The 110,940-nt window shown below is 63.0% G+C and carries 112 protein-coding genes, 1 pseudogene and 2 riboswitches (1 of these 115 only partly in view); of the genes and pseudogenes, 51 read left to right on the top strand and 62 right to left on the bottom strand.

The window, feature by feature from the left end:
- From mrdA to lipB, 7 genes are all read left to right on the top strand, one after another.
- Positions 1-941 carry the end of a penicillin-binding protein 2 gene (gene mrdA, locus UF78_RS19225; protein ID WP_045163823.1) on the top strand. 949 nt of this gene lie to the left of the window's left edge, so the window shows 941 of its 1,890 coding nt (coding positions 950-1,890); the start codon falls outside the window, past its left edge; its stop codon occupies positions 939-941.
- Between the two features lie 38 nt (positions 942-979).
- Entirely contained in the window at positions 980-2,083 is a 1,104-nt protein-coding gene (gene rodA / locus UF78_RS19220; RefSeq protein WP_196298709.1) for a rod shape-determining protein RodA, read from the top strand.
- A gap of 47 nt (positions 2,084-2,130) precedes the next feature.
- Positions 2,131-3,114, top strand: coding sequence for a lytic murein transglycosylase B (mltB, locus tag UF78_RS19215; protein WP_045164360.1), 984 nt, complete (start codon positions 2,131-2,133; stop codon positions 3,112-3,114).
- Complete coding sequence (locus tag UF78_RS19210) at positions 3,111-4,100, top strand: septal ring lytic transglycosylase RlpA family protein (RefSeq protein ID WP_045163821.1); 990 nt, start codon at positions 3,111-3,113, stop codon at positions 4,098-4,100. Before mltB ends, UF78_RS19210 begins: the two co-directional genes overlap by 4 nt.
- A 77-nt stretch (positions 4,101-4,177) precedes the next feature.
- Positions 4,178-5,335, top strand: a complete 1,158-nt coding sequence (locus UF78_RS19205) for a D-alanyl-D-alanine carboxypeptidase family protein (RefSeq protein ID WP_045163820.1) — start codon at positions 4,178-4,180, stop codon at positions 5,333-5,335.
- A gap of 61 nt (positions 5,336-5,396) precedes the next feature.
- Complete coding sequence (locus UF78_RS19200) at positions 5,397-5,681, top strand: DUF493 domain-containing protein (protein WP_045163819.1); 285 nt, start codon at positions 5,397-5,399, stop codon at positions 5,679-5,681.
- 76 nt (positions 5,682-5,757) lie between these two features.
- The gene (lipB, locus tag UF78_RS19195; protein WP_045163818.1) at positions 5,758-6,417 is read left to right on the top strand and encodes a lipoyl(octanoyl) transferase LipB; all 660 of its coding nucleotides are present in this window, start codon (positions 5,758-5,760) and stop codon (positions 6,415-6,417) included.
- Between the two features lie 96 nt (positions 6,418-6,513).
- On the opposite strand, the gene lipA is transcribed toward lipB, so the two are convergent.
- From lipA to leuS, 6 genes are all read right to left on the bottom strand, one after another.
- Positions 6,514-7,566 (bottom strand): lipoyl synthase, encoded by a 1,053-nt coding sequence (lipA, locus tag UF78_RS19190; RefSeq protein ID WP_045163817.1) that lies wholly within the window; start codon positions 7,564-7,566, stop codon positions 6,514-6,516.
- A gap of 289 nt (positions 7,567-7,855) precedes the next feature.
- Positions 7,856-9,145, bottom strand: a complete 1,290-nt coding sequence (locus UF78_RS19185; protein ID WP_045163816.1) for a lytic murein transglycosylase — start codon at positions 9,143-9,145, stop codon at positions 7,856-7,858.
- Between the two features lie 60 nt (positions 9,146-9,205).
- Complete coding sequence (gene arfA / locus UF78_RS19180) at positions 9,206-9,364, bottom strand: alternative ribosome rescue factor ArfA (RefSeq protein ID WP_021209677.1); 159 nt, start codon at positions 9,362-9,364, stop codon at positions 9,206-9,208.
- Positions 9,365-9,465: 101 nt separating this feature from the next.
- A complete protein-coding gene (gene holA, locus UF78_RS19175) occupies positions 9,466-10,494 on the bottom strand; it encodes a DNA polymerase III subunit delta (protein WP_045163815.1) in 1,029 nt (342 codons plus the stop codon).
- Positions 10,495-10,536: 42 nt separating this feature from the next.
- Entirely contained in the window at positions 10,537-11,142 is a 606-nt protein-coding gene (lptE, locus tag UF78_RS19170; protein WP_045163814.1) for an LPS assembly lipoprotein LptE, read from the bottom strand.
- Positions 11,143-11,187: 45 nt separating this feature from the next.
- Positions 11,188-13,794 (bottom strand): leucine--tRNA ligase, encoded by a 2,607-nt coding sequence (gene leuS / locus UF78_RS19165; RefSeq protein WP_045163813.1) that lies wholly within the window; start codon positions 13,792-13,794, stop codon positions 11,188-11,190.
- A gap of 256 nt (positions 13,795-14,050) precedes the next feature.
- Here leuS and UF78_RS19160 point away from each other — a divergent pair, with 256 nt between their 5' ends.
- Complete coding sequence (locus tag UF78_RS19160; protein ID WP_196298703.1) at positions 14,051-14,506, top strand: hypothetical protein; 456 nt, start codon at positions 14,051-14,053, stop codon at positions 14,504-14,506.
- A gap of 72 nt (positions 14,507-14,578) precedes the next feature.
- Positions 14,579-15,352 (top strand): YdcF family protein, encoded by a 774-nt coding sequence (locus UF78_RS19155; RefSeq protein WP_045163812.1) that lies wholly within the window; start codon positions 14,579-14,581, stop codon positions 15,350-15,352.
- Between the two features lie 30 nt (positions 15,353-15,382).
- On the opposite strand, the gene lnt is transcribed toward UF78_RS19155, so the two are convergent.
- From lnt to UF78_RS19105, 10 genes are all read right to left on the bottom strand, one after another.
- Complete coding sequence (lnt, locus tag UF78_RS19150; RefSeq protein ID WP_045163811.1) at positions 15,383-16,894, bottom strand: apolipoprotein N-acyltransferase; 1,512 nt, start codon at positions 16,892-16,894, stop codon at positions 15,383-15,385.
- Positions 16,895-16,990: 96 nt separating this feature from the next.
- A complete protein-coding gene (locus UF78_RS19145) occupies positions 16,991-17,839 on the bottom strand; it encodes an HlyC/CorC family transporter (protein WP_045163810.1) in 849 nt (282 codons plus the stop codon).
- A gap of 38 nt (positions 17,840-17,877) precedes the next feature.
- A complete protein-coding gene (ybeY, locus tag UF78_RS19140) occupies positions 17,878-18,345 on the bottom strand; it encodes an rRNA maturation RNase YbeY (RefSeq protein ID WP_045163809.1) in 468 nt (155 codons plus the stop codon).
- Positions 18,338-19,345: a PhoH family protein gene (locus UF78_RS19135; RefSeq protein ID WP_045163808.1), complete on the bottom strand. Its 1,008-nt coding sequence runs from the start codon at positions 19,343-19,345 to the stop codon at positions 18,338-18,340. The genes ybeY and UF78_RS19135 overlap by 8 nt, the downstream gene beginning before the upstream one ends.
- Before the next feature lie 137 nt (positions 19,346-19,482).
- Positions 19,483-20,823, bottom strand: a complete 1,341-nt coding sequence (miaB, locus tag UF78_RS19130; protein WP_045163807.1) for a tRNA (N6-isopentenyl adenosine(37)-C2)-methylthiotransferase MiaB — start codon at positions 20,821-20,823, stop codon at positions 19,483-19,485.
- Between the two features lie 181 nt (positions 20,824-21,004).
- Positions 21,005-21,547: a tetratricopeptide repeat protein gene (locus tag UF78_RS19125; protein ID WP_045163806.1), complete on the bottom strand. Its 543-nt coding sequence runs from the start codon at positions 21,545-21,547 to the stop codon at positions 21,005-21,007.
- A gap of 119 nt (positions 21,548-21,666) precedes the next feature.
- Positions 21,667-22,296, bottom strand: coding sequence for a hypothetical protein (locus UF78_RS19120; protein ID WP_045163805.1), 630 nt, complete (start codon positions 22,294-22,296; stop codon positions 21,667-21,669).
- A 5-nt stretch (positions 22,297-22,301) separates the two neighbouring features.
- Positions 22,302-23,585, bottom strand: a complete 1,284-nt coding sequence (hemL, locus tag UF78_RS19115) for a glutamate-1-semialdehyde 2,1-aminomutase (RefSeq protein WP_045163804.1) — start codon at positions 23,583-23,585, stop codon at positions 22,302-22,304.
- A 67-nt stretch (positions 23,586-23,652) separates the two neighbouring features.
- Positions 23,653-24,291, bottom strand: a complete 639-nt coding sequence (thiE, locus tag UF78_RS19110) for a thiamine phosphate synthase (RefSeq protein WP_045163803.1) — start codon at positions 24,289-24,291, stop codon at positions 23,653-23,655.
- Between the two features lie 14 nt (positions 24,292-24,305).
- Positions 24,306-25,100 carry a hydroxymethylpyrimidine/phosphomethylpyrimidine kinase gene (locus UF78_RS19105; protein WP_045163802.1) on the bottom strand — a complete coding sequence of 265 codons (795 nt, stop codon included), beginning with the start codon at positions 25,098-25,100 and terminating at the stop codon, positions 24,306-24,308.
- A gap of 250 nt (positions 25,101-25,350) precedes the next feature.
- Here UF78_RS19105 and UF78_RS19100 point away from each other — a divergent pair, with 250 nt between their 5' ends.
- Together UF78_RS19100 and UF78_RS19095 are read left to right on the top strand one after the other, a co-directional pair.
- Complete coding sequence (locus UF78_RS19100) at positions 25,351-27,294, top strand: sensor histidine kinase (protein WP_045163801.1); 1,944 nt, start codon at positions 25,351-25,353, stop codon at positions 27,292-27,294.
- Positions 27,295-27,554: 260 nt separating this feature from the next.
- Positions 27,555-29,204, top strand: coding sequence for an acyl-CoA dehydrogenase family protein (locus UF78_RS19095; protein ID WP_045163800.1), 1,650 nt, complete (start codon positions 27,555-27,557; stop codon positions 29,202-29,204).
- Between the two features lie 17 nt (positions 29,205-29,221).
- Here the strand turns inward: UF78_RS19095 and UF78_RS19090 are convergent, their stop codons facing one another.
- The gene (locus tag UF78_RS19090; protein WP_045163799.1) at positions 29,222-30,193 is read right to left on the bottom strand and encodes a threonine dehydratase; all 972 of its coding nucleotides are present in this window, start codon (positions 30,191-30,193) and stop codon (positions 29,222-29,224) included.
- Between the two features lie 80 nt (positions 30,194-30,273).
- Here UF78_RS19090 and UF78_RS19085 point away from each other — a divergent pair, with 80 nt between their 5' ends.
- Positions 30,274-31,602, top strand: a complete 1,329-nt coding sequence (locus UF78_RS19085; RefSeq protein ID WP_045163798.1) for a PLP-dependent aminotransferase family protein — start codon at positions 30,274-30,276, stop codon at positions 31,600-31,602.
- Between the two features lie 76 nt (positions 31,603-31,678).
- A complete protein-coding gene (gene amn, locus UF78_RS19080) occupies positions 31,679-33,151 on the top strand; it encodes an AMP nucleosidase (RefSeq protein WP_045163797.1) in 1,473 nt (490 codons plus the stop codon).
- 84 nt (positions 33,152-33,235) lie between these two features.
- Here amn and UF78_RS19075 read toward each other — a convergent pair whose 3' ends face one another.
- The 5 genes from UF78_RS19075 to UF78_RS19055 form a co-directional block, all read right to left on the bottom strand.
- On the bottom strand, positions 33,236-33,808 hold the full coding sequence (locus UF78_RS19075) for a HupE/UreJ family protein (RefSeq protein WP_045163796.1): 573 nt from the start codon (positions 33,806-33,808) through the stop codon (positions 33,236-33,238).
- A 30-nt stretch (positions 33,809-33,838) separates the two neighbouring features.
- Positions 33,839-34,453, bottom strand: a complete 615-nt coding sequence (gene ureG / locus UF78_RS19070; protein ID WP_045163795.1) for an urease accessory protein UreG — start codon at positions 34,451-34,453, stop codon at positions 33,839-33,841.
- A gap of 1,163 nt (positions 34,454-35,616) precedes the next feature.
- A complete protein-coding gene (locus UF78_RS19065; RefSeq protein WP_045163794.1) occupies positions 35,617-36,294 on the bottom strand; it encodes an urease accessory protein UreF in 678 nt (225 codons plus the stop codon).
- Positions 36,291-36,791, bottom strand: a complete 501-nt coding sequence (ureE, locus tag UF78_RS19060; RefSeq protein WP_045163793.1) for an urease accessory protein UreE — start codon at positions 36,789-36,791, stop codon at positions 36,291-36,293. Before ureE ends, UF78_RS19065 begins: the two co-directional genes overlap by 4 nt.
- 169 nt (positions 36,792-36,960) lie before the next feature.
- The gene (locus UF78_RS19055; RefSeq protein WP_045164358.1) at positions 36,961-37,443 is read right to left on the bottom strand and encodes a GNAT family N-acetyltransferase; all 483 of its coding nucleotides are present in this window, start codon (positions 37,441-37,443) and stop codon (positions 36,961-36,963) included.
- Positions 37,444-37,780: 337 nt separating this feature from the next.
- Here UF78_RS19055 and UF78_RS19050 point away from each other — a divergent pair, with 337 nt between their 5' ends.
- From UF78_RS19050 to UF78_RS19040, 3 genes are all read left to right on the top strand, one after another.
- Positions 37,781-38,653, top strand: coding sequence for a DMT family transporter (locus UF78_RS19050; protein ID WP_045163792.1), 873 nt, complete (start codon positions 37,781-37,783; stop codon positions 38,651-38,653).
- 98 nt (positions 38,654-38,751) lie between these two features.
- Entirely contained in the window at positions 38,752-39,615 is an 864-nt protein-coding gene (locus UF78_RS19045; protein ID WP_045163791.1) for an isocitrate lyase/PEP mutase family protein, read from the top strand.
- Positions 39,616-39,658: 43 nt separating this feature from the next.
- Positions 39,659-40,810 carry an MFS transporter gene (locus UF78_RS19040; RefSeq protein WP_045163790.1) on the top strand — a complete coding sequence of 384 codons (1,152 nt, stop codon included), beginning with the start codon at positions 39,659-39,661 and terminating at the stop codon, positions 40,808-40,810.
- 10 nt (positions 40,811-40,820) lie between these two features.
- On the opposite strand, the gene UF78_RS19035 is transcribed toward UF78_RS19040, so the two are convergent.
- Positions 40,821-41,543, bottom strand: a complete 723-nt coding sequence (locus tag UF78_RS19035; protein WP_045163789.1) for a TorF family putative porin — start codon at positions 41,541-41,543, stop codon at positions 40,821-40,823.
- 307 nt (positions 41,544-41,850) lie between these two features.
- Here UF78_RS19035 and UF78_RS19030 point away from each other — a divergent pair, with 307 nt between their 5' ends.
- Positions 41,851-42,117, top strand: a complete 267-nt coding sequence (locus UF78_RS19030; RefSeq protein ID WP_045163788.1) for a DksA/TraR family C4-type zinc finger protein — start codon at positions 41,851-41,853, stop codon at positions 42,115-42,117.
- A gap of 91 nt (positions 42,118-42,208) precedes the next feature.
- Positions 42,209-42,655, top strand: coding sequence for a hemerythrin domain-containing protein (locus UF78_RS19025; RefSeq protein WP_045163787.1), 447 nt, complete (start codon positions 42,209-42,211; stop codon positions 42,653-42,655).
- A 108-nt stretch (positions 42,656-42,763) separates the two neighbouring features.
- On the opposite strand, the pseudogene UF78_RS19020 reads toward UF78_RS19025, so the two are convergent.
- The 7 genes and pseudogenes from UF78_RS19020 to UF78_RS18990 all read right to left on the bottom strand — a co-directional run.
- A pseudogene (locus UF78_RS19020) lies at positions 42,764-43,357 on the bottom strand (GAF domain-containing protein); the annotation flags it as partial.
- A gap of 102 nt (positions 43,358-43,459) precedes the next feature.
- On the bottom strand, positions 43,460-44,932 hold the full coding sequence (locus tag UF78_RS19015) for an NCS1 family nucleobase:cation symporter-1 (RefSeq protein WP_045163786.1): 1,473 nt from the start codon (positions 44,930-44,932) through the stop codon (positions 43,460-43,462).
- 420 nt (positions 44,933-45,352) lie between these two features.
- Positions 45,353-47,053, bottom strand: coding sequence for an urease subunit alpha (gene ureC / locus UF78_RS19010; protein ID WP_045163785.1), 1,701 nt, complete (start codon positions 47,051-47,053; stop codon positions 45,353-45,355).
- A 115-nt stretch (positions 47,054-47,168) separates the two neighbouring features.
- The gene (locus tag UF78_RS19005) at positions 47,169-47,474 is read right to left on the bottom strand and encodes an urease subunit beta (protein ID WP_045163784.1); all 306 of its coding nucleotides are present in this window, start codon (positions 47,472-47,474) and stop codon (positions 47,169-47,171) included.
- Positions 47,471-47,980 carry a GNAT family N-acetyltransferase gene (locus UF78_RS19000; RefSeq protein ID WP_045164356.1) on the bottom strand — a complete coding sequence of 170 codons (510 nt, stop codon included), beginning with the start codon at positions 47,978-47,980 and terminating at the stop codon, positions 47,471-47,473. Before UF78_RS19000 ends, UF78_RS19005 begins: the two co-directional genes overlap by 4 nt.
- A gap of 64 nt (positions 47,981-48,044) precedes the next feature.
- Positions 48,045-48,347, bottom strand: coding sequence for an urease subunit gamma (ureA, locus tag UF78_RS18995; protein ID WP_045163783.1), 303 nt, complete (start codon positions 48,345-48,347; stop codon positions 48,045-48,047).
- 138 nt (positions 48,348-48,485) lie between these two features.
- On the bottom strand, positions 48,486-49,319 hold the full coding sequence (locus tag UF78_RS18990) for an urease accessory protein UreD (protein WP_045163782.1): 834 nt from the start codon (positions 49,317-49,319) through the stop codon (positions 48,486-48,488).
- Between the two features lie 483 nt (positions 49,320-49,802).
- Here UF78_RS18990 and UF78_RS18985 point away from each other — a divergent pair, with 483 nt between their 5' ends.
- The 6 genes from UF78_RS18985 (at position 49,803) to UF78_RS18960 (ending at position 56,565) form a co-directional block, all read left to right on the top strand.
- A complete protein-coding gene (locus UF78_RS18985; protein ID WP_045164355.1) occupies positions 49,803-50,666 on the top strand; it encodes a branched-chain amino acid ABC transporter permease in 864 nt (287 codons plus the stop codon).
- A complete protein-coding gene (locus UF78_RS18980; RefSeq protein WP_045163781.1) occupies positions 50,666-51,694 on the top strand; it encodes a branched-chain amino acid ABC transporter permease in 1,029 nt (342 codons plus the stop codon). The genes UF78_RS18985 and UF78_RS18980 overlap by 1 nt, the downstream gene beginning before the upstream one ends.
- Positions 51,687-52,454, top strand: coding sequence for an ABC transporter ATP-binding protein (locus UF78_RS18975; protein ID WP_045163780.1), 768 nt, complete (start codon positions 51,687-51,689; stop codon positions 52,452-52,454). Before UF78_RS18980 ends, UF78_RS18975 begins: the two co-directional genes overlap by 8 nt.
- On the top strand, positions 52,441-53,148 hold the full coding sequence (locus UF78_RS18970; protein WP_045163779.1) for an ABC transporter ATP-binding protein: 708 nt from the start codon (positions 52,441-52,443) through the stop codon (positions 53,146-53,148). The genes UF78_RS18975 and UF78_RS18970 overlap by 14 nt, the downstream gene beginning before the upstream one ends.
- A 24-nt stretch (positions 53,149-53,172) precedes the next feature.
- Entirely contained in the window at positions 53,173-54,321 is a 1,149-nt protein-coding gene (locus UF78_RS18965; protein WP_045163778.1) for an ABC transporter substrate-binding protein, read from the top strand.
- Positions 54,322-54,570: 249 nt separating this feature from the next.
- Positions 54,571-56,565 (top strand): methyl-accepting chemotaxis protein, encoded by a 1,995-nt coding sequence (locus UF78_RS18960; RefSeq protein ID WP_045163777.1) that lies wholly within the window; start codon positions 54,571-54,573, stop codon positions 56,563-56,565.
- 110 nt (positions 56,566-56,675) lie between these two features.
- On the opposite strand, the gene urtE is transcribed toward UF78_RS18960, so the two are convergent.
- The 5 genes from urtE to urtA all read right to left on the bottom strand — a co-directional run bounded on the left by urtE (position 56,676) and on the right by urtA (position 62,460).
- Positions 56,676-57,374, bottom strand: a complete 699-nt coding sequence (urtE, locus tag UF78_RS18955) for an urea ABC transporter ATP-binding subunit UrtE (RefSeq protein WP_045163776.1) — start codon at positions 57,372-57,374, stop codon at positions 56,676-56,678.
- A 160-nt stretch (positions 57,375-57,534) separates the two neighbouring features.
- Complete coding sequence (urtD, locus tag UF78_RS18950) at positions 57,535-58,389, bottom strand: urea ABC transporter ATP-binding protein UrtD (RefSeq protein ID WP_045163775.1); 855 nt, start codon at positions 58,387-58,389, stop codon at positions 57,535-57,537.
- Positions 58,386-59,465: an urea ABC transporter permease subunit UrtC gene (gene urtC, locus UF78_RS18945; RefSeq protein ID WP_045163774.1), complete on the bottom strand. Its 1,080-nt coding sequence runs from the start codon at positions 59,463-59,465 to the stop codon at positions 58,386-58,388. The genes urtD and urtC overlap by 4 nt, the downstream gene beginning before the upstream one ends.
- On the bottom strand, positions 59,462-61,033 hold the full coding sequence (gene urtB / locus UF78_RS18940; protein WP_045163773.1) for an urea ABC transporter permease subunit UrtB: 1,572 nt from the start codon (positions 61,031-61,033) through the stop codon (positions 59,462-59,464). Before urtB ends, urtC begins: the two co-directional genes overlap by 4 nt.
- A 158-nt stretch (positions 61,034-61,191) precedes the next feature.
- Positions 61,192-62,460, bottom strand: a complete 1,269-nt coding sequence (gene urtA / locus UF78_RS18935) for an urea ABC transporter substrate-binding protein (RefSeq protein WP_045163772.1) — start codon at positions 62,458-62,460, stop codon at positions 61,192-61,194.
- 321 nt (positions 62,461-62,781) lie between these two features.
- On the opposite strand from urtA, the gene UF78_RS18930 reads away from it, so the two are divergent.
- A complete protein-coding gene (locus UF78_RS18930) occupies positions 62,782-63,405 on the top strand; it encodes a pseudouridine synthase (RefSeq protein ID WP_045163771.1) in 624 nt (207 codons plus the stop codon).
- 21 nt (positions 63,406-63,426) lie between these two features.
- Here the strand turns inward: UF78_RS18930 and UF78_RS18925 are convergent, their stop codons facing one another.
- The 4 genes from UF78_RS18925 to UF78_RS18905 all read right to left on the bottom strand — a co-directional run bounded on the left by UF78_RS18925 (position 63,427) and on the right by UF78_RS18905 (position 66,809).
- Positions 63,427-63,645 carry a DUF2788 domain-containing protein gene (locus tag UF78_RS18925; protein WP_021210252.1) on the bottom strand — a complete coding sequence of 73 codons (219 nt, stop codon included), beginning with the start codon at positions 63,643-63,645 and terminating at the stop codon, positions 63,427-63,429.
- Positions 63,646-63,802: 157 nt separating this feature from the next.
- A complete protein-coding gene (locus UF78_RS18920) occupies positions 63,803-64,282 on the bottom strand; it encodes an Lrp/AsnC family transcriptional regulator (protein WP_045163770.1) in 480 nt (159 codons plus the stop codon).
- A 1,199-nt stretch (positions 64,283-65,481) separates the two neighbouring features.
- The gene (locus UF78_RS18910; protein ID WP_045163768.1) at positions 65,482-66,393 is read right to left on the bottom strand and encodes a cation diffusion facilitator family transporter; all 912 of its coding nucleotides are present in this window, start codon (positions 66,391-66,393) and stop codon (positions 65,482-65,484) included.
- The gene (locus UF78_RS18905; protein WP_045163767.1) at positions 66,393-66,809 is read right to left on the bottom strand and encodes a hypothetical protein; all 417 of its coding nucleotides are present in this window, start codon (positions 66,807-66,809) and stop codon (positions 66,393-66,395) included. The genes UF78_RS18910 and UF78_RS18905 overlap by 1 nt, the downstream gene beginning before the upstream one ends.
- A 271-nt stretch (positions 66,810-67,080) precedes the next feature.
- Between UF78_RS18905 and hrpB the strand changes: the two genes are divergently transcribed.
- Positions 67,081-69,600, top strand: a complete 2,520-nt coding sequence (hrpB, locus tag UF78_RS18900; protein ID WP_045163766.1) for an ATP-dependent helicase HrpB — start codon at positions 67,081-67,083, stop codon at positions 69,598-69,600.
- 21 nt (positions 69,601-69,621) lie between these two features.
- Here hrpB and UF78_RS18895 read toward each other — a convergent pair whose 3' ends face one another.
- Positions 69,622-70,347 carry a substrate-binding periplasmic protein gene (locus tag UF78_RS18895; protein WP_080890659.1) on the bottom strand — a complete coding sequence of 242 codons (726 nt, stop codon included), beginning with the start codon at positions 70,345-70,347 and terminating at the stop codon, positions 69,622-69,624.
- 221 nt (positions 70,348-70,568) lie between these two features.
- Here UF78_RS18895 and UF78_RS18890 point away from each other — a divergent pair, with 221 nt between their 5' ends.
- A complete protein-coding gene (locus UF78_RS18890; protein WP_045163764.1) occupies positions 70,569-71,411 on the top strand; it encodes an SDR family oxidoreductase in 843 nt (280 codons plus the stop codon).
- Between the two features lie 23 nt (positions 71,412-71,434).
- On the opposite strand, the gene UF78_RS18885 is transcribed toward UF78_RS18890, so the two are convergent.
- Together UF78_RS18885 and UF78_RS18880 are read right to left on the bottom strand one after the other, a co-directional pair.
- Positions 71,435-71,842 carry a VOC family protein gene (locus UF78_RS18885; protein WP_045163763.1) on the bottom strand — a complete coding sequence of 136 codons (408 nt, stop codon included), beginning with the start codon at positions 71,840-71,842 and terminating at the stop codon, positions 71,435-71,437.
- Between the two features lie 69 nt (positions 71,843-71,911).
- On the bottom strand, positions 71,912-72,592 hold the full coding sequence (locus UF78_RS18880; protein ID WP_045163762.1) for a YciC family protein: 681 nt from the start codon (positions 72,590-72,592) through the stop codon (positions 71,912-71,914).
- 116 nt (positions 72,593-72,708) lie between these two features.
- Here UF78_RS18880 and UF78_RS18875 point away from each other — a divergent pair, with 116 nt between their 5' ends.
- The 4 genes from UF78_RS18875 to UF78_RS18860 all read left to right on the top strand — a co-directional run bounded on the left by UF78_RS18875 (position 72,709) and on the right by UF78_RS18860 (position 75,901).
- On the top strand, positions 72,709-73,182 hold the full coding sequence (locus UF78_RS18875) for an NYN domain-containing protein (RefSeq protein WP_045164354.1): 474 nt from the start codon (positions 72,709-72,711) through the stop codon (positions 73,180-73,182).
- A gap of 234 nt (positions 73,183-73,416) precedes the next feature.
- The gene (locus UF78_RS18870) at positions 73,417-74,742 is read left to right on the top strand and encodes a DEAD/DEAH box helicase (RefSeq protein WP_045163761.1); all 1,326 of its coding nucleotides are present in this window, start codon (positions 73,417-73,419) and stop codon (positions 74,740-74,742) included.
- Between the two features lie 146 nt (positions 74,743-74,888).
- Complete coding sequence (locus UF78_RS18865; protein WP_045163760.1) at positions 74,889-75,596, top strand: AzlC family ABC transporter permease; 708 nt, start codon at positions 74,889-74,891, stop codon at positions 75,594-75,596.
- Positions 75,593-75,901, top strand: a complete 309-nt coding sequence (locus tag UF78_RS18860; protein WP_045163759.1) for an AzlD family protein — start codon at positions 75,593-75,595, stop codon at positions 75,899-75,901. The genes UF78_RS18865 and UF78_RS18860 overlap by 4 nt, the downstream gene beginning before the upstream one ends.
- Positions 75,902-75,954: 53 nt before the next feature.
- Here UF78_RS18860 and UF78_RS18855 read toward each other — a convergent pair whose 3' ends face one another.
- Complete coding sequence (locus UF78_RS18855; RefSeq protein ID WP_045163758.1) at positions 75,955-77,205, bottom strand: TIGR03862 family flavoprotein; 1,251 nt, start codon at positions 77,203-77,205, stop codon at positions 75,955-75,957.
- Between the two features lie 54 nt (positions 77,206-77,259).
- A complete protein-coding gene (locus UF78_RS18850) occupies positions 77,260-78,180 on the bottom strand; it encodes a histone deacetylase family protein (RefSeq protein WP_045163757.1) in 921 nt (306 codons plus the stop codon).
- Positions 78,181-78,257: 77 nt separating this feature from the next.
- Between UF78_RS18850 and UF78_RS18845 the strand changes: the two genes are divergently transcribed.
- From UF78_RS18845 to UF78_RS18835, 3 genes are all read left to right on the top strand, one after another.
- A complete protein-coding gene (locus UF78_RS18845) occupies positions 78,258-78,821 on the top strand; it encodes a GNAT family N-acetyltransferase (RefSeq protein WP_045163756.1) in 564 nt (187 codons plus the stop codon).
- Between the two features lie 81 nt (positions 78,822-78,902).
- Positions 78,903-79,772: an acyl-CoA thioesterase II gene (gene tesB / locus UF78_RS18840; protein WP_045163755.1), complete on the top strand. Its 870-nt coding sequence runs from the start codon at positions 78,903-78,905 to the stop codon at positions 79,770-79,772.
- Positions 79,769-80,362 carry an HAD family hydrolase gene (locus tag UF78_RS18835; RefSeq protein WP_045163754.1) on the top strand — a complete coding sequence of 198 codons (594 nt, stop codon included), beginning with the start codon at positions 79,769-79,771 and terminating at the stop codon, positions 80,360-80,362. Before tesB ends, UF78_RS18835 begins: the two co-directional genes overlap by 4 nt.
- Positions 80,363-80,426: 64 nt before the next feature.
- Here UF78_RS18835 and trxA read toward each other — a convergent pair whose 3' ends face one another.
- The 4 genes from trxA to UF78_RS18815 form a co-directional block, all read right to left on the bottom strand.
- Positions 80,427-81,296 carry a thioredoxin gene (trxA, locus tag UF78_RS18830; RefSeq protein WP_045163753.1) on the bottom strand — a complete coding sequence of 290 codons (870 nt, stop codon included), beginning with the start codon at positions 81,294-81,296 and terminating at the stop codon, positions 80,427-80,429.
- Positions 81,297-81,387: 91 nt separating this feature from the next.
- Entirely contained in the window at positions 81,388-81,918 is a 531-nt protein-coding gene (thpR, locus tag UF78_RS18825) for an RNA 2',3'-cyclic phosphodiesterase (protein WP_045163752.1), read from the bottom strand.
- Positions 81,919-81,982: 64 nt separating this feature from the next.
- Positions 81,983-82,666, bottom strand: a complete 684-nt coding sequence (locus tag UF78_RS18820) for a class I SAM-dependent methyltransferase (protein WP_045163751.1) — start codon at positions 82,664-82,666, stop codon at positions 81,983-81,985.
- Entirely contained in the window at positions 82,663-83,091 is a 429-nt protein-coding gene (locus tag UF78_RS18815; RefSeq protein WP_045163750.1) for a YbaY family lipoprotein, read from the bottom strand. The genes UF78_RS18820 and UF78_RS18815 overlap by 4 nt, the downstream gene beginning before the upstream one ends.
- A gap of 115 nt (positions 83,092-83,206) precedes the next feature.
- Here UF78_RS18815 and nrdR point away from each other — a divergent pair, with 115 nt between their 5' ends.
- Both nrdR and ribD read left to right on the top strand, forming a co-directional pair.
- Positions 83,207-83,671, top strand: coding sequence for a transcriptional regulator NrdR (gene nrdR / locus UF78_RS18810; RefSeq protein ID WP_025243143.1), 465 nt, complete (start codon positions 83,207-83,209; stop codon positions 83,669-83,671).
- On the top strand, positions 83,668-84,777 hold the full coding sequence (gene ribD / locus UF78_RS18805) for a bifunctional diaminohydroxyphosphoribosylaminopyrimidine deaminase/5-amino-6-(5-phosphoribosylamino)uracil reductase RibD (protein WP_045163749.1): 1,110 nt from the start codon (positions 83,668-83,670) through the stop codon (positions 84,775-84,777). Before nrdR ends, ribD begins: the two co-directional genes overlap by 4 nt.
- Before the next feature lie 40 nt (positions 84,778-84,817).
- Here the strand turns inward: ribD and UF78_RS18800 are convergent, their stop codons facing one another.
- A complete protein-coding gene (locus tag UF78_RS18800; protein ID WP_045163748.1) occupies positions 84,818-85,591 on the bottom strand; it encodes a hypothetical protein in 774 nt (257 codons plus the stop codon).
- A 353-nt stretch (positions 85,592-85,944) separates the two neighbouring features.
- A riboswitch (FMN riboswitch) is annotated at positions 85,945-86,104 on the top strand.
- A 117-nt stretch (positions 86,105-86,221) separates the two neighbouring features.
- Between UF78_RS18800 and UF78_RS18795 the strand changes: the two genes are divergently transcribed.
- From UF78_RS18795 to UF78_RS18750, 10 genes are all read left to right on the top strand, one after another.
- Positions 86,222-86,884: a riboflavin synthase gene (locus UF78_RS18795; RefSeq protein ID WP_045163747.1), complete on the top strand. Its 663-nt coding sequence runs from the start codon at positions 86,222-86,224 to the stop codon at positions 86,882-86,884.
- A gap of 11 nt (positions 86,885-86,895) precedes the next feature.
- Entirely contained in the window at positions 86,896-87,975 is a 1,080-nt protein-coding gene (gene ribBA, locus UF78_RS18790; protein WP_045163746.1) for a bifunctional 3,4-dihydroxy-2-butanone-4-phosphate synthase/GTP cyclohydrolase II, read from the top strand.
- A gap of 196 nt (positions 87,976-88,171) precedes the next feature.
- Positions 88,172-88,648 carry a 6,7-dimethyl-8-ribityllumazine synthase gene (ribE, locus tag UF78_RS18785; RefSeq protein WP_019340068.1) on the top strand — a complete coding sequence of 159 codons (477 nt, stop codon included), beginning with the start codon at positions 88,172-88,174 and terminating at the stop codon, positions 88,646-88,648.
- On the top strand, positions 88,645-89,127 hold the full coding sequence (gene nusB / locus UF78_RS18780; protein ID WP_045163745.1) for a transcription antitermination factor NusB: 483 nt from the start codon (positions 88,645-88,647) through the stop codon (positions 89,125-89,127). The genes ribE and nusB overlap by 4 nt, the downstream gene beginning before the upstream one ends.
- A gap of 9 nt (positions 89,128-89,136) precedes the next feature.
- On the top strand, positions 89,137-90,099 hold the full coding sequence (thiL, locus tag UF78_RS18775; protein WP_045163744.1) for a thiamine-phosphate kinase: 963 nt from the start codon (positions 89,137-89,139) through the stop codon (positions 90,097-90,099).
- Positions 90,100-90,140: 41 nt separating this feature from the next.
- Positions 90,141-90,641 (top strand): phosphatidylglycerophosphatase A family protein, encoded by a 501-nt coding sequence (locus UF78_RS18770; protein ID WP_196298700.1) that lies wholly within the window; start codon positions 90,141-90,143, stop codon positions 90,639-90,641.
- An 87-nt stretch (positions 90,642-90,728) separates the two neighbouring features.
- Positions 90,729-91,376 carry a retropepsin-like aspartic protease family protein gene (locus UF78_RS18765; RefSeq protein ID WP_045163743.1) on the top strand — a complete coding sequence of 216 codons (648 nt, stop codon included), beginning with the start codon at positions 90,729-90,731 and terminating at the stop codon, positions 91,374-91,376.
- A gap of 119 nt (positions 91,377-91,495) precedes the next feature.
- On the top strand, positions 91,496-92,113 hold the full coding sequence (ribA, locus tag UF78_RS18760) for a GTP cyclohydrolase II (RefSeq protein ID WP_045163742.1): 618 nt from the start codon (positions 91,496-91,498) through the stop codon (positions 92,111-92,113).
- Complete coding sequence (locus UF78_RS18755) at positions 92,110-92,520, top strand: hypothetical protein (RefSeq protein WP_045163741.1); 411 nt, start codon at positions 92,110-92,112, stop codon at positions 92,518-92,520. Before ribA ends, UF78_RS18755 begins: the two co-directional genes overlap by 4 nt.
- A gap of 8 nt (positions 92,521-92,528) precedes the next feature.
- Positions 92,529-93,329, top strand: a complete 801-nt coding sequence (locus UF78_RS18750; RefSeq protein WP_045164352.1) for a cobalamin-binding protein — start codon at positions 92,529-92,531, stop codon at positions 93,327-93,329.
- Between the two features lie 19 nt (positions 93,330-93,348).
- On the opposite strand, the gene UF78_RS18745 is transcribed toward UF78_RS18750, so the two are convergent.
- From UF78_RS18745 to UF78_RS18715, 6 genes are all read right to left on the bottom strand, one after another.
- Positions 93,349-95,214 carry a TonB-dependent receptor domain-containing protein gene (locus UF78_RS18745; protein WP_045163740.1) on the bottom strand — a complete coding sequence of 622 codons (1,866 nt, stop codon included), beginning with the start codon at positions 95,212-95,214 and terminating at the stop codon, positions 93,349-93,351.
- A 93-nt stretch (positions 95,215-95,307) separates the two neighbouring features.
- Positions 95,308-95,523, bottom strand: a riboswitch (cobalamin riboswitch).
- Positions 95,524-95,749: 226 nt separating this feature from the next.
- Positions 95,750-97,654, bottom strand: coding sequence for a 1-deoxy-D-xylulose-5-phosphate synthase (gene dxs, locus UF78_RS18735; RefSeq protein ID WP_045163738.1), 1,905 nt, complete (start codon positions 97,652-97,654; stop codon positions 95,750-95,752).
- Between the two features lie 123 nt (positions 97,655-97,777).
- Positions 97,778-98,665: a polyprenyl synthetase family protein gene (locus UF78_RS18730; RefSeq protein WP_045163737.1), complete on the bottom strand. Its 888-nt coding sequence runs from the start codon at positions 98,663-98,665 to the stop codon at positions 97,778-97,780.
- Positions 98,662-98,904, bottom strand: a complete 243-nt coding sequence (locus UF78_RS18725) for an exodeoxyribonuclease VII small subunit (RefSeq protein WP_021206714.1) — start codon at positions 98,902-98,904, stop codon at positions 98,662-98,664. Before UF78_RS18725 ends, UF78_RS18730 begins: the two co-directional genes overlap by 4 nt.
- A gap of 92 nt (positions 98,905-98,996) precedes the next feature.
- Complete coding sequence (locus UF78_RS18720) at positions 98,997-99,767, bottom strand: sulfite exporter TauE/SafE family protein (RefSeq protein WP_045163736.1); 771 nt, start codon at positions 99,765-99,767, stop codon at positions 98,997-98,999.
- A gap of 141 nt (positions 99,768-99,908) precedes the next feature.
- The gene (locus tag UF78_RS18715; RefSeq protein ID WP_045163735.1) at positions 99,909-100,334 is read right to left on the bottom strand and encodes a Cd(II)/Pb(II)-responsive transcriptional regulator; all 426 of its coding nucleotides are present in this window, start codon (positions 100,332-100,334) and stop codon (positions 99,909-99,911) included.
- A gap of 82 nt (positions 100,335-100,416) precedes the next feature.
- On the opposite strand from UF78_RS18715, the gene UF78_RS18710 reads away from it, so the two are divergent.
- A complete protein-coding gene (locus UF78_RS18710; protein ID WP_045163734.1) occupies positions 100,417-101,046 on the top strand; it encodes a cation transporter in 630 nt (209 codons plus the stop codon).
- A gap of 6 nt (positions 101,047-101,052) precedes the next feature.
- On the opposite strand, the gene UF78_RS18705 is transcribed toward UF78_RS18710, so the two are convergent.
- The 3 genes from UF78_RS18705 to UF78_RS18695 form a co-directional block, all read right to left on the bottom strand.
- A complete protein-coding gene (locus tag UF78_RS18705) occupies positions 101,053-102,051 on the bottom strand; it encodes an SDR family oxidoreductase (protein WP_045163733.1) in 999 nt (332 codons plus the stop codon).
- Between the two features lie 33 nt (positions 102,052-102,084).
- Positions 102,085-103,545, bottom strand: a complete 1,461-nt coding sequence (locus UF78_RS18700; RefSeq protein WP_230623698.1) for a vitamin K epoxide reductase family protein — start codon at positions 103,543-103,545, stop codon at positions 102,085-102,087.
- Positions 103,546-103,766: 221 nt separating this feature from the next.
- Positions 103,767-104,288 (bottom strand): ATP-dependent zinc protease, encoded by a 522-nt coding sequence (locus UF78_RS18695; protein ID WP_052679344.1) that lies wholly within the window; start codon positions 104,286-104,288, stop codon positions 103,767-103,769.
- Positions 104,289-104,571: 283 nt separating this feature from the next.
- Here UF78_RS18695 and UF78_RS18690 point away from each other — a divergent pair, with 283 nt between their 5' ends.
- Positions 104,572-105,459 carry a manganese catalase family protein gene (locus tag UF78_RS18690; protein WP_045163732.1) on the top strand — a complete coding sequence of 296 codons (888 nt, stop codon included), beginning with the start codon at positions 104,572-104,574 and terminating at the stop codon, positions 105,457-105,459.
- A gap of 290 nt (positions 105,460-105,749) precedes the next feature.
- The gene (locus tag UF78_RS18685) at positions 105,750-106,268 is read left to right on the top strand and encodes a carboxymuconolactone decarboxylase family protein (RefSeq protein ID WP_045163731.1); all 519 of its coding nucleotides are present in this window, start codon (positions 105,750-105,752) and stop codon (positions 106,266-106,268) included.
- Between the two features lie 219 nt (positions 106,269-106,487).
- Here the strand turns inward: UF78_RS18685 and ppa are convergent, their stop codons facing one another.
- The 3 genes from ppa to sigJ all read right to left on the bottom strand — a co-directional run bounded on the left by ppa (position 106,488) and on the right by sigJ (position 108,919).
- A complete protein-coding gene (ppa, locus tag UF78_RS18680; RefSeq protein ID WP_045163730.1) occupies positions 106,488-107,015 on the bottom strand; it encodes an inorganic diphosphatase in 528 nt (175 codons plus the stop codon).
- 140 nt (positions 107,016-107,155) lie between these two features.
- Positions 107,156-107,968, bottom strand: a complete 813-nt coding sequence (locus UF78_RS18675; RefSeq protein ID WP_045163729.1) for a zinc-dependent peptidase — start codon at positions 107,966-107,968, stop codon at positions 107,156-107,158.
- A 60-nt stretch (positions 107,969-108,028) separates the two neighbouring features.
- On the bottom strand, positions 108,029-108,919 hold the full coding sequence (sigJ, locus tag UF78_RS18670; protein ID WP_052679343.1) for an RNA polymerase sigma factor SigJ: 891 nt from the start codon (positions 108,917-108,919) through the stop codon (positions 108,029-108,031).
- Positions 108,920-109,069: 150 nt separating this feature from the next.
- Between sigJ and UF78_RS18665 the strand changes: the two genes are divergently transcribed.
- Both UF78_RS18665 and UF78_RS18660 read left to right on the top strand, forming a co-directional pair.
- A complete protein-coding gene (locus UF78_RS18665) occupies positions 109,070-109,591 on the top strand; it encodes a carboxymuconolactone decarboxylase family protein (protein WP_045163727.1) in 522 nt (173 codons plus the stop codon).
- 18 nt (positions 109,592-109,609) lie between these two features.
- A complete protein-coding gene (locus UF78_RS18660) occupies positions 109,610-110,032 on the top strand; it encodes a RidA family protein (RefSeq protein WP_045163726.1) in 423 nt (140 codons plus the stop codon).
- A gap of 100 nt (positions 110,033-110,132) precedes the next feature.
- Here UF78_RS18660 and eutC read toward each other — a convergent pair.
- A partial coding sequence (gene eutC, locus UF78_RS18655; RefSeq protein WP_230623697.1) for an ethanolamine ammonia-lyase subunit EutC occupies positions 110,133-110,940 on the bottom strand: 808 nt, incomplete at its 5' end.

The following is a 110,940-nucleotide window of genomic DNA, read 5'->3' as shown; positions in this document are numbered from 1 at the left end:
GCGTGCTGCGCGGCCTGTATCCACCCGGGTCGACGATCAAACCGATGATGGCGATCGCCGGTCTCGATTCCGGCGTCACCACCGAAGATGCCAAAGTGTTCGATCCCGGTTTCTTCCAGCTTCCGAACGTGAAGCATAAGTACCGTAACTGGAACCGCGGCGGCGACGGCTGGGTGAACCTGGAGACGGCGATCTATCGTTCCAACGATACCTATTTTTACGATCTGGCCCACAAGATGGGCATCGACCGGATGCACGAGTACATGACCCGCTTTGGCATCGGTCAACGCGTGGCGCTGGACATGTTCGAGGAAACCGCTGGCCTGATGCCGTCGCGTGAATGGAAGCGCGCGCGCTACCGTCAGGCCTGGTATCCCGGCGAAACCGTCATCCTGGGCATTGGGCAGGGCTATATGCAGGCCACGCCGTTGCAACTGGCCCAGGCGACCGCGCTGATGGCGAATCACGGCAAATGGATTCGCCCGCATCTGGCGAAGAGCATCGAGGGCGTTGCACCCGTCGATCCCGAGCCTGTGCCGGACATTCGGCTGCGTGACCCGCGTTATTGGGATGCAGCGATCGGCGGTATGGAAAAGGTCCTGCACGGCGCACGCGGCACCGCTAAGAAGGTCGGTGATACGGCTCAGTATCGCATCGCCGGCAAAAGCGGGACCGCACAAGTCGTTGCCATCAAGCAGGGGGAGCGGTACGACAGCGGCAAGCTTGCCGAACGGCACCGTGACCACGCGTTGTTTGTTGCCTTCGCGCCGGTGCACGACCCACAGATCGCGGTAGCCGTCATGGTCGAGAACGGAGAGTCCGGTTCCGGTGTTGCGGCACCGGTGGCCAAACAGGTCATGGATGCCTGGTTGCTGAACGAAGCGGGCGAGCTGAAGGCCGAGTTCGCCCCCCCGCTGACGGCCGAAGGACCTAAGCCATGAGCGGAGCATTCGATCGTACGATTTCGACCTCCGATGTGATGCGCCGGCGAGCGACGCTGCTGCAACGCATGCACATCGATGGCGTGTTGCTGCTGCTGTTGTTGCTACTGGCGGCGGGCAGCCTGTTCGTCCTCTATTCGGCGGGTGGCAAGAACTGGGACTTGCTGCTCAAGCAGGCCACCTCTTACGGCATCGGCCTGGGCGCCATGGTGGTCATTGCGCAATTGGAGCCGCGATTCATGGCGCGCTGGGTTCCTCTCGGCTATCTGCTCGTCGTCGCGCTGCTGGTGGCGGTGGACTTCGTCGGGTACACGGCGATGGGCGCGACTCGCTGGATCAGTATTCCCGGCGTGATTCGCTTTCAGCCGTCCGAGTTCATGAAGATCATCATGCCGATGACGATCGCCTGGTATCTGTCCGCTCGCGCCTTGCCGCCAGGGATCAAGCACACCCTGGTCAGCCTGGGGCTCATCCTGACGCCCTTTGTGCTGATTCTCAAACAACCTGATTTGGGCACATCGATGCTGGTACTGGTTTCTGGCGCGTTCGTGCTGTTCATCGCCGGGCTGCGCTGGCGCTGGATCCTTGGGGCGATTGCAGCTCTGGTGCCGGTTGCTGTGGCCATGTGGTATTTCGTCCTGCATAACTACCAGAAGCAACGCGTACATACCTTTCTCGATCCGGAGAGCGATCCCCTGGGAACCGGCTGGAATATCATCCAGTCGAAGGCGGCGATTGGCTCGGGCGGAGTGTTCGGCAAAGGCTGGCTGATGGGTACCCAGTCACATCTGGATTTTTTGCCCGAAAGCCATACGGACTTTATCATTGCGGTCCTAGCCGAAGAGTTCGGTCTGGTCGGCGTCTGTCTGTTGCTGTTGGTGTATTTGCTGCTGATCTCCCGGGGGCTGGTTATCACGGTTCAGGCGCAGACGCTGTTTGGCAAGTTGCTTGCCGGCGCGCTTACCATGACGTTCTTCGTATATGTTTTCGTCAATATCGGTATGGTCAGCGGGCTACTGCCGGTCGTAGGGGTGCCGCTGCCCTTTATCAGTTTTGGCGGCACTTCATTGGTGACCCTGCTATCGGGGTTCGGGGTTTTGATGTCGATCCACACCCACCGCAAGTGGATCACGCAGGTTTGAATAGAGTGAATTTCTTGAATCCATTACGACGTGGCTGGTTGGCGCGAGTGCTCTGCGGAGCAGGTCTTTTCGGTGTGTTCACCAATTCTCCTGGAGCTTTCGCTGCCGATTACCAGGGCGAGAAGGTCGCCGAGTTCGTTCGAGAAATGACTCAGGATTACGGGTTTGCCAGCGAGCAACTGGTTGAAATGCTGGCCCAGGCGGAGCGCAAACAGGCGATTCTTGACGCCATCTCTCGGCCGGCAGAGCGGGTCAAACCCTGGAGCGAATATCGACCGATCTTCATCACCGATTCGCGAATCGCCCAGGGGATCGATTTCTGGCGCGAAAACGAGGCTGCGCTTACGCGCGCTGAGAAGGAATATGGCGTGCCGGCCGAGGTCATCGTCGCGATCATTGGCGTCGAAACCTTTTACGGCCGCAACACCGGCAACTATCGTGTTATCGATGCCCTGTCCACGCTGGGCTTCGATTATCCGCCGCGCCAGCCGTTCTTCCGTCAGCAGCTCAAGGAGTTCCTGTTGCTGGCGCGTGAGGAGCAGGTCGACCCGCTGACCCTCACCGGTTCCTATGCCGGGGCGATGGGCCTGCCGCAATTCATGCCGAGCAGCTTTCGCGCCTACGCTGTGGACTTCGACGCCGACGGTCATATCGACATCTGGAAGAACCCGGTCGATGCCATCGGAAGCGCCGCCAACTATTTCAAACAGCACGGTTGGATTACCGATGCACCAGTAGTGGCACGGGCGACCGTCAAGGGTGAGCGGTACGACGAGGGCCTGACCGAGGGCCTCGAACCGGTAAAGAATGCGGCTGAGCTGCGTGAACTCGGCTGGCAATGGCAGGCCGAGACGCAGACGGCTGATGACACCGCGGTAACGGCTTTCCGTCTGGACGGTGCCGAAGGCGACGAATATTGGGTAGGCTTGCCTAATTTCTATGTCATCACGCGCTACAACCGTAGCGTGATGTACGCCTTGGCGGTGCACCAGCTCGCCGAGCAGATGGTTCAGGCGCGGGACATGCCATGAGAATTCGTTTGTTGGCGGCGATAGCCGTCGCTGCCCTCGGCGCGGGTTGCTCCTCCCCGCCGAAGTCGCAATCGCCAGCGCCTGCTCCGAGTGTGGGTATGAGCGGCCCTGCTGATTATTCACGGCCTCACAAGGACGGCGCCCCATGGTGGGACGTCGATGTTTCCAGTATCCCCGATGCGACACCGATGCCGCATAACGGGCCGTTCAAGGCCAATCCCTACACCGTGCTGGGCAAGACCTATTACCCGCTGGGCGACAGTCGTAACTACCGTGCGACCGGCACCGCTTCATGGTACGGCACCAAATTCCACGGTCAGCCGACCGCCAATGGCGAGAAGTACGATCTGTACGGCATGAGCGCGGCACACAAGACGTTGCCGCTGCCCAGCTACGTGAGAGTTACCAACCTCGACAATGGCAAGACGGTGGTGCTGCGGGTCAACGACCGTGGGCCTTTTTACTCGGATCGGATCATCGACTTGTCCTTCGCCGCAGCGAAAAAGCTGGGCTACGCGGAGACCGGGACAGCACGGGTCAAGGTCGAAGGGATCGACCCCGAACAGTGGTGGGCCGAACGTGGCCGGCCGGCACCGATGGTGCTGGCGCAGCCGCAGAAAGTGACCAGCAAGCCCTCCGGTCGCGCGCTTTCACAGCCTGTCGAGCAGTACGCGCCGCCCCCGGCACAGCATGCCGCTGCAACCTTGCCAGTCCAGGTCGAACGTCGCGACAAGTCGACCTCAGCCAGACCAGGGGTCTTTCTTCAGGTCGGTGCATTTGCCAACCCGGACGCCGCCCAACTGTTGCGTGACAAGCTCAGCAGCATAACTGCTGCCCCGGTATTCGTGAGCTCGGTGGTTCATCAGGAACAGATTCTGCACCGGGTGCGCCTTGGACCAATCGACTCAGCGGATGAAGCGGCGCAGCTCGAACAGAGCGTCCGTCTCGCAAATTTGGGAAACCCGCGGCGCGTACGTGACGATTGACGCTTGCACGCTTCCTTGCTGGATAAAGCGGCACCGATTCGACATCATTTTTGCCAACATCAATTTCTGAGAGAGCAATGACTATCACCACCCTCGTGCACCGACTGTTCCTCCTTACCGTGCTGCTCGTAGCGCCGGTCGCCTGGGCCGAGCCGATCATTCCGTCACCGCCGCAGCTGGCGGCGAAGTCCTACGTCCTGATGGATGCGGCCAGCGGCAAGGTACTGGTCGAGGCCGGGGGTGACGAGCGTCTGCCGCCGGCCAGCCTGACCAAGTTGATGACGGCTTATATCGCCACGCTGGAGATAAAGAAGGGTCAGATTTCCGGCAGCGACATGGTCACTGTCAGCGAAAAGGCCTGGCGTACCGGTGGTTCGCGGATGTTTATTCAGGTCAACACGCAGGTTTCGGTCGACGATCTGCTGCATGGCATCATCATCCAGTCCGGCAACGACGCCAGTGTAGCGATGGCTGAGCACATCGCTGGCAGCGAAGAGGCCTTCGCCGACCTGATGAACAGCACGGCGCAGCGGTTGGGCATGAGCAACACCCACTTCATGAATGCCACTGGGCTTCCCCATCCGGAACATTATTCTTCAGCGGCCGACATGGCCAAGCTAGCCCGCGCGATCATTTACGAAGATCCGGCGCACTATGATATCTACGCCCAGAAGGAATTCTTCTGGAACAACATCAAGCAGCCCAACCGTAACCTGCTGCTGTGGCGTGACAAGACCGTCGATGGCCTGAAAACCGGGCATACCGAGGAGGCGGGCTACTGCCTGGTAGCTTCCGCAGTGCGCGATGGTATGCGTCTGATCAGTGTCGTGTTCGGCACCAATAGCGAGCAGGCTCGCGCGGCCGAGACGCAAAAGCTGCTGACCTACGGCTTCCGCTTCTTTGAAACCCGGACCTTCTACCAGACGGGCGTCGAACTGGCGAAGTCCCGGGTCTGGAAGGGCCAGCAAGATCAGATCAGTGCCGGCTTGGCGAATGATCTGACCCTGACCCTTCCTCGCGGACAGATGGACAAGCTGCAGGCCGGGCTGACCTTCAACCCGGAACTGACAGCGCCTATTCAGCAGGGCGATGTAGTGGGCAAAGTCGAGGTCACTCTTGATGGTCAGGTGCTGCAGAGCACCGATCTGATAGCCTTGGAGGCCGTGGAGGAGGGCGGGCTGTTCCGTCGTTTCTGGGATAGCATTCAGCTGTTCTTCTTCAATCTTTTCAATTGATGCCACCTGAGTGCGCTCTGGTTACTCACCGAGCGCGCTTACGGATCACGAGTCCGTCGCCATGACCGAAAGCAAAAGCGAAACACCTGCGCCAAAAATCGAATTTCCCTGTGAGCGCTATCCGATCAAGGTGATCGGCGACGCGGGCGAGGGCTTCAGCGCGGCGGTAATAGAAGTGATCCGCCGGCATGCGCCGAATTTTGACGAGACCACGCTGGTGACTCGCGACAGCCGCAACGGACGCTTCCTCTCCGTGCAGGTGTTGATCACCGCGACCAGTGTCGATCAGTTGCAGGCGATTCACGTGGATTTGCGCGCGACCGGGCGCGTGCATATGGTGCTCTGATGAGTGGCTGTCCGCTGTCGGCAAGTCTGATTGTCACAGCATTTGTATGCGGTGCATGTAGAGCTGGCCTTCGGAAATGGGTGCGGTGATGCTCGGTGTCCGCGAGCTCGGGCTGGTGGAGTATCAGACTGCCTGGCAGGCGATGCAGTGCTTCACCAATGAGCGTGGGCCGGCCACCGATGACGAGATTTGGCTGTTGCAGCACCCGCCGGTATTCACCCAAGGACAAGCCGGCAAGGCCGAGCACCTGCTGTTGCCCGGGGACATTCCGGTGATTCAGGCTGACCGAGGTGGGCAGGTGACCTACCATGGCCCGGGGCAACTGGTGTGCTACCTGCTGTTGGATGTCAGACGGCTAGGCATAGGTGTCCGAGACCTGGTCAGTCGCATCGAGCAGAGTCTTATCGAGTTGCTGGCCAGCTACGATGTACAGGCCATCTCCAAGCCCGACGCGCCAGGCGTCTATGTCGAGGGAGCGAAGATCGCTTCGCTCGGTCTACGCATCCGTAACGGGCGTTCATTTCACGGTCTGGCGCTCAATGTGGACATGGATCTGGAGCCCTTCGGGCGGATCAATCCCTGCGGCTACGCCGGCATGGCCATGACCCAGCTGGCTGATCTGATCGCTGGCCCTGTAGTCTTTTCCGAAGTCAGCGCCCGCTTGCGTGAACAACTGGTCAAGCACCTCGGCTACGCGCAGCAGCAGACCCTGGCGGGTACAGTAATAGGCTGCTAGGTGGGGCGCGTGCTTATTCAGTCTGAGCGGCGAGGCATGCGGATACAAAAACGCCTGCCCCAGGCTCGGCCTGAAGGCAGGCGTTGTTCGACCCGATCAGTTCAGATTGAGGGTCGGAATCAGGCTGCTATCGAACGGCTGGCCTGGAACCGGCACCGGAGCGGCCAGTCCCAGGTTGTTCTTTTCGAATACCCGGTCGGCTCGGTAGCTGGAGCGCACCAGCGGGCCGGCGGCGACTTCCATAAAGCCTTTTTCTAGGCCAATTTCGCGGAAACGGTTGAATTCTTCCGGGGTGACCCAGCGCTTGACCGGTAGGTGGTTGCGGGTTGGCTGCAGGTACTGGCCAAGGGTCAGGATGTCCACGCCGATGGCGCGCAGGTCATCCATGGTCTCCAGCACTTCCTCGTCGCTTTCTCCCAAGCCCAGCATCAGGCTGGTCTTGGTCAGCATCTTCGGACGATGGCGCTTGGCATGCTCCAGCACGCGCAAGGTCTTCTCGTAGCCGGCGCGGGGGTCGCGCACTTCACGGGTCAGGCGTTTGACCGTCTCGACGTTCTGCGCGAAGACCTCCAGTCCAGAGTCCGCTACACGTTCGATGGCTTGCAGGTCTCCGTCGAAGTCCGGGGTCAGGGCCTCTACGACCACTTGCGGGGTGCGCTCCTTGATGGCGCGAACACAGGCGGCATAGTGCGCGGCACCGCCGTCGTCCAGGTCGTCGCGGTCTACCGAGGTCAGCACGATATAGCGCAGCGCCATCAGCTCCACCGACTTGGCTGTGTTCTGTGGCTCTTCCTGATCCAGCCAGCCGTTGGGGTTGCCCGTGTCCACCGCGCAGAAGCGGCACGCGCGGGTGCACACCGAGCCCATCAGCATGATGGTGGCTGTGCCGTTGGACCAGCATTCGCCCATGTTCGGGCAGTGGGATTCCTGGCATACGGTGCTCAGGCGGTGTTCGCCGACATTACGCTTGACCGCTTCGAAGCGGCTACCGCTGGGTGCCTTGACTCGCAGCCACTTGGGCTTGGGTTCGAACACCTGGGGTTCGCTCGAGGCGCGGCGCTTCTGCCCGTCCTTGATCGCGGTGATGCCCTGGGTGGTGCGGAATTTTTCGCCGCTGGCAACGGTCTTGGGCTGGGAGGTTTCGGACATCGGCTTTCTGGGCTCCGCTAGAGGCTCCGTGGACGAGGCGGCTTGTGGCCGCCGCGCAGTTTATCACAGGCGCTGACCGTTCAGTCCGCCCTGCGAGGCGTGCAGTCGGCTGCCGCAGGGGCCGTGCTGTGGCGTCGCCAGTGTTGTCCCGCGGCTGAACTACACCTGCGCTTCATGGGGGCTAACAGAGGGCTGTACTACTGACAAGTACAGGCCCCGACGCTGCGCAACTGCTCGCGGGAGTGTGTGGCTCTGGGCAAAGCGTGGCCGAATCGTTCGGCCACGCTCGCTAAGGCTCTGCGCGCAGCCGGCCGAGCAACTCCTGGGTCGGGTGACCGTCGGCGGGCCAGCCCAGCTGTTGTTGGAAACTACGGATTGCATTTCGGGTGTTGGCCCCGATGATGCCGTCGGCAGCGCCAGGATCGAAGCCTTGGTTTGCCAGACGCTCCTGCAGCTCAAGGCGCTCGGAACGACTCAGGGGCTGCTCACCCTGCGGCCAGCTTGCGCGCACTTGGCCCGCGCCGGTGAAGCGCTCGGACAGCAGGCCGATCGCCAACGCATAGGACGACGAATTGTTGTAGCGCAAGATCGCCCGAAAATTATCCATTACCAGAAACGCAGGGCCACGGTAACCGGCAGGAAGCAAAAGGCTGGCGCTCGCTTCGTCCATGCCTGCGGGCAGCCCGCTCAGGCCCAGGCGACGCCATTCGGCCAACGGCTTGCGGATGTTGCTATCGGCCAGTGCGTAGTCGAATGCTTCAGGCAGGCGGACCTCGAAACCCCACGGCTGTCCGGCTTTCCATCCTGAGGCCTGCAGATAATGCGCGGCCGAGGCCAGGGCATCGGCCGAACTGTTCCAGATATCCCGACGGCCGTCCCCGTCGAAATCCACTGCGTGGGTGTTATAGGTGGTCGGAATGAACTGCGTCTGGCCCATCGCACCAGCCCAGGAGCCGCGCAGTTGATCGGCAGTGACATCGCCGTGGTCAAGGATCTCCAGCGCTGCCAACAGCTGGCTTTTGGCGAAGTCGGGGCGTCGACCTTCGTGTGCGAGAGTGGCCAGCGAGCGGATCACGCCCTTGTCACCCACGATTTGCCCATAGCTGCTTTCCAGCCCCCAGATCGCCACCAGGGTAGTGCGGTCGACGCCGTAGCGCTTTTCTATGTCGTCCAGCGTCGCTTGATGTTGGCTCAACAGTCGTTTGCCGCCATCGACGCGTTGTCGCGAAAGGGCGCCGTCCAGGTATCGCCAGACCGGTCGGGTGAATTCCGGTTGGCTGCGATCGGCGGTGATAACGCTCGGATCAGGTGTTACCCCTGCGAAGGCGCGGTCAAACAGCTGGGCGGATATCCCGGCCTGAAGGGCTTCACTACGAAACGCGTCGCGCCACTGCGCGAAGCTTTGCTGTGGCAGAGCGGATTCAGCCGGCTCGCTCGAGGTGCGCTCAATACTGGCCGGCAACGGCTGACCGGGTGTGTCCGGCATGGCGGGCTCGGCGGCGCAAGCGACCATGATGCTCAGGGCTGATCCGGCAATCAGGGTGCGCAACAGCAATATCGGAACGAAGGTGTAAAGCATGCACCACTCTCGGCAAGTCAATGGCACGTGACATTAACACGCTTTGATTTGCTTGGCTTTTCAAGCCGCCAGAAGGACCGAAGCCTCCCAGTTTGTCGACTGGGAGGCTTCACGGCGGTAGCTGCCTTTGCCTTTTTTCGGTTGTTCCTGGCGGCTGCGAAACAGGGGTTGCGCCACCAGTGATTTAGCCTTGTTTGGCCGTTTTCGTTGCTTGCTCATCATCTCTCTCCTGATTGCCCGTGATCGAGCGGAGGCATCATAAGATCTGTACAAAAAATGTCCAGAACCCATGGCGGCATAGCGGCTTGAAGCGATAAGCGCTACAGCCTGATCCGTCGTCCGCTCAGCTGAAGGCATAGATTCGTCAAGCCAACCCAGGGGTCACCCTCGGCCTGCCCTTTGATCTGCTCGTCGATACGCTGCGCATCCGTCAGCAGGCGTTGCCAGCCTGCGGCGTCGTGGCGCTGCAGCGCCTTGCTGACCAACGGCTTGCGTTTGTCCCAAACCGGAGGGCGGGCCTGGCTGAAGGCGCGATCGAGAGGCACGCCTTGGCTGTACTGCTGTGCAATGTTGGCCAGTTGGCGAACCTCGCGAGCCACGGCCCAGAGAATGACGGGCGCTTCGACACCCTCACCACGCAGGCCCGTGAGCATCTGCAGGATGTGCTCCGGCTGGCCCAGTAGCGCCGCATCGATCAGGCCGAACACGTCGTAGCGGGCGCTGTCGGCGACGGCCGCCTGCACCGTCTCGGCCGTCACCTGGCCGTCTTCGGCGAGGAGCTTGAGCTTCTCGATTTCCTGCGCGGCGGCCAGCAGGTTGCCCTCGACACGCGCGGCAATCAGCTCCACGGCGTCCTGATCGGCGGCCAGTCCGGCCTGCGATAGGCGCTGGCGAATCCACTGCGGCAACTGTTGAGCGTCCACCGGCCAGATCTGCAGAAACTGCACCTGCTTGCCGTCGATCAGCGCCTTGGCCCACTTGGTCTTTTGCGTGTTGCCGTCGAGCTTGGGCAGGCTGATCAGCAGCACGGTGTCTTCGGCGGGACGCGCGAGGTACTCGATCAGTGCGGCGGCGCCCTTGTCGCCAGGCTTGCCGTTGGGGATGCGCAACTCCAGCAGGCGTCTCTCGGCAAACAGCGAAAGGCTTGCACCGGCTTCGATGAGTTGCCCCCAGTCGAAGCCGGTCTCCACGTTGAGCACCTGGCGCTCGGTAAAGTCCTGCTGACGGCAGGCGCCGCGGATGGCATCGCAGGCTTCCTGGCAGAGCAGATGCTCATCGCCGCTGACTACATAGACTGGCGATAGGGGGCCTTGCAGGTGCTTGGCGAGTTGGGCTGGGGAAAGCTTCATGCGTTCGAGAGAAGGCAGCCACCGGCGGTGGCTGCCTCTTCATCACTGAATGGGCAGTTCGATGGGGGATTGCTGCGGCTGTGAGCTCTGCTCGCGTATCTGTGCTTCGATGGCCTCGGCTTCTGCACGCTTCTTGGCTTCGGCAGTCTGTTGCAGTCTGTCGAGTTCCGCCGGGGTAATGCCGCGGATACGCATGCTCAGCTGTTGCAGGACTTCGCGGCGCATTTCCTGACGAAGCTGGCCAGCTTCCTGGTCGGAACCGATGAGATTGCTGCTGTCGTGTACATAGACTTTCTGCACCTCAACGCTGTCCTGTAGCAGAACGGTGTTCTGCGGGCCGCGGAATTCGTAGTCGAGCACACTGGTCAGTTCGTATTCGGCACTGCGCGCCGCAGTCGTATAGCTGGCGGTGCGCTGGCGGGTCTGCTCGCGTACAAGGTCCAGGGTGTAGCGCGCACCCGGATAGACGCGTACGCCGTTGTCCTTGAGTAGCTCTTCGAGCTGCGTAGCAGTCTCGCCATAGCTGTCGCGGGCCTCAAGGTTGAGCTCATCAAGAGCGAAACTGGTGTCACCGGTGCCACGCAGCTGGAAACCGCAGGCGCTCAGGAGCAGGGCCAGGCCGGCCACCGCGAGATTGCGTTTGATCATCTTGTTATCCCCTTGTCAGCCTTGGCGCACTGCGCCAGGGCGAATTCAATTAGCGACGATATTGACCAGTTTGCCCGGCACCACGATGACCTTGCGGATGGTCAGGCCTTCGGTGAAACGCACCACGTTCTCGTTGGCGCGTGCACTGGCTTCGACGGCCTCGCGGCTGGCACCGGCCGGCACTTCGATCTGCCCGCGCAGCTTGCCGTTGACCTGAACAACCAGCGTCAGGCTGTCCTGAACCAGCGCAGATTCGTCAACCTTCGGCCACTGGGCGTCGATAATCGCGCCGTTTTTACCCAGCTGCTGCCAGAGTTCATGGCAAATGTGGGGGGTGATCGGCGCCAGCAGCAGGGCGACGGTTTCCAGACCTTCCTGCAGCAACGCACGATCCTGCTCGCTTTCGGCAGCGGCCTTTTCCAGCACGTTCATCAGGGTCATCACCTGTGCGATGGCCGTGTTGAATTTGTGGTGCTGACCGACATCCTGGCTGGCCTGCTTGATGGCCAGATGGATGGCCCGGCGTACGGCTTTCTGCTCATCACTCAAGCTGGAAATGTCCAGCGGGGCGATGGCGCCAGTGCTGACATGGGCGTGCGCCAGGCGCCAGACGCGGCGCAGGAAGCGGCTGGCGCCTTCGACGCCGGAATCGGACCATTCCAGGCTCATGTCCGGTGGCGAGGCGAACATCATGAACAGGCGGCAGGTATCGGCGCCGTAGGAATCAATCATGGCCTGCGGGTCGACACCGTTGTTCTTTGACTTGGACATCTTCTCGGTGCCGCCGATCTCCACCGGTAGGCCGTCGCTGGCGAGCTTGGCGCCGACGACCTTGGCCTTGGCATCACGCTCGACAATGACGTCGGCCGGGTTGAACCAGTCCTTGCCGCCGTTCTCCAGGGTACGGTAGTAGGTGTCGGCGACTACCATGCCCTGGGTCAACAGGTTTCTGAACGGCTCGTTGGAGGTGACCAGCCCCTCATCACGCATCAGCTTGTGGAAGAAGCGCGCATAGAGCAGGTGCAGGATCGCATGCTCGATGCCGCCGATGTACTGGTCCACGGGCAGCCAGTGATTGGCTGCGGCGGGGTCGACCATACCTTGGTCGTAGTGCGGCGAAGCGTAACGGGCAAAGTACCAGGACGATTCGACGAAGGTGTCCATGGTGTCGGTTTCACGCTTGGCTGCGGCGCCGCACTTGGGACAGCTGCAGTCATAGAATTCCGGCATGCGTGCCAGCGGCGAACCGGCGCCGTCCGGGACCACGTCTTCGGGCAGAACCACCGGCAGCTGATCTTCCGGTACTGGCACATCGCCGCAGGTTTCGCAATGGATGATCGGAATCGGGCAGCCCCAGTAGCGCTGGCGACTGATGCCCCAGTCGCGCAGGCGGAACTGGGTGCGAGCCTGGCCGAGGCCCTTGTTCTGGAGAGCGACTTCCATCGCGTCGAAAGCGCCATCGAAGTCCAGGCCATTGAATTCGCCGGAGTTGATCAGCTCACCGTGGTCGCCATAAGCGTCCTGCCAAGGCGCAGGCGTCTCGTCGCCAGCGCTGGTGCGCACCACCGGTTTGATAGGCAGATCGTATTTGCTCGCAAAGGCAAAGTCGCGCTCGTCATGGGCGGGTACGGCCATCACAGCGCCTTCGCCGTAGTTCATCAGCACGTAGTTGGCGACCCAGACCGGCAGCAGCTCGCCGGTCAGCGGGTGCTGGACGCGCAGAGCGGTGGCGAGGCCTTTCTTTTCCTGGGTGGCAATATCCGCCTCGGCGACGCCGCCGCGCTTGCATTCATCGATGAATGCTTGCAGTTCAGGGTTGTTCTGGGCAGCGAGAGTGGCCAGCGGATGTTCAGCCGCCACGGCAACATAGGTGGCGCCCATCAGCGTGTCGGGACGGGTGGTGAATACCTTCATCACGCCTTCGCTGCCGATGCTGGCAACGTCGTAGGGGAAGCTGATCTCCATTCCGCGCGACTTGCCGATCCAGTTGCGCTGCATGGTCTTGACCTGCTCGGGCCAGCCGTCCAGCTCGTCCAGACTCTCCAGAAGTTCATCCGCGTAAGCGGTGATCTTGAAGTAGTACATGGGGATTTCGCGCTTCTCGATCAGCGCGCCGGAACGCCAGCCGCGGCCATCGATGACCTGCTCGTTGGCCAGCACGGTCTGGTCGACCGGGTCCCAGTTGACGGTGCCGTTCTTGCGGTAGATCACGCCCTTTTCGTAAAGCCGTGTGAACAGCCACTGCTCCCAGCGGTAATAGTCGGGCTTGCAGGTGGTGACTTCCCGCGTCCAATCGACCGCCAAGCCCAGACTCTTCAGCTGGGTGCGCATGTAGTCGATGTTTTCGTAGGTCCACTTGGCCGGCGCGACCTTGTTCTTCATCGCCGCGTTCTCGGCGGGCATGCCGAACGCGTCCCAGCCCATGGGTTGCAGCACGTTCTTGCCCTGCATGCGCTGGTAGCGCGCAATCACGTCACCGATGGTGTAGTTGCGCACGTGGCCCATGTGCAGCTTGCCGCTGGGGTAGGGGAACATCGACAGGCAGTAGAAGGTGTCCTTGCCTGGCTGTTCACTCACTTCAAAGGATTTCTGCGCGTCCCAGTGGGACTGCGCGGCGGCTTCGATCTCGCGGGGCTGATACTGTTCGTGCATGGCTACTGGCGTTGAATAGGGGCTGGCTGTTCGCTAAGCGGCCACGGGCTGCGGAAATGCCGGGTGAGACCTGGCGAAGACGGCGGCGCAACGGGCTGAATGCGAAAGCATGGAAGCGCCGTAGCATACATGACCCCCCGTGACCGAGGGAAACCCGATTTGCCGGCGCCGCACGGCCCCGTTGGTCGCGGGCATCGTCGTCGTTCTGGTGTGAGCTACGCTTGTACAGGGGGCGGGACGAACGAAGAGGTGAATCATGGGTAAAGAGCGCCAAGCAGATGAGGGCAACCTTTACGGACGCGTGCTGCAGCGGCTGACGGTGGCCTTGGAAGAGGCGGAACGGACCGCGGGCAGCGATGCCGGCGCGACCGAGTTGGAAGTCGGTGGGCTGACGCCGGCGGAGTTCGATCTGATCCGCGCTTATCTGCAGCAGGATTCGCAATGGCTTTCGGGCTGGCATGCGGCGGCCGAAGAACAGGCACAGTTGGTGCGCCAGGCGACGCGCCCGGCACTGCGCAATGTGCTGCGCCATCATCCTCATCCGGGCAAACGGAGCAAGCAGGCACCCCTGTCCCTCCAGCAGGCGATGAATTGCGCGCTATGCGGCGCCAGCGTGAATTGGCCGGAGGGTGCAGGGCCGGTCGCCTGTTCGGCCTGTGGCTCTCAACTGCTCCGAGCGAGGCAGCGATTACATACCTACCCAAAGCACTGACGGCGTCCGTGCTGCCGACAAGCGGACGCCCTGGCATGTAAAGTTGCAGCGACCGATCTGCCGGAGCTGCACATGCCGATTCGCTATTTCTTCAAACAACTGCTGCTGCCGCCGGGCGGCCTGTTATTGCTATTGCTCGCCGCCTGGTGGCTTAGACGTCGTGCGCCGCGTCTGGCCGCGCTCTGTTTCGTGCTGGGGTTCGGAGGGTTGTGGTTGATGAGCTTGCCGGTCACGGTGGAGTGGGCGGCGCGCATGATCGAAAGCGAAGTGGCTTTGGATCGATCGCAGTGGAGCGGCCTCGAGCAGCGGGCGCAGGCGATTGTGGTGCTTGGCGCCGGCCGAGAGCAGGCCGATCCCGCCTGGGAAGGCGATCAGCCCAGCCATATCGCCCTTGAACGGCTGCGCTATGCATCGCGCCTGGCCAAGGCCTCCGGTCTGCCGATCCTCGCCAGTGGGGGGCTGCACTATGGTGAACCTCCCAGCGAAGCCTTGCTCGCTGCTGAAACGCTGCAGCACGATTTTGCGACTCAAACCAGATGGCTCGAGGAGCGTAGCCGCACCACCTGGGAAAACGCACGCTATAGTGCCGAGCTGCTGAAGGCAGGTGGCATCGAACGAATTGTTCTGGTGACCTCGGCGTCGCACATGCCAAGGTCACGCTGGTGCTTCGAGCAGTTCGGACTTGAAGTCATCCCGGCGCCCGTGGGCTTCGTCGGCGTACCCAACGGAAGGCCGTTCGGGGGATGGCTGCCCGAGTCGAAAGCCGTCTGGCAGAACGGCATGCTGCTCAACGAGGCAGTGGGCATGCTGGTCTATCCGCTGCTATATGACGGCGACGGCCAATAACGTTTTGCCGATCGGCCGGGCTGACGCTGTTCAGGTCCGCCGGCGGCGCACCATACCCCAGCCGAGCAACAACACGCACACCACGATCAAGGGCCAGGAGCGCCATTGCAGATAGGGCGTCAATCCCTGCATGGGGGTGACCTCACCATAGAGCACGCTCTCCTCGAACGCAGGGATCCGTTCGGTGATTTGACCCTGTGGGTCGATGAGCACCGTAACGCCGTTGTTGGTGGCACGAATCATCCAGCGGCCGGCTTCCAGCGCGCGCATCTGTGCCATCTGCAAATGCTGCAGCGGCCCGATGGAATGACCGAACCAGGCGTCGTTGCTGACCGTGAGCAGCATGTCGCTCTGCGCTGCGAGGCTGGCGGCGAACTCCGGATAGACGACTTCGTAGCAGATGAACGGCGCGATTTGGTAACCCTTTGCCTGAAGCAGTGTTTGCTCCGGCGTGCCACGGGCGAAGTCGGACATCGGCAGATCGAAGAAGGCGATCAGACCGCGCAGCAAGTCCTGCAGAGGGACGTATTCGCCGAAGGGCACCAGTTTCTGTTTCAGATAGGTGCCCTGCGCGTCGCCGGCGGTAGTCAGGCCATTGTAGTAGCGCAGCTCGCCCTCGGCGTTGGGCTGGCGTATAGGCACCCCGGTGATCAAGGCTGACTGTCGATCATTGGCGAAGCGGCTCATCATGCTTAGATAGCCTTCGGCGTGCTCCTTGAGAATCGGTACGGCGGTTTCCGGCCAGACGATGAGGTCGGCGGGACGACTATGGAACGTCATGTCGCGGTAGAGCAGCAGTTGCATTTCGAGCTTTTTGGGGTCCCATTTGATGCTCTGGGCGACATTTCCCTGCACCGCGGCGACTGTGATCGGCTCACCCTTGGTGGTTGTCCAGGCGTGCTGACCGATCCCCAGTGCGCCGCCCCAGAGCAGCGCCAGTGCGGCCAGCGAGCCAATCAACGCACCCTTGTGAGCGGCCAGGCGGGGCAGTTCTATCAACAGGGTGGCGGTCAGTACGATCACGAAGCTCAGCAGCCAGACGCCACCAAGGGGGGCGAGCCCGGCCAACGGACCTTCAAGCTGGCTGTAGCCGGCATAGAGCCAGGGGAAGCCCGTCAGTACCCAGCCGCGCAGCGCGTCAAGCGCGAGCCACAGCGCGGCGAACACAAGCGCGGCGAGTAGCGGTGCGCTGGCCGGTCGGAGCCAGCGCGACCAGAGCCAGCCAAGCAGCGCGAAAAACAGGGCCAGGCCGGCAACGAAGCCCAGGGTCAAGGTCCCCGCCAGGATGGGTGGAGCTGCGCCGAAGTCGTGGATGCTGACGTAGACCCAGCTGACGCCGGAGGCGAACAAGCCGAACCCGTAGCACCAGCCGCGACCGGCGGCCTGCTTTGGTGCCAGCTCGCGTAGGCCGAGATAGATCAGCCCGATCGACAACAGGGCCAGCGGCCAAATGTCGAACGGTGCGAGCGATAGGGTGGTCAGGGCGCCAGCGGCAAGCGCCAGCAGGTTGCCCGGCCAGCCGGGGCGGGTGATCCAGCGCATGGGACTTCCTTGAAAGACTGCCGCCGGTACGGTGACCGGCGGCGGGAATACGGAGCGGACGAGTCTACCGAAGGTTTCGCTGCGCCGGCAGGGAGCCTAGCGGTTTTCCGTCTCAGTGCGCGTTAGGCGCAGCATGTGCACGCGGCGGCTGTCGGCATTCAGCACGCGGAAGCGGAAACCGTCGATTTCGGTCACCTCGTTGCGCTTGGGTAGATGGCCGAATGTGCTCATCACCAGTCCGGCCACGGTGTCGAATTCTTCGTCGGGAAACTCGCTGTCGAAGAACTCGTTGAAGCTGTCGATCGGCGTTAGCGCCTTGACCAGAAAGTCGCCGCTGGGCAGCGGGCGGATATAGCTGTCTTCCTCGATGTCGTGCTCGTCTTCGATGTCGCCGACGATCTGCTCAAGTACGTCTTCAATGGTCACCAGCCCGGCGACACCGCCGTATTCGTCGATGACGATGGCCATGTGGCTGTGGTTCGCGCGGAACTCGCGCAACAGCACGTTGAGGCGCTTGGATTCGGGAACAAAGGTGGCCGGGCGCAGCAGGTCCTTGATGTCGAAAGGCTGTTGTTCGTCCTGCAGGATCAGCGGCAGCAAATCCTTGGCCAGCAGTACCCCGATCACCTCGTCGAGGCTATCGCCGACCACCGGATAGCGCGAGTGGGCGGCAGAGATGATGGCCGGTAGGAACTCCTTCGGCGACTGGTCGGCGCGGATGCTCATGACTTGTGAGCGCGGCACCATGATGTCGCGTACTTGCAGGTCGGCCACCTGGATGGCGCCCTCGACGATCGCCAGGGCTTCGTTGTCCAGCAGTTTGTTCTGGTGGGCGCCGCGCAATACTTCCAGCAGCTCCTCACGATTTTTCGGCTCCTGGGCAAAAGCCTGGGTGATTTTCCCAAACCAGGACTTCTGCCCGTTGCTCGATCGGTCTTCGCTCATGTTTTTGACTCAATGGTCCTTGCAGTTGCCCGTTCGGGCTATTCGGTGGCGTAAGGGTCGGCGTGACCCAGTTCGGCCAACAGTTGACGCTCGAGGCTTTCCATTTCTTCGGCTTCGTCGTCTTCGAGGTGATCGTAGCCGAGCAGATGCAGGCAGCCATGAATGACCAGGTGGGCCCAGTGCGCCGGCAATGTCTTGCCTTGTTCGGCCGCTTCGCGCTCCACCACCGGCACGCAGATCACCAGGTCGCCCAGCAGCGGGATATCCAGCAGCGGAACGCCGCCCGGCCCGTCCGGTACGTCCGCCGGAAAGGACAGCACGTTGGTGGCGTAGTCCTTCTGGCGCCAGGTGTGATTCAGCTCGCGGCCCTCGGGTTCGTCCACCAGGCGGATGGTCAGTTCGGAATCCGCGCTGCGCTGACGCAAGGCCAGCTCGCACCAGCGGCGAAGGTCTGCCTCGTCAGGTACGGCGCCGTTGCTAGCGCACTGCACATCAAGCTCAATCATCGCGATTGTCCGCAGTGCTACGTTTGCCAGCCGGGGGCTGGCGGTCTTCGAAGGCCTCGTAGGCTTCGACGATGCGCTGCACCAGCGGGTGGCGCACCACATCCTTGGGTTTGAAGTGAGTGAAGCTGATGCCGTTGACGTCCTTGAGCACTTCGATCACATGCGCGAGGCCGCTCTTGGTGCCGCGCGGCAGATCAACCTGGGTGATGTCGCCGGTGATCACCGCAGTGGAGCCGAAGCCGATCCGGGTGAGAAACATCTTCATCTGTTCCAGCGTGGTGTTCTGGCTCTCGTCAAGGATGATGAAGCTGTTGTTCAGGGTCCGCCCACGCATGTAAGCCAGCGGTGCGATCTCGATAACCTGTTTCTCGATCAGCCGTGCCACGTGCTCGAAGCCGAGCATTTCATAAAGGGCGTCGTAGAGCGGGCGCAAATAGGGATCGATCTTCTGCGCCAGATCGCCCGGCAGGAACCCCAGCTTTTCACCGGCCTCGACCGCTGGGCGCACGAGCAGGATACGGCGGATCTGCTCGCGCTCCAGCGCATCGACGGCGCAGGCGACGGCCAGATAGGTCTTGCCGGTACCGGCCGGGCCGATGCCGAAGTTGATGTCGTTGTCGAGGATCGACTGTACGTAGCGCTGTTGATTGGCACCGCGTGGGCGAATATTGCCTTTTCGGGTGCGCAGCGAAATGTTCGGCGTGGTGGACGAGTTGTTCAACTCCTCCATCGCCGACTCCTGCAGGAATAGGTGAACCATGTCGGGCGAGAGCTCGTTGCTCTTAGTCTCGCGGTACAGGCGTCGCAGCAGGTGTTCCGCCGCTTTGGTGACGTCGGTTGGCCCGATCAGCTCGAACTGGTTTCCACGATTGCGGATTTCCAGCTCCAAGCGCTGTTCGATCAGGCGCAAATGCTCGTCGAACTGGCCGCACAGATTGGCGAAGCGGTTGGCTTCAAAAGGTTCCAGGGTGAAACGATGAGGTTCTATAGGGGCGTTCAAGGGATTTTGATTGACCTGCTCTGCAATAAGGTTCGATGAGAATAGCGCCGCGCGGCGAAAAAAGCAGCGGCGCGCCGGCTCGGGCCGTTCGTGACGTTACCGGTCAGAAACTGCTCGAGCGCTGTCCGGTGACCCGCTCAGCTTGCGGCCCGTTCGATCAGCGTGCCTCGCAGCGAATGCGGGAGGGCGTCATCGATATGCACGTCGACGAACTGACCGATCAACCTTGGATTGTCGCAGCGGAAATTGACGATCCGGTTGTGCTCGGTGCGGCCCTGAAGCATGCCTGGGTCTTTTTTAGAGTAGTCGGTGACGAGAATTCGCTGCTGGGTACCCACCATTCGTCGACTGTTCTCGAAACCCTGCTGGTTGATGCGTTGTTGCAGGATCGCCAGACGCTGCTTCTTCACCTCGTCCGGGGTCTCGTCGAGCAGGTCCGCCGCCGGTGTGCCGGGCCGCGAGCTGTAGACGAAGGAGTAGGAAAAGTCGAAGCCGACGTCCTCGATCAGCTTCATGGTCTGCTCGAAGTCCTTCTCGGTCTCGCCGGGAAAACCGACGATGAAGTCAGAACTGATCAGAATCTCCGGTACCGCCGCTTTCAGCTTGCGAATGCGTGACTTGTACTCCAGCGCCGTATGGTTGCGCTTCATGGCTGCCAGTATACGATCGGAGCCCGCCTGCACCGGCAAGTGCAGGTATTTCACCAGCTCCGGCACTTCGGCGTGAGCCTGGATCAACGCATCGGAAAATTCCAACGGGTGGCTGGTGGTGTAGCGGATGCGGTCGATGCCGTCGACAGCCGCTACCACGCGGATCAACTCGGCCAGATCGGCGGTTCGCCCGTCATGAGTGGCGCCGCGGTAGCCGTTGACGTTCTGGCCGAGCAGGGTGACTTCGCGGACGCCATTTTCAGCCAAGTGGATCACTTCGGCGAGCACGTCGTCGAAAGGCCGGCTGACTTCCTCGCCGCGGGTGTAGGGCACGACGCAGAAGGTGCAGTATTTGCTGCAGCCTTCCATGACTGAGACGAAGGCCGTGGGACCATCGACGCGGGGCTCGGGTAGACGGTCGAACTTCTCGATCTCGGGGAATGAAATATCGACCTGCGGCTTCTTCGTGGTGCGTGCCGCGTCGATCATCTCCGGCAGCCGGTGCAAGGTTTGCGGGCCGAAGACCACGTCCACGTAGGGCGCGCGGTCGCGGATCGCCGCACCTTCCTGGCTCGCCACGCAGCCGCCAACACCGATGACCAGTTGCGGGTTGTCCAGCTTCAGTTCACGCCAGCGACCCAGCTGGGAAAATACTTTTTCCTGCGCTTTTTCTCGAATCGAACAGGTATTGAGCAGGATCACGTCGGCTTCCGCCGGATTCGAGGTGATCTCGAGAGGCTGTTGCTCGCCCAGCAGGTCCACCATGCGTGAGCTGTCGTACTCGTTCATCTGGCAGCCGTGGGTTTCGATATAAAGCTTGCGGGTCATGTTACGGGCCGGCGTTGTGCAAAAAATGACCGGCGATTATACGGCCGGACGGGGGACGATAAAAGCGAAAGCCGGTAAAGCGGATAAATGCATTGGCGGAGGGGCGCGCAGGAAGCGGAGCGCTGAAGCTGAAACGATCGGCAGGGCGTGGTCACCGGTATCGGGGCGTTCAGCTGCGCCGTTACGGCCTCGACGGAGCGCTTTCGCCGGCGGTCTGTAGATCCATCAGGTAGTCACGAAAGATCTGTCCGAGAACCTGAGTGGCAATCTCCAGTTCGTCGCGGCGCATCTGTGCAGACACGCGATCGGCCGTATCCAGCGCGTCCTCCTCGCCGTTGACCGCCGACATCTTCAGTACCACATAGGCCTGGACGTTGTTCGCAGGCACGCCTTCGCCGCGAAAGAACATCACGCCGAGCCGATGCTGGGCCAACGCGTGCCCCTTCAGCGATGCCTGTTCGAACCAGTGCAGTGCTTTGCTCAGGTCGCGAGGGGTGCGGCGATTGTCGTAGTGATACTCGCCGAGCTCATAGGCCGCTTGCACATCGCCTTCGCTGGCGGCCTGCTCACATGCGCGCAGGGCTTCACGCATCGCTTCCGGGGTGGTATTCAGCGCGCAGCGGGAAGTTGCCGGAATCAGCAGCGAGTTGCCTCCTGCCGTTGCCGGCAGGGGCGAGAGAAGCAGCAGGCAGCCAACGAAGAGGCTGCGGCCGGTGCGAATCATGGATCAAAGCGCCTCGAAGAGCAGGGCGGTGATTGAAGGTCGGCGAAAACGAGCCGACGTTCACATTATGGATAAGCCGTTGCCTGCTTACAAAGGCTTTGATGACGCGTGTTCGGCTTTTATGCAGGTGCGCTGTGCTCCTCGCGCAAGTTACCCGGCAGATTAAGCAGCATCCAGGCAATGATCGGACAGGCCAATGCGAGCCAGAACTGTTGATAAGCGCCGAGCGGATTGGGGCCGATCGACAGGCCGGTCCAGGGCAGCAATGCCAGCATCAGAGCGCTACCGGCTACGCCAGCACTGGCCTGCAGGCGCGCCGGCCATTGCAGCAGGCCCGCATAAAGCACCAGCAACGCGCTGAGCAGGCCCAGCGTGAGCGCGTAAGGTGCGCTCCAGCCAAGCTGCCGGGCGAGTTCGAAGAAGGCGCACAGGCCTATCACAATTCGACCCCAGGTCGGCCGGCTCCAGGTCCATTTGCGACCCAACGTCAGCGCCACCACGCCGACCAACGGTAGTCCGAGCAGCAGGGTTGCCTGCATCAGCCAGCGTTCGGCCTCCAGCGTGTCGAGGCCAATCGCCAGTCTTACCGCAGCGCAGGCTCCGGTTCCGCCAGCCAGGCTAAAGGCGAGCAGCGCGCAAAACAGTGCGGGCTGGTCCGGCTCGCCATAACCGCGGCGGGCCGTACCGATCCAGATCGCGCTGGAAAGGCCAGAGAACGCCAGCAACGTGGCTTGCAACAGTTCGGGCATCGGGCTCACTTCAGTCGGGCGAAGGCACGCTCGGCGGCATCGAGCGTCAGCTGAAGCTCCTTGTCGCCGTGGGCAATGGAGGTGAAGCCGGCTTCGTACGCGCTAGGTGCGAGATACACGCCACCTTCGAGCATCAGATGGAAGAATCGCTTGAAGCGCTCGGCATCGCTCGCCATCACGTCTTCGAAGGTGACGATGTTTTCCGCGTCGCTGAAATACAGGCCGAACATGCCGCCGACCTGCGTGGTGACGAAAGGAATACCGGCTGCCGCCGCGCGCTCTTTCAAGCCCTGCAGCATGGAGGTGGTGTAGTAGGTGAGTTCCGCATGGAAACCGGGACGGCTGATCAGCTGCAGCGTGGTCAGGCCGGCAGCCATCGCCAATGGGTTGCCGGACAGGGTACCAGCTTGGTAGACCGGGCCCAGCGGGGCGATACGCTCCATGATTTCGCGCTTGCCGCCGAAGCAGCCAACCGGCATGCCGCCACCGATGATCTTGCCGAAAGTGGTGAGGTCCGGGGTGACGCCATAGTGGGACTGGGCGCCGCCGAGCGCGACGCGGAAGCCGGTCATCACTTCATCGAAAATCAACACCACGCCGTGCTTGTCGCACTGCTCGCGCAGCCCCTGCAGATAACCAGGTGCTGGCGGGACGCAGTTCATGTTGCCGGCGACCGGTTCGACGATGATGCACGCGACTTCTTTGCCAACCTCTGCGAGCATCTGCTCGACTGCGGCCAGATCGTTGAACGGTAGGGTCAGCGTGTGCTTGGCGAACGCCGCCGGCACGCCTGCGGAGCTGGGCACACCCTGAGTCAATGCGCCAGAGCCAGCTTTGACCAGCAGGCTGTCGGAATGACCGTGGTAGCAGCCCTCGAACTTGATGATGCTGTCGCGGCCGGTATAACCACGGGCCAGGCGAATGGCACTCATGGTCGCCTCCGTCCCCGAGCTGACCATGCGCATCATTTCCATCGACGGGACCAGGCTGCAGACCCGTTCGGCCATTTCGGTTTCCATCGCGGTCGGCGCGCCGTATGACAACCCATGCTCCAGTTGACGGCGTACCGCGTCGAGCACCTCGGGATGGCTATGGCCGAGAATCATCGGCCCCCAAGAGCCGACATAATCCACATAGCGCTTGTCATCCTCGTCCGTCACGTAGGCGCCTTCGGCGTGCTTGAGGAATATCGGCGTGCCGCCAACGCTCCGGAACGCGCGCACGGGGGAGTTGACGCCACCCGGAATGTGATTCTGGGCGCTGGCAAAAAGGGTTTCGGAACGGGACATGCTGGGCCTCTCCAGGGAAACAAAAATACAGCTTGGACAGGAGCGACACCTCCTGCCATGACACTGGTCAGTCGGCGGCGAACAACTCGCTGAACGCATGTGCGCGACGCTCGACTTCGCTAGCCGACTCGGCCGCGAACAGCGCATGCACCACGGCGACCAGGCTGGCGCCACGGGCGATCAGGTCTGGAGCATTGTCCAGCGTCACGCCGCCTATCACGGTGATCGGCAGGGTGAAACGCTGACGTGCCTGCTCGAGCATCTCCAGGGTGGCGGCAGGAGCGCCGGGTTTGGTGTTGGAATCGAAGAATCGGCCGAAGGCGACATAGCTGGCTCCTTCGGCAATGGCCTGTTCAGCCAGATCCAGGCGTGCATGGCAGGTCGCACCGATGATGGCCTTACGACCCAGAAGGGCACGCGCCACCGAGAGCGAGCCGTCTTGCTGGCCCAAGTGCAGCCCGACGCCGAGGCGCGCCGCCAGTTCCGCGTCGTCATTGATGATCAATCGTGCTGCATGACGCTCGCAGAGTTCGCGCAGAGCCTCGGCTTCGCGCAAGCGGCGACGGTCATCGTCGGATTTATCGCGGTATTGCAGCAGCCTTGCGCCGCCCCTCAGTGCCGCTTCGGCGTAGGGCAGCAGGCGCCCGTCGGCCAGCAACTTGCTGTCGGTAATGGCGTAGAGGCCGCGCAGATGATTGTCTTTCATGTGCAGCGCTCCTGTCAGGCCAGATCGAGCGGCAGGCGACGGGGGATGTATTGTCCGCGGCCCGGCGCTTCGGCATCTCGCAGCGTGCGCCAGGTGTAATCGAGAGCGGACTTCACGGCACTGGCGAGCCCTTCGCCGAGCGCCAGGCGACCGGCCAGGGCGCTGGCCAGGGTGCAGCCTGAGCCATGGTAGCTGCCGGGCAGACGCTGGCAGCTGAAATCGTGCCGACCACCGTCGCGCGAATAGAGACGGTTGTGCACCTCGGTTTCGTCGCCATGCCCGCCGGTGATCAACAGGTGACGAATGTAGGGCAACAGCCGTTCGGCGCACTGGTCGGCGCTGCCCTCCGGCAGCTCGGCAAGTATCCGCGCTTCGGGCAGGTTCGGCGTGGCGAGGGTCGCTACCGGAAACAGGCGCTCGCGCATGGCGTAGCCGACTTCGTCCTTGCCCAATGCGCCACCCCCCCCGGCGCGCAGCACCGGATCGCAAACCAGCGGCACGCCGGGCAGTTTCTGCATGACTTCCAGTACGGTCTCGACCATTTCTACCGAACCGAGCATGCCCAGCTTAACCGCGGCAATCGGCATGTCGGCGATGACGGCATGGGCCTGGGCCAGTACCCAATCGCGATCGAGCACACGGAAATCGCTAACGTCGACGGTATCCTGCACGGTCAGCGCAGTGACGGTCGGGGCGGCGTGGCAGCCCTGAGCGACCAGCGCCTCTATGTCGGCTTGCAGCCCGGCGCCGCCACTCGGGTCGTGGCCGGAAAGGCATAGAACGACAGGGCGAGAGCAAGGGCCGGTCATCGATGAGTTCCCCGAATGCGTGGCTGAATGGAGTGGCCGGGGCTAGTACAGCCCGATTTAAAGGCGTGCGAGCTTACCATCAATCGCCCCGAGCGGCTTGCGCAGAGGACGGTTGAGCGCATTGGTCGGGATATCGGACAGAAGCTGCCGTTTGGGTTGGCCGGAGCATGCTAAAGTGCCATCAATTTGTGGGTCGCGAATCTTCAGGGTTCCGAATTCTCTGACGCGACCCGGCAGGTCTTACTTCGCCATGCGCTATTTTTTCATCGTCATGCTCGGTCTGCTGCCATCGTTGGCCAGCGCCATAGAATTCGACCAGAACACCCGACGGCTACCGCTTGGGCATGCCATGGCGGTGCTGGACGACCCCGATCGGGACGTCACCATCGAGGAGGTCATCGCGCTCGATGCGGCCGGGCGCTTCGTCGATCATCAAGATGACGTACTCAACGCCGGCTATTCGCGCTCGGCCTTCTGGTTACGCGTCGACCTGCTGTACCGCGCCAACCACTCCGACGAGCACAGCCGTTGGTGGCTCGAACTGGCGTATCCACCTCTAGATCTGCTGGAGCTGTACCTGCCGGATGCGCAGGGTGGTTACCATTTGGCCCAGCGGAGCGGCGACGCGCTGCCGTTCAGTCAGCGGCAAATCAAGCAGCGCAATCATCTGTTCGAACTGCAACTGGCACCGAACCAGCTCAAGCGCATCTATCTGAGGCTGGAAAGCCAGGGGTCTATCCAGGTGCCGCTGACGTTATGGGAGCCGGTGGCCTATCTGGAGGAGCAGTCGGCCCATATCTACGTACTGGCGATCATCTACGGCGTGCTGTTGGTGATGCTGATTTACAACCTGTTCATCTACCTCAGCGTGCGTGATCGCAGCTACCTCTACTACATCCTCTATATCGGCTCGTTCGGTCTTTATCAGGTCTCGGTCAATGGTCTGGGGGTGCAATATCTCTGGCCCGAGTCACCGTGGTGGGCCAATGCCTCAACGCCGCTGCTGATCGGCGCGGCGGGTCTTTTTGGTTGTCAGTTCGCCCGCAGCTTCCTGCATACCCGCGAGCACAGTCCCTGGATCGACCGAACCTTGCTGGCCTTGATGGCGCTCGGGGTGGTCACCATGGTGCTGGCGTTCACCTCCAGCTACGCCTTGGCGCTGCGTCTGGCCACGTTCCTGGCGCTCTGGTTCATCCTGGTGGTTTTCATGGCCGGCAGCATCGCCTGGTACCGCGGGATGCGTGTGGCGCGTTATTTCATGATCGCCTGGACGACCTTCTTGATCGGTGCGCAGATCAACACGCTGATGGTTCTCGGCTACCTGCCGCATAACTTCTTCACCATGTACGCCGGGCAGATCGGGTCTGCCGTCGAGGTGGCCCTGTTGTCGCTGGCGCTGGCCGATCGCATCAACGCAATGCGGGAAGAGCGGGCCATGATGCTGCAGGAAACCGGCCGCAAATTGGAAAAGCTGAACCGCGAGCTGGCCGAGAGCAACCGTCTGAAGGACCAGTTCCTGGCCAACGTAACCCACGAATTGCGCACACCGATGCATGGCGTGTTGGGCAGTCTCGAGCTCATGCAGACTTTGGAGCTGAGCGGTGAGCTGGAGCAGTACCAGCGCATCGCGACCGGCTCGGCGCGCGAGATGATGCGCCTGGTCAACGACATTCTCGCGCTGACTGAACTGCAGGCGGGTAAGCTTCAGGTGCGCAGCAAGCCGTTCAGGCTGCGGACAATCATCGACGAGCTATACGTAATCTATGGCGCCCGGGCTGCGGTGCGTGGGTTGAGCTTCGAGCTCGAAGTCGCCAGTCACCTACCTGAGATGCTGGAGGGCGATGCCGACAAGCTCTCACAGAGTCTCGGTTATCTGCTCGACAACGCCATCAAATTCACCGTGCAGGGGCGGGTGGTTCTAGCGCTGAGCGGTCATGAGGAGGCTCAGTCCCGCTTCGTCCTGGTGGCGGACGTGATCGATACCGGTTCCGGCTTCGAGGCGCCTGTCGATGATTCGCTGTACCAACATTTTCGCCAGTTGGACGGCAGCATGACCCGGCAGCACGGCGGTCTGGGTATCGGCCTCTCGCTGTGTCGCCAGCTGATCAAGCTGCAAGGCGGGGATATCTCGCACCACTCCGACCCTGGTCGCGGTAGTCGCTTCTCCGTGCGCTTGCCGTTCCGTCTCCCCTGAGCTCCCGTTCGGCTCTGCGCTAGGCAGCGCCGGTTGGGGCGTCCCGTCCTGCCTCAGTGGCAAGCGGGACGCGCAGGTTTTGGCCGAAACCCCACTTTTTCAACGCATTCATGCGTGCTTCACTTTCTCTCGCGGTTCGTCGCGAGAGGCGGTCCGCGTCGCCCCGGCGAAGTTCAGACGGCGAGGGGAGCAATCCTGGAAGCACCGCAGCGCGTCTTCAGCCGGGTCGAATATCGCTTTCGCCTGCCGAGGAGACCGCCATGAGCTTGCATCAATACGCCGAAACCCATGAGGTGTTGAACCAGGTCCCGCCGCTGGACGGTGCGAACCTGTATCGCCTCGACCTGCCGCTGCAGGACTGGGTGCGGCGTTACAAAGGCGGCTGGGCCGACCCTCGGCTGGATGAATACGGTGCCTTGGCGGGCGGTCCGTTGATGGCGGCGGGCTTTCTCGCCAATGAAAACAAGCCGGTGTTCAAAAGCCACGACCGCTACGGGCATCGCATCGATCTGGTGGATTTCCACCCGGCCTATCACGAGTTGATGCGCACCGCGATCGCCCATGGCATACCGTCGTTGCCCTGGACCGACCCGCAGCCCGGCGCCCAGGTCGCCCGGGCTGCGTTGATGTACCTACACAACCAGGCCGAGTCCGGAACCAGCTGCCCGCTGACCATGACCTACGCCAGCGTCCCCGCCTTGCGCTTGCAGCCGGGCGTCAGCGATATCTGGCTGCCGAAGATCCTCAGCCTCGAATACGATCCACGTAACCTGCCCATGGAGCAGAAGAACGGCGTCACCATCGGCATGGCGATGACCGAGAAGCAGGGCGGCACCGATGTGCGTGCCAACACCACCCGCGCCTTTGCCGTCGGCGCGAGCGGTCCGGGTCAGCTGTACGAGCTGGTGGGGCACAAGTGGTTTTGTTCGGCCCCCATGTGCGACGCCTTCCTGACCTTGGCACAGACCGACAAGGGCCTGTCCTGCTTCCTGCTACCACGGCATCGGCCGGATGGCAGTCGCAACCAGTTCTACATCCAGCGGCTGAAGAACAAGCTGGGCAACTGGTCGAATGCCTCCAGCGAAGTCGAGTACCGCGGGGCCCTGGCCTGGATGATCGGCGAAGAAGGGCGTGGTGTACCAACCATTATCGAAATGGTCTCCTCGACCCGCTTCGACTGCATGATCGGCTCCAGTTCGCTGATGCGTCAGGCGCTGACCCAGGCCATGCACCACTGCACGCATCGACAGGTCGGCGGCCGCGTCCTGGCCGAGCAGCCGCTGATGCAGAACGTGCTGGCCGATCTGGCGCTGGAAAGCGAGGCCGCGCTGGCGTTGACTCTGCGCATGGGGCGCGCGCTCGATCGTCCCTTCGACGAGCGGGAAGAAAAATTCGCCCGGCTGGTCACCGCCATCGGCAAATACTGGATTTGCAAGCGCGCACCCGCGACGGTAGCTGAGGCCAGCGAATGCCTGGGCGGCGCCGGCTATGTCGAGGAAACCATCATGCCTCGGCTGTACCGCGAGGCGCCGGTCAACTCGATCTGGGAGGGCTCGGGCAACGTGCAGTGCCTCGACGTGCTGCGCGCTTTGTCGAAAGAGCCCGGCGTGATCGATGTACTGTTCGCCGAGCTCGGCGATGGCCACGGCGACGCCCGTCTGCAGGCACATATCGGTCGGTTGCAGACCGCCTTCACCGATACGGACGATATCCAATACCGCGCCCGTCAACTCACCGAGGATGTGGCCGTCGCGTTGCAGGCCAAACTGCTGCTCGAGGCGGGCAATAGCGCCGTGTCGGATGCCTTCATTGCCAGCCGTCTGGACGGGCACGGACGGGTCTTCGGTACCCTGCCGCGCGGGCTCGATATCAGCGCCCTGCTGGCCCGCAGCGCACCCTTCATCGAGTAGCCGGGGCGTCGCGCCGCTCAGGCGGCAGCGTCGGCTTGCTCGGCCAGGATGCCAGCCAGGACCTGCCGATCGATATTGCCGCCGCTGAGCACCACTGCGATGCGCTCTTCACGGTTGTGCTCGCGTTCCTGCATGGCGGCAGCCAGGGCGGCGGCGCCGGCGCCTTCGGCGAGGTTGTGGGTGTCTTCGTGGAAGGCGACGATGGCCTGGTGGATCTCGCGGTCGTCCACGCGCACGATTCGCGTCGCTCCTCGCCGGATGATCTCCAGTGCTTCGGGTGCCGGCATTCGGCAGGCCATGCCGTCCGCGAAGGTATTGGCCGTTTCGGTACAAACGATGCGACCCTGCTCGAAACTCTGGGCGTAGGCATCGGCAGCGCTGGAGACCACGCCGATGATTTCCGTATCCAGCCCCAGCAAGTCGCGGGTGCGGATCATGCCGCAGATACCCGAGCCGAGCCCGATGGGAACATACACGCGGCGCAGATCGGGCACCGCCTCGAGCAACTCCAGGGCGTAGGTGGCGACGCCGCGGATCAGGTCCAGATGCAGCGACGGGACGAAGTGCCAGCCGTTCACCTCGGCCAGTTCCGCGGCGCGCTGGCGGGCGGTATCGAAGTCGCGACCGTACGCGATGACCTCAGCGCCGCATGCGTGCATGGCGGCATTCTTCTCCGTGGAGTTGCCCTCGGGCACTAGGATCTGCAGGCGCAGGCCCGCCTTGTGTGCAGCCATCGCCAGGCTGATTCCGTGGTTACCGCGGGTCGCGGTGATGAGGCCCGGCATACGCGGTTCACGCTTGAGCAGCTCGTGCACGTAGAGTACGCCGCCACGAACTTTGAAGGCGCCGGCAGGGGTGTGATTTTCATGTTTGACCCATATCTCGCAGCCAAGCCGCTCGGCGAGTAGTGGCCATGCGTATTGCGGCGTCGGCGGCACGCTCTGGTGTATCAGCTGGGCTGCCTGACGCAGTGCGTTTAAATCGAACATCGAAAGCTCCTCGGCGGGTTTGACGTCGATCCTAGGTGGCGGGCATTGTATGGGTAAATACTTATATTGCATGGCAGACAATGTGGTTACCCAAGCTCGAAACCAGTGATCAACCGCGTTATCTGGCACTGGTCGATGCCATTGCGTCGGCCATTGCACGGGGCGAACTGAAGCCTGGCGATCGATTGCCGCCACAGCGGCGGCTGGCCTGGGCGCTCGGACTCAACCCGAGTACTGCGATGCAGGCTTATCGTGAAGCGGCGCGGCGCCATCTGGTGGGTGGCGAGGTAGGGCGCGGCACCTATGTGCTGGCCAGCAGCCGCGAAGCCAGCCTGTTCCGCCTGAAAGTGCCGGAGGCGCACCCGGAACTTGTCGACCTTTCGACCAACCTGCCGGCGCTCGCCCCCGACGATGACGACATGCAGCGCAGCGTGGCCGCACTGTGCGCGACGGGGGAGTTGGCGAGCCTGCAAGGCTACCCCTCGGCGCGCAGCCTCCAGCGCGCCCAGCTCGCGGTGAGTAGCTGGTTGCGCGGTCGGGCGCTTGAAATTCCGCCGAGGCAGGTGCTGCTTTGTGCCGGGGCGCAGCAGGGCGTGTTCGCCGCGCTGATCGGACTCTGCGAGCCCGGCGAGCCGGTGCTGGTCGAGGCGCTGACCTCGCCAGGCATCAAGGCCGCCGGGCGCCAATTGCGCCTGCCGTTGCACGGAGTTGCGATGGACGATTGCGGCATCCTGCCGGACGATCTCGACCGCCTGGCTCGTGCCACCTCGGCGCGTGTGGTCGTATTGACGCCCTGCATGCAGAACCCGACCGCCGTCAGCATGAATGCACAGCGGCGCGAGGCCATCGCCGCCGTGGCGCGACGGCGTGGCTTGCTGGTCATCGAAGACGACATCTACGGCGCGCTGGGCGACGAGCCGCCGCTGGCGGCGGTATTGCCTGAGCGGACGTTGCTGATCAGCAGCCTGTCGAAGACGGTCGCGCCTGGGTTGCGCCTGGGCTTCGTCGTCGGGCCGGACGCTTGGCTGTCGCGTATCGACCCGGAACGGCAGGCGACTAGCTGGGCCTTGTCGACGCTGTGTCTGCGAATCGGCTGCGAGTGGCTTGAAGACGGGACCGCGGCGCGTCGACTGGCCTGGCAGCGCGAACAGATGACGCTGCGCTGGCGGCTGGCGCAGAAACTGCTTGGCCCGACACGCCGCACGCCGTCGCCGCACCTGTGGCTCGAGTTTCCCAGGGACATGGATCTGCCCGCGTTGTGTCGCGTGGCGGGTATCGAAGCGGCCGCGGCGGAAATCTTCGCGGTCGGCCATGGCGCGCCCAATGCGCTGCGCCTGAGTCTGACCGCCGCCCCCAGCCTGGCGGTGCTGAAGGCAAGGCTGGAAGCACTGGCGCTGGCTGTTGGCTGATCGTGGCCACCTGGAGCTACCGCTGTCATCGATCAGCAGGCAAGATGTTTCCAACGACTGAACAAGGAAATCCAGCATGAATGAAGCAGGCGAGACCTTTCGCATTGCCACCAGCGCCGAAGCTGCCGTGGACTACCTTGCTGAACTCCACCAACGCGCCACCGTGGCGCTCAATCAAGCCCTCAAACGCTACGTTTCAAGCCGCACCGAGCCGGGTGCCGAGGAGCGCAGCCTGTTCCGCTATCCGCAACTGCGCCTGACGTACGAATGCCACGGCGAGGTGCCGGCGTCCACCCGCGCCTATGCCAAGGTGCAGGCGCCGGGCGTGTACAGCGTTACCGTGACCCATCCGGCGGCGTTCCGCAGCTATCTGCTCGACCAGTTGCGACCGCTGATGCTGGATTTCGGCGTCAAGGTCGAAGTCGGTATCAGCGAACGCAACATCCCTTACCCCTATGTGATCGAACAGGGCGACGAGCTGGCGGGCACCGGCGTGACCGCTGCCGAGCTGGCGCGCGTGTTCCCCAGCACCGACCTTTCCGCGGCCACCGACGACATCGCCGATGGCCTCTACGACTGGGAGCATGCTGACCCCTATCCGCTGGCGCTCTTCGACGGCGCGCGGGTGGATTTCTCCCTGCGCCGGCTGGTGCATTACACCGGTAGCGATTGGCGGCATGTGCAACCCTGGATCCTGCTGACCAACTATCACCGCTACGTCGACCAGTTCATCCGCCATGGTCTCGACATGCTGCGCGACGACACCCGCTTCGTGCGCATGGTGCTGCCTGGCAACATCATCATCGAGCGCGGCATGGACGAGGGCGAGGCGCAGGCGATCATCGGCGGCGTGCTCTGGCACCGCTACCAGATGCCGGCCTATCACCTGCAGGCCAAGGATGGCGACGGCGTCACCTTGGTGAACATCGGCGTCGGGCCGTCGAACGCCAAGAACATCACCGATCACCTGGCCGTGCTGCGCCCGCATTGCTGGCTGATGATCGGCCACTGCGGCGGATTGCGGCAGTCGCAGTCGATCGGTGACTACGTGCTGGCCCACGCCTATATGCGTCGCGATGGGATTCTCGATCGGGTGCTGCCACCGCATATTCCGCTGCCAGCGCTGGCCGAGGTCCAGCAGGCACTGCAAGAAGCCGCGGCGCAGGTCACGGGCGACAAGGGCGAAGCGCTGAAGAAGCGGCTGCGCACCGGCACCGTGCTGACCTACGACGACCGCAACTGGGAATTGCGCTGGGCGCAGGAACGGCCGTTGATCAACCTGTCGCGGGCCGTGGCCGTGGACATGGAGAGCGGCACGATCGCCGCCCAGGGCTATCGTCTACGTGTGCCTTACGGGACGCTGCTATGCGTCTCGGACAAGCCGCTGCACAGCGAGATCAAGCTGCCGGGCTCAGCCAATGCGTTCTACGAACGGGCCGTCACACAACATCTGAAAATCGGTATTGCGGCGCTCGACCTGCTGCGCAGCCAGCTCAACTCGCTGCATTCGCGCAAGTTGCGCAGTTTCGACGAGCCACCGTTCCGCTAGCACGCGGCAAGCTAGCAGGTTCCAGCCAAGCCCGAGCTGACTCGGGCTTTTGCGTTTTTACCTGCTAGTGCTCTTGTCGACTACTCACGCCGCCAAAAGCCAGGCTCCGCTCAGTGCCGAGGCGAGGCCGGCGAGGCGGACCAATGGCGCGGCGGCTCGGGGCAGGTTGCGCGCCACGGCGTAACCGGTGCCATGCAGCGCTGCGGTGGCGGCGACGAAACCTGCGGCGTAGCTCCAGGGGCTGGTTAACTCGGGCAACTCCAGACCATGGGCGACGCCGTGGCTGAGGGCAAATAGCGCGGTCAGCCCCATGGCTACCGGCAGTGCCGGGCGCACCGCCAGGGCAACCAGCAGTCCAAGCGCCAGTACCGAGCCGGCGATGCTGGTCTCCATCAACGGCAGATCAATGCCGGTAAAGCCGAACAGGCCACCGAAGAGCATCGTGATGACGAAGGTCAGCGGCAGCACCCAGCGGGCCTCGCCCTGCTGCTGGGCGGCCCAGAGCCCAACTGCGAGCATCGCCAGCAGGTGGTCGAGCCCGAACAGCGGATGGGCGAAGCCGGACAGCAGGCCTGAGTGATCGTGTCCGGGGTGAGCGAAGGCCAGCGCCGGGCTGAGCAGCAGGGCGGCGGCAAGCAACGATTTATGCAGATCCATGTGATGGCTCCTTTCTGGGGTTCGGTGGGTTCAGGCCGCGCTGAGCATTCCCTGTTTCTCGATAAAGGCGATGATCTCGTCGAGACCCTGGCCCACCTTCTGGTTGCTGAAGACGAATGGCTTGTCGCCGCGCATCTTGCGGGTGTCGCGGTCCATGACTTCGAGCGAGGCGCCGACCATCGGCGCCAGATCTATCTTGTTGATCACCAGTAGGTCGGACTTGCAGATGCCCGGCCCGCCCTTGCGCGGCAGCTTGTCGCCGGCCGATACGTCGATCACATAGATGGTCAGGTCGGACAGTTCCGGGCTGAAGGTCGCCGAGAGGTTGTCACCGCCGGATTCGACGATGATCAGGTCGAGCCCTGGAAAGCGGCGGTTGAGCTGCTCCACGGCCTCGAGGTTGATCGAGGCATCCTCGCGGATCGCTGTGTGCGGGCAGCCGCCGGTTTCGACGCCAATGATGCGCTCAGGCGCCAAGGCCTCGTTGCGCACCAGGAACTGTGCGTCTTCCTGGGTGTAGATATCGTTGGTCACCACCGCCAGGTTGTAACGCTCACGCAGGGCCAGGCAGAGCGCTAAGGTCAGGGCCGTCTTGCCGGAACCGACCGGCCCGCCGATGCCGATGCGAAGGGGTTGGGTATTCATGGGTTTTTTCCTCTAAAAGGCAGCGTGCTGCCTCGGGGTTGATGCGAAAGGGGGCGTCTCTGCCGTTGGGCAGTGCTGATGAGATTCTTGGGGTTGGGCTTGTTTGCTCGTGCGCAGAAGTTCTGGGGTACCGGCGCTGGCATATGTAGCTTTGTAGGACGCCGCGCTTTCCTCGGCTGGAACCACAGGTTGCGCCTTGCACGGCGCGTCACTTTTTCTTGTGTGGCCAAGAAAAAGTAACCAAAAAGAAGGCCACCCCGGCATCCGGCCCTTCGCTACGCGAAGGGTCCCCTCGCTCCATCGCCATTCCAGGGGCACGCTGCGAAGGGCCATCCCTGGCCCATCGCAGCTCTCGCGGCATCCATGCCGCTCAACCCCGTCCACGGCGATTACGCTCGGCCTCCTGACGGGGATTTGGGACCGAGTCGTTTGGAAGTTCTGAAAGGGCGGGCGCAAAGCGCTTTGCTTGTTTCTGTGCGAGCGGACCAACAGGAAACGCGAAACGTCCCTTTTAGTAGGTCGAATGAAGTTAGTAGGCCGAATGGGATCCGCGTGGTTCGGCAAGAGCTCTGCTGTAGCCAGTGGTGGAAAATGCTCCGCAGTTTTCCACCCTACATTGCGGAAGAGGGATCGAGTCCGAATTGTACGAATGTTCGCGAATAGCGAAACAAAAGCGCTTTGCTTGTTTACTGACGAACAAACTATCAGGCGACGCCGAGCGCCCCTTTCAGAAGGCCGAATGGAATCCGCGCGGAGGGGAGCGAGCGGCATGGATGCCGCGAGAGGACTGGGCGTCCCCGCGATAAAGGGCCATGGATGGCCCTTGTACGCCGGCCCCCGGAGCGTGGATGGAATGAGGGAAGTCGAGCGAAGCGAGACCCGGATGCAGGGGCAAGCGTTTTTGGTTACTTTTTCGGCGTTTGGAAAAAGTGACTCGCCCAGCAGGGCGAAACCAATGCATCGGCCAACTCGCTTACCCACCCGAGATTCCCAACCCAAAGCCAACAAAGCGTTGTCAGAGGGGCGACCCATATCAAGGGCGAACGAGGATGCGGCGGTCTGGGACCAACCGAACCCATCATCACATGCATCACGTGCGTGCGATCCATTCGCGAGCAAGCTCGCTCCTACAGACTCGCACGACAAAGCGAAACTCGCCCTGCTCATGACCTAAACAACCGACTGTACTGCCGCTCATGCCCCATGCTCATCAGCGCCAGCCCAAAGGCGGCGCTGCCCCAGCGCTCCGGCTCGATAACCGTTGCGTCGTACTGGGCCTGCTGCAGGCTAGGGAGCAGCTGCGAGGTCAACCGCTGCGCCGCCTGCTGCCCCAGCGGCAGAGTCTTCATCAAGACCGCCAGCTGGTTCTCCAGCCAGCCCCACAGCCATGCGGTCAGCGCATCTCCGGGCGAGATCTGCCAGGCGCGAGCCGCCAACGCCCAGCCAAGGGCGAGTCCGGGTTCGTCAATGCGTTGGAACAGGGCGCGGGCCGGAGCGTCGAGCTCCGGTAGATTGTCCAGCAGCTGCTTCAACGAATAGCCTATCTGCCGGCTTTCCAGTCGCAGCTCGCGGGTCTCGCGGCTAGCGCGATGGCGGTCGGCGAGTCGCTCGAGTTTCGTCCAGTCTTCGGCGGCTGCGGCCTCGCAGTGCGACAGAAGCAGTGGGGCTTCGAAGCGTGCCAGGTTGAGCAACAGCTGATCGCTCAGCCAACGCCGCGCGCTGTTTTCGTCGTGCACCTGCTCACGTTCGACGGCCATTTCCAGACCCTGCGAGTAGCTGTAGCCGCCAATCGGCAGTTGCGGGCTGGCCAGCCGCAACAAGGCAAAGGCGGCCGGATTCACGTGCGCACGCCGAACTGGTGCAGACGTGGTGCGTAGCTGAACTCGGCCTCGCCCGCGTGGGAGTGATGATGGCCGCCACCGTAGGCGCCGTGCTCCGGCTGGAAGGGCGCCTCGGTGGCTTCGACGCGGGCGCCGAGCTGCAGCAGCATGTCCTTGAGCACATAGTCGTCGAGTAGACGCAGCCAGCCATCGCCGATCTGCAGCGCGACGTGGCGATTGCCCAAGTGATAGGCGGCGCGCGTCAGCTCGAAGGCGCTGGAGCAAGTCACGTGGAGCAGCTGTTCGGCACGGGCGCGGACGATGACGATGCGGCCGTCGTTGGCGCGCAGGCACTCACCGTCGTGCAGCGGCGGCTGGCCGCGTTCGAGAAACAGGCCGACTTCCTCGCCCTGGGTGGTGAAGCAGCGCAGCCGCGATTTGCTGCGGGCCTCGTAGGTCAGCGCCAGCTCGGCATCGGCCTGTGGCTGCGCAGGGGAGCGTTGATGAATGACCAACATGGGCAGGGCGGTTCCGGTTCGTGCGATAGGCACAAACAGAGCAAGCCGCTTGCCAACCCTGCGCAGCTGGCATGACGCGCCGGCTGCGAGCGCGGCGTGCCAGAAAATGGCGCGTCAGGGTGATCCGTTATGGTGCGCCGCGTTCCGCCAGGCACCATGGGTGTGCAGATCAGTGCAGTGCTCGAACCATGTAGACGGCTGGGATTTGATAGCTGGCCAGATTGTCGACCTGCGGCGGCTCCAGCTCGGAGTGCGCGGTATAGCCCAGGCGCGACCAGAAGTTCTCGGATTCCTGCACCGAAACCAGCGCGGAGTAGCGCAGTTTATGGGTACGGGCCTGCTCCAGATTCTTACGCACCAGTGCCGGGCCGATACCGCGGCTGCCGGCGCGAGCGGATACGGCGAGATCATGAAGGTACAGGCAGTCGGCTTCAGCGTGAGGCTGGAACTCGCCGTCCAGCGGAGTCACCGTGCCGACACGCGAATGGTAGGCGAAAAGGTAGGCGCAGACGCCGAGGACATCTTCGGCAACCCAGGCCAACTGAGGACAGGCGGCGAGGCGGGCGCGGATCACCGCTTCGTCTTCCAAGACTTCGGCGGCGTAGGACTCTTTCTGAATCGACATCACGGCAGGAATATCGCGCTCCTGCATCGCTCTCAACTTGAACATCTGAACTACTCGGACGGGCTCGGGCCGGCTGGCGGCCCGCAACGGGCCGGCGATCATACGCGATCGGCGGAACAAGCGTGAGCGCGCCGACGGAGGGTCTGCAATGCCCTCGCGGTACGTCCTCGCTCGAATGGAGCGGCAACGATGCGGATGAGAGGGCCTGCTGACGGAGCGGGTCGCGCTCTTACGGACAACTGGCTTGACCCGTGGCGCGCTTGCTCCCCGTACGATTGGTCGGCGAAGGATATATGACGACTGACGGCAGCGATTTTTGCGGGCATAATTCTTAGTTAGCTACCTATCGTCGCGGTTGACCTCCTTGAACAATTCACATCACCCATTACTTGGTGTTCTGCTCATCCTTTTTTCGTGCCTGATCCTGGCTTCGCACGATGGGCTTTCCAAACACCTGACGCAGCTTTATCCGGTCTTTCTAGTGATCTGGGCACGGTATCTGGCGCAGACGGTGTTGATGTTCACGCTGTTCACGCCACGCATGGGGCGGCGCGTGTTCCATACGTTGCGACCCTGGCTGCAACTGTGCCGTGGCGCGAGCCTGGTCTGCGTGAGCATGCTGTTCATCAGTGGCCTGGGTTATATCCCGCTGGCCGAGGCCACGGCAGTGATCTTTCTGACACCGCTGCTGGTGACCATCGCATCGGCGCTACTGGGCGAGCGGGTCAGCCATAGCCAGTGGATGGCGGTGGGCTGCGGTCTGCTTGGCGTGCTGATCATCGTGCGTCCGGGCGGTGCGCTGTTCACCCCAGCGATTCTGCTGCCCTTCGGCGCGGCGATCAGTTTCACGGTCTATCAGCTGATTACCCGTCGCCTCAGTACTACCGACCACCCGGTGACCAGCAATTTTCTCACCAGCCTGGTTGGCAGTCTGGTGATGAGTGTGCTGGTGATCTTCAACTGGCAGACACCGACCTTGCATGACGCGCTGATGATGGCCGCGCTCGGCGCGATGGCGATGAGCGGCCACCTACTGTTGACTAACGCGTTCCGCTTTGCCAGTGCGGCCACTCTGGCGCCGTTCACCTATGCACAGATCATCTTTGCCGGGATGGTTGGCTTTTTTGCCTTCGGGCATGTGCCCGACGTCGGCGCAATTGTGGGCATGGCGATCATCATTGCCAGCGGCCTGTGCATGGTCTACGTACAGGGACGCCAACCGCGTCCCCGGCTTTGAAATATCGCGGGCGTGCCGTCGGGCCATCCGCTCAGCTTCCAACACTTGACCCAACAGGGGCGACTCGACCCTTGCGTGCGCTTTATCAGGAAAAACACATGCAACGAACTTCTCATCATTCTCTGCGTAACGAATTCCGCCGGCTGCTGGCATCGGATCGCTGTTATCACACCGCCTCGGTATTCGATCCGATGTCGGCGCGTATCGCCGCCGACCTCGAATTCGAAGTTGGCATTCTCGGTGGCTCGGTCGCCTCGCTGCAGGTGCTGGCCGCACCGGATTTCGCGCTGATTACGCTCAGCGAGTTCGTCGAACAGGCGACCCGCATCGGGCGCGTGTCGCGCCTGCCGATCATCGCTGACGCCGATCATGGCTATGGTAACGCGCTCAACGTGATGCGCACCGTAGTCGAGCTGGAGCGTGCCGGAATCGCCGCGCTGACCATCGAAGACACCTCGCTGCCAGCCAAATTCGGGCGCAAATCCACAGACCTGATCGGCATGTTCGAGGCGGTCGGCAAGATCCGCGCGGCGCTGGAGGCGCGCATCGATCCGGAGCTCGCCATCATTGCGCGCACCAACGCCGGTGTGATCGGCCTGGAAGAGGTCATCGCCCGCGTGCAGGCCTACGAAGCGGCGGGAGCCGATGCGATCTGCCTGGTGGGAATCGAGGACTTCGAGCAGCTCGAGCGCGTCGCCGAGAAGCTCAGCGTGCCCCTGATGCTGGTGACCTATGGCAACCCGCGCCTGCGCGACAACGCGCGCTTGGCGGCGCTCGGCGTGCGCATCGTGGTCAACGGCCATGCCGCTTATTTCGCGGCGATCAAGGCGACCTACGACTGTCTGCGCGAGCAGCGCCAGATCGACGCCTCGGACCTCAACGCCTCGCAGCTGTCGGTTAAGTATTCGACCGCCGACGAGTACATGGTCTGGGCTGAAGAATACATGCAGGTCAAGGAATAACCGCCACCTGCCGCGCCGTCGTCATCCGCGCTCTGGAGATCCGATGAGTCCACGCTTGCTGACCTTCATGGTGGCCTTTGCCGCATTCCTCGGTCCTTTTACCCAGACGGTCTATGCGCCGATCCTGCCCGAGTTGGGTGAGGCGCTGGCTACCACGCCGCTGCTGATCAACCTCAGCATCTCGATCTTCACCTTCGTGCTGGCGTTCATGCAGATCGTTTACGGCCCGCTGGTGGATCGCAGCGGTCGTCGACGCATTCTGCTGATGGGCCTGGTGATCTACGTCGGTGCGTCTCTGGGATGCTTTCTGGCCCGCAATATCGAGCTGCTGTTGGTGTTTCGTGCGCTGCAGGCGGTGGGTATCGCCGCTGGCGCAGTGGTCGCGGTCACGGTCATCGGCGATCGTTTCGAGGGCGCGGAGCGCGGCCGGGCGATGGGCTCGTTCCAGATGATGGTGGCGCTAGGGCCGGTGGTCGGTCCGGTGGTGGGCGGCTTCATCGGCGAGCACCTGGATTTCCACTACGTATTTCTGCTGCTGGCGGCGGTGGGCGCCCTCGTCTTGCTGGCTAACGCACTCTGGTTGCAGGAGACGCGTCCTGCCGGAAGCATGCCGAGAGCCTTCCATCCGGTCGAATACGTGGATGTACTGCGCAATCGTCAGGGGTTGGCGATCATGCTGCTGAGCTTCGTGCAGTACTACGCCTTCTATAACTATCTGGTGTTCATGCCGCGCGTGCTGGACAGCACCTACGGGCTCAGTGCCAGCGAAAAGGGCCTGGTATTCCTGCCGCTGTCGATTGCGGTGGTGATCGGTAGCTTCGTCGGCGGTCGGTTACTGGGACGCTGGCGGCCACGGCCAACGCTGTTGGTGACGGCCGGGTTGAATGCGCTCAGCGTGTTGCTGTTCCTCGGTGTTGCGCAGTGGTCGCTCGCCTGGCTGGTCGTGGCTGCCAGCGCGTTCGGCCTGTTCCTCGGATTGTCGCTGCCGGTGCAGACCAGCTTGCTGATGGATCTCTACCCGCACAACCGTGCCACTGCCGTGGGCAGTTACAACTTTTTTCGCTTCATGGGGATGGCTACCGGGCCGGTGCTGGGATCCTGGCTGTATCGGGACGGGAATTTGGAGCTACTCTACGGCTTCGCGACGGCGGCGTTCCTACTGGCCGTGCTGCACGCGCGGATGCGGTTTCGCTAGTGGCGTCAGTTCAGAACAAAAGACGCTGCGCCCTGAACATGAAGAAGCTCTCGCAATGGGCGTTCTGCCCGGAATAGACGCCGCACTCTCGCCCGCTCAGGTTGGAGTCGGTATAGGAGAGGTCCAGGTTCACGCCGAGCAGCGGGCGGGACAGATTCAGCGACCAGTCGTTGAATACCCGCACACTGCCGCCAGTGTAGTGCCGCGGGTTGTCCAGCGAGTGGCTCGCGTACTTCAGGCGCACCCCGAAATCCAATGGTCGAAACGAGTCAAATTCCAGAAACAGCGTACTGTCGGTACGCCCTGGAGCGCTGCGCAGGGCGCCACCTAGGCGGTTACCGGCCAGATTGATGCCGCCGTAGTACTCATGGCGGTCGCGGTTTTCCAGTTCGGGAAAGCTGTAGCGGATCACCCCCAGCTCGAAACCTAAGGCGTTGTCGAGCGGCTGCTGGGCGTAACCTATGTAGGTGTCCAACTCCAGGGGGTTGCCCTCAAGGATGCCCATGCTGGGTGCCCACTGCCCCACGTACATGCCATTGGCGTGGGTCAGATCCAAGCCTCCGCGGAAAGTGCTTCCGACGGTCGGGCTGACGAGCCCCTGGGCCATGCTGCGAGTGGGCGCCATGCCGAGCTTGAGATCGAATTGTCCGACTTCGCGTTCGACGACCTGCGGTTGACTGGCGCATCCGCTAAGGCCGAGCATCAAGGCCGTCGCGATGAATTTTTTGTTCATACACCGATTCACGGGTGGATTAGTCATACAAGCCGCCCGCTGGCGACCGCAAAGGGCAAGGCCGATACAGAGCGGCTGAAGACTGTTTAATGGCCACTCTTGCCTGATCAATCGTCGGGAAGAGTAGTCGATGCGGACGTAGTGCAATCCCCGTTCGTCGTTTTGACGCCAAGCGAACGACGGGCGGTGCCGATTCATTGGCGACCCATAATGGTGCCGGGGATTTGACTAGTTGAACGGCCGCGGCACTCGCCGTTCGAATGTTGAAATAGCCAATGACTGTTTTTCAGACAGGCGGGAGGTTTTTATGGCCACGGGGTGGGCAAACGAAGGCGCAGTGCAGGAACAGATCGACAGCACCATCGAGGACGCGGTGCAGCGAGCGCGCAGCCGATTGGGGCGAGGCGAAAGCCTGACGCACTGCGAGGAGTGCGATGCGGAGATTCCCGAGGCAAGGCGTCAGGCCGTTCCGGGCGTGCGCCTGTGCGTAAAGTGCCAGACCGAACAGGACAAGCAGGAAGCCAAATTCAGCGGCTACAACCGCAGGGGCAGCAAGGACAGCCAGCTACGCTGAGGCGATAAATCGCACGCCCGGATCGCACTCGACGCGCGCGCATGGGTCACACATCGCGTCCCCCCACCCTTCCATGGAAGAGGAATGCCCCATGATGATTTTCGAAGCGCTGCGCCTGAGCCATGACATCCAGCGCGACCTGTCCGAACGCCTGACGCAGACAAGTGGCGATTCCGCCGAACGCCAGGAGCTGTTCGCCCAGCTCAAGCATGAACTCTGGGTACATTCGGTGGCCGAAGAGCGTCACTTCTATATTCCGCTGATGCGCGATGACAGCGGCGTCGACCTGTCCCGTCATGCCATCGCCGAGCATCATGAAATGGACGAAATGGTCGAGGCCCTGGAGGAGACGGATCCCAGCAGCCCTAGCTGGCTCGCTCAGGCCCGCAAGCTGTCGGACAAGGTTCACCATCACCTGCAGGAAGAGGAGCACAAATTCTTCCAGATGGCCGGCAAGCTGCTCAGCGAACAGCAGAAGAACCAGCTAGCCGGTGCATACCTTGGCGCCTACGACATGATGAAGGCCGAGCACGCCTAAGACGTGAGCGTCCCGGTCGGCATGCTGAAAGTAAAGGTGGTGCCGGCCTCGGCGGTAGACGAGACCTGCATCCTGCCTCCGTGCTACACGGCAATCTCATTGGCGATATAGCCGCGCGCCGGACATGATCGACGAGAGGGGATTGCGCAGGTCGTGGCCGAGCAAGGCAATGAACTGCTCGCGCAGCTCGGCCGTCTGCTGTGCATCGAGCAGTGCTGCCTCGGTCGCCTCGAAACGTTCCTCGGCTTCGAGCTGAATGGCCAGCAGCTTGGCGAACGACTCCATCATGGCCAGGATCGACCCTTCCGACAGATTGGCGGGCAGCGGATCGAGCGCACAAACAGTGCCGAAGAAGCTGCCGTCGGTACGAAACACCGGGGCCGAGATGTAGCTTTCGAAACCATACATCTTTGGGGTGTGGTGATTGCAGTAGCGTTCGTCCTCGCTCACCTTGCTGATGATGATGGTTTGGTGGGACGCGTGAATTTCGTGGCAGAGGGTCGTCGTTACGTCCAGTTCGCCACCGACCTGCAGGCCGAAGTTGATCCGGTCGAGCACCGCACAGGCCGTCCAGGAGTCCGCGGTGACACGCGCTACGGCGGCGAAACGTAATCCGGTGGTCTCGGAGATGACCTGAAGAATGGCGGGTACTGCGCTGATGCGGCTGATAGCCGAAATATCGTCGCTAACCGATCGGTTCATGCGGGTGTCAAGGCTGCGCGTGGTGATGGCCCGGCACTCTATCACGGGCCGTTCGTCGCGCTGAATCGAGCCGACAGTCAGCCGGCCCGATCCAAGGGGGCATCAGGCTTGCGTCGTCAAAGGAGGCTGCGCATTTGCCGGAACGATCTGCTTGCGCATCAGCAGGTAATGCACCACGGCACCGAACAGCGCGCCGAGCAGCCAGGCGAAGCCCGACAGGCTTTCCAGCCCAGGCGTCCAGACGGAGGCGACCGAGAACACCGAGCTGATCCCGAACGCGATGATCGCCTTGCGGTTCCAGCCGGCGTTGAAATAGTAGGCTGAGCCCGGTGCGGCGCAGAACAGCTGTTGCACATCCAGCCGCTGCCGGCGGACCAGGTAGTAGTCGGCCACGATGATGCCGTACAGCGGTGCCAGCACGGCGCCCAGTGTGTCGACGAAGGCGGCGATGCCGACTGCGCTGATGAACGACACCCACAGCGCACCGATGAAGAAAGCGATGGCCGCGGTGATGTAGCCGCCGGTGCGTGCACTGATATGCGCTGGAGCCAGATTGGCGATGTCATAGGCCGGCGGGATGAAGTTGGCGACCAGATTGATGCCCACCGTGGCGGCGAAGAAGGTGATTGCAGCAATCAGGGTCAGGCCGACGTTGTCGATGCGCGAAACGATATCGGTGGGGTTGGTCAGGGTTTCGCCAAACACCACCACGGTGCCGGCGGTGATCACCAGGGCGATCAGCGAAAAGATCGCCAGGCTGACCGGCAGGCCGAGGAAGTTGCCGATGCGCATCTGCCGCTCATTTTTCACGAAACGGGCGAAATCGCCGTAGTTGATCACCACCGCGGCGAAGTAGGCGACCATGGTGCCGACCACGGCGGCAAACGCGGCGACGGGCCCGCCGGCATAGCTGCCGGTGCCGCTGAATATGCTGCCCAGCGCGCCGGCCAGGCTTGGCCCGGCCTGGTAACAGATGGCGATCATCATCGCGATCATCACCAGATAGACCAGCGGCCCGGCCCAGTTGAGGAAGCGCGTCACCCAGTCCACGCCACGCACGAACAACGCGACCTGAAAGACGCAAACGATCACATAAGCGACCCAGTCGACTGCGGTCAGGCCCAGCAGGGTAGTTTCCGAGCCGGGGCCCGCCAAGGTACGAATCAGCAAGGCGACCGCGGTCGAGGCGAAATAGGTCTGCACGCCGTACCAAAAGATCGCCACGATGCCGCGCACGACCGCTGGAAAATTCGCACCGCGCACGCCCATGCTGGCGCGAGCCATGACCGGGAATGGGATGCCGTATTTGACGCTGGGTTTACCTGTCAGCTGCACCAGGCCCATGACGATAAAGCCGGCCAGTACGATTCCGGCAAGCACCGCCCAGCCGTTCAGACCGTAACTGATGAACAGGGTGGCGGCCAGGGTGTAGCCGAACAAGCTCTGAATATCGTTAGACCAGACGTTGAAGACCTCGAACCAGCCCCACTTGCGTTTGGCTGGGGCGAGCGGGGCGAGGTCGGCGTTATACAGGCTGGGATCGATCTGCTTGATCTGAAAGTCGTCGTGGTTCATCTCTGGGCGCTCTGTGCAAGACTGTTAATGGTTTTTGTATGCAGTTCTTGTTCCGCGTATGGCAGAGTCCGCGAAGTCAGGCCTTGTGGCATTCGTCAGATACGCCGAGACCTGAGCAAAGCCTAGAAGATGAAATCCAAACTCGCTTCGACTTTGTATACATAAATAATCATTTTGTTATGCAATTTCGCGAGAGGCCGTCTAGGACGATGCTTATAAAGGGCTCGCCTGCAATCAACCACCGCAAAAAAGTTTCCCGCCCGGATCATTTGTGGGCTTTTTTTTGACCCGCACTTGCCTCAATCCCTTCAAGCGTCCGTTTATGCACTCTGGGCGTGCACACAGGCTGGTGCGCGCACAAAAAAGGGTGGCCAGGCCGCCCCTGTGAAAAACGCAATGGGATCTGAACGGCGATCGCTGTCAGAACAAGAAATAGCGCTGCGCCATCGGCAGCACCTCGGCCGGCTCGCACCAGAGCAACTGGCCGTCGGCCCTGACCTGATAGTTCTGCGGGTCGACCTGGATATCCGGTGTGTAGTCGTTATGGATCAGGTCCTTCTTCTGCACCGAGCGGCAGCCTTTCACCACCCCGATCTTCTTTTTCAGCCCCAGCTGCTCGGGCACACCGGCCTCGAACGCGGCCTGGCTGATGAAGGTGAAACTCGAGGCATGCAGCGAGCCGCCAAAGCTCGCGAACATCGGCCGGTAGTGCACCGGTTGCGGTGTCGGGATCGAGGCATTGGCGTCGCCCATCAGGCTGGCCGCGATGGCGCCGCCCTTGAGGATCAGCGTCGGCTTCACTCCGAAGAACGCCGGACGCCAGAGCACCAGATCCGCCCATTTGCCCACTTCGATCGAGCCCACCTCATGGCTGACGCCGTGGGTGATGGCCGGGTTGATAGTGTATTTGGCGATGTAGCGCTTGGCGCGGAAGTTGTCGTTGCCCGCGCCATCGCCGGGCAGGGCGCCGCGCTGCTTCTTCATCTTGTCGGCGGTCTGCCAGGTGCGGGTGATCACCTCGCCGACGCGGCCCATGGCCTGGCTGTCGGAGCTGATCATGGAGAAGGCACCGAGGTCATGCAGGATGTCCTCAGCGGCGATGGTTTCGCGACGAATACGGCTTTCGGCGAAGGCCACGTCCTCGGCGATGCTCGGGTCCAGGTGATGGCAGACCATGAGCATGTCCAGGTGCTCATCGATGGTATTGCGCGTGAACGGCCGCGTCGGGTTGGTCGAGCTCGGCAGGACGTTGGGGAAGCCGCAGGCCTTGATGATGTCCGGGGCATGACCACCACCGGCGCCCTCGGTGTGGTAGGTGTGGATGGTGCGGCCCTTGAAGGCCCCCAGGGTGGTCTCAACGAAGCCGGACTCATTGAGGGTGTCGGTGTGGATCGCCACCTGCACGTCGTACTGGTCCGCCACGCTGAGGCAGTTGTCGATGGCCGCAGGCGTGGTCCCCCAGTCTTCGTGCAGCTTGAGGCCGATGGCCCCGGCCTTGACCTGCTCGATTAAGGGCTCGGCCAGCGAGGCGTTACCCTTGCCCGTGAAGCCGATGTTCATCGGGAAGGCGTCAGCCGCCTTGAGCATCATCGCCATGTGCCATGGGCCAGGTGTGACGGTGGTGGCGTTGGTGCCGGTGGCTGGCCCGGTGCCACCGCCGATCATTGTGGTGACGCCGCTCATCAGCGCTTCTTCGATCTGCTGCGGGCAGATGAAATGAATGTGCGAGTCGATGCCGCCGGCAGTGAGGATCATGCCCTCGCCAGCGATGACTTCGGTAGCGGCGCCGATGGCGATGGTCACATCTGGCTGGATATCCGGATTGCCAGCCTTGCCGATGGCCGCGATGCGGCCGTCCTTGAGGCCCACATCTGCTTTGACGATGCCCCAGTGGTCCATGATCAGCGCATTGGTAATCAGCGTATCGACCACGTCCTCGGCGCACAGCTGACTCTGGCCCATGCCATCGCGGATCACCTTGCCGCCGCCGAACTTCACTTCCTCGCCGTAGGTAGTGAGGTCCCTTTCGACCTCGATCCACAGGTCGGTGTCGGCCAGGCGCACCTTGTCGCCGACAGTGGGGCCGAACATGTCGGCATAGGCTTGGCGGGAAATCTTCATCGGTATCGTCTCGCGTAGGGTGGATGACCGAAGTCATCCACCGATCCTGGTCACGGTGGAAAAGCCTGCGGCGTTTTCCACCCTACGAAGCTTGCTTGTCGCTTGCGGCTGCGTTCTAGAGCGCGCCCATCACCCGCCCGGCAAAACCGAACACCCGACGGTCACCGGCCAGCTCGACCAGCTCCACCTCGCGGCTCTGTCCGGGCTCGAAGCGCACCGCGGTACCGGCCGGGATGTTCAGGCGCATGCCGCGCGCGGCGGCACGGTCGAAGGCCAGAGCATCGTTGGTTTCGAAGAAGTGATAGTGCGAGCCGACCTGGATCGGCCGGTCGCCGCTGTTGGCCACGTTCAGGGTCAGCGTGCGGCGGCCGGCGTTGAGCTCGATGTCGCCATCCTGGATTTGGTATTCGCCGGGAATCATGGGTTGGACGTCCTGTTGAGGGTCAGTTGCATCATGGTCAGGTCCAGCCAGCGGCCGAACTTGCAGCCCACCTGGCGCATCTGCCCGACATGAATGAAGCCGAGCTGCTGATGCATATGGATCGATGCACGGTTCTCGCTCTCGATGAAGGCGATCATCACGTGCTTCTCCAGCTGGCGAGCGCGTTGGATCAGCGCCTGCATCAGGCTGCGGCCGATGCCGCTGCCGCGATGGTCGGGGCTGACGTAGACCGAGTTCTCCACGGTATGGCGATAGCCGTCGTGAGGGCGCCAGGGGCCGAAGGAGGCATAGCCGGCTACCTGTCCCTGATCGTCTATCGCCACCAGAACGGGGTAATTCTGCGCGTGGCGTTCGGCCAGCCAGGCACGGCGGTTGTCGAGATCGACCGGCTGGTCGTTCCAGATCGCCGTGCTGTTCTGCACCGCGTCGTTGTAAATCTGCAGGATGCCGTCGAGGTCTGCATCCAGGGCGTCACGTATCTGCACGGTGAAATCCTTCAAGCGGTTCGGGGTCATCACGGCATGGCCGCAACAGACATTGACCTCTCTTTCAGGGGATTGGTTGATGCACGGTGACCAGCTTGGTGCCGTCGGGGAAAGTCGCTTCCACCTGAATCTCCGGGATCATTTCCGGCACGCCCTCCATGACCTGGCCGCGACTGAGCAGCGTCGTGCCGAAATGCATCAGCTCGGCCACCGTCTGGCCGTCGCGGGCGCCTTCGAGCAGCGCGGCCGAGATGTAGGCCATGGCTTCCGGGTAGTTGAGTTTCACCCCACGTGCCAGGCGCCGCTCGGCGACCAGGCCGGCGGTGAAAATCAGTAGCTTGTCTTTTTCTCTTGGCGACAAATCCATAATGGCTCCAGTCGTAGGGTGGATGTCGCTTTCACATCCACCGGCTCGTGGCGACAAACCACGCAGCGAATTTCGGGGCGGCCATGCACCTGCTGGCCGGCGTAGGGTGGGTAACGGCGGAGCCTTACCCACCGTTGTTCATGTACTCCAGATCCTCGGTGGCATTGCCTCGCGCCCCAGCAGTGCTGGACGCAACAGGCGCCACAGGTCAATCAGCCAGGCACGGGCATGCAGGGCTTCGCTGGCCAGACAACGGCCAATGACCAGGCCCGGCAACTGTGTCAGGTCGCCCCGAACCCGGCTCGAAAGTTCGCGGCAGCGTTCCATCAGCTCGGCGTCGATCTCGCCGGTCACGATCAGGGTGGCGAAAACCGGGTTGCCATCGAGGCCGATCGGCGAGTCGAGCAGGCCGTCGTCACCGGTCACACGTTGGCGTTCGTGCCAGAGCCATTCGCCGTCGCGGGTGATATTCAGCTGTGCCTGGAAATGACCTGCGTCGAAACGCTCGCCGCTGGCCGGTCGACCCAACGCGACGATGTCCCAATAGAGCAGCCGGGCGTCGCCTTGCAATTCGATCGACATCTCCAGCTCGGCCTGCGCCGCGGAATAAACGATGGTTTCCTGTGGCAACCATTCAAGTGTGGCGCCAGGTTCGACCCGCAGCTGCAGGTTTTGAAAAGCAGGGCCAGCGGCGCGATACCATTTGGCTGCGCCGGGGCTGGTCAACTGCGCCCAGGCACCGGGGCCCACCGTGGCGCTGATGTCCAGTCGGTCGCCACCCGCAATCCCGCCCGGCGGGTGCACGATGATGTGTTGGCAGACTTCTGGCCCTTCTGGATAGAGGTGCTTCTGCACCCTCAGCGGTCCGCTGTGCCGTCGAAGCACCGGGCGCGTCACGTGATCGAAGCGGGCATAGCCCAGCTCGAGTTCGGCATTCCAGTGTGGCGTGAACAGAGGTGTCAGTGCGGTCATGGGCCGTGCGAAGTCAGGAGTCTTGCTCCAGTCGGAGCAATAGTCGTGCCTCTCGCGCCACAGCGGTGCGCTGCCTGGGCGCACGAGCCTGTGACGGTATAAATGAACCAGGCGATTGGTCTGGCCGTTGGCTTTCGATGCCCTTCAATGGTGCGCATGAAGGATTCGGAGGTGCGAATGATCCAGTTTGGTGCGTCCTGAGTAGGCTCGCTGCGGTGTGTTCGGTTTGATCCAACCACCGAACAGCCGAGGCCTAATCGGATCGACTGGCCGGTCACTGAAACAGATTGTTGCGAGCATCACGCTGCTTTATGGGGCTTCATCTCTTCCGGGCCGCTGGTTTGACGAGGGTGCAAGCGAGTGCCAATGTCAGTCAGGCGACGAGTTCCGATGTGCCGGCGGCTGGCGAAGTTCGACCGGCTTGTTTGCGATCAGCACTCGCTCGGTGGCACACATAACAACAAGATCCACGGAGGCGCTGCATTGAATCTATTGTTTCAGCAAGTGCTCAACGGCCTGACCCTGGGCAGCATCTATGGTCTGGTCGCTCTCGGCCTGACGCTCGTCTACGGCATCCTGCACATTCCCAACTTCGCCCATGGCGCGCTGTATATGGTCGGTGCGTTCGCTTCCTACTTCTTCATGACAGACATTGGCTTGCATTACTGGATCGCCATGGTGCTGTCCGGAGTCGTGGTGGCGGCGCTGGCGGTGCTGTCCGAGCGGCTGGTCTTCCACCCGCTGCGCAATGCGCCGCCGATCCATGACAAGATCGCGGCGATCGGCATCCTGCTGTTTCTCGAAGCGGTGGTGCAGATGCTCTGGGGCTCAGACTTCCGTCGCATGGCTTCGCCCTACGGTGGCATTCTCAACTTCGACGGGCTGATCATTCCCGAGCAGCGCCTCTTGATCATTGTCGGCGCCTTTACCCTGATGCTGGCGCTGCACCTGTTCTTGCGCAAGACAATGCTCGGCTCGACGATCATCGCCATGGCCCAGAGTCGTGAAGGCGCCTTCCTGGTCGGCATCGACGCCAACCGTGTGGCCATGCTGACCTTCGCTATCTCCGGCATGCTCGCCGCCTTCGCCGCCACCCTGTATGCGCCGATCAACCTGGTGTATCCAGCGATGGGGCATCTGGTGATCATGAAAGCCTTCGTGATCATCGTACTCGGCGGCATGGGCAGCATCCCGGGCGCCATTCTAGGCGCGATGATTCTCGGTTTCGCCGAAAGCTTCGGAGGCTTCTACCTGTCCTCGGACTATAAGGACATCATCGCCTTCTCGCTGCTGGTGGTGATCCTGTCGTTGTGCCCAACCGGGCTGTTCGCCAAGGGGGCTCACTGATGCATCGTTTCGCCTCTTTGCTGACCGGTCGCGGCTGCAAGCTGTTTCTGCTGGCCTTGGCCCTAGCGTTCCCCCTGTTCGCCAAGAGCGAATACCAGGTCTACGTGATGGCCAGCGCCTTCATCTGGGCCATCGCGGTCTACGGCCTGAACATCATCACCGGTTACTGCGGCCAGCTGAACCTGGCCCACGGCGGCTTTTTTGCCATCGGCGCCTATACCTTGGCGATTCTTACTGCTGATCATGGCTGGAATTTCTGGCCGGCCTTCGTGGCGGCGGCGCTGGTTTCGGCGGCCATCGGTGCGCTGGTCGGCATTGTCTCGCTGCGTCTGAAGGAGCACTTCTTCGCCATCTTCACGCTCTGCGTCGGCTTCATCATCTATCTGTTGATCGATAAGTGGGAGGAGCTGACGCACGGCGCCATCGGCATTCGCGGCATCGCGGCGCCGGATGGATTCGGGCTAGTCGATTTCAGCCAGACGGTGCCGTTCTACTACCTGGCGCTGCTGTTCCTGGTTCTGGCGATCTGGTTCGCCGGGCGCTTGGCGTCCTCGCTGCTGGGGCGCACCTTCATGGCGATCCGCAACGGTGACGCGCTGGCCCAGTCGCTGGGCATCGACCTGATGCGCAACAAGCTGCTGGCATTCGTCCTGTCGACCACTTACGCCGGCATCGCCGGCGGGCTTTACGCCTCGATGATTCGCTTCATCGGCCCGGAGGAAGCCAACCCCAACCATACCTTCGACATGATCACCTACCTGCTGGTGGGCGGTTTCGGCACGCTGTTCGGGCCGCTGGCCGGCACTGTGGGGATCGTCTGGATCACCCAGTCGCTGCAGTTCCTCGAGGACTATCGGATGATCATCTTCGGCCCGCTGATCGTGGTGCTGGTGATCTTCATGCCGCGCGGGCTGATCGGCACCTTCCTTGGCTGGAAGCTGCGCAAAGACACCGAAGTGGCGCGGGCGCAGGATCCACGAGCCGGTAACAAAGTCACCCCAGGCAGCGAGGTGAACACCAATGCTTAAGGTCGAAAACCTGACCAAGATGTTCGGCGGCCTCGCGGCGGTACATGACGTCAGCGTCGAGTTCGAGGCGCGCAAGATCAACGCCATCATCGGCCCCAACGGCGCCGGCAAGAGCACCTTCTTCAACCTGATATCCGGTGTGCACAAGCCCAGTTCCGGCCGCATCCTCATCGACGGTCACGACGTGTCGCGGATGCGCTGCGATCGTGTGGCCCGGCTAGGCGTCGGGCGTACCTTCCAGACCACGCACCTATTCGAGCAGGCCACCGTGCTGGACAACCTGATTGTCGGCCACCGTTTACGTACCCGATCCGGCCTGTGGGACGTGCTGATCAATTCCAAGCGTCTGCAGCAGGAGGAACGCGAGTGCCGCGAGAAGGCCCGCGCCGCGCTGGACTTCGTCGGGCTCGCACACTTGGAGAACCGCGTGGTGTTGGATATCTCCCAAGAGGAACGCAAGCGCGTGGCCTTTGCCCTGGCGTTGGCCACCGAACCGAAACTGGTGCTGCTCGACGAGCCGGCGGCGGGCGTCAATCCGGAGGAGACCGAAGGCCTGGCGCAGTTGATCCGCAAGATGCCCGAGCACGGTCTGACCGTGTGCCTGATCGAGCACAAGATGGACATGATCATGGGGCTGGCGGACAAGATCATGGTGCTCAACTACGGCGAGAAGATCGCCGAGGGCACACCCGCCGAGATCAAGGCGAACCCGGCTGTGATCGAAGCCTACCTGGGGAGCGACTACGATGCTGCAGCTTGATCGGGTCGATGTCTGCTACGGCAGTTTCAAGGCGCTCACGCAGGTTTCCATGACGGTTGGCGCCGGCGAACTGGTGGTGCTGCTCGGGGCCAACGGTGCGGGCAAGACCACCTTGTTCAACACCATCAGCGGGCTGCTCAAGCCAACAGCTGGCAGCATCACGCTGGAGGGCAAGCGCATCGACGGGCTCAAGCCTTCAGCATTGGTCGCCGCCGGTGTGGTGCACTGCCCTGAAGGGCGCAAGCTGTTCCCGCAGATGTCGGTCTCGCAGAACCTTGCGCTCGGTGCGTACCTGCATCGGCGTGATGGCGAGGGCAACAAGCGCAACCTGCAGGAGGTGCTCGAACTGTTTCCCATCCTGCACGACAAACGCAACCAGCCGGCCGGCTCGCTGAGCGGTGGCCAGCAACAGATGGTCGCCATTGGCCGGGCGCTGATGAGTCGACCCCGCCTGCTGATGCTCGACGAGCCCTCGCTCGGGCTTGCGCCGCTGGTGGTCAACCAGATGTTCGAGGTGATTTCGCGCATCAATAAGTCCGGCACTAGCGTTTTGCTGGCCGAGCAGAATGCGTTTGCGGCGCTGAAGATCGCCCACCGCGCCTACGTCATCGAGGGCGGCAGCCTGGTGATGGAAGGTGACCAGCAGGCCATGCTGGGTAACGAAGCCGTGCGCAAGGCCTATATCGGCGCCTGATCAGTCATGACCAAGGAGACAACAATGAAAACGCTCAAAGCGCTTGGGTTGGCGATTGCCACCCTGACCATGGCCCAGGCTGGCGGCGTGCATGCCGAACAGACTCTGACCATCGGTTTCACCGGCCCGCTCAGCGGCGGCGCTGCGCTCTACGGCGAGAACACACTGTCCGGCCTGCGCATGGCGGTCGATGATGCCAACGAGGCCGGCGGCCTGAAGATCGGCGACGAAACCTATAAGGTCAATCTCATCAGCCTGGATGACAAATACTCGCCGAGCCAGGCCGCCACCAACGCCAAGCGTTTGGTGAAGGAATCCAACGCCGCCGCCGTGTTCGTTCCGCATACCGGTGGGGTGTTCGCGCTGCAGGACTTCAACGTCGCCGACGATTTCCTAATCATGGCCTACACCAGCGTGCCTTCGGTCACCCAGCAGGGCAATCCGCTGACTGTGCGCGTTCCGCCGGAATTCACCGGCTATGTCGATGCGTTCTCCGACTACGCCCTCAAGCACTACGGCAAGAAACTCGGCATCGCGGGCGCTACCCACGAGTACGCCAAGATCTGGACTGACATGATGACCAAGGCCTGGGAGCAGAAGGGCGGCGAGATCGTTGCCAGCAACCCCATGGACTACAACAAGTCGACCGATTTCTACACCGGTATCAGCCGGGTAATCGCCTCGAACCCGGACGTGATGTTCGTCGGTGGCGCTTCCGAGCCCACCGGCCTAGTCATGCAACAGGCGCGTCAGCTGGGCTTCCAGGGCGGCTTTATCGTCATGGACCAGGCCAAGCTCGACGAGATCGCGATAGTGACCGGCGGCTTGGAACTGCTGGACGGCTCCGTGGGTGTCGTGCCGCTTTCCGAGTACGACAGCGAGGTGGCCAAGGTCTTCATCGATCGCTATCAGAAGGCGCACGGCAAAGTGCCGGGCTCGGAGGCTGCCTACAACTATCTGGCCTTCCATGCGCTGGCCAAGGCCATGGAACTGGCGGGTAGCACCGAGCCGCAACAGGTACGGGCAAAGATGGGCGAGGCGCTGACGACCATGGATCCGAAGTACAACCTCTACTCGGTTCAAGGCATGACCGAAAACGGCGGCTTCATCACGCCGACCACCATGGCCGTGGTGGAGGGCGGCAAGATCGTCCGCAAGGAGATCGGAGAGTGATGCCTCGCTAATGCGTTCCAGGCGTGGCCCTTCGCCTTGCCTGGGAAGGGCACTGATGCGGTCGGTTTTGCCGCCGCGTCTGGCACCAGGCTGCCGACACCGAGGTGCCTGCTTTCATTCGTGATGTGCGATTTGCCGAACAAGTCCGTTGCTGGATGAACCGCTGGTCGCATCCCAGGCTTTTCCGCTCAATGCAATTGGAAAGCGGCCGTAACGCTCCACTACGAAGTTCTGTTGTGGAGTTGTCGCATGTCCTTTCTTCCTACCCGGATCGCCTCGCGGATGACGTTGGGCGTTCTCGTCCTGTTGATGTTCACCGCGCTGGCGATCTTTGCGGTTATGACCCTGGGTGGCAAACCCCGGCTCGTTGCCACCGGCACTGCCGCCGCCGAACAATCGGCCAGCGCCCTGGCCCGACAGTTGGCCTTGCAGCTCAGCCGCATCGAAGGGACCACTGCGGCCATGGCGCACCTGGCTGAAACCATGCCCAATGACGAGTCACTGGCGATGTCGGTGCTACCCAACCTGATCGACAGCCAGGGCGATGTAGCCATCGCCGGCGGTGGGCTGTGGCCGGAGCCGAGCGCCTTCGCGCCGGGTGTCGAGCGACGCAGCTTCTTCTGGGCACGCAGCGGCGGCGGCGGGCTCGATTATTCGGACGACTACAACGCGGCGCAGACGCCGGCCTACCACGGCGAGTCCTGGTACAGCGGTGCCCGCGCGGCGACGCCTGGGCGTTGTGTCTGGTCGGACGGCTACCTGGATGCGGTCAGCGGTGTGGCCATGACCACCTGCAGCGTGCCCTATAAGCGCAGCGGCTCGTTCGCGGGCGTGGCCACCCTCGATCTCAAACTCGACGGTTTGGCCAGTTTCCTAGATGCCAACGGGGGCGTGACCGGCGGTTACGCCTTCGCGGTCGACCAGGCCGGCAACCTGCTGTTTTTCCCGGGCGCCAAGGCCAATGGTGGCTTACCCACGCTGACCGATCGGGTGCGCGAGCAACCTTGGCTCAAGCCCGTTGCCGACGCAGTCGCCGCTCAGGGGGCGGGTGATACGACGCTGCATCTCGAGCACGACGGCCGGGTGGGCGGCCCGGCGTATGTGACGCTGGAAACCATGGAGGGCACTGGCTGGCGTGTCGGGCTGGTGACCCCGGAGGCGAACGTCACCGGGCTCGCCAATGAGCTGACCACGCAAATTCTGCTGCTCCTGCTTCCGCTTCTGGCCGTGTTGCTCGGCCTCGCTTGGCTCGCGGGCAAGCGCCTGCTGGCGCAACTGGAAGAAACCACCGGGCAGATCGAGCGACTCGGGCAGGGCGGCGGGCGTGACGACGCGCAACTGGAGGTTCGTCGTGCCGACGAGATCGGCGCTCTGCGTGGCGCGGTCAACCGCTATGCCGGTTCGTTGCGCGACATGCTGCGGCGCATTGGCGACGAGTCGGCGAGTCTCGAGCGCCAGGCCGATGAACTGGCGCGGCTGTCCGTGGGCCTGGCCGATCGAGCTGAAGCTCAGCGCCAGGACAACACCCTGCTGGCGACGGCCATCACCGAAATGTCGGCCAGCGCGGCCGAGGTCGCTCACAACACTACAGATTGTTCTGATACGGCCCGTCAGTCGTTGTCTGCCGCCGAGCAGGGGCAGGGCCAGGTACAGCGCAACAGTGAAGTGATCGGCGGCCTGGCCGGGGACATCAACCATGCCGCTGCGGCGATTACACAACTGGGCGAGGATATCGAGCGGGTCGGTGGCGTACTGGATGTCATCAAATCGATCTCCGAGCAGACCAATCTGCTGGCGCTGAACGCTGCCATCGAGGCCGCGCGTGCAGGCGAGCAAGGACGGGGCTTCGCGGTGGTGGCCGACGAGGTGCGCACCCTGGCGGGGCGCACCCAGAGTTCGGCCAACGAAATCCAGCAGATGATCACCCAGCTACGCCTGGCCTCGGCCCAGGCCGTGTCGACCATGCAGGCCGGTGCTCAGCGTACCCACGAGGCCGTGCAACAGGCCGATGGCGTGGCCGGCACACTCGGCAGTACGGTGGCCAGCTTCGACGACATCGTCCAGCGGGCGCAGCAGATCGCGGTGGCCGCACAAGAGCAAAGCCATGTGACCCAGGAGATCAACGAACTGGCGGTGCGTATTCACACCGCCAGCGAGGAGGGCGCGCGTGATGCGGCCACGCTGCGTGAGCTGGGCCAAGGCATGCAAGCCATCTCGCAACGGCTGGCCGGCATGAGCCGCTGATCGGACGCGGCACGCGTGTCATCTGATGACGCTACGAAACTTCTACAAGCCCCGCCGTGTGCGGGGCTTTTTTATGTTTATGGCCGCGAGGGGCGTGTGCAACCGGCGCCTTAAATCGCCACCAGCCCGCGTACCCCTTCGGCTTCCATGGTGTCGCCACGGCCTTGCTGGATGATTTCGCCGCGGCTCATCACCAGGTACTGGTCGGCCAGTTCGGCGGCGAAATCGTAGAACTGCTCCACCAGCAGGATCGCCATGTCGCCGCGGGCGGCGAGTTTCTTGATCACCACGCCGATTTCCTTGATCACCGAAGGCTGAATGCCTTCGGTGGGTTCGTCGAGGATCAGCAGGCGCGGTTTGCTTGCCAGCGCACGACCGATGGCCAGTTGCTGTTGCTGGCCGCCGGAGAGGTCACCGCCGCGGCGGTGCTTCATCTCTTTCAGCACCGGGAACAGCTCGTAGATGAATTCGGGCACTTCCTTGGCTTCCTTGGCGCTGAAGCGGGACAGGCCCATCAGTAGATTCTCTTCGACGGTGAGCCGACCGAAAATTTCGCGCCCCTGCGGCACGTAAGCGATGCCGGCGTGCACGCGCTGGTGCGGTTTGAAACCGGTGATCGGCTTGCCTTCCCAGTTCACCGAGCCTTCCTTGGCCGGGATCAGGCCCATCAGGCACTTGAGCAGGGTGGTCTTGCCGACACCGTTGCGGCCGAGCAGGCAAGTCACTTCGCCAATTTTGGCGTCAAATGAAAGGCCGCGCAGGATATGGCTGCCGCCGTAGTATTGGTGCAGTTGCTGGACTTGCAGCATGTGCGACTCCTTCACTTTGGTGGATAAGCCTCTGGCGTTATCCACCCTACGATTAGGTTTGCGTTGATGCGGGCGTGGACGTTCGGTGGGCGTAGGGTGGATGACGCTTTATTCATCCACTGTGGCGCTTAAGTGACTGATTTTACTGACGTTAAATCTTTCACCGCCCCAGATACACCTCGATCACCCGCTCATCGTTCTGCACGGTTTCGAGCGAGCCTTCGGCCAGCACCTGGCCTTGATGCAGCACGGTGACGTGGTCAGCGATGGTGTCGACGAAACCCATGTCGTGCTCGACCACCATCAGCGAGTGCTTGCGCGCCAGGCTCTTGAACAGCTCGGCGGTGAACTCGGTTTCGGCATCGGTCATGCCGGCGACCGGCTCGTCGAGCAGCAGCAGTTGCGGGTCCTGCATCAGCAGCATGCCGATTTCGAGAAACTGCTTCTGGCCATGGGACAGCAGCCCGGCCGGGCGGTGGCGCGACGTCTCCAGGCGGATGATCGCCAGCACCTCGTCGATCCGGTCTTTCTGTTCGCCCTTGAGCTTGGCCTTCAGGCTGGCCCACACCGACTTATCGGTCTTCTGCGCCAGCTCGAGGTTCTCGAACACGTTGAGCGCCTCGAACACCGTGGGTTTCTGGAACTTGCGGCCAATGCCGGATTGGGCGATTTCCACCTCGCTCATGCGCGTCAGGTCGAGGGTGTCGCCGAAGTACGCCGTGCCGCTGTCCGGGCGGGTCTTGCCGGTGATGACATCCATCATGGTGGTCTTGCCGGCGCCGTTGGGGCCGATGATGCAGCGCAGCTCGCCGACGCCGATGTAGAGGCTGAGATTGGTCAGCGCCTTGAAGCCGTCGAAGCTGACGTTGATGTCTTCCAGGCTGAGGATGGTCCCGTGACGGGCATCGAGGCCGGCGCTCTTCACACGGCCGAGGCCAATGGCATCGCGGCCGCTACCGCCATCGGCAGCGGTGTCAACCGGTTCGATCAGTTCGGGTACGGGTGCGGTTTTCATGGTTCGCCCCTCCGGCGCAGTAATCCGATCACGCCTTTCGGCAGGTACAGGGTGACGACGATGAACAGCGCGCCCAGGGCGAACAGCCAATACTCGGGGAAGGCCACGGTGAACCAGCTCTTCATGCCGTTGACGATGCCGGCGCCCAGCAACGGCCCGATCAAGGTGCCGCGCCCGCCCAGGGCGACCCAGACGGCGGCTTCGATCGATTGCGTCGGCGCCATTTCGCTGGGATTGATGATGCCGACCTGGGGCACGTAGAGCGCACCGGCCAGGCCGCAGAGCACCGCCGACAGCGTCCAGATGAACAGCTTGTAACCGCGCGGATCGTAGCCGCAGAACATCAGGCGGTTTTCTGCATCGCGCAGCGCGGTCAGCACACGGCCGAACTTGCTGCGCGCCAGCCGCCAGCCGAGGAATAGGCTGCCCGCGAGCAGGGCAACGGTGGCCAGGAACAGCGTGGCGCGGGTGGCCGGGGCCGAGATCGAGAAGCCGAGAATGGTCTTGAAGTCGGTGAAGCCGTTGTTGCCGCCGAAACCGGTTTCGTTGCGGAAGAATAAGAGCATGCCGGCGAAGGTCAGCGCCTGGGTCATGATCGAGAAGTACACACCCTTGATCCTCGAACGAAAGGCGAAGAAGCCGAAGACGAACGCCAGCAGCCCCGGCGCCAGCACCACCAGGCACATCGCCCAGAGAAAGCTCGACGTGCCGTACCAGTACCAGGGCAGCTCGGTCCAGGCGAGAAAGCTCATGAAGGCGGGCAGCCCGTCGCCTGCGCTTTCACGCATCAGGTACATGCCCATGGCGTAGCCGCCGAGCGCGAAGAACAGTCCGTGGCCGAGCGACAGCAGGCCTGCATAGCCCCAGACCAGATCCAACGCCAGGGCGACGATGGCATAGCAGAGGATCTTGCCGACCAGCGTCAGGGTGTAGGCCGAGACGTGAAAGGCGTTGTCCGCAGGCAGCAGGTGCAGCAACGGCATGGCCAGCAGGATGACGAGCACCACGCCCAGCGCGGCGGCGGTCAGCGTCGGGCCGGCTTTTTGCGCGGCGGTGATGGCGAGTGGCTGGTTCAATCGATGACCCTCCCCTTGAGGGCGAACAGCCCCTGCGGGCGCTTCTGGATGAACAGGATGATCAACGCGAGGATCAGGATCTTGCCCAGCACGGCGCCGATCTGAGGCTCGAGTATCTTGTTGGCGATGCCGAGACCAAAGGCGGCGAAGATGCTGCCGGCCAACTGGCCGACGCCGCCGAGAACGACGACGAGAAAGGAGTCGATGATGTAGCCCTGGCCGAGGTCCGGGCCGACGTTGCCGATCTGGCTCAAGGCCACGCCGCCGAGCCCGGCGATCCCGGAACCGAGACCAAAGGCCATCATGTCGATGCGGCCGGTGGGCACGCCGCAGCAGGCGGCCATGTTGCGGTTCTGCGTTACCGCGCGCACGTTCAGGCCCAGTCGAGTCTTGTTCAGCAGCAGCCAAGTCAGCAGCACCACAAACAGTGCGAAGCCGATGATCACCATGCGGTTGTACGGCAGCACCAGGTTCGGCAGCACCTGCAGACCGCCTGACAGCCAGCCAGGGTTGGCGACCTCGACGTTCTGCGCGCCGAACAATACGCGCACCAGCTGGATAAGAATCAGGCTGATACCCCACGTCGCCAGCAGGGTTTCCAGTGGTCGGCCATAGAGGTGGCGAATCACCGTGCGTTCCAGTGCCATGCCGATGGCCGCGGTGACGAAGAAGGCTACGGGCAACGCCACCAGCGGGTAGAAGGCCAGGGCTTCCGGCATGAGCCGAGCCATCAACACTTGCACCATGTAGGTGGTGTAGGCGCCGAGCATCAGCATCTCGCCATGGGCCATGTTGATCACGCCCAATAGGCCGAAAGTAATGGCCAGACCCAGCGCGGCGAGCAGAAGAATCGAACCCAATGACAAGCCGCTGAATGCCTGGCCGAGCAGTTCGCCGATCAGCAGCTTGCGCTTGACCTGCGCCAGGCTGGTCTCCGCCGCCTTGCGCACGCTGGCGTCGGTTTCCGCCTCATCGGCGAGCAGGTTTTCCAGCCGCACCCGGGCCAGTGGCGCACCGGTCTCACCGAGCAGACGCACGGCGGCCAGGCGCACGGCCGGGTCGCCCGCGGTCAGCTGCAGGTTGGCCAGGGTGAGCGTGAGCGCTTCGCGCACGGCCGGGTCGTCTTCGGCTTGCAGGCGCTGTTCGAGCAAGGGCTGCTGCTCGGGTTTGCCGCTGCGCTGCAGACGCTTGGCCGCCGTGAGGCGCTGCGCCGGATCGTCAGCGAACAGCTGATGGCTGGCCAGTGCCGTGTTGAGCAGGCCGCGCAAGCGGTTGTTCAAACGTAGCTTCTTAGGCGTCCCGACGGGTTGGGCGTCGCCTTCGAGGGCGCGGAAATCACCGTTCTCCTCGATAAAGGGCGTCTTGTTCCTATCGATCACCACGCGGCTGGCGCGTAGGGCTTCGATCAGCGGTAGCCGCTCCGGAGCGGGCGCGATGGCCCAGTCTTCCAGCAGCTTGGCCTGTTTGGCCGGGCTCGCCTTGGCGTAGTCGGCCGCGTCACCGGCGTGGGCTGCCCAGGGCAGGGCCAGCAGGAGCAGCAGAAAAATTCGGTACAGGGCAGTGTTCATTTAGGCATTCCCCAGGGACCCCGGTGCTCTCTTGGTGGAGCTGGCGGTGGTCGACAGGTGGATGAAAAAAAGGCTCATCCACCCTACGAAAGCGAGCGAACGTAGGGTGGATCGGGACGCGGAGTCGGCGCTTCATCCATCCACCAAAACGTCTATCCTCAGTTCGACTTCACCGCATAGTCCGGCTTCTTATCGTTGCCTGGGATGTAGGGGCTCCACGGCTGGGCGCGGACCGGGCTTTCGGTTTCCCAGACCACCGAGAACTGACCGTCATCCTGGACTTCACCGATCATCACCGGCTTGTGCAGGTGGTGGTTCTTTTCGTCCATGGTCAGGGTGTAGCCGCTCGGCGCTTCGAAGGTCTGACCAGCAAGGGCATCGCGTACCTTGCCGACCTCGGTGGTGCCGGCTTTCTCGACCGCCTGCGCCCACATGTGAATGCCAACGTAGGTGGCTTCCATCGGGTCGTTGGTTACGGCCTTGTCAGCGCCCGGCAGGCCCTTTTCCTTGGCGTAGGCCTTCCACTTGCTGACAAACGCTTCGTTGACCGGGTTTTCTACCGACTGGAAGTAGTTCCAGGCCGCCAGGTGACCGACCAGCGGTTTGGTGTCGATGCCGCGCAGCTCTTCTTCGCCGACCGAGAAGGCGACGACCGGAACGTCAGTGGCGTCCAGGCCCTGGTTGGCCAGCTCCTTGTAGAACGGCACGTTGGAGTCGCCGTTGATGGTCGAGACCACCGCCGTCTTGCCGCCGGCGGAGAACTTCTTGATGTTGGCGACGATGGTCTGGTAATCGCTGTGGCCGAACGGGGTATACACCTCTTCGATGTTCGATTCCGGCACGCCTTTGCTGATCAGGAAGGCACGCAGGATCTTGTTGGTGGTGCGTGGGTAGACGTAATCGGTACCGAGCAGGAAGAAGCGCTCGGCGCTGCCGCCGTCTTCGCTCATCAGGTACTCGACGGCCGGGATGGCCTGCTGGTTCGGCGCCGCGCCGGTATAGAAGACGTTGGGTGACAGCTCTTCGCCTTCGTACTGGACGGGGTAGAACAGCAGGCCGTCGAGCTCTTCATAGACCGGCAGTACGGATTTGCGCGAAACCGAGGTCCAGCAACCGAAGGTCACCGCGACCTTGTCCTGAGTCAGCAGCTGACGGCCTTTCTCGGCGAACAGCGGCCAGTTGGAGGCCGGGTCGACCACCACTGGCTCGAGCTGCTTGCCGAGCACGCCGCCCTTGGCGTTGATCTCGTCGATGGTCATCAGTGCCATGTCTTTCAGAGATGTTTCCGAAATAGCCATGGTGCCGGACAGCGAATGCAGAATGCCGACCTTGATGGTCTCGGCTGCCTGCACGGTGAACGGGAACAGGCCGCTGAGCATCAGGGCACTGGCGGCGAGGGTGGACTTCAGTAGGGGACGGCGTTTCATTGTATGTGGCTCCTTGGCTGTCCATGCGCAACTGTGGGTTGGTTCTCTGGGACAGGGAGCGCTATCGCAGCATCCATGCCAATTTCTTCGAAGCGCTCTGGCACGAGGCCTCGCTGTCGTTCGCTCTGTAATACGTAAATGCGGACTGGGCTCTGTGGGTACGAAAATGGGGCGACCGACGCGATGTGGGGCAGCGTGTTGCACGCATGTGGTGCGAAATGGCTCCGAAGTTGCCGGTGGCTGAGCCGGCGAAGCCGAGCGCGGCTGCTTGCGGGGATCGCCCCGTCGCCCTAGCATGACCGGCCTGCACAGGAAGCCTTCATGTCGCGTCGTCCCCGCCCACCGCGCACCGCTGCAGCGCGTAGCCAGCCCCGTCGAGTCGCCAAGCCGCCGCCTGCCGAGTCGCGTCTGCTGCTGTTGAACAAGCCATTCGACGTGCTCACGCAGTTCAACGATGCCGATGGCCGTACCACCCTCAAGGACTTCGTGCCGGTGCCGGGCGTGTACCCGGCCGGGCGTCTGGACCGCGACAGTGAGGGGTTGCTGCTGCTGACCAACGATGGCCAGCTGCAGGCGCGCATCGCCGATCCCAAACACAAGCTGGCAAAGACTTACTGGGTGCAGGTGGAGGGCGAGGTGAGCGCCGAGCAGTTGCGCCGTCTGCGCGACGGTGTCGAACTCAACGACGGCATGACGCTGCCCGCGGAGGCTCGGGCATTGGAAGAGCCCGTGTTATGGCCACGAAATCCGCCGGTGCGCTTTCGCAAGAGCGTGCCGACCTCTTGGCTGGAGCTGGTAATCAGGGAGGGGCGTAACCGTCAGGTACGAAGGATGACGGCGGCGGTCGGGCTGCCAACGCTGCGGCTGGTGCGGGTCAGGATCGGACCCTGGTCGCTGGACGGCCTGCAACCAGGGGAATGGCGGGAAGTGCCGGCGCGCTTGTGAGGCGCCGGCCGCCTCACCGCATCAGTGCGGGATGCCCTGCGAAACCTCGATGATGTAGCCGATGATCGGCTTGGCGAGAAAAGCGAACAAGCAAAGGCCAAGGCCCAGGAACAGAATCGCCGTGCCGAGGCGTCCAGCTTTGGACTTCTTGGCCAGGTCCCAGATGATGAACGCCATGAAGGCCATCAGGCCGCCGACCAGGACGATCATCATCCACTTTTCGAATACTTCGGGTTCCATCGAGCGCTCCGCGTGGCTAGTAACGACAACGGCTATGACAACGGGCGGGCTATTGTTGGCTGAGCAGGGCTCGTTTTTATGACGCGCGGGGCATAGCAAGGCGGCGCCGAGTATACGCCAACCAGGCCGCCACGCGGCCTGTCAGCGGCATCCGGTCTCAGCTGCGCAGGTGCTCCAGCGGCAGCTCCGTGCTTGACGACACTTGCCTCAGGACGAAGCTCGACCGCACGCTCGACACACCCTCGATGCGGGTCAGGGTGCCGAGCAGGAAGGCCTGATAGTGCTCCATATCCGGCACCACGACCTTGAGCTGGTAGTCGGCGTCCATCCCTGTCACCAGGCTGCACTCCAACACTTCCGGGCACTTGCCGATGACTCCTTCGAAGTGCTCGAAGCGCTCCGGCGTGTGACGATCCATGCCGATGAGCACATAGGCGGTCAGGGTCAGGCCGAGTTTCTTGCGATCCAGCAATGCGACCTGGCGGGCGATGTAGCCGTCGTCCTCGAGTTGCTTCACCCGCCGCGAGCAGGGTGAGGGCGACAGGCCGATGCGCTCGGCCAGATCCTGGTTGGATATACGCGCATCGTGCTGCAGTTCGCCAAGAATCCGCAGGTCGTAGCGGTCGAGTTTGCTCATTTCGAAAAGCTCTCGTGGTCTTGTTGCGCTAAAATTTGTTTGGTTGCGTATGAATTGCGCAAGAGTGGCTTATATGAGCAATATTCGCAAACATCTATCGCCGCGCGGGGCGTAAGCTTTATCTAACTTCAGCCCCCGGCAGAAAGGCCACGGCACGCGATCCCCGCCGTGACCCCCGAACGCCTTACCCAGGCCGACGGTCCGGGCCCCCGACGCTCACGAGGCGCCGAGAGAAGAAGCCGTTACCATCGGCCCAACGAATCGAAAAGACCACGCCCAGGCGTGGTCTTTTTCGTTTTGGCGTTTTGTTTGGGGGCCAAGAGCTGAGGCGATTCCTAGCCGCTGTGTATGCGCTGTTGTGGGAGCGGCCTTGGCCGCGAAGTTGTTGGGCTTTGGGTTCACGTGGCTACGCCCGTTGGCCGGGTTGGCTGAGGCATTGGTTTCGCCCTGCTGGGCGAGTCACTTTTTCCAGACGCGGAAAAAGTAACCAAAAACGCTTGCCCCTGCATCCGGCCCCGGCTGCGCCGGGGTTCCCTCGCTCCGGTGACGTTCCAGGGGCCCGCCGCGAAGGGCCATCCCTGGCCCATCGCGGCTCTCGCGGCATCCATGCCGCTCAACCCCTTCCACGCCACCTGCGCTCGGCCCCCTGAAAGGGGCGATTCGGTGGCGTCTGATGGGCCGTGCAGCGAAGCGGTTGTGCGAGTTTCGGGCGATCGTAGGGTGGATAACGCGAAGCTTACCCACCGATTTTTGCCGGCATAGTTCGATACCGATTGCAGCGTCGATTGCGGTGGAAACTGCTTCGCAGTTTTCCACCCTACGGGCTTTTCACGGCCATGGGTTAAGTGGTCCTGGCTCGACACAGCTTCCTGCTTTCCATTGCACGACCTGTCAGACGACGCCGAATCGCCCCTTTTAGGAGGCCGAATGGAATCCGCGCGGAGGGGAGCGAGCGGCATGGATGCCGCGAGAGGCGTAAAGGGCCAGGGATGGCCCTTGTACGCCGGCCCCCGGAGCGCGGATGGAATGAGGGAAGTTTCGCGCAGCGAGACCCGGATGCAGGGGGCAAGCGTTTTTGGTTACTTTTTCGGCGTTTGGAAAAAGTGACTCGCCCAGCAGGGCGAAACCATCGCTAGCGGTGTCCGCGGTAACCGGTATAGCGCCTTTGCCAGACGCCGCACCCGCACGCTCACGCTGCGCTACCCCTTCGGCCTAACCACCTCAAGCGGATCAGCATGCACCAACACTTCGGCCCGCGGGTACTTGGCGTGAATCGCCGCCTCGACCCGATCGCACAGCCCATGCGCCTCGATCAACGGCAGCTGCCCCGGCAACTCCAGATGCATCTGCACGAACCAGCGAGTACCAGAGACACGGGTGCGCAGGTCGTGGCAACCGACCACACCGGGCACTGCGCAGGCCAACTGGTGCATATCCTCGCTGATCTCCGGCGGCAGCTCGGTATCCATCAACACCGCGCCGGCCTCGCGCACGATGCTCAGCGCGCTCCAGAAGATGTAGAGAGCTATGGCGATGCCGAAGACGGCGTCCAGGCGCTCCCAGCCGTAGCCGGCCAGCACCAGCGCGACGAGGATACTGGTATTGAGCAGCAAGTCCGAACGGTAGTGCAGGGCGTCGGCGCGGATCGCCGTGGATCCGGTTTCACGCACCACGTGGCGCTGATACATCAATAGCGCCACGGTCAGCGCCAGCGACAACAGCATCACCGCGATGCCCAGCGCCGGCGCGCCCAATGGTTCGGGGTGCAACATGCGGTCGACGCCTTGCACGCAGACGAGGATCGCACTGACCGAGATGAACGCGCCCTGGCCGAGCCCAGCAAGGGCCTCGGCCTTGCCGTGGCCGTAGCGATGATCCTCGTCGGCCGGGCGCAGCGAGTATTGCACGGCCAGCAGGTTGAGCAGCGAGGCGGCGCCGTCCAACAAGGAGTCGGTGAGGCCCGCCAGTAGGCTGACCGAACCGCTCAGCCACCACGCCAGCGCCTTGCTGGCCGCCAGCGTCAGCGCCACGGCCAACGCCAGCCGCGTGGCGCGGCGCATCAGCCTCGCGTGTTCGGCGCTGACGCCCTTGCGCTCGCGGGTGTGCTGCATCAGGCGGCGGGCCGCAATCCAAACGCCGCCAACTGCTCGACGCTGCCGTTGTGCTGGATCAGGCGCGGATCGTCCAGCGGCAGGCTGCGGCCGGTTTCCGCTTCGATGATGGCTTTGAGCTTAGCCTGGTCAATCACGCCGTCGGCACCGATGGCTTCTTGGAGTTTTTCCGGGGCCATGGAGTAGCTGTTGTCGGGCAGGTAGATGGCGCCAGTGGCGAAATCGATGCCGAATGCGATCAGGCCGGGAATTACGTAAAACAACAGGCCCACCGCATTGAGGACCGCGACGGCCGGGTCGATACGGCCGTCTATCTGACCGCGGCGATCCGGGTAGAACAGCGTGCCGCAGGCCGCCAGTTGGGTGAATAGGGAGACGGCCAGCACGCCGCCGATGACACGGGAACGAGTACGCATAAGACCTCCGAAAAAAGTGGCGCAACTATACAAGGGCCGCGCAAGGGCTGCGTGATGTTTTCTCGACATCAGACCGCCTTCTGCGCCTAGGTGTTCAGGGGCCCACGCAGAGCCAGCGCAGTGTAAACGCGCAAGGTTTACACCCGTTATGGGCTGACGAAACCTGCCGGGTGGGGAGTGGATCATCGGCGTCGTCGTTCTACGATGCCGTCGTTCAGCCGCCAGCGCTTTTATCGTCCCCTATAATGCCGCGCTCAAATCCGGAGTCCCCATGCTGCTCCTACCCATCGATGAAGCCCTGCCGGCGCTGCGCCAGGCCCTGCTAACCCGTGACGAGGCGGTGCTCGAGGCACCCCCCGGTGCCGGCAAGACCACTCGCGTGCCGGTGGCGCTGCTGGGCGAGCCCTGGCTGGAGGGGCTATCGATTCTGATGCTCGAACCACGGCGTCTGGCTGCCCGTGCAGCGGCCGAGCGGCTGGCCAGCGAGCTGGGCGAGAAGGTCGGCGAAACCGTCGGCTATCGCATCCGGCTCGAAAGCAAGGTCGGGCCGAATACCCGTATCGAAGTGGTCACCGAAGGCATTCTTGCGCGTCGCTTGCAGGACGACCCGGCGCTCGAGGGCGTCGGACTGGTGATCTTCGATGAATTTCACGAGCGCAGTCTGGACGCCGATCTGGCGTTGGCACTGACGCTTAATGCACGTGTGCTGTTGCGCGATGAACCGCTCAAGTTGTTGTTGATGTCCGCCACCCTCGAAGGTACGCGGCTGTCCAGCCTGCTGAATGAGGCGCCGGTGGTGCGCAGCGAAGGACGCATGTACCCGGTTGTGCAACGCTGGGGACGGGCGTTCCAGGCTGGCGAGCGTATCGAGCTGCGAGTGGTGCAGACGGTTTTGCAAGCGCTGGATGAGGAGTCCGGCAGTGTGCTGGTGTTCCTTCCCGGGCAGGCCGAAATCCGCCGAGTGAACGATACCTTGGCCGAGCAGTTGGCGGATCGAAGCGAGGTGATGCTCTGCCCCTTGCATGGTGAACTCGAGCTGGCCGCCCAGCGGGCCGCCATCGAGCCGGCACCTGCCGGCAAGCGCAAGGTTGTATTGGCGACCAACATCGCTGAGACCAGCCTGACCATCGAAGGCGTACGGGTGGTGGTCGATGCCGGATTGGCGCGGGTGCCGCGGTTCGATCCGGGTAGCGGTATGACGCGTCTGGAAACTCGCCGTATTTCGCGTGCGTCGGCGACGCAGCGTGCCGGTCGAGCGGGGCGTCTGGAGCCTGGTGCCTGCTACCGCCTATGGTCCGAAGACCAGCACGCACAGCTGGCCGCTTATGGCGACGCGGAAATTCTTCAGGCCGATCTGGCCGGCGTCGCGTTGCAACTGGCGCGCTGGGGCGTCGAGTCGGATGAGCTGGTCTGGCTGGATATGCCGCCGGCTGCTGCGTACGCCCAAGCGCAGGATCTGCTCCAGCGCCTCGGCGCGCTCAGTCGTAATGCCCGTGGCGGTTGGCGATTGACCGCTCACGGCCAGGCCATGGCCGAGCTGCCCGCGCATCCGCGGATCGCTCACCTACTGTTGCGCGGGCAGTCGCTGGGCCTCGCGTCGCTGGCGGCGGATCTCGCTGCCTTGCTGGTCGAGCGTGATATCCAGCGCGGCGGTGGCGTGGATATCGCTACGCGTCTCGGGCTGCTCGACGGCAGCGCGGGGCGGCATGCTGGTGCCCAGCGGGTGCGCCAGCTGGCTAGGCAGTTTCGCAGCCTGCTGCGTGGCCCGGTGGTGCCCGCGCCGGCGAATGCGTCGGATCATCGTTGGCACGGCGCGCTGCTGGCGTTCGCCTATCCCGACCGGATCGCCCGACAGCGTCGTGAGGGCGGCGGCGAGTACCGCTTGGCCAACGGTCGGGCGGCGGTATTCGACGAGCCGGACGCCTTGATGAAGGAGCCTTGGCTGGTGATCGCCGAACTGGGCAGCCGTCAGGGCCAGCGCGAAGAGCGCATCTACCGCGCCGCCGCGCTGGATCCAACGTTGTTCGACGAGGTGCTGGCCGAGCAGGTCAGCGTGCGTGACGAGCTGGAATGGGACGAGCGCGAAGGCGTATTGCGGGCCGAGCGGCAGCGACGCGTTGGCGAGCTGATCCTGAGTCGTGAGCCATTGCCTGGGCTGGATGACGAGGCGCGCGGCCGTGCCCTGCTCGGGCTGGTCCGGCGCAAGGGTCTGGAGCTGCTGCCTTGGACGCCGGAACTGCGCCAGTGGCAGGCGCGCATCGCGTTGCTCAGGCGGATCGATCTGGATGCCGGCGTCGTCAGTGAATGGCCGACTGTCAGCGACGATGCGCTGCTCGAGCGGCTGGAGGACTGGTTGCTGCCGTACCTGGGCAAAGTCTCCCGTTTGGCGCATTTCGCCCAGCTGGACCTCAAGGCCATGCTCTCGACCCTGTTGCCTTGGCCATTGCCGCAGCGCCTTGACGAACTGGCGCCGATGGCCATCGTCGTGCCGTCGGGCTCGCGGGTGCGGCTCGACTACAGCGAGTCGCCACCGGTGCTAGCGGTGCGCCTGCAGGAGCTGTTCGGCCTGGCCGATACGCCACGCATCGCCGGAGGGCGCCAGGTCGTCAAGCTGCACCTGCTTTCCCCGGCACGGCGACCGGTGCAAGTGACCCAGGATCTGGCCAGCTTCTGGGCCAACACCTACGCCGAGGTGAAGAAAGACCTCAAGGGCCGTTATCCCAAGCATTACTGGCCGGATAACCCGCTGATCGCCGAACCCACCGCACGCGCCAAGCCACGAGGCACCTGAGGCGGTTTCGCGCGCCGCGCCTTATTCAGGCAGCCTCATGTCTTCACCGGCTGCCGCCAGCTCGGCATAGGAGCGATCCAGTGCATCGACGATGTTTCGGCTGTCATCGACATGGCGCGAAACGATGAAGCGAATCGGCATCTCGTGGATGGTCTCGTAGGGCAGCGCCGGCATGCCGAGGCGTTGCAGCGCTTGATGCACTGGAATTTGATAATCGAGCAGATAGTCGGCGCGCCGGTGCTGCAGCATCTCCAGCGCCGAGGCGTGGTTGCTGGCGCGGTGTAGGCGAATGTTCAGCTGCGGGTCGTGCAGCATCTTATTCACCGCGGGCCAGTAGTTATAGCCACCGATCACGATGACACCGCGCCCAGCGAGACCTTCCGGGATCTGGGGTGGTGGTGTGTCGGCCCGATAGTAGAGATTGAGACTGATCTGCGCGAGGGTTTCACGCCCTTCTAGCGTATCGGCCAGCAGCTCCGGTTTGCCTGGCGCGCCGGGCCAGATATCGATGGTGCCGTCCTTCAGGGCCGCATACAGGCGTGCGCTGGGCAGCCCGCGAAATCTAGGCTGATAGCCGGCGTGCTCGAGCACCTTGCGCGCCAGGCTCACCACTGGCCCCTGCGGCCGACCCTGCGCATCGGTGTAGATGGCCGGCGGAAAGTCGTAGTAACCAACGGTCAGGGTTCGTGACGATTCAGGCCCGGACTCGGCGAAGCAAGGACCTGTCAGAGCTGCCGCAAAAGACATCCAAAGTAAAGGCTTCAAGGTAATTCACTGCCCCTTGTGGTTGCACCGTCCAAGCATGGCGGCCAGTGGCTTCACTGTCCAGAATGGCACGGCGGCGCGAGTCGCCCGGTGTCGCTCATTCGCGCAGCCGCGGTTCGGCGACGGGCCGACTATGCTCAAAGCATGAATGGCGCCATGGCCGACAGGTTCTGGTGCTCGATCAGGCTCAGGTGGAGTGGTTCATGTATCGCAAGGTTTTCGCCAGCAAGGTATTCGATCGCAAGGTGGTGCTGATCACCGGGGGCTGCGCGGGGATAGGTCGCGCTCTGACCGAACGGATGGCACAGGCCGGTGCGCGGGTGGTGATCTTCGATCTCGATCAGAATGCGATCGATGGTCTGGTTCAGCATCTGGTCGATCACCACAACGCCGATGCCCTTGGCCTGCGCTGTGATGTTTCGGATGCGAAGGCGGTGCAGCAGGCCGTTACGCTGGTGGTGGAACGCTTTGGCGGCATCGACGTGCTGGTCAACAATGCGGGTATTACTCACCGCAGCCGCGTCGCCGAAACCAGCCTGGCGGTGTTCGAGCGGATCATGGCGGTCAATTTCTATGGTGCGCTGCATTGCACCCAGGCCGCGCTGCCGAGCCTGATCGCGCGCGATGGTCAGATCATCGTGCTCAGCTCGCTTTCGCAGTACGCGCCGGTACCCGATCGAGGCGCCTACAACGCCAGCAAGCACGCACTGCATGGGCTGTTCGAAACCCTGCGCAGTGAGTTGAGCGAGACCGGCGTCAACGTGATGCTGGTGTGCCCCGGTTACACCGCGACCGATCTGCGCAAGAACGTGCTGGTCGGCGACGGATCCACCGCACCGCAGCCGGTACTGACCGTGGGGCGCGTGGCATCGCCGCAGGATGTCGCCGAGTCGATCTATCAAGGAGCGCTGAGACGGCGCCGGCTGCTGGTGTTGTCCAATCTGGACTGGCGCGCGCGGCTGGTGGCGCGCTGCTTCCCGCGGTTGTTCGAGCACTTGCTGCTGCCGCGGCTGGCCGGTGCCCGGGCGTCAACCGGCACCGGCTAGGCGACCAAGGTGTTGCCGTGCAGTCACTGCATCAACGCCGTGTCCCAGAAGGCGGCCTCGACCTTGTGGCCGTCGAGGTCGCGCACGAAGCAGCCGTAGTAGGGCTCGCCATACTCTTCCCGTGGCCCCGGTGCGCCTTCGTCCGTTGCACCGGCGTCCAGGGCGGCGCGATGAAAGGCATCGACCGACGCCTTGCTTGCGGCGAAGAAGCCGATATGCGTGCCGTTGCCAACGGTGGCCGCTTGGCCGTTTATCGGCGTTTGCAGCCAGAACTCCGGATATTCGCGGCCCCAGGCGATCGCGCCTGGATGGGCCATGATGCGCTTGCAGCCCAGGGTCGCGAGGACCTGGTCATAGAAGTTTGCAGCTTGCTCGAATCGATTGCTGCCGAGGGAGACGTGGGACAGGATGCTGGGGTTTTGGTCGGCCATGGCGAAGCGCTCGGTATGGATGGAGCCACCAAGCCTAGCCCGGCGGATCGCCATGCGCCGCCCTGATGGTCAATTTCTTTCATCAAGGCCGATGGCCGGCTCGCTGCAGAGCATGAAGCAGCGGAACAGCACCACGGTCGCCAGCAGTTGCACCAGCCCGACGGCGCTGTCGACCAGCACGGCCAGCAGGCTGGGTGACGTCTCGCTGGCCCAAAACTGTGCGGCGAGCCAGGCTTCCAGCAGCCACAGCGGCAGCAGCACGGCGAGGATGCAGCCGAGCACCAGGAAAAAGTGATCGCGGGTCTGCCGGAAGCTCTCCTTCAGTGCCGCGAGCGGGCTCAGGCCACGCAGCACCAGCAAGTATTCGGCAAAGGCGATCTTGACCATCACCCAGATCCCGGGCAGGACGAATAGCGACGCGCCGAGCATGATCAGCAGGGTGCCCAGCCCGGCCAGCACCGCCATCGGCGGCCATAACGGCAGCGCTCGCGCTACCACCTCGCGTAGCGGCGGGTGATGACCCCGGCTGCGGGCATCGAGAAACAGGATCAGCGCGCCGATATAAAGCGGGTAGAAAACCATGCCGACCAGCAATTCCTGCGCTGGAAGGACATTCTTGCCGAGCAGATGTTCGACTGTCAGGCGGGTGCAACTTTCCAGCACGATCAGCGGCAGGCAGAGCCGCGCGATGGACGCCAGGTTACGGGAGTAGAAGAACCAGGCATCACGGAGGATGGACAGGACATTCATCGCGGTCGGGATACTCTCGGAGAAACAGGCGCGCACTTTAGCCCAAGGAGGCGGGCGGCGACATGCGCGACATTGCCGTCCATACTGATCAACCCTTCCACCGTTCGGGTCGCCGCGTGAAGAAGATCGCCCTGTTTGCCGATGTACAGAACCTCTACTACACGGTGCGCCAGGCTCACGGCTGCCACTTCAACTACGCTGCGCTGTGGGCGGAGGTCAGCGCCCGTGGCGAGATCGTCGAGGCCTACGCCTATGCCATCGATCGAGGCGATTCCAAGCAACAGCAGTTCCAGCAAATCCTGCGCAACCTGGGTTTCACAGTGAGGCTCAAACCCTATATCCAGCGCAGCGATGGCTCCGCCAAGGGCGACTGGGACGTCGGAATCACTATCGATGTGCTGGACACCGCCGGGCATGTCGACGAGGTGGTGCTGGCCTCCGGCGATGGTGACTTCGACCTGCTGCTCGATCGCGTGCGCGCCGGTGGCGCCGAGGCAACGGTCTATGGTGCGCCCGGTCTGACGGCCAACTCGCTGATTCGTGCCGCCAGCCGTTACGTGCCTATCGAAGGCAAGCTGCTGTTACGTTAGAGGTGGCGGTTAGCGGTATGGAACCGAAAGCGACACTGTCTCCGGTGCTACATTCGCCGGTCTTACCCGAAGCGGCTCTCGGTCAGTCACGCTTTGCCGACCCGGCGAGCAGTGTTGCGGTGGATGTAGGAAGCGACATCCACCCTACGCTTGGCTTCCAGCTTCCAGCTTCCAGCTTCCAGCTTCCATTCCGAGTAAACTGCGCACCTCGTTTCCGTACTCCCGGTTTTCGCCATGACCTTCGCCTCCCTGGGCCTGATCGATCCGCTGCTGCGCACTCTCGAATCCCTCGACTACACCCAGCCGACGCCGATTCAGGCCAAGGCCATTCCGGCCGTGCTCAAAGGCCGTGACCTGATGGCCGCGGCGCAGACCGGCACCGGCAAGACCGCCGGTTTCGCCCTGCCGCTGCTGCAACGGTTGCTGCATGAAGGACCGCAAGTGGCGAGCAACTCGATTCGCGCCTTGGTTCTGGTGCCCACCCGTGAGCTGGCTGAGCAGGTGCATGAGAGCTTCCGCGCCTACGGCCAGAACTTGCCGCTGCGCAGCTATGCGGTTTACGGCGGGGTCAGCCTCAACCCGCAGATGATGGCTCTGCGCAAAGGCATCGACGTGCTGGTGGCGACGCCGGGCCGGTTGCTCGACCTTTATCGCCAGAACGCGGTTAAGTTCGGCCAGGTGCAGACCCTGGTGCTGGACGAGGCCGACCGTATGCTCGACCTCGGCTTCTCGGAGGAATTGGACGCGCTGTTCAGCGCGCTGCCGAAGAAGCGCCAGACCTTGATGTTCTCCGCGACCTTCTCCGACGCGATTCGGCAGATGGCGCAGAAGCTGCTGCGCGACCCCCTGTCGATCGAGGTCAACCCACGCAACGCCGCCGCCAAGACAGTCAAGCAATGGCTGGTGCCGGTGGACAAGAAACGCAAGTCCGAGCTGTTCCTGCATCTGCTGGCGGACCGGCGATGGGGCCAGGCGCTGGTCTTCGTCAAGACGCGCAAAGGCGTCGATCAGCTGGTCGACGAACTTCAGGCCGCCGGCATATCCAGCGACGCGATTCACGGCGACAAGCCACAGGCCTCGCGACTGCGCGCACTGGAGCGCTTCAAGGCGGGCGAGGTGCAGGTGCTGGTAGCCACCGACGTGGCCGCGCGTGGACTGGATATCCATGACCTGCCGCAGGTGGTGAACTACGACCTGCCGATCATCGCCGAAGACTATGTGCACCGTATCGGCCGTACCGGACGCGCTGGTGCCACCGGCGAGGCGGTCTCGCTGGTGGCTGCGGATGAAGTCGACCAACTGGCAGCCATCGAGACGCTGATCGGCCAGGTACTGCCGCGCCATGACGAGCCGGGCTTCGTTCCCGATCACCGCGTGCCGACCACCCAACCCGGTGGCCAGATCATCAAGAAGCCGAAGAAACCGAAGAAGCCCAAGACCGCCACCGGCAAAGGCCGCATTCATCTGGGCAACTGGTTCGACGAAAGCGAGAAGCCCAACGTCAAGCCGATCCGCAAGGTGCCGACCCTGGGCGGGGCGAAGCCGGCAAAGAAGCGCTAGCCTTCGTGCGATTCACTGGCGGCATGCGCGGGCTTTGCTGCCGCGGCGTCTGCGATTCGGTCATTCGCTCGATGACGCGCTAGCGGGAAGCTCCAGTCATCGAGCCGCCTGCAATGCCGCAATGAAACGGACAAGAGAGGTGCGTTTTGACAAATACCGATGCAGAACTTCAAGAGCTCAGTCGTCATGACGTGTGGGCCGGGTTCAAGCAGCTGACGCCAATTTCACTGTTTGTCATCGTATTCGGGTTGGCCTTCGGTCTGGCTGCAACGCAGGCGGGGCTCGATGATTATTCCATCATCATCATGAGCAGCCTGGTGTTTGCCGGCGCTTCGCAGTTCGCGTCGCTGGAACTCTGGGGAACCCATGTTCCGATCGTCCCGCTGATGGTGACCGTCTTCGCCGTCAACGCTCGGCATCTGTTGATGGGAGCGACCCTGTACCCCTGGCTGCGCCATCTGCCGCCACTGAAGCGTTACGCCGTGATGTTCGTGGTTTCGGATGCCAACTGGGCCATGTCCATGCAAGCCTTCAGTCGAGGGAAGCCGGGCTTGGGTATTCTGTTCGGCGGCGGTCTTGCGCTCTGGACGTTCTGGGTACTGGGTACCTGGCTGGGACTGTATTTCGGCAGCGCCATCCACGATCCGGTCAGTTGGGGGCTGGACATGGTCATGGGGTGTTTTCTTCTGGCGATGGTCGTCGGCGGGAAGAAAAACCTGCGCATGACCGTTATCTGGATAGTGGCTGGATGCGCATCGATGTTGGCGTACTGGTACCTGCCCGCCAATAGCCACGTGGTTGCTGGCGCGCTGGCTGGCGGGATATTGGGCGCGCTGTGGATGGAAAAGAAATGATGATAGAGACGGCGGAGTCCGGCGCGTTGATCATCATCCTGATCATGGCCGTGGTGACCTTGGTGACTCGCTGGGGCGGTGTGTTTGTCATGTCGTTCGTGCCCATCAGCCACAGAACCGAACAATTCATCAGCGCCATGTCTGGCTCGGTGCTGGTGGCGTTGCTGACACCCATGGCCGTCAATGGGGACAACGGCGCGCGGCTGGCTTTTCTGGTCACAGCGGTGACGATGCTGTTGGTCAAGAAACCGTTGCCTGCGATCGCGGCCGGGGTGATCAGCGTGGCGCTGTTCAGGCATCTATGAATATCGGCTCGATCGCTGAACGTTGCGGCTTGCGGTTCTGTATCAGGCGGATGTCAGCCCTGTAGCCAGCGAAGCATGCCTGCTGCCGCCGCACGGCCGCTGGCAAAGCAGGCTGTCAGCAGATAACCCCCGGTCGGAGCCTCCCAGTCGACCATTTCGCCGGCGCAGAACACGCCGGGCAACTGGCGCAGCATCAGGCCATCGTCCAGCACTTCGAACGGAACGCCACCGGCGCTGCTGATGGCTTCGTCCAATGGTCGCGGCCGCAGCAGCGTGATCGGTAACGATTTTATCGCCGCGGCGAGCGCACGGGTGTCCTGAAAGGTCTCGGCGCGGGTCAGCTCACGCAGCAGGCCGGCCTTGACGCCATCGAGGCCCAGCTGACGTTTGAGATGCTTGGCCATGGATTGCGAGCCTCGGGGCTTGGCCAGCGCCTGAGCAATTCTTTCCAGCTGATGATCGGGCAGCAGGTCCAGCAATACGGTGGCTTGGCCATTCCGCTCGATGGCCTGACGGATCTCGGCAGACAGCGCATAGACCAGGCTGCCTTCGATACCCGTGGCGGTGAGAACGAACTCGCCCTTGCGCCGCACGCCATCGGGCAGGCCGAGGCTGACCGTCTTCAGCGGCGCGCCGGCGAATTTTTCCTGCAGGTGCTGGCTCCAGCCGGCCACCTCGAAACCGCAGTTGGCCGGACGCAGGGGCGCGACGTCGATACCACGATCGTGCAGCAGCGGCACCCAGGCACCATCGGAGCCCAGTCGCGCCCAACTGCCACCGCCCAGAGCCAGCAAGACCGCATCGGCGCTGACGCTCAGGTCACCCTCCGGGCCGTGCAGCCGGAGGCTGCCGTCGGCGTGCCAGCCCAGCCAGCGGTGACGTGTATGGATTCGCACGCCGGCGTCGCGTAGACGCCGCAGCCAGGCGCGCAGCAGCGGGGCGGCCTTCATGTCCGATGGAAATACGCGCCCCGAACTGCCGATGAAGGTGTCGATCCCCAGCCCGTGAATCCATTCGCGCAGCGCATCGGGGGGAAAGGCCTCAAGCAGGACGCGCAGCTCCGGCGCGCGTTCGCGGTAGCGAGCGACGAAAGGCTCTAAGGCTTCGGAATGGGTAATGTTCATCCCGCCGACGCCGGCTAGCAGAAACTTGCGGCCGACCGAGGGCATGGCGTCGTACAGGTCGACCGCGACGCCGGCCTGACTCAACACTTCGGCGGCCATCAGTCCGGCGGGACCGCCGCCGATGATGGCAACGCGAGGTTCAAGAGGCATGGTTGCAGCCGGCAGTTGCGGGGCGGGCATTGTAGCGGCTGACCTGGCCGCGGGCCATTTCTGTGCCGGATTCACGCCACGCTCTCAACTCAGTCCGTGACGCCGCCAGGCCTCGGCGGCGCTGAAATGCAGCTGCGCATGACGACGGGCTAACAGCGCCCGGTCCTTGTCGTAGCCGCCACCGATCACTCCAACCACCGGAATGTCCCGGCCCAGGCAATGCTCTATCACCGCGCTGTCTCGCATCGCCAGCCCTTCATCAGTGAGGTTGAGCAAGCCCAGCGCATCGTCGCGATGAACATCGACGCCGGCATCGTAGATCACCAGATCTGGCTGATACAGCGGTAACAGATAGTTGAGCGCGTCGTCGACCGCTTTGAGATATTGCGTGTCGCCAAGGCCTGGCGGCAGCCCGATATCCCAGTCGCTGCGGGCCTTGCGTGTCGGAAAGTTCTTCTCGCAATGCAGCGATACTGTCACCGCGTCGGCGGTATGCTCGAGTATCCGCGCGGTGCCGTCGCCCTGGTGGACGTCGCAGTCGAAGATCAGCACGCGGCCGACGCGGCCGCGCTCCAGTAGCGAAAGGGCGATCACCGCCAGATCGTTGAATATGCAGAAGCCGGAGGCATGATCGTGATGGGCATGGTGGGTGCCGCCCGCCAGATGACAGGCCAGCCCGTGTTGCAAAGCCAGCTCTGCGGCAAGCAGCGATCCGCCGACCGCGCGAAGGGTACGCTGCGCCAACGGTGGGCTCCAGGGCAGGCCCAGGCGGCGCAATTCATCACGGCTCATGTCGCCGCTGCAGTAGCGCGCGACGTAAGCTCGATCGTGAGCCAGTGTGAGCAGATCGGTCGGGCAGAGTTCGGGACGCAATAGCGCCTCGTCTGTGGTCAGACCGCTGGCGACCAGGTGATCGCGCAGCAGTCGGAATTTCTCCATGGGGAAGCGATGCCCTGGTGGCAGCGGCGGGCTGTAATCCTCATGAAATATCAGCGGTAGGAACATCGATCGACGCTCGAATGGTCAGCCGAAAGTATGCCGATTCGGCAGCCGGCCCCTCAAGGAACAGCACGGAAGAAGCGATGACGCGTATTGAACTGGACTCCCCACGCCTGCGGCTGCGTCGCTGGCATGACGACGATCTCGAATCACTCGCGGCGATGTGCGCCGACCCGCTGGTGATGCGCTATTTCCCGGCGTTGCTTTCGCGTGATGACTGCGCCGCGGCGCTGGCGCGCTGGCGGATGCACTTCGCCCGGCACGGTTTCGGCGTCTGGGCGCTGGAACGCAAGGACGACGGATGCTTCATCGGCTTGACCGGGCTGGCCTGGAGCCGCCTAAAGCTGCCATTTTGCCCGGCCGTGGAAATAGCTTGGCGACTCGTCCCCGACCAATGGCGACAAGGGCTGGCCCGGGAGGCGGCGCAAGCGGCCCTGACCTGCGCCTTCGACCGCCTGCAACTGTCGGACGTGGTGACATACACCGCCGCGATCAATGAACCGTCCAGGCAGTTGATGAGCGTACTGGGCATGCAGCACGAAGCGCAGCATGACTTCGAGCATCCAGACATTCCCGAAGGCCATCCGCTGCGTGATCACGTGTTGTATCGAATCACGCGGGAAAATTGGGCCGATGCCCGACGATAAGCCCAATTGCTGGAGCGAATCCGGTGAAATACGTAACATTGCGCGCTTGCCCCGTGCCCGCATATCCATAGGAACACCGCCATGACCGACACCCTAGACACGCTCGTCAGCCTGCTGTCGCTGGAACGAATCGAGGAAAACCTGTTCCGTGGCGCCAGTCAGGACTTGGGATTTCCGCAATTGTTCGGCGGCCAGGTGGTCGGTCAGGCGTTGTCCGCAGCCAGCCAGACCGTGGCATCGGAGCGCCATGTGCATTCCATGCACGGCTACTTCCTACGCCCCGGTGATTCCCACCAGCCGGTGGTCTATGACGTCGATCGGGTGCGTGATGGCGGTAGTTTCAGCACCCGGCGCGTCAGTGCGATCCAGAAAGGCCAGACCATCTTCACCTGCAGCGCTTCGTTCCAGGCGGACGAGACCGGTTACGAACATCAACTGAAGATGCCCGATGTGGTCGGGCCGGAAAATCTCGCCAGCGAGTGGGAGCTGATGCACAAACTGACGCCGTTGGTTCCGGAGCGGGTCGCGGAGAAGTTGCGCCGACCCAAGCCGATCGAGATTCGCCCGGTGACCCTGCAGGACCCGATCAACCCACAGCCGATCGAACCGATCCGGCATATCTGGTTCCGTGCCGACGGTTCGCTACCGGATAACCCGGCGTTGCACAAATATCTGGTCGCCTATGCCTCGGACTTCAGCTTCATCGGCACCGCCCTGCAACCCCATGGTGTCAGCTCCTGGAGCAAATTCATCCAATTGGCGAGCCTGGATCACGCCATCTGGTTCCATCGCGAGGTACGCGCGGACGAATGGCTGCTGTACTCCATGGATAGCCCCTGGGCTGGAAATGCCCGCGGTTTCGCCCGCGGCAGCATCTTCAATCGCGCCGGCGAGCTGGTCGCTTCGGTGGCGCAGGAAGGGCTGGTGCGGGTGCGTGAGGACTGGAAGTGAGGCTGGCCGACGCACGCCACTGGGTATTCGACATGGACGGTACGCTGACGATCGCCGTGCATGACTTCCCGGCGATCAAGCGTGCGCTGGACATTCCGGAGGACGACGACATCCTTCACCACCTCGCCGCGCTGCCGGCCGACGAAGCCGCCAACAAGCGCGCCTGGCTGTTGGAGCACGAACGTGAGTTAGCCTACGCGGCCACGCCGGCGACGGGCGCTCGCGAGCTGTTGCGTGCACTCAGTAACAGGGGTTGCCGGCTCGGCGTGCTGACCCGCAATGCCCACGAACTGGCACTGGTGACCTTACAGGCGGTGGGACTGGGCGAGTATTTCGCCAGCGAAGATATCCTCGGCCGCGATGAAGCGCCGCCCAAGCCCGATCCCGGCGGCCTGCTGCACCTGGCGAACAAGTGGGGCGTCGACCCGCGGGAACTGGTGATGGTGGGCGACTATCGCTTCGACCTGGAATGCGCCAAGGCGGCTGGCGCGCATGGCGTGCTGGTCAATGTGCCGGTCAATCCATGGCCGGAACTGACCGATCTGTATGTGCGCGATTGTCTACGGTTGCACGAGATGCTGGCGAGCTGATGATGATGGTCCGGCGAGACGAAAAGTTGCTCCAAAAGGCCTCCGATCGGAGGCCTTTTTCGGCTCAGTACAGCGCTTGGTACAGCTTGCGCCGATAGGTGGTAACCAGCGGATGGTCGCTGCCCAGCAGGTCGAATACCTGCAGCAGCGTCTTGTGTGGCAGGCCTTCGGCGTAGCCGCGGTTGCGCACGAACAGCCTCAGCAGACCATCCAGTGCCGCGTCGTGTTGCTGCCGCGCCAGTTGTTGAATGGCCAATTGATAAGCCGCTTCATCGTCGTCGGCGTTTTGTGCAAGACGGCTCTTGAGATCGGCGACTTCTGGCAGGTCATTGGCCTGACGCAAGAAGGTCAGCTGCGCGCGGGCGCCAGCCAGCGCTTGCTTGTGGGAGTCACCTTTGACGGCGCCGAGCGCCGTTTCGGCCTCGGCCAGTTCGCCGCGTTCGGCCAGGCAGCGGGCATAAAGGATCAGGCCTGCGGCGTTCTCGTTGTCTTCGACCAGCAACTGCTTGAGCAGGTTTTCCGCCTCGCCAATGCGCCCTTCGGCGAACAGCGCCTGGGCGGTTTCCAGCAGGTCGGTCTCAGGAGCGGCGGGTGCGGATACGTGCGGTTCGAGCATGGCGCGAATTGCCGATTCCGGTTGGGCTCCGGCGAAACCATCGACCGGCTGGCCGTCCTTGAACAGCACCACGGTAGGCAGGCTGCGCACGCCGAAACGGGCCACGACGTCCTGTTCGATGTCGCAGTTGACCTTCGCCAGCAACAGCTCTCCCTGGTATTCCTCGGTGATCTTCGCCAACAGCGGCATCAGCGCCTTGCATGGCGCGCACCACTCGGCCCAGAAGTCCACCAGCACCGGCTTGTGGAAGGAGTTTTCCAGCACCAGCTGCTCGAAGTTGGCGTTGCTGACGTCGAAGATGTAGGGAGTCTGGCTCATCGGAGTTCTCGAAATGGGCGCATGCGAAATGAGGCGTGCATGTTAAGTGGGGGCGCGCCGAAGCGGAAGCAAGTGGCGCACGCGTCACGGTTCAGCCGCTTGGCGCCTTCAACGGCCAGTTCTCCAGCTCGCGGTAGCGCACACCGTTCCCGGTGTTTTCCGACAGGAAGAGGCCGAAGCGCTCCACCTGCCATTTGAATGTGGGCGGTGCGCCGTCTGGCTGCGCCTGGGCTTCGCGCGACAGTGTCATGTGCGGCAGAAACGGCCGCGAGTCGAGAGCGAAGCCGTGGGTGGACAGGCCGGCATGCAACTGTTCGACCAGTTGGCTCAATGGTGGCGGGACCTGGCTGGGAATCAGGCAGGCGAAGCCGTGGCCGATCGTCTGCAGCTGATCCAGCCGCAGCGTGAAGGCGTCAGCGCGCAGGTGGTCTCCGAGCTGCTTCAGCCCCTCCAGCTTCGCCGTCGGCTGGCCACCCAGAAACGCCAGCGTGAGGTGCAGGTTGGCCTGCGCCACGGGGCGACCGCCTAGGTTCTGGCTGTCGCGCCAGCTACAGATGGCTTCCGCCAACGGAGGCGGGCAGGACAGGGCGAAAAACAGACGCAGGGGTTTCTCGGTGGACATGATGGCCTCCTCTGGGGCTCGGCTCATGCTGCAGCGACGCTACGCCAGCTATCTGCGATAGACCTCAGCCGGCACCCAGGGATTCAGCCTCGACGTGGCGACTGGCGTGGTAGAGACTGACCCGACGGAACTCCGCCGGCTCGGCCAGATCCGGCCAGGTGCAGGCATCCAGAATGGCCAGACGACCATACAACGCATGCTGAAAATCGCGCACCCGCGAATCGGCGACCAGCGCCTGGCGGCCACGGCTGAGGAATTGATCGAGCAGCGGCAGATTGGCGCGGTCGTAGAGCACATCGGCGACGATGATCAGGTCGTAGCGATCGGTCTCGGCGAAGAAGTCTTCCGAATAACCGAGCTGCACACCGTTGAGCTCCGCGTTGGCGCGGCAGGCGGTCAATGCGATCGGGTCGAGGTCGCAGGCCACCACTTCCAATGCGCCGGCTTTGGCCGCGGCGATCGCGGCGACGCCCGAACCCGAGCCGAAATCCAGTACCCGCTTTCCGCGCACCCATTCCGGATGCGTGGCGAGCCAGCGTGCCAACACCAAGCCGCTGGCCCAGCAGAAGCACCAATAGGGCGGTTCTTCGAGAATCCGTCGGGTTTCCTCCGGGCTGAAGGCACGGTCCATGTTTGCCGCATCGATCAGCCACAAGCGAATGTCGGTATCGGGCAGCGTCTCGATGCTCAGGCGAGCGTCGCCAAGCAGGTCGGCCAGCGCCGCCTGTAGTGCAGCTGGCGGTCTCAAGGCGCCGGAACCAATCGCAGCGGGCCCAGCGATTGGCTGGCCGGGCTGCTGATGCGCACCGCCGGAAGGCGCATGATCAGTTGCCCGGAGCGGGTCGCCCGACCGCGCAGCTCGACTTGCTGATCCAGAGGAAACTTTTCGGCGTTGAATTTGAGGATGAACGGCAGTTCATTGCCACGGCCTTTGAGTTGCACGCTACTCAACAAACGATCGGGCTGGTCGCGACGGTTGACTTCCAACAGCGCCAGCTCGACTTCGCTGTCAGCTGGGACGCCGATCAGACTGCCATGCAGTTCGTGCAACGGTGTCACGGCCGCGGGCGGATCCTCGAAGGTGACGGGTGCCGAGGGGCGCTGGGATTGCTGGCTCGAACAACCCACCAACACCAGCAGTAAAACGGGCAGAACAAAAGGACGTAACGGCACGGACGGCTCCGAAGTCTGGCGATAAATGCGCGCCTGTATAGCAGCAATCCGCTCGATTTGTCTTGCCGACGGGATGCGCTACCATGGCTCTCCCGACGTCTGACAGCTCTAAACCATGCATTGTCCCTTCTGTGGTGCACATGACACCAAAGTCATCGATTCGCGCCTTGTGGCCGAGGGCGATCAGGTGCGCCGCCGCCGCGAGTGTCTCGCCTGCGGCGAACGTTTCACCACCTTCGAAACCGCCGAGCTGGTCATGCCGCGGCTGATCAAGCAGGACGGCAGCCGCCAGCCGTTCGACGAGGAAAAGCTGCGTGCCGGCATGCAGCGCGCGCTGGAAAAGCGCCCGGTGAGTGTCGAACGCCTGGAAGAGGCCATCGCCCATATCAAGCATCGCCTGCGGGCCACTGGCGAGCGGGAAATCAAGTCGCGGGTGCTCGGTGAGCTGGTGATGGTCGAGCTGCAGAAGCTCGACGAGGTTGCCTATATCCGCTTCGCTTCGGTCTACCGCCGCTTCCAGGACCTCAACGAATTCCGCGAGGAAATCGAACGCCTGTCTCGCGAACCCGCGAAAGAATGACTGCCGCCGATCACGTCTGGATGGCCCGCGCCCTGCAGTTGGCGCGCAAAGGGTTGTATTCGACGCATCCCAATCCACGTGTCGGCTGTGTAATCGTCAAGAACAGTGAACTGATCGGCGAGGGCTGGCATGTGCGAGCCGGCGAGCCGCATGCCGAGGTGCACGCCTTGCGCCAGGCTGGCGAGCGTGCCCGCGGCGCCACCGCCTACGTTACGCTCGAACCCTGCAGCCATCACGGGCGCACGCCCCCTTGCGCCGAGGCCCTGGTCACGGCCGGTGTCAGCCGTGTCGTGGCGGCGATGCAGGACCCTAATCCCCAGGTCGCCGGGCGTGGGCTCGAGCGTCTGCGCAGCGTCGGTATCGAGGTCGCCAGCGGAGTGCTGGAGAGCGAGGCGCGGGCCCTCAACGTCGGCTTCATCAAGCGTATGGAAACCGGCCTGCCCTATCTGCGCGCGAAACTGGCGATGAGCCTGGATGGCCGCACGGCCATGGCCAGTGGCGAAAGCCAGTGGATCACCGGCCCTGCGGCCCGTGCCGAGGTGCAGCGGCTGCGTGGGCAGTCCAGCGTGGTACTGACCGGCGCCGATACCGTGCTGATGGACAATGCACGGCTGACGGTGCGTACCGCCGAGCTTGGGCTGGATGACGAACTGAGCGCGCTGGCCATGCAGCGCCCGCCGCTGCGGGTGCTGATCGATGGTCAGCTGCGGGTGCCGCTGGATGCGCCTTTCTTTCAGGCTGGGCCGGCATTGGTGGCTACGGCGGCGATCGGACGCGCCGTGCTGCACCGCGCCGCTGGCCATGAGGTAGTGGAACTGACGAATGGCGACGGGCGGGTCGATCTGCACGGCCTGTTGCGCGAACTCGCCAGCCGCGGCGCCAACGAAGTGTTGCTCGAAGCCGGTCCTCGGCTCGTCGGAGCCTTTGCCACGCGAAGCTTGATCGACGAATACCAGATCTTCGTTGCCGCCAAATTTCTCGGTTCCTCGGCCCGTCCGCTGCTGGAGCTGCCGTTGGATCGCATGAGCGAAGCGCGCGAACTCAGGATCATCGATATCCGCGCGATCGGCGATGACTGGCGGATCATTGCCCGTCCGTCTGGCTGATCCTGCATCGGGGCTAGGACCGGCCCTGGCGGCATGTTCCTTAACTCACCGGCTTCAAGCCATTGTGGTCCAGGCTTGCGCGGCGCTTGTTGGAGCCCAATAACCGCCGTGCGAGCCGGCTGTCGTGATGTGGATTGCCGAAGTGGAACAGCGCAGTGGCGCGCAGCATGGTGGGGTCGCATCGATCGTTGGCGTGCAGGCTGCGGTATCCCCAGAACAGGTAGAGGTTGCCCGGCACCAGCTTTAGTCGGATCGGCCGCAACCAACCGCGCCTGACCGCGAACGCCACCAGCTTCTTGCTGACCGAGTTATGCAGCAGCGCCTTTTCGATCACGTTGCGCAGGGCATTGAAGCGCACCGGCCGAAGGTTGGGAAAGATGATCAGATCGCCACAATGCTCGCCCTCGGTCGGGATGAACAGGGGGAGCAGGGCCGTAACCGCCGTGGCATCGAAATGGTAGAAATGCGACTGCTTGAGACCGCTGCGGCCTTGCAGGCAGCGGACCACCGGGAAGATCTGTTCCATTGCGGCTGGATCCCGGCCGGTCTGGAGTCGGTACAGGCCTGTCAGCATCTCCTTGAATGGCGCGGAAAGCGCCAGCGCCGCGACGATACTGCCGCCCAACGCTTCAATGCCATGGATGGCGAAGTATTCGCCACCATGGCTCGCCGCCTGTTGCTCGATGAAGTCGCGGCCTTGCTCGAGCAGTTCGGGCGAAAGGTAATTTTGCAGCACCGTGAAGCCGTTGGAATCGATCTCGGCCGCCCATTGCGCAGCCGACTCTTCCAAAGAGGTAAGCCCTGATATATCCATCTCTCGGCACCTGAATAAAGGGACCGGAGCGTGTTCCTTATCGCGACCTGATCTGCCGGGGCCGTCAAGTACGAACTGACCCTGGCTCGGCGTATCGGTACGCGTAATGCTGGAGCGACGTTCCATCCTGATCGTCTTTTCTGCCATCTCCTTGGACGGTGTTCTGCCGTAGAGGCGCAGCGATGCCTATGGACAAACAAGCGAAACGGGAGTTTCACCTTGCGGTTGAAAAGGTGTCAGGGCACGCCGCTGCGATGGCTCGCTCGGAGACTACTTTTCGTTGCGCCGCAGTCGTTTGCCGGCTGCAGAGCGGGCGCATCTGTGGTAAAAACTGCGCCGGGCCATAAAACGGCCCACGTTCTCAGGGCGGGGTGCGATTCCCCACCGGCGGTAATGTGATGCGGTTGGTTCGGCCAACGATCGCTAGCCCGCGAGCGCTTGTCTTTGGCAAGGTCAGCAGACCCGGTGCGATTCCGGGGCCGACGGTATAGTCCGGATGAAGAGAGAGCGGGATGCCTCGACGGGCGCCTTCCGTGCGTGCGTCTACTCCCTATCGATCTGCAGCCCTGTTTTTTCCAAAACAGGAGTTGGTCATATGCATCGTTTCAACAGCCTTCCGCGGGAGGCCGCATGTTCACTGGAATAATCGAATCCATCGGCACCATCCGCGCCATGACGCCAAAAGGCGGTGACGTTCGGGTGTTGGTCGAAACCGGCAAGTTGGACCTGTCGGACGTCAAGCTCGGCGACAGTATCGCGGTCAATGGCGTCTGCCTGACTGCCGTCGAGCTGCCGGGCGATGGCTTCTGGGCCGATGTCAGCCGCGAAACGTTGGCCCGCACGGCCTTCGTCGATCTCAAGGCCGGCAGCCGAGTCAATCTCGAGAAAGCACTGACACCGACCAGCCGTCTCGGCGGGCATCTGGTCAGCGGTCACGTCGACGGTGTCGGCGAGGTGGTGGCACGCGAGGAAAATGCTCGCGCTGTGCAGTTTCGCATCCGCGCGCCGCGTGAGCTGGCCAAGTACATCGCGCTCAAGGGCTCGATCACGGTCGACGGGACCAGCCTTACGGTCAATGCCGTGAGCGGCGCGGAATTCGAACTCACCATCGTCCCGCATACCCTGACTGAAACCATCATGGTCGACTATCGCCCCGGGCGGCAGGTGAACCTGGAAGTGGATCTGCTGGCCCGTTACCTGGAACGCTTGCTGCTGGGCGACAAGGCGGCCGAGCCCAATGCGTCGGGCCTGACGGAAAGCTTTCTGGCCGAACACGGCTACCTGCATAAATAAGGATCGGCCCCATGGCTCTGAATACCGCTGAAGAACTGATCGAAGACATCCGCGCCGGCAAGATGGTCATCCTTATGGATGACGAGGACCGCGAGAACGAGGGCGACATCATCGTCGCCTCCGAATGCGTGACCGCCGAGCACATCAACTTCATGGCCCGTTTCGCCCGCGGCCTGATTTGCATGCCGATGACCCGTGAGCGCTGCGAGACCCTGCAACTGCCGCTGATGGCGCCGCGCAATGGTTCGGGCTTCGGCACCAAATTCACCGTGTCGATCGAGGCGGCCGAGGGCGTCACCACCGGTATCTCCGCCGCCGACCGCGCGCGCACCGTACAGGCCGCTGTGGCGAAGAACGCAGTAGCCGAAGATATCGTCAGCCCCGGCCATATCTTCCCGTTGATGGCGCAACCGGGCGGTGTCCTGGCGCGCGCGGGACACACCGAAGCAGCCTGCGATCTGGCGCGCATGGCCGGTTTCGAGCCTTCGGGGGTGATTTGCGAAATCATGAATGACGACGGCACCATGGCGCGTCGTCCGGAACTGGAACTGTTCGCCGAGCAGCATGGCCTGAAGATCGGCACCATCGCCGACCTGATCCATTACCGGATGATCCACGAGCGCACCGTCGAGCGCGTCTCCGAACAGCCGTTGGAAACCGAGCTGGGCCAGTTCACCCTGGTGACCTACCGCGACGGTGTCGAAGACACTGTGCACATGGCGCTGACCCGTGGTGAGATATCGCCGGAAAACCCCACGCTGGTGCGCGTGCACAACATGGAGCCGCTGCGCGACCTACTACTGGTGACCGTGCCGGGGCGCTGGAGCCTGCGCGCCGCGATGAGCGAAGTGGCCAAGGCCGGTAGTGGGGTGGTGCTGCTGCTGGGCAACCCGCTGACCGGGCCGCATCTGCTGGCTCAGCTGAGCCGCCAGCAGTTGCCGACGCCGGCGACCTACAGCACGGTCGGCGCGGGCTCGCAGATCCTTCGCGACCTGGGGGTGCGCAAGATGCGCCTGATGAGTTCGCCGATGAAATTCAATGCGATATCCGGGTTCGACCTGGAAGTTGTAGAATACCTGCCCGCTGAGTGAGGGCTGCCGCGCTACTGCGCTTGGACATACTGCGTTGAAAACAGGCTCGGCTTGCTCATTTACAACAGTGCTACAGAGATAAAAAGCATCGCCGCCTCGCCTGTTTTCGCCTTGTCTGCTCTGCGCTCGCTACGCGCTGCCCCGCCGGGCTGCCTGAAAGCCCACAAGCTCTTTAACGCTATATGAGATTGTTTCCATGACACTGAAGACCATCGAAGGTACCTTCATCGCCCCGCAGGGCAAGTTCGCCCTGGTCGTTGGCCGCTTCAACAGCTTCGTTGTCGAGAGCCTGGTGAGCGGCGCCGTCGATGCGCTGGTGCGCCACGGCATCGCAGAAGACGCCATCACCATCATCCGTGCACCAGGCGCCTTCGAGATTCCCCTGGTCGCGCAGAAAGTTGCCCAGCAGGGCGAGTACGACGCGATCATCGCCCTCGGCGCGGTCATTCGCGGCGGCACCCCACATTTCGAATACGTCGCTGGTGAGTGCACCAAAGGCCTGTCGCAGGTCTCCATGGAGTTCGGCGTGCCGGTCGCCTTCGGCGTACTGACCGTCGATTCTATCGAACAGGCTATCGAGCGCTCCGGCACCAAGGCTGGCAACAAGGGTGCCGAAGCCGCACTTTCCGCTCTGGAAATGGTGAGTCTGCTGGCGCAGCTGGAGGCCAAGTGAGCCTTAATCACGACGGCCAGGACGCCCCGCAGCCCAAGGCCAAGGGCAAGATCGCAACGCGCCGTGTGGCGCGCAGCCTGGCGATGCAGGCGCTTTATCAGTGGCACATGGCGGGTCAGAGCCTCAACGAAATCGAGGCGCAGTTTCGCGTCGACAACGATTTCTCCGGCGTCGACGGCAACTACTTCCATGAGCTGCTGACCGGCGTGGCGCGCGCCAAGACCGAAGTCGACGGCACCATCGTGCCTCACCTCGATCGTCCGCTCGAAGAACTCGACCCGGTGGAACTGGCCGTTCTGCGCCTGTCCACCTACGAGCTGATGCATCGCATCGATGTGCCGTATCGGGTGGTGATCAACGAAGGCATCGAGCTGGCCAAGGTGTTCGGTGCCACCGACGGGCACAAGTTCGTCAACGGCGTGCTGGACAAGCTGGCACCCAGCCTGCGCAGTGCCGAGGTTGGCGCTCACAAGCGCTGAGTTTGCGTCTTGATGGGTGAGTTCGAGCTGATCCGCCATTACTTCGCCGCTGCCGCTTGTGCCAGGGCCGGCGGCGATGTCGTGTTGGGCATCGGCGATGACTGCGCCTTGCTGGCATTGCCGGCAGGCGAACAGTTAGCGGTATCCAGCGACACGCTGGTCGCCGGCATCCATTTCCCCGATCCTTGTGATCCTTACCTGCTCGGCCAGCGTGCACTGGCGGTTTCCACCAGTGATCTGGCGGGAATGGGTGCGACACCGATCGGTTTCACGCTGGCGCTGACCCTTCCCGATGCTGATTCCAACTGGCTAGCCGAATTCACCCGTGGCCTCGACACGATGGCGGCGGGCTGCGCGATGCGTCTGATTGGTGGCGACACCACGCGCGGCCCGCTGAGCATGACGCTGACGGTGTTCGGTCGGGTGCCGGCGGGTCAGGGATTGCTGCGCAGTGGCGCGCAGCCGGGCGATCTGCTGTGCGTCGGCGGCGCGCTTGGCAATGCGGCCGGTGCGCTGCCTATCGTGCTGGGTGAGCGCGAGCAGGGGACGGCTGACGCGGCGGCGTTGCTTAGACATTACTGGTTGCCACAACCGCAGCTGGCGCTGGGACAGGCGCTACGCGGCAAGGCGAGCGCGGCGCTGGATATCTCCGATGGACTGCTGGCCGACTGTGGGCACATCGCCGCTGCGTCCGGCGTCCTGTTGTGCATCGAACAGATGAAGCTACCCTTGACGGACGCGCTGGTGCGCTTCGCAGGCTCTGATCAGGCCCTGCAATACGGCCTGAGTGGCGGCGACGATTACGTGCTGGCGTTTACCTTGCCAGCCGACGAGTTGGCGGCCTTGCAGGACGATGGCTGGCCGGTTCATGTGATCGGCCATGTGGCAGTCGGGGCGGGCGTGCGGTTGCTGAACGCCCGCGGCCAGGCGATCACGCTGGTCAGTCAGGGCTACAACCATTTCAGTGGCTGAGCGGGCTGGATAGCGCCGCCAGAATAAGAGAGGACAGCCGTTTGACCGATTCCCTGCAGCCTGCCGTCGAAGCGGTGCCCGTATCAGTATGGAGCAACCCTTGGCACAACCTGGCCTTCGGTTTCGGCTCCGGGACGTTGCCGAAAGCTCCCGGGACCTGGGGATCGCTCCTCGCGCTGGCGTTCGTGCCGCTGTGGCAGGCCCTGCCGGGCTGGGGCTACGGGCTGGTGATCGTTGCCAGCATGCTGTTCGGGATCTGGCTGTGCGGCAAGGTCGCCCAGGATCTGGGCGTACATGACCATGAAGGCATCGTCTGGGACGAGTTCGCCGGCATCTGGATCACCTTCTGGCTGGTGCCTGCGGGCTGGTACTGGCTGCTGCTCGGGTTCGTGGTGTTCCGGGTGCTCGACATCTTCAAACCATGGCCGATCAGTTGGGTGGACCGCCATGTGCACGGTGGGCTGGGGATCATGCTCGACGATATCCTTGCCGGCTTTGCCGCCTGCGCTCTGATGCACCTGGCGGTGCTGGGGCTGGGTTGAAGTCCGGGCTGTGCGGCTGATCGCTGTATCGACCCTGATACTCATGGAAGAATGTCGAGCTATCCCGTTTCAAGGAAGCCGCTACTGATGCGATCCGTAATCCTGCTATTCGCGGCCTCTCTGTCGTTTGTATCCTTTGTCATCGCAGCGGCGCCGCTGGTGCAGGTGGTCGGTCTGTTTCCCGGTGCCGCGGTGGTGAATGTCGATGGCCAGCGCAAACTGGTGCGCGTCGGTCAGGTGGGGCCGGGCGGTGTCGAGGTGATTAGTGCTGATTCCAAAGGCGCGGTGCTGCGGGTCGATGGCATCGAGCGGCGCTATACGCTGAGTCGCGAACTGAGCGTCGGGTTCGCTGAGCCTGATCGCCGGCAACTGAGCATCGCACGGGGGCAGGGCGGTCACTACTGGGTGGCCGGTTCCATCAATGGCCAGTCGGTGCAGTTTCTCGTCGATACGGGGGCTACCTCGGTCGCGATAAACGAGATCCAGGCGCGACGTCTGGGAATCGATTATCGCGTCGACGGCAAGCCGATCGTGGTCAGCACCGCTGGCGGCACGGCCAAGGCTTGGCGAGTGCATCTCAACAGCGTCAAGGTGGGTGCCATCGATGTGCTCGGTGTAGAGGCCGTAGTGGTGGAGGGCGGGTCACCTTCGGATGCCCTGTTGGGCATGAGTTTTCTCAGCCGCGTCAGCTGGCGGGAAGATCAGGGTGTCCTGAAGCTCGAATCAAAAATCTGAGCCGGCGCCTTCTTCCCAAACCCAAGCCGTATCGGTCCGCGCCCGCGGCATCTTCCGATACAGCTTGTCGCAGGACTGCTGTTACAATATCCGCTTTTCTGCCTTCTGGAGTTTCTCCGGTGTCTGTCGTGTTCGTCGCCGCTTCCAAACTGCCGACGCCGTTCGGTGTGTTCACCATGCATGGTTTTCTCGATCAGGACACTGGCAAGGAACATGTCGTACTGACGCTGGGCGATGTTGCAGATGGCAGGCCCGTATTGGGTCGTCTGCATTCCGAATGCCTGACGGGCGATGCCCTTTTCAGTTTGCGCTGCGATTGTGGTTTCCAGCTGGAAGCCGCACTGCGCGCGATTTCCGAAGAGGGTCGCGGCGCGCTGCTCTACCTTCGTCAAGAAGGTCGCGGCATCGGGCTGCTGAACAAGATCCGCGCCTACGAACTGCAGGATGGCGGCGCCGATACCGTCGAGGCCAATGAGCGCCTCGGCTTTGCTCCCGACATGCGCGACTATGCGATCTGCCTGCCCATGCTCGAGCACTTGGGCATCGCCGAGATCAAGCTGATGACCAACAACCCGCGCAAGGTCAAAGCGCTACAGGGCTTCGGTATTCGCATCGCCGAACGCATGCCGCTGCAGATCGCGCACAATCCGCACAACCGCAAGTACCTCGCCACCAAGGCCGGTAAGCTTGGCCACATGCTCGGCGAAATTCACCAGGGCGAAGCCGAGCAGTCGTGAACCGCACGGCGACCCGCCGCCAGTTGGCGCTCGAAGGCTGGCGGTATCTGCTTTTCATGGTCGTACCCGTGCTCATCAGCAGCCAGCTTCCCCAACTGGCGGGCCGCTTCGGCGAGCCGCTCGCCCTGCCGTTGTTCCTCGTCGGCCTCGCCACGCTGTTTCTCAATCTGCCCCGTTTTACGGCCTACAAGCACGCCCTGATTGATACTGAAAAAGATCTGGGTAGTGATGCCGAAGCATCCGCGTGGGCGGCGTTACGCGCCGTTCGGCTGCGGGCGTTGCGGACCGCCGCGCTACCGGCGTGGCTCGCCGCCATCGGTGCGCCGCTCGGCCTCGAGCCCGTCGCACAAGGGCTGCTGGTCTCGGGCAGTCTGGTGCTGCTGTTGCTCTACCGCATTCCGCGTTAGCTGCAATGATGCGTGCGCTACTGCTGGCCGTTGCGCTGTCGACCTCGCCTTTGCTTGCAGCAACGGAGCGGGTGGTCAGCCTGGCGCCTTCGCTGAGCGAAATCATGCTGGAGCTGAATGCGGACGATCTGCTGGTCGGTGTGCTCGACGGCGGCGAGCGGCCAGCTGCACTGGCCGGTTTGCCATCCGTGGGGCGGCTCGGTCAGTTGGAAATGGAAAGCCTGCTGGCGCTGCAACCGACACTGGTGCTGCTCAGGCCGGACAGCATCAGCCAGGCACAACGTGAGCAGCTGACGCAATTCGGCATCCCAGTGCTGGTTGCACAGCCGACCTCGCTGGCTGAGTTGTCCGAACAGTTCGCGCTGATTGGCGAGCGGATTGGTCGAGACGTGCAGGGTCGGGAGCTCGAGCGAGCGTTCAAGCAGGGCCTGGATCGATTACATCGACGTTACCATCGCGAGCGTCCGCTGACGGTGTTCTATCAGATCTGGAACCGCCCGCTGTACACCCTCGGTGGCCGACAGATCATCAGCGATGCCATTGAGGTCTGCGGCGGTCGCAACGTGTTCGCTGATCTGCAACTGCCTGCCCCTCAGGTCAGCATCGAGTCCGTGCTGTCGCGAAATCCCGAGGTGATCCTCGCCGGTAGCGGCGCTCAGCTTTCCGAGTGGAAAGCCTGGCCGCAGCTAACGGCGGTGCGCAAGGCGCAACTGTGGGAAGTGCCGGATAAGGGCTTGGAACGCCCAAGCTTCCAGATGCTTGGGGCGATCGGGAAGCTCTGTGAAGTGATGGGGCGGGCTGAACCGTGAAATGCTCGGGCGGTTCAATTTATAGGGTTGGCGTCCAGGTTACGGCGAACAGAGCAGTGCGGCCTTCGGTGTTGTATCCGTATCGGCCGTTGCCGGTGCTATAGGTCGTCTCGGCATAATCCTTGTCGAATAGGTTGTTCAACTTTACGTCCAGCCTGATGTCTTGGCTGGCAGCCCAACTGCCACGTAACCCGACTAAGCCGTATCCGCCCATCTCGATGTCATTATCGGAATCATCGTAGCGACCGCTAAGGGCTCGCCAACTGGCGCCTACAGAGAGCTCTCCCAGTTGGCGGTCCACGTCTAGGCTCAGCGTGCGCTTTGCGCGGCGGGCGAGGGTGTGGCCGCTATCTCGGTCGCGCGGGTCGATAAGGCCCGCCGCTACGCTGGTCTGCCAGCCGAACAGGTCCTGCCGGATCGTGGCCTCCAGGCCGTTCACCCGCGCGGTCTGGACATTCTGAGGGATCCAGTTGGCGTCCGATACGATGGCATCCTCGATATTTGTGCGGTAAAGCGCCAATTCCAATGAGCCGCTGTCGCTGTAGCGGTTGCGCCATTGAAGCTCGTAGCTCTTAGATCTTTCGGGCGTAAGGTCCGGATTTCCGAACCAAGAGTCGTACAGTTCGTTGAATGTCGGGGCGCGGAAGCCCTCGCTGTAGGAAACGACCACGTCATTGCGGGTATTCAGCGGTACGGTAACCGCCGCGTTCCAAGTGTTCACGCTGCCGTACTGCTCGTTCTTGTCGTGGCGCAGGCCAACCTCTGTAGAGAACGCGTTGCCTGTATAACGGTGCTGGATGAACGCTGCCTGGTTCCAACGTGAATCCTGGGCAAAGCCGCTCGAGCTGTGCAGTTGGTCCTCATGCCAATCGGCACCGAACAACAGCTGATGAGCTGGGTCGAGCTGAAGCGTGTTTACCCAGCTGGCCGAGTCACGATAAGTCGAATAGCTGTGGAACACATAGGCAGGAGCCAGTGGGGTGTCGTTTCCGGTGTCTCGCTTATCCTCGCTATGTCCGACTTCGAAACGGCTATTCCAGACCTCATTAAGTTCGGCATTAACGAACCCGGAGATGCTGCTTAGCTGGAAATCCACGGTCGGCTGAAAGCCGTCGAACGTGTCGTCAAACTCAAGTTCGCCTCGCTGGTCCAGCGCGTTGACACCCGCCTCAAGCCGATCACTAAAGCGGTGCGCAAGGTTCAGGCTGAGCGAGCGATTGCGGTAGGCGTCGTCATCGCCATTGGCGCGGAAGCTATCGCGCGTCGCGTCGATACCTTGGGTCTCATCCAGCGCGGCTCCCAAGTTGAAGCGAGTCTGGCCATTGCCCCCGGAAAGACGCAGGCTGCGTTCGAAGGTGCTGTTGCTTCCCGCCCCAAAGCGGACCTCAGGCGCAAGCCCCTGACCGCTGCCTTGGCGAGTGAAGATCTGTACCACTCCGCCGATGGCATCCGATCCATACAGCGCAGACCGCGGACCGCGCACGACCTCGATCCGTTCGATCTGATCGGGGCTTAGAAATTCGAGGCTGCTGGTGCCGCTGGAGGCTGCGGCGATACGCTGGCCATCTACCAGAACCAGAGTCTGGGTGCTGGCGGTACCGCGCACGAACAGGCTGGTAAGGCTTCCCGCTCCGCCGGTACGGGCAACGCTCACGCCCGGCACACGCTCCAGCAGTTCCGCAACGCTACGCACTTGCAACCGTTCTATGTCGTCTCGGTTGAATACAGTGGTGGCGGCCGGGGTCTGGTTGCGACGCTGCGGTTCGCGATTCGCGGAAACTACTGTATCGGCGAGTTTCAACGCATCGTCACGGGTCAGGTCGGCAGCAAGCACTTGGGCATTGGGCAGCAGCGCCACAGCCAAGGCAAGACGGGTCAGTTTCATCAGAATCAATCCTCAAAAGATCAGCGCTTTTGAGGAGGGCAGGAACAAGCGCAAGGATAGACAGCCGCGCTTGACGGTGCTGCCCTCCGCAACACCAGTCGAATCCGCCAGGCCGGTCTCCGGGCTTTCGACACGCACCCGGCTCGCCTTCCCATGCGATGCACAGTGGCGGTTGAGCGGGCGGTGATCCAGCGGATCACGGTCGATTACCGTTGCGGGGGCAGCGCCGGCCTTGCACATGTGAGCGCACCGGCTTCCCGTTTAATGCGGACCTTGCGGTCACGCACACCTGGGCGGATTGGAAATCGCGGGAACCATAAGGGCTGTCCCCGAGAAATACAAGCAAAGCACTCGTAGCCGAGCGCGTCCTGTGCAACGAGAAGGCGGCTGCCGTGGTTCGATCAGGTATTTGCAGGGGCTGGGCAGGCGCGACGGCGAGTTCGTGCGCACCTCGCCATATTGCCGAGACGTCCTCTACGCCGCAGATGGCCTCAGGCGGCGTCTGATGACGAACTCAGCGCCGCTTCAAGCAGCCTCAGAGCTGGGCCAGTCGCGCGCGGATAGCCGCTTCGATGCCGACGGCATCGAGGCCGCATTCCTTGAGCATCTCGGCGGGCTTGGCGTGCTCGACGTAGTAATCGGGCAGGCCCATATGGAGGATCGGCTTCTGCAGGTTTTCGGCGGCGAGGAATTCGCCGACGGCACTGCCAGCCCCGCCCATGATGCAATTCTCCTCAACGGTCACCAGCAGGTCGTGGCTGTCGGCCATCTGCCGTACCAGTGCTGCGTCCAGTGGTTTGACGAAACGCATGTCGACGACGCTGGCGTCGAGCGCTTCCGCAACCTGCAGCGCTTCAGTCAGCTGTACACCGAAGACCAGCAAGGCGACCCGGCGACCTTCGCCGTTGCCACCTTGGCGACGCACCACACCCTTGCCGATTTCCAGCGGCTCGAGTCCGGGCTCGATCGCTGCATTCGGGCCCGTGCCGCGCGGGTAACGTACCGCCGCGGGACCTTCGAAATGATAGCCGGTGGTAAGCATGCGGCGCATCTCGTTCTCGTCGCTGGGGGTCATTACCAACATGCCGGGGATGCAGCGCAGATAGGACAGATCGAAACTGCCCGCATGGGTCGGACCGTCTTCGCCGACCAGGCCGGCGCGGTCGATGGCGAACAGTACGTCGAGGTTTTGTACCGCAACGTCATGGATCAGTTGGTCGTAGGCGCGCTGGAGGAAGGTCGAGTAAATCGCCACCACCGGCTTGGCACCCTCGCAGGCCATGCCGGCGGCTAGGGTGACCGCGTGCTGCTCGGCGATGGCGACGTCAAAGTACCGATCCGGGTAGCGTTCACTGAACTCGATCAGATCGGAGCCTTCCTTCATCGCCGGGGTGATCCCGGTCAGACGCGGATCGGCGGCGGCCATGTCGCACAGCCATTGGCCGAAGACGTTGGAATACTTCGGGCCGCTGGGCTTCTTCGGGGCTGAAGGTGCGCCGACCGGTTCCAGTTTGCTGATCGCATGCCAGGTGATGGGGTCGACTTCCGCCGGGGCGAAGCCTTTGCCTTTCTTGGTCACCACATGCAGGAATTGGGGGCCGGCCAGGTCGCGCATATTGCGCAGGGTCGCGATCAAGGTCGGCAGGTCGTGGCCGTCAATGGGGCCGATGTAATTCCAGCCCAGCTCTTCGAACAGCGTCCCGGGAACCAGCATGCCCTTAGCGTATTCCTCGGTGCGGCGGGCGATTTCCCAGGCGCCCGGCAGGCGCGAGAGGACCTTCTTGCTGCCCTCGCGCATGCTCGAGTAGGTACGGCTGGAGAGGATCTTGGCCAGGTAGTTGGACAGGCCGCCGACGTTGCGCGAAATCGACATGTCGTTGTCGTTGAGCACCACCAGCATGTCGGCGCCGACTTCCGGCGCGTGGTTCAACGCTTCGAACGCCATGCCCGCGGTGAGTGCGCCGTCGCCGATTACCGCGATGGACTTGCGCTTCTTGCCCTGCAGGCGCGCGGCGATGGCCATGCCCAGGGCGGCGCTGATGGAGGTGCTGGAATGGCCGACGCCGAAGGTGTCGTATTCGCTCTCGCTACGGCGTGGGAAGGCGGCGAGGCCATCCTTTTGGCGCAGGCTGGCCATGCGCTCGCGGCGCCCGGTGAGAATCTTGTGCGGGTAGGCCTGATGGCCGACGTCCCACACCAGACGGTCGTCCGGCGTGTCGTAGACGTAGTGCAGCGCGATGGTCAGCTCGATTACACCGAGCCCGGCACCGAAGTGTCCGCCGGTCCGGCCCACGCTGTACAGCAGCTCCTGCCGCAGTTCGTTGGCGAGTTCTTCGAGTTCCGCTTCGCCCAGGCGGCGCAGCTGCTCGGGAGTGGCCGCGCGGTCAAGAACGGGCGTCGTAGGGCGAACCCGAGGAATCTCATGGAACGTCTTGGGCATCGGGCGAATCGTTTTGGCTGAAAAAAGAGCCGCAGTTTACCTGATGGTTACTACGAGAAGAATGATCCAGGCATCAACGGTCATCGCCGCTCGGGTAAGCAGCCTGGCCTGGCAGCTGCGGATTCAGCTTCGACGTTCGACAATGAAACGGGCCAACTGGCGCAAAGGCTCCGCGGCGGTGCCGAAGGCGACGACGGCCTCGAGCGCCATATCTCGCAGCTCCAACGCGTAGGCCTTGGCCTCATCCATCCCTAGCAGTGCCGGATAGGTGGGCTTGTCACGCGCGATATCGGCACCCTGATGCTTGCCGAGCGTGGCGGTGTCGCTTTCCACGTCGAGGATGTCGTCCTGCACCTGGAAGGCCAGGCCGATCGCCTGTGCATACCGTTGCAGAGCGGCCAGCCTTTCGGCATCTGCTCGCCCGCTGGCCAAGGCGCCGAGACGCACGCTGGCTTCGATCAGGGCGCCGGTCTTGTGCCGGTGCATCAGCTCCAACGCTTCGCGGTCGAGTTTGACGCCAACCGAGCCGAGGTCGATGGCCTGTCCGCCAACCATGCCGCCCGGGCCTGCGGCGCGCGCGAGATTGACGAGCATTTCCAGGCGAAGCGCCGGATCCGCAGGGTTGCGCGCTTCGGTGGCCAGTGCTTCGAAGGCCAGGCTTTGCAGGCCGTCGCCGGCGAGGATCGCGCAGGCTTCGTCGAAAGCCTTGTGCGTAGTCGGTTGGCCGCGACGCAGGTCATCATCGTCCATGGCCGGCAGGTCGTCGTGGACCAGCGAATAGGCATGGATCAGTTCGACGGCGCAGGCGGCGCCATCGGCTTGCGCGCTGTCCCCTTCGAGCGCCTCGCAGGCGGCATAGACCAGCAGCGGGCGCACGCGCTTACCGCCGTTCATGACGCTGTAGCGCATGGCCTGGTAGAGGCGTTCGAGTTCGTGGCGGGGCGGGGTGAAAAGCGTATCGAGGCAGCTGTCGACGCGCTTCTGGCAGCGTTGCTGATAGTCGCCGATCATGCGTCGGGATCCACCTCGAAGGGGGCTTCCTGCAGTTTGCCGTCACGCTCGAGCAGGATCTGTACCTTCTGCTCAGCTTGGCTTAGCGCCGCCTGGCAGTCACGGGTCAGGCCGATGCCTTGCTCGAAGCAGGTCAGCGAATCCTCCAGCGACAGCTCGCCGCTTTCCAGGCGCTCGACCAACTGCTGGAGCTCGGCGAGGGATTGTTCGAAATCGAGGGCGACTTTCTTGCGGGCCATGGCGGAACCTGTCTGTGCGGCTGCTCTGAAACGGGCGCGACACTAGCAGAGCTGGGCGGCATTAGCCATAAGCCGCCCGGGCTATGCGCCGCTCAACGCCAATATGTGGCCTGGAAATAATACAGTGTCATGGCACTGCCGACCCCAATGACGAAGGCGCGTAGCCAGGTGGCTGGCAGCTTCTTGCTCAGCGCACCGCCGGTATAGCCTCCAAGCGTGGTACCGATCAGCAGGATTGCCAGTTCGTAACCGCTCACCCGTCCAGCAATGATGAAGGTGGCCGTGGCGACGCTGTAGATGACCGCCGAGATAAGGTTCTTCAGCGCGTTGGCGCGAACCAATTGGTGGCCTTCGATGGAAAAGGCCGCCAGCTGCAGAATGCCCATGCCCGCGCCGAAATAGCCGCCGTAGATGGACACCAATCCATGTGCCGCCAATGATGCAGGCGCATGCGGCGGTATTGCACTGTCGTCCTTGCGGCGTGCCGCCAGCCAGCGGCTCAGCCAGGGACTAGCGGCGAAGAGGGCGGTAGCGGCGAGCAATAACCAAGGGATCAGCAGGCTGAACACGTCATCGCCGCTGGCGAGCAGCAACAGACCACCGAGTAAGCCGCCGATCAGTCCCGCCAGCAGCAGCGGGATCAGGTAACGACCCAGCGGTCGTAATGCCGAGCGTGCCGCCCAGGCACCGGCGAGACTGGCCGGCCACAGCGCCACGGCATTGGTCGCATTGGCTGTTACCGGCGGCAAGCCGGTGGCCAGTAGCGCCGGGAACGAGAAGAAGGTGCCGCCGCCGGCGAGGGCGTTCATTCCGCCGGCGGCGAAACCGGCGGCAATCAGCAGCAACAGGTCGAACAAGGGCATCGGGCGAGCTCGCGACAAAAGGGCGCAGGTTATCTCTGCCGCTTCGCCTCGCCAAGCGGATCCACGCAGGACCCACGACGGAGGGGACCCATGCGATATCGCGCCGGCGGCAAGGGCGAGTGATCGACGGCAGAGAGGGTTCTAGCGGTCGGACGGGTGTTGGCCTTCATCCATCCGGGCGCTGGCCAGCTCGTTGAGGATCCCGCAGTCGCCCGCCGGTTGATTACCGCTGCAGCAGCTGCGCAATTGCTGCAACTGGCGCTCCAGTCCGCGAAGGCTATCCAGACGCGCACGGACACGTTCGAGTTGTTCGTCGATCAGCAGGTTGATGTCGCCGCAGTCAGCCTCGGGGTGGTCGGAGAATGCAAGCAGTCGCCGAATTTCGGCGAGGCCGATGTCCAGCGCTCGGCAATGGCGAATGAACACCAGCTGCGTCAGCTGTTTTGTCGTGTAGGCGCGATAGCCGTTGGCGCCCCGTTTCGGAGCGGGCATCACTCCGATTTTTTCGTAATAGCGGATCGTCTCGACATCCACCCCCGCGGCTGCGCTCAATTGGCCTATACGCATGATCGCTCCCGTATTCAGACTTGACCCTGGAGCTGCTCCAGGGTGTGCAATAGGTTTCGAATATAAACGAGGAGGGCAAACCATGTCGTCGAAATGCTGTGATTCCGGCTGCGGCACGAGCCCGGCGGTGAGCCCCGGTTTCCGCAAAGCACTATGGATAGCGCTGGCAATCAATCTGGCGATGTTCGTCGTGGAGATCGTCAGCGGTCTACGGGCGGGCTCGGTCTCGCTGCTGGCCGACGCCATCGACTTCGCCGGCGACGCCGCCAACTACGGCATCACCCTGGTGGTGTTGTCGATGGGGCTCGTCTGGCGCTCGCGTGCAGCCATGGTCAAAGGCCTGTCGATGCTGGCATTCGGTGTGTTCGTGTTGGGTCGCGCTGGCTGGTCCGCCTACGCCGACGTGGTGCCGGAACCGCTGACCATGGGCGTCATCGGCGCGCTGGCGCTGGTTGCAAACGTTGTTGTGGCGCTAATGCTCTATGCGTTTCGCGAGGGCGATTCGAACATGCGCTCGGTCTGGCTGTGCAGCCGCAATGATGCGCTGGGCAACATCGCGGTGATGATCGCCGCGGCAGGCGTTTTCGGTACGGGTTCGGGTTGGCCCGACCTCATCGTGGCGCTGATCATGGCTGGGTTGGCACTGTCGGCGGGCTTCTCGGTGGTACGCCAGGCGCGGCAGGAACTGGGCACGCCGCAGCATCAGGGCTGAAATGGGTCAACCGGCGATGGCCGCCACGACCGCGATGACGATCATGCCCGTCACCGCCAGTCCGGCCGCGGCCAGCTTGCCGACCGTCTCGGAACTCAGGCCCAGCGCTTTGTGTTTGGCCTGAGCGCCGAAGCGGCCTTCGGTGCGGTGCAAGCCTTCCACCGGCTGGAATAGATTGTCCGGCTGCTCGTCGCTGGCCGGTTCGTCGGTCATCTGTCCGCTCCAGGCTTGCTTGGCCATCATCCGGTCGAGCAGGCCGGGCATGAACATGTTACCGATGATCGCCTGGAACGAGGCGCGGCCGAGCCATAGCTCGCGCGGCGCATCGGTTGCCGCGCGGACGATCGCGCGTGCGGCGACCTCTGGCGTATGGATCGGCGGGACCGGCTGTGGCCGCTTCTGCATCTTGTTGCGCGACCAGTCGAACTGCGGTGTGTTGTGTGCCGGCAACTGAACCATGGTCAACCGCACCCGGCTGTTGGTATGGATCAGTTCGCAACGCAGCGAATCGGTGAAACCGCGAATCGCGAATTTAGCGGCGCAATAGGCCGACTGCAATGGAATCGCCCGGTAGGACAATGCCGAGCCCACCTGAACGATGGTGCCGCGGTTGCGCGACTCCATGTAGCGCAGCGCCGCCAGCGTGCCGTGGACGAAGCCCAGGTAGGTCACCTCGGTCACACGCTTGAATTCCGCCGCGCTGATCTTGTTCACCGGGCCGAACACCGTCGCCATCGCCGCGTTGACCCAGATCTCGATCGGACCCAGCTCTTTTTCGATCCGCTCGGCCGCACGATCGATCGCTTCTGCGTCAGCCACATCCGCGGCGATCGCCAGAACCTTTGCGCCGGACGCTTCCAGCTCGCTGCGGGTATCGGCCAAGCCCTGCTCGCCGCGTGCGATCACGGCGACTCGGTAACCCGCCTGGGCCAGCGCGTGCGCCGTTGCCCGCCCCACACCGGCGGTGCCGCCACAAATCACGGCGGTCTGTTCGCGGTCGGTCATCTCCGGACTCCTTTTCTAAGAGGCTGGCTGGCACTATCGCAACAGTGCGTTCCAGCCGGCATAGCGATGATTGATCGGGCCACGCGGCAGGCTCAGGCCGATCACCAGCGCGCCGGCGATCAGGCTGCCCAGGGTGGCGGCGAACCCGGCGCCGTCGAGCAAGGCGGGGGAGGCCAGTAGCCAGGCACCGATCGGCAGGTTGAGAAAGCGCAGCGGCCGCGCCACCTCGGCGAACGCCAGCACCGAGACGGTGATCAGCAGCGAGCCCATCAGGTGGTCGCTGTTGGCCATCGCCCCTTCGGTGCCGAAGATCAGGCGAGTGCACATCAGCCAGACACCGAGGACACAGAGCAGCGCCAGGCCCCATGGCAGATTCACGCCGCGGAGCCCCTTGAGCATCATGGCTGAAAGGGCGCCCTCGAATTCTGGTGTATTGTCTTCACGCGCGCCCTCCATGGCGTCGCCTTGGAAGAAGGTCTTCCAGAAAGGCTTGCCGCGGCGCCGCGCGTCTTTGAGGAACTGCCCCATGGCAACCAGTTCGTCCAGCGCGTAGGGCATCATCACCAACATGGCCAGCGCCTGGATCAGGCACAGGGTGCACCATGTATTGATGAAAATCGGCTGGGCAATGATGAAGAAGATGCTCACCGCGCCAAGCGGCACCACCACAATGCCGAATGCCGCGACCATCCAGGGCATGGTGCGCCAGCGACGAGCGTCGCCCATCACCGCCATCAGCAGCTCGATCATGTAGGCCATGACGCCGACTCCCGCGTCGGAGACAGGCCAGGCGCGGGACATGTCGGAGGTTATGATGGTTTCCGTGCCGTTGGGCTGAGTGCCAAAAAAGGGATCCCAGGCATTCGCCGTATGGCCGAGTTGGTAGGCCGCCAGATAGCGCGCCAACAGAATGCCGATGACCGCGAGGATCGCGATGGGCAACCGCTGCAGCCAGGTCGAGGGATTGTAATCCCAGCCCGGCGGGACCGCGGCCTTCTGCATCATTCCGGACATGCTCATTCCGGGCATCATCGGCACTAGCGTCGAGAAGGCAATCACCAGTCCTCCGACCAACAGGGCATTGCCGTAGCTGGCTGGCGACGGGGTCCAGAACAGCAGCGGCGCGAACATCAACCAGAGGCCCATTGCCGTGTTGGCCCATTGCGCCCAGGCGATTCGCTTGAGCGAAAGGACCGAGAACAGAATGATCAGGACGCCGCTGATCACATCATTCCAAGTCATCAACAGCGCGCGGGTCGCTACCTCGGGCACGTCGCGCTCGGCGGCCAGGCGGGCGAGATCCAGATCCGTGCTGGCAATGTTCGAATAGCCGAAGATGAAGGGCGCGCTGAGGATCCAGAAGCCCAGCAGGGCGTTAGCGAAGTGGCACCACAGCGTGGCGAGGCGGCGGCGCTCCATCATTTGCATGTGGTCTTCCATGCCCATGTCCGAAGGCATGGCCGATTGCCGCAAATATTCGCCTTGATGCTCCATGTACCTCTCCTCTTGTCGAAGCGATGGCTGCATGTCGCGTTCGGGCCGGCGCGGGTATTCACGGCCGGCTGTCGATCAACCGCTGGTCAGTGGACCGGAGGAGGCGGGGAGGAGTTGCAGAAAAATAAATGCTGACCGAGCTGTTAAACGGGCCATGCCACGGAGGTTGTCCTGCAGCTCCGTCGGCAGGCGCTACGTACGAAATCTTCGCGCCGCGGCTTTTATGCCGAGCAGTCCGGCTCGACAGTGAAAGTCTTGGACGAATCCACCAACCCGATGTCTTCCAGCGCGCGGCGGCCGATGAGTACCGGATAATTCATTTTGTCGCGATCGTTCAGCGAGAACTGTTCTTCGTAGGTCCGATTGCCCAGGCACACTTTCATCAGCACCACAGGCCGCTTTTCGGCGCCGCCAGCCCCGCGCACCTTGATGTCCCGTACCACCTCGCGCTCTATGCGTTTCTCGATTTTCTTGTCGGTATCGACGTCTTCAAGCTCAAGGGTGAAACGCACCCAGTCATCGCCGTCCTTTTTGAATCGATCGATGTTCTCGGCGTGCATCGAGGAGGTCAGCGCACCGCTGTCCAGCTTGAATTTCACGGCAATTTCTTCCGGAAGGATCAGACCTTTCTCGATCCAACCGAGCACCTGAGGTGAATCTGCCAGAGCCTGTGCGGTACAAGCGGATAGCAACCCGGCCAATGCGAGCGCTTTGGCCTGTCTGGGACGTTTCCAGCGGAGCATTTTTCACCTCGAAGTCAGTGGGGCAACGGAAACGATAGAGTCGATGGCCCTGGATACGTTCAACAAACAGGCAAGCACACCTTTGCGGGCGGACAGCATCGGCGGCGCATCGCTCCATTGACTCGCTGCATAGCCTTCATTGGAAAAAACAATCGGACGGCTGTCGCAGCTTGTACTCCACCCATAAGGTCGCCTGCGATCGCTGTTGCATTCGAATCGCGGTGATCCATTAACGGAGCGAAGGAGGCAGTCACTAGGAAAGTCCAAAATTAAGAGGTGAACCATGTTCGTCCACAACAAACGACTTCAGTACACCGTGCGAGTGGCCGGCCCGAATCCCGGGCTAGCCAACCTGATGCTTGAGCAGTTCGGCGGGCCGCAAGGCGAGCTCGCTGCCGCCATGCGCTATTTCACCCAAGGCGTATCCGAGGACGACCCAGGTCGCAAGGACATGCTGATGGATATCGCCACCGAGGAGTTGAGCCACCTCGAAGTGATCGGCTCCATCGTCGGCATGCTCAACAAGGGCGCCAAAGGTGAGCTCGCCGAAGGCGTCGAGAAAGAGGCGGATCTGTATCGCTCACTGACGGGCGGCGGCAACGATTCGCACATCACCTCGTTGCTGTACGGCGGCGGGCCGGCGCTGACCAACTCCGGTGGCATACCCTGGACGGCGGCTTACATCGATACCATCGGCGAGCCGACGGCGGACCTGCGCTCCAACATCGCGGCCGAGGCGCGAGCCAAGATCGTTTACGAGCGTTTGATCAACGTGACCGACGATCCTGGGATCAAGGATGCGCTGAAGTTCCTCATGACCCGGGAAATCGCGCACCAGAAATCGTTCGAGAAGGCGCTACACGCCATTCAACCCAACTTCCCTCAGGGCAAGCTGCCGGGCGAGCCACAATTTGCCAACGTCTACTACAACCTGTCTCAAGGCGAAGGCGACCTGCGCGGGCCTTGGAATCAGGGGCCGGAGTGGGAGTTCGTCGAGAGCCCGCAGCCGGCGGTGGACGGTGGTGATGGCAAGCCTTCGGTCGATCTGAGCAAGGCTCAGCAGAAGGTGGTGCAACAGATGGCGGTACGGACCCAGTCCGATGTTTCCGTCGACCCCATGACCGGAGCTGACCTGGGCTCGGGCCAAGCGGTAACGAAAGGCAAGGCCTGACGGCGCGGGCGGCCGGTGCGGCTGATATCAATCGCACCGGCTGCTTTTTCGCTGTCGTGTCTTGGGGGCATTGAGGCCGTGCTTCGACTTCTTTCGTCCCGCCGAGGCGGGCTCGGGCCTCGGGTCGGTTCTCGACCATGACGAAGAAATGTTCTAGATCGATGCATAGCCTTAGTCTGATTGGACGATCTGCAGCATTGTTTCGACGATGAGCAGCCGAAGCGGCAGCGCGTCGGTACATCCTGTCTCCACGGTCTGACACAGACCGATCACTAACCAAGGAGACAGCCATGACTCGCATTAACGCACTGACTATCGAACAAACCGCCGAATCCGTACGTCCCGCACTGGAGGGCATCGGCAAAGCACTGGGCTTCGTTCCCAACGCATTTCTCACCCTGGCCCACGCACCGGCTGCCTTGGGTGGTTACTTGGCGTTGTCGCAAGCGCTCGGGCGCGGCAGCTTGACCGCCCGGGAGCGTGAAACCGTCGCGCTGGCTACCTCGCAGGTGAACAGCTGCGATTACTGCCTCGCCGCGCACAGCCTGTTCGCCAGCAAGGCCGGGCTCGACGACAATGCCATCGGCCAGGCGCGAGAGGGTCGGCTCGATGCCGTGGCAGTCCTGGCCCGCGAGATCACCGAAAGCCGGGGCCTGGTGAGCGACGAACAGCTCGCCGCCGCCCGAGCAGCCGGGTTGGATGATCGCCGTATCGTCGAGGTCGTCGCCCATGTCAGCCTGCTGACGCTGACCAACTACCTCAACAACCTGGCCGACACCGAAGTGGACTTTCCGGCCGTCGCATCCTGAGTGGCTGCAGGCTTTGTGCCGCAGCCAGCTGGGTTTGCCGAACCTCGGCAGGCCCAGCTTCGGTGACGCTCGGTGTGCCGGGGTTGAATCGCCACGCTCGATCATGCTTCTTCGAGCGATTGAGTGGGGCCCTGTTAGCCTACGCCGCAGACGTCTGAAACGGCGCTCCGAAAATGAAAAAAGCCGGCTTGTGGCCGGCTTTCCGTTAGCGGTATTGGCTTATTTTTGGTAAGCCGCCACAGCCTTGGTGATTGCTGCACGGGCGGCGTCGGCGCCTTCCCAGCCTTCGACCTTGACCCACTTGCCCTTCTCCAGATCCTTATAGTTCTCGAAGAAGTGCTTGATCTGCTCGATCAGTAGTGGCGGCAGGTCGGTGTATTCCTTCACGTCCACGTACAGCTGGCTCAGCTTGTCGTGCGGGACGGCGATCAGCTTGGCGTCGCCGCCGGCTTCGTCGGTCATGTTCAGCACGCCTACCGGACGGCAGCGGATGACCGAGCCTGGGGCAACCGGGTAGGGGGTCACGACCAGTACGTCGAGCGGGTCGCCGTCATCGGCGAGGGTGTGCGGGATGAAGCCGTAGTTCGCCGGGTAGAACATCGGCGTAGCCATGAAGCGGTCAACGAACAGGCAGTCGGTGTCGTGATCGATTTCGTATTTGATCGGCGCGTGGTTGGCCGGGATTTCGATGGCGACGTAGATGTCGTTTGGCAGGTCTTTGCCGGCCGGGACTTTGCTGTAGCTCATGAACATTGCTCCGTGGTCGGCCGAGGCGGCCTGGGGCGAAAAAAGTGGGCGCGATTATAGGCGCACTGTCGGGCGTTTTGCCATGCCGGTCGAGGTGGACCTTTGCAAGCACGGTGATGCGCGCATTCGACGATGCCAAGTCAATGAGGTTCCGCATACGCCGGGTGCCCATGCTGAAGCTTCTGCAGGCGCGTCAGTGGATCCTGGCGGTAGAACGCGGCGAGCTGTTGGTAGACCTCGGGAAAGGTCTCGTGCAGCACGTCTGGTGCGCTGAAGAAATACTCACTGGTGACGGCAAAAAACTCGGCCGGGTTCTCCGCGGCGTACGGATCGATTGCCGTGTGGGCATGAGGATCGGCGTCCAGCGTGGCGTTGAGCGAGTCGTAGGCGCTTTGCATCACTGCTGCCCAAGTGTCGATGCGCATGTTGCGGTGCAGCGGGGGGAGGCCATTGGCGTCGCCGTTGAGCATGTCGAGCTTGTGCGTCAGTTCGTGGATCACCAGGTTGTAGCCTTCCCAGCCGCCGCTTTGCTGCACGCCCGGCGAGGCCAGGATCACCGGACCCTGCAGCCAGGCTTCACCGCTGTGCTCGCCGTCCCACTCGTGCACGACACCGGCCGAATCGCGGTGTTTTTGTGGGCTGTGGAAGTCGTCGGGGTAGATGACGATTTCATGGAAGCCCTGATACCAGTCCAGATCGGCCAAATGCAGCAAAGGCAGCTCCGCTTGTGCGGCCAGGCGCAGGCGATCAACCAGCTGCAGTTCGACCCCGGGCAGCGCGGTCAGGCGCTTGGCATGCAGAAACAGCAGGCTGCGCTCACGCAGGCGCTCGGTTTCCTCGGCGCTGAGACCATCGAGAATCGGCAGGCTGTCGAGCACGCTTTGCCAGAGCGCCGGTTCGATGGCGAGACGGGCGAGGATGCGCTTGCGGCGCCAGTCGCGAAAAGACCACATGAGCAGGTTCCAGCCGGGAGGGCACAAACCTTAAGCCTGGCGAGGGCTGGCGGCAAGCCATCAAGCGGGAAGCTGCTGCGCTGGCTCGCGCGCCAGCTGCCCGAGCTTGTTGGGGTTGACCACGGAATAGATAGTCACGACCTGCTGGCCGTCGCTGACCAGCGTCATGGCGGCCTGGATCCGCTCGCCGCTGCGGATCACCACACCGGGTTCGCCATTGATGGTTTCGACGCTGGCACGCCACTGCCCGGCGGCGCGGCGCGCAATGCCGATGGCCAGACGATGCGCTGCCCGTATGCCGTGCACGACCTTCGAGGCCGCCGCGGCCTGACCGCCGCCGTCCGCCAACCAGCTGACCTCGTCGGCCAGCAGATTGACGAAAGCATCACCGCCCGGCGCCAGCAAGGCCTCGGCGAAACGCTCGACCAATTGCCGGTGTGCCTGCGGGTCCACGACGAAGCGCGGCTGGGCCTCACGTATCCGTTTGCGCGCACGGCTGACGATCTGCCGGCTGGCGGCCGCTTGTTTGCCCAGCACTTCTGCGATCTCGTCATAGCTGCAATCGAACACTTCGCGCAACAGCAGCGCCGCGCGCTCTTCGGGTGCCAGCCGCTCCAGCGCCACCATGAAGGCCATGGACAGGTCGGCTCGCAGATCGATGGCCTGCTCGGCTCGGTTGCCGGTAAACCCCAGCAGCGGTTCCGGCAGCCACGGACCGTAATAGTCCTCCTGACGAGCACGGCGCTGGCGCAACTGATCGATGCCCAGCCGCGTCACCACCGTGACCAGCCAGGCTTCGGCATCGCGAATCGTTGTGCAGTCGGCCTCGCTCCACTTGAACCAGGCGTCCTGCAGCAGGTCCTCGGCGTCCACGCGGCTGCCCAGTAGCCGATAGGCGAGACCGAAGAGCTTCGGCCGCAGCCCCTGATAGAAATCGATCTTGTCGTTCACGTTCGCTCCGCAGGCATTCCTCTCCAGCATGGACGAATGAGCCCGGTCGATTGTGACAGCGCCTCCGCTGGAGGCTGGGCTGTCACACATCGACAAAGGCATGCGTCCTGGCAGTGTCATTTTCGACACTGCCTATGGAGCGATCTTGCCATGACCCCACGACTGGATTTTCTGAAACATGTCGATGCGTTGCCGATGCAGGCACTGACTGCCGTCAGCGCCTATGTGCATGAGAGCGACATCGATCCGCAGCTGCGCATGCTCATCGATCTGCGCGCCTCGCAGCTCAACGGCTGCGCCTATTGTCTCGACATGCACACCAAGGACCTGCTGGCGATGGATACGCCGCTGCCACGCATCTACCTGCTGCCCGCCTGGCGCGAGACGGCTGTCTACAACCCTGCCGAGCGAGCGGCTCTGGCCTGGACCGAGGCTGTGACCGAACTGCCTGATGGCGCCTCGCTGGATCGCTGCTACCGCGACCTGGCCGAGCACTATTCGCCACGCGCCATTACCCAGCTGACCTTTGCCATCATTGCGATCAACGGCTGGAACCGCCTCAATGTAGCCTTCGGTCGCGAGCCCGACGACTATCGCACCGGCGATCTGCAGCCTCGCTTCACTCAGGCGTTGCAACGCTTCGAGGATCTACGGCCGGCGCCACGTACCTGAACCTGTATGGAGACGAACATGAGCGAACCCCGAAATACCCTGACGTTGCTCAATCCGCCCGGCCTGTACGACCCGGCACCGAATGGCTACTCGCATGTCGGCATCGTGCCGGCTGGCACGCGGTTGGCCTTCATCGCTGGCCAGGGCGGCGAAACCGCGGACGGTCGGCTGCCGAGCGATTTCCAGCAGCAGGTGCGGCAAGCCATGGACAATCTTTCGATCGCCATCGAGGCCGCCGGAGGGCGACCATCGCAGGTGGTCAAGCTGACGGTACTGATCGTCGATCACAACGAGCAGCGCCTGGGCATCCTCGGCGAGGAGTTGGCGCGGCTGTTTGGCGAGCAGCTGAAACCGACCTGTACGCTGATTCCGGTGCCGCGGCTGGCACTGGACGGGATGCTGTTCGAAATCGATGCGGTGGTGGCGTTGACGGAAACCTGATCGTTGACTTGGGGGCGACACTGGTCCGACGCTGTTGTGGGTGAGGCAGCTTTGCCGCCTCGCCCCACGTGCAGCCGCAGCTTCGGCGAATGCGTTTGGCTTAACCGAGCAGGAAGTTGCCCGCTTTCGGCGTGCCGTCATCCAAGCTGAGCACGTCCGCTTCGTCCTTGAGCGTCACGCCCGAGAGCTGGCGGCGGCAGGCTTCGCGCATCAGATGGATCAGCCTGTGGGCGGCGAGGTTGTAGCTCAGGCCTTCCAGGCGGATGTTGGAAATGCAGTTGCGGTCGGCATCGGTGCGGCCGACTTTCGGCGCGAAAGTGAAGTACAGGCCGAGGCTGTCCGGCGAGCTCAGGCCGGGGCGTTCGCCCACGAGCATCACCACCATTTTCGCCTTGAGCCGCTCGCCGACTTCGTCACCGAGCGCGACGCGGCCTTGTTGTACCAGGCAGATCGGCGCGAGGCTCCAGCCGTCCTTTTCGATCTGCTCCTCGATGCGCTGGAGCAAGGGCAGGGCGTGACGCTGCACGGCCAGCGCCGACAGGCCATCGGCGATGACGATGGCCAGGTCGTAGCCCGTCGCGTGTTGCTGCGCGTGATCGTTCACCCGCTCGGTCGAGTCGTCACTCAATCGCCGCCCCAGATCTGGCCGCTGCAGATAGGTGTCGCGGTCCGGTGCGGCGCTGTGCAGCTGTAGGACGCGATGGCCGCGCCGTTCCAGCTGCGTCGCCAGCTCTTCGGTGTCCAGGGCGAGGTGCACGGCGTCCCGCGCCTGGGCATGGGCGAACTGGAAATCCAGCTGGGCGTCGGTGGGCAGACTGACGCCCGCACGCCCCAGGGCGATCCGCGCGGGCGTGAGCTGACGCAGGTGAGCCCAGGGATTGGTGATGGCGGTGGGCGTTGGCGATTGC

The sequence above is a fragment of the Stutzerimonas stutzeri genome (assembly GCF_000952685.1).
Taxonomy (GTDB): domain Bacteria; phylum Pseudomonadota; class Gammaproteobacteria; order Pseudomonadales; family Pseudomonadaceae; genus Stutzerimonas; species Stutzerimonas stutzeri_E.
This window is presented reverse-complemented; position numbering and strand designations above follow the sequence as displayed.

What these genes read in the sequence shown, in the direction of transcription:
- rodA (WP_196298709.1), top strand. Translation starts at nt 980, where the DNA reads ATGCGCCGGCGAGCGACGCTGCTGCAACGCATGCACATCGATGGCGTG.
- UF78_RS19210 (WP_045163821.1), top strand. Translation starts at nt 3,111, where the DNA reads ATGAGAATTCGTTTGTTGGCGGCGATAGCCGTCGCTGCCCTCGGCGCG.
- UF78_RS19205 (WP_045163820.1), top strand. Translation starts at nt 4,178, where the DNA reads ATGACTATCACCACCCTCGTGCACCGACTGTTCCTCCTTACCGTGCTG.
- UF78_RS19200 (WP_045163819.1), top strand. Translation starts at nt 5,397, where the DNA reads ATGACCGAAAGCAAAAGCGAAACACCTGCGCCAAAAATCGAATTTCCC.
- lipB (WP_045163818.1), top strand. Translation starts at nt 5,758, where the DNA reads ATGGGTGCGGTGATGCTCGGTGTCCGCGAGCTCGGGCTGGTGGAGTAT.
- lipA (WP_045163817.1), bottom strand. Translation starts at nt 7,566, where the DNA reads ATGTCCGAAACCTCCCAGCCCAAGACCGTTGCCAGCGGCGAAAAATTC.
- UF78_RS19185 (WP_045163816.1), bottom strand. Translation starts at nt 9,145, where the DNA reads ATGCTTTACACCTTCGTTCCGATATTGCTGTTGCGCACCCTGATTGCC.
- arfA (WP_021209677.1), bottom strand. Translation starts at nt 9,364, where the DNA reads ATGAGCAAGCAACGAAAACGGCCAAACAAGGCTAAATCACTGGTGGCG.
- holA (WP_045163815.1), bottom strand. Translation starts at nt 10,494, where the DNA reads ATGAAGCTTTCCCCAGCCCAACTCGCCAAGCACCTGCAAGGCCCCCTA.
- lptE (WP_045163814.1), bottom strand. Translation starts at nt 11,142, where the DNA reads ATGATCAAACGCAATCTCGCGGTGGCCGGCCTGGCCCTGCTCCTGAGC.
- leuS (WP_045163813.1), bottom strand. Translation starts at nt 13,794, where the DNA reads ATGCACGAACAGTATCAGCCCCGCGAGATCGAAGCCGCCGCGCAGTCC.
- UF78_RS19160 (WP_196298703.1), top strand. Translation starts at nt 14,051, where the DNA reads ATGGGTAAAGAGCGCCAAGCAGATGAGGGCAACCTTTACGGACGCGTG.
- UF78_RS19155 (WP_045163812.1), top strand. Translation starts at nt 14,579, where the DNA reads ATGCCGATTCGCTATTTCTTCAAACAACTGCTGCTGCCGCCGGGCGGC.
- lnt (WP_045163811.1), bottom strand. Translation starts at nt 16,894, where the DNA reads ATGCGCTGGATCACCCGCCCCGGCTGGCCGGGCAACCTGCTGGCGCTT.
- UF78_RS19145 (WP_045163810.1), bottom strand. Translation starts at nt 17,839, where the DNA reads ATGAGCGAAGACCGATCGAGCAACGGGCAGAAGTCCTGGTTTGGGAAA.
- ybeY (WP_045163809.1), bottom strand. Translation starts at nt 18,345, where the DNA reads ATGATTGAGCTTGATGTGCAGTGCGCTAGCAACGGCGCCGTACCTGAC.
- miaB (WP_045163807.1), bottom strand. Translation starts at nt 20,823, where the DNA reads ATGACCCGCAAGCTTTATATCGAAACCCACGGCTGCCAGATGAACGAG.
- UF78_RS19125 (WP_045163806.1), bottom strand. Translation starts at nt 21,547, where the DNA reads ATGATTCGCACCGGCCGCAGCCTCTTCGTTGGCTGCCTGCTGCTTCTC.
- UF78_RS19120 (WP_045163805.1), bottom strand. Translation starts at nt 22,296, where the DNA reads ATGCCCGAACTGTTGCAAGCCACGTTGCTGGCGTTCTCTGGCCTTTCC.
- hemL (WP_045163804.1), bottom strand. Translation starts at nt 23,585, where the DNA reads ATGTCCCGTTCCGAAACCCTTTTTGCCAGCGCCCAGAATCACATTCCG.
- thiE (WP_045163803.1), bottom strand. Translation starts at nt 24,291, where the DNA reads ATGAAAGACAATCATCTGCGCGGCCTCTACGCCATTACCGACAGCAAG.
- UF78_RS19105 (WP_045163802.1), bottom strand. Translation starts at nt 25,100, where the DNA reads ATGACCGGCCCTTGCTCTCGCCCTGTCGTTCTATGCCTTTCCGGCCAC.
- UF78_RS19100 (WP_045163801.1), top strand. Translation starts at nt 25,351, where the DNA reads ATGCGCTATTTTTTCATCGTCATGCTCGGTCTGCTGCCATCGTTGGCC.
- UF78_RS19095 (WP_045163800.1), top strand. Translation starts at nt 27,555, where the DNA reads ATGAGCTTGCATCAATACGCCGAAACCCATGAGGTGTTGAACCAGGTC.
- UF78_RS19090 (WP_045163799.1), bottom strand. Translation starts at nt 30,193, where the DNA reads ATGTTCGATTTAAACGCACTGCGTCAGGCAGCCCAGCTGATACACCAG.
- UF78_RS19085 (WP_045163798.1), top strand. Translation starts at nt 30,274, where the DNA reads ATGTGGTTACCCAAGCTCGAAACCAGTGATCAACCGCGTTATCTGGCA.
- amn (WP_045163797.1), top strand. Translation starts at nt 31,679, where the DNA reads ATGAATGAAGCAGGCGAGACCTTTCGCATTGCCACCAGCGCCGAAGCT.
- UF78_RS19075 (WP_045163796.1), bottom strand. Translation starts at nt 33,808, where the DNA reads ATGGATCTGCATAAATCGTTGCTTGCCGCCGCCCTGCTGCTCAGCCCG.
- ureG (WP_045163795.1), bottom strand. Translation starts at nt 34,453, where the DNA reads ATGAATACCCAACCCCTTCGCATCGGCATCGGCGGGCCGGTCGGTTCC.
- ureE (WP_045163793.1), bottom strand. Translation starts at nt 36,791, where the DNA reads ATGTTGGTCATTCATCAACGCTCCCCTGCGCAGCCACAGGCCGATGCC.
- UF78_RS19055 (WP_045164358.1), bottom strand. Translation starts at nt 37,443, where the DNA reads ATGCAGGAGCGCGATATTCCTGCCGTGATGTCGATTCAGAAAGAGTCC.
- UF78_RS19045 (WP_045163791.1), top strand. Translation starts at nt 38,752, where the DNA reads ATGCAACGAACTTCTCATCATTCTCTGCGTAACGAATTCCGCCGGCTG.
- UF78_RS19040 (WP_045163790.1), top strand. Translation starts at nt 39,659, where the DNA reads ATGAGTCCACGCTTGCTGACCTTCATGGTGGCCTTTGCCGCATTCCTC.
- UF78_RS19035 (WP_045163789.1), bottom strand. Translation starts at nt 41,543, where the DNA reads ATGAACAAAAAATTCATCGCGACGGCCTTGATGCTCGGCCTTAGCGGA.
- UF78_RS19030 (WP_045163788.1), top strand. Translation starts at nt 41,851, where the DNA reads ATGGCCACGGGGTGGGCAAACGAAGGCGCAGTGCAGGAACAGATCGAC.
- UF78_RS19025 (WP_045163787.1), top strand. Translation starts at nt 42,209, where the DNA reads ATGATGATTTTCGAAGCGCTGCGCCTGAGCCATGACATCCAGCGCGAC.
- UF78_RS19015 (WP_045163786.1), bottom strand. Translation starts at nt 44,932, where the DNA reads ATGAACCACGACGACTTTCAGATCAAGCAGATCGATCCCAGCCTGTAT.
- ureC (WP_045163785.1), bottom strand. Translation starts at nt 47,053, where the DNA reads ATGAAGATTTCCCGCCAAGCCTATGCCGACATGTTCGGCCCCACTGTC.
- UF78_RS19005 (WP_045163784.1), bottom strand. Translation starts at nt 47,474, where the DNA reads ATGATTCCCGGCGAATACCAAATCCAGGATGGCGACATCGAGCTCAAC.
- ureA (WP_045163783.1), bottom strand. Translation starts at nt 48,347, where the DNA reads ATGGATTTGTCGCCAAGAGAAAAAGACAAGCTACTGATTTTCACCGCC.
- UF78_RS18990 (WP_045163782.1), bottom strand. Translation starts at nt 49,319, where the DNA reads ATGACCGCACTGACACCTCTGTTCACGCCACACTGGAATGCCGAACTC.
- UF78_RS18980 (WP_045163781.1), top strand. Translation starts at nt 50,666, where the DNA reads ATGCATCGTTTCGCCTCTTTGCTGACCGGTCGCGGCTGCAAGCTGTTT.
- UF78_RS18975 (WP_045163780.1), top strand. Translation starts at nt 51,687, where the DNA reads ATGCTTAAGGTCGAAAACCTGACCAAGATGTTCGGCGGCCTCGCGGCG.
- UF78_RS18970 (WP_045163779.1), top strand. Translation starts at nt 52,441, where the DNA reads ATGCTGCAGCTTGATCGGGTCGATGTCTGCTACGGCAGTTTCAAGGCG.
- UF78_RS18965 (WP_045163778.1), top strand. Translation starts at nt 53,173, where the DNA reads ATGAAAACGCTCAAAGCGCTTGGGTTGGCGATTGCCACCCTGACCATG.
- UF78_RS18960 (WP_045163777.1), top strand. Translation starts at nt 54,571, where the DNA reads ATGTCCTTTCTTCCTACCCGGATCGCCTCGCGGATGACGTTGGGCGTT.
- urtE (WP_045163776.1), bottom strand. Translation starts at nt 57,374, where the DNA reads ATGCTGCAAGTCCAGCAACTGCACCAATACTACGGCGGCAGCCATATC.
- urtD (WP_045163775.1), bottom strand. Translation starts at nt 58,389, where the DNA reads ATGAAAACCGCACCCGTACCCGAACTGATCGAACCGGTTGACACCGCT.
- urtB (WP_045163773.1), bottom strand. Translation starts at nt 61,033, where the DNA reads ATGAACACTGCCCTGTACCGAATTTTTCTGCTGCTCCTGCTGGCCCTG.
- urtA (WP_045163772.1), bottom strand. Translation starts at nt 62,460, where the DNA reads ATGAAACGCCGTCCCCTACTGAAGTCCACCCTCGCCGCCAGTGCCCTG.
- UF78_RS18930 (WP_045163771.1), top strand. Translation starts at nt 62,782, where the DNA reads ATGTCGCGTCGTCCCCGCCCACCGCGCACCGCTGCAGCGCGTAGCCAG.
- UF78_RS18925 (WP_021210252.1), bottom strand. Translation starts at nt 63,645, where the DNA reads ATGGAACCCGAAGTATTCGAAAAGTGGATGATGATCGTCCTGGTCGGC.
- UF78_RS18920 (WP_045163770.1), bottom strand. Translation starts at nt 64,282, where the DNA reads ATGAGCAAACTCGACCGCTACGACCTGCGGATTCTTGGCGAACTGCAG.
- UF78_RS18910 (WP_045163768.1), bottom strand. Translation starts at nt 66,393, where the DNA reads ATGCAGCACACCCGCGAGCGCAAGGGCGTCAGCGCCGAACACGCGAGG.
- UF78_RS18905 (WP_045163767.1), bottom strand. Translation starts at nt 66,809, where the DNA reads ATGCGTACTCGTTCCCGTGTCATCGGCGGCGTGCTGGCCGTCTCCCTA.
- hrpB (WP_045163766.1), top strand. Translation starts at nt 67,081, where the DNA reads ATGCTGCTCCTACCCATCGATGAAGCCCTGCCGGCGCTGCGCCAGGCC.
- UF78_RS18895 (WP_080890659.1), bottom strand. Translation starts at nt 70,347, where the DNA reads ATGTCTTTTGCGGCAGCTCTGACAGGTCCTTGCTTCGCCGAGTCCGGG.
- UF78_RS18890 (WP_045163764.1), top strand. Translation starts at nt 70,569, where the DNA reads ATGTATCGCAAGGTTTTCGCCAGCAAGGTATTCGATCGCAAGGTGGTG.
- UF78_RS18885 (WP_045163763.1), bottom strand. Translation starts at nt 71,842, where the DNA reads ATGGCCGACCAAAACCCCAGCATCCTGTCCCACGTCTCCCTCGGCAGC.
- UF78_RS18880 (WP_045163762.1), bottom strand. Translation starts at nt 72,592, where the DNA reads ATGAATGTCCTGTCCATCCTCCGTGATGCCTGGTTCTTCTACTCCCGT.
- UF78_RS18870 (WP_045163761.1), top strand. Translation starts at nt 73,417, where the DNA reads ATGACCTTCGCCTCCCTGGGCCTGATCGATCCGCTGCTGCGCACTCTC.
- UF78_RS18860 (WP_045163759.1), top strand. Translation starts at nt 75,593, where the DNA reads ATGATGATAGAGACGGCGGAGTCCGGCGCGTTGATCATCATCCTGATC.
- UF78_RS18855 (WP_045163758.1), bottom strand. Translation starts at nt 77,205, where the DNA reads ATGCCCGCCCCGCAACTGCCGGCTGCAACCATGCCTCTTGAACCTCGC.
- UF78_RS18850 (WP_045163757.1), bottom strand. Translation starts at nt 78,180, where the DNA reads ATGTTCCTACCGCTGATATTTCATGAGGATTACAGCCCGCCGCTGCCA.
- UF78_RS18845 (WP_045163756.1), top strand. Translation starts at nt 78,258, where the DNA reads ATGACGCGTATTGAACTGGACTCCCCACGCCTGCGGCTGCGTCGCTGG.
- tesB (WP_045163755.1), top strand. Translation starts at nt 78,903, where the DNA reads ATGACCGACACCCTAGACACGCTCGTCAGCCTGCTGTCGCTGGAACGA.
- trxA (WP_045163753.1), bottom strand. Translation starts at nt 81,296, where the DNA reads ATGAGCCAGACTCCCTACATCTTCGACGTCAGCAACGCCAACTTCGAG.
- thpR (WP_045163752.1), bottom strand. Translation starts at nt 81,918, where the DNA reads ATGTCCACCGAGAAACCCCTGCGTCTGTTTTTCGCCCTGTCCTGCCCG.
- nrdR (WP_025243143.1), top strand. Translation starts at nt 83,207, where the DNA reads ATGCATTGTCCCTTCTGTGGTGCACATGACACCAAAGTCATCGATTCG.
- ribD (WP_045163749.1), top strand. Translation starts at nt 83,668, where the DNA reads ATGACTGCCGCCGATCACGTCTGGATGGCCCGCGCCCTGCAGTTGGCG.
- UF78_RS18800 (WP_045163748.1), bottom strand. Translation starts at nt 85,591, where the DNA reads ATGGATATATCAGGGCTTACCTCTTTGGAAGAGTCGGCTGCGCAATGG.
- UF78_RS18795 (WP_045163747.1), top strand. Translation starts at nt 86,222, where the DNA reads ATGTTCACTGGAATAATCGAATCCATCGGCACCATCCGCGCCATGACG.
- ribBA (WP_045163746.1), top strand. Translation starts at nt 86,896, where the DNA reads ATGGCTCTGAATACCGCTGAAGAACTGATCGAAGACATCCGCGCCGGC.
- ribE (WP_019340068.1), top strand. Translation starts at nt 88,172, where the DNA reads ATGACACTGAAGACCATCGAAGGTACCTTCATCGCCCCGCAGGGCAAG.
- UF78_RS18765 (WP_045163743.1), top strand. Translation starts at nt 90,729, where the DNA reads ATGCGATCCGTAATCCTGCTATTCGCGGCCTCTCTGTCGTTTGTATCC.
- UF78_RS18750 (WP_045164352.1), top strand. Translation starts at nt 92,529, where the DNA reads ATGCGTGCGCTACTGCTGGCCGTTGCGCTGTCGACCTCGCCTTTGCTT.
- UF78_RS18745 (WP_045163740.1), bottom strand. Translation starts at nt 95,214, where the DNA reads ATGAAACTGACCCGTCTTGCCTTGGCTGTGGCGCTGCTGCCCAATGCC.
- dxs (WP_045163738.1), bottom strand. Translation starts at nt 97,654, where the DNA reads ATGCCCAAGACGTTCCATGAGATTCCTCGGGTTCGCCCTACGACGCCC.
- UF78_RS18730 (WP_045163737.1), bottom strand. Translation starts at nt 98,665, where the DNA reads ATGATCGGCGACTATCAGCAACGCTGCCAGAAGCGCGTCGACAGCTGC.
- UF78_RS18725 (WP_021206714.1), bottom strand. Translation starts at nt 98,904, where the DNA reads ATGGCCCGCAAGAAAGTCGCCCTCGATTTCGAACAATCCCTCGCCGAG.
- UF78_RS18720 (WP_045163736.1), bottom strand. Translation starts at nt 99,767, where the DNA reads ATGCCCTTGTTCGACCTGTTGCTGCTGATTGCCGCCGGTTTCGCCGCC.
- UF78_RS18715 (WP_045163735.1), bottom strand. Translation starts at nt 100,334, where the DNA reads ATGCGTATAGGCCAATTGAGCGCAGCCGCGGGGGTGGATGTCGAGACG.
- UF78_RS18710 (WP_045163734.1), top strand. Translation starts at nt 100,417, where the DNA reads ATGTCGTCGAAATGCTGTGATTCCGGCTGCGGCACGAGCCCGGCGGTG.
- UF78_RS18705 (WP_045163733.1), bottom strand. Translation starts at nt 102,051, where the DNA reads ATGACCGACCGCGAACAGACCGCCGTGATTTGTGGCGGCACCGCCGGT.
- UF78_RS18700 (WP_230623698.1), bottom strand. Translation starts at nt 103,545, where the DNA reads ATGGAGCATCAAGGCGAATATTTGCGGCAATCGGCCATGCCTTCGGAC.
- UF78_RS18695 (WP_052679344.1), bottom strand. Translation starts at nt 104,288, where the DNA reads ATGCTCCGCTGGAAACGTCCCAGACAGGCCAAAGCGCTCGCATTGGCC.
- UF78_RS18690 (WP_045163732.1), top strand. Translation starts at nt 104,572, where the DNA reads ATGTTCGTCCACAACAAACGACTTCAGTACACCGTGCGAGTGGCCGGC.
- UF78_RS18685 (WP_045163731.1), top strand. Translation starts at nt 105,750, where the DNA reads ATGACTCGCATTAACGCACTGACTATCGAACAAACCGCCGAATCCGTA.
- ppa (WP_045163730.1), bottom strand. Translation starts at nt 107,015, where the DNA reads ATGAGCTACAGCAAAGTCCCGGCCGGCAAAGACCTGCCAAACGACATC.
- UF78_RS18675 (WP_045163729.1), bottom strand. Translation starts at nt 107,968, where the DNA reads ATGTGGTCTTTTCGCGACTGGCGCCGCAAGCGCATCCTCGCCCGTCTC.
- UF78_RS18665 (WP_045163727.1), top strand. Translation starts at nt 109,070, where the DNA reads ATGACCCCACGACTGGATTTTCTGAAACATGTCGATGCGTTGCCGATG.
- UF78_RS18660 (WP_045163726.1), top strand. Translation starts at nt 109,610, where the DNA reads ATGAGCGAACCCCGAAATACCCTGACGTTGCTCAATCCGCCCGGCCTG.